The sequence below is a fragment of the Pseudomonas vanderleydeniana genome (genome assembly GCF_014268755.2).
In the GTDB taxonomy this organism is placed as follows: domain Bacteria; phylum Pseudomonadota; class Gammaproteobacteria; order Pseudomonadales; family Pseudomonadaceae; genus Aquipseudomonas; species Aquipseudomonas vanderleydeniana.
The window spans coordinates 2,922,806-3,038,148 of the sequence record NZ_CP077093.1 but is presented as its reverse complement, the minus strand read 5'-3'; the positions used below and the strand labels follow the sequence as shown (position 1 = coordinate 3,038,148).

The following is a 115,343-nucleotide window of genomic DNA, read 5'->3' as shown; positions in this document are numbered from 1 at the left end:
GGTGGCCTTCCAGGGTGCAGCCTATCTGAGCCGACGGACCGGCTACGTTTTTCTGCAGCCGGTGCTGGTCAGCTCAGCCGTCATTATCAGCGTGTTGAGCCTGCTACACATCTCCTATCAGCAATACCTTCAGGGCGTCTCGGTGCTGAACATGCTATTGGGGCCTGCCACTGTCGCGCTGGCTATCCCTCTCTACCAGAACCTGGGGCGAATCAGGCGTCTGATGGGACCGATCCTGATCACAGTGCTGTCTGGAGGAACAGTCGCCACCTTACTGACCGTGGTCATGGGCAGCCTGCTGGGCATCGACCACCCAATGGTCGTGACGCTGGCCCCGAAGTCGGTGACATCGCCGATCGCCATGCTGGTCGCCAATCAGTCCGGTGGTATCGCAGCACTGGCTGCAGTGTTCGTGCTGATTACCGGTGTCCTGGGTGCGGTATTCGGGCCCAGCCTGCTCAAACTTGCCAAAGTGGAACATCCAGCCGCCTACGGTATGGCCCTAGGCTTGACCGCCCACGCTGTTGGCACCTCAAGGGCTCTCGAGGAAGGTCATACCCACGGAGCCTACGCTGCCCTGGCCATGAGCCTGATGGGCATCCTGAGCGCAGTCATCCTTCCCCTCGCCCTGGCCTACCTCTGATCCCGATCCATAGGCCTGCTCGTCGGGGCAGACACAAAAACGCCCACCAGAGGTGGGCGTCCTGAGCCATCGGGCCATCAGAAAACGGTCGTGAGAACCTGCTTGCTGACTGCCTCTTCAATGCTCAATGCAGCCAGCCAAGAGGTCTTGACGTTATCGGGCAGCGGATTGTTCACCAGGCGGATTTCCAGCTCGCCAAATGCACCCTTCACGTTGACCTCATGCACGTTCTTCGCGACGGTCGGGTCGGCAATGAGCTCCACTTTGGTCTCGTCGAAACCGACGCCCGACAGGGCTACCGCAGCCGTCACGTTGGCGTTTTTTGGGAAACGCATCGACGCTTCAGCCGCTGTGCCACGGAAGATCGTGGTTGGGATTTCTATACGCTGAAGATCAAACTCGTCTTCTGCTGGAGTACCAGCCCAAGCCTGAGGCGGCTTGCGCCCGGTGTAGACGACAGCCTCAAGGCCTGCCGAGCGAGCGGAACGCATCGCATCCAGGCCACCGATAGCACCCGATACCAGAATCAAACGCGCCCCACCCTTCTCTGCGGCCGACTCCAGCTTGCCTGCCAGCTCACGGTCAGCCATGGCACCAATCGACGCAATCACCACATCCACGCCTGCTTCAAGCACCTGCGGAACCACATGCACGACAGCACCATGACCGGCGCACTCGATCACCAGATCAGGCTTCCAGGCTAACAGCTCGCCAGCCCCGTAAAACAACTCGATGGAATTCTCGGCCGCAAAACCGACAGCCGCAGCAGAAGGGTCGATCACCGCATATTCGGCGTTTGGGAGATGATCCTTTTTCAACGCGGCAAGAACCCGCTTGCCTATGGCGCCCAGACCAATGATGCCGACCCGTTTGATAGTTTTTTTGCTCATTTGGATGACTCCCAGAATTCCCGCAGCAAGGCGACATATTGTTCAGTGCGAGTAACGGGTGCGAAGTGACCGCCGGACAGCTCGACCAACCGTGCCCGAGGGATCAGCGACGCCAACTCTTCGGAGTGGTGGAACGGAATGATGAAATCATCCCAAGCCCCTATGACAGTGGCAGGACAGTTGATTCGCAGCAATTCGTCACGCCGGCTATACGCCTGGAGCATATCCATGCGGGCCTGCGTCATCGCCTCATCCACCGAACTGGGAGCACCATAGTCCAGACTCTCCTGCACAGCGAAGTTCTCGCCGTACCAGGTCGACGGGTAAGCAACCAGCCGCGTCATGGCGTTATAGGCAGTCCCCCCGAGGTGCTGGAGGACATATTTGCGGTACGCGAAGAAATCGCGAAAGCGTTTGTCCGGTTTGGTCCACCCACTACTCAACACAATGCTTCTGACTCGATCGGCATGGTCCAACGCCATGCACTGTGTCACCAACGACCCCGTCGAGTGCCCAACCACGTGAGCACTCTGGACGTCACGCTCGGCCATCACCTGCAGGAGCGCCTCAGCAATACCGGGGATCGTCGGTAATCCGTCTATTTCGCTAAGACCGACCCCCGGGTGATCGAAGGTAATCACTCGATAGTGATCGGCCAGAATGTCCACGACCGGCTGCCAGAAAGCGCCAAGGCCGCCCAAGCCAGACACGAGGATGACGGCATCCCCCCGGCCTTCCTCTCGCGAGTGAATCTTCAATGCCATGGTCGGTCAGTCCAATCAGTTTTTGGTATAGGCGAATACGCCGCTGGCTTCGATCTGCTCGATGTTCGAAGGCCGCTCGAAAGGCTCCGGTGCAGGTTCTCCATGCTTGCGCGGACGCCCCACATCACGGAAGAAGTCTTCGAGGCCGCTCGGGTTCATGAACCATACCCAGTGCAGGTCGACCTGGCCGTCGTTGCAGAACGTGTGGGAGTTGTGCTCGCCCAGAAACAGGGTCACGCCTGGCTCGAGCTTGTACTCCTTGCCATCGACGATGGCCGTGCCGGTACCCGAAACGAAGTGCAGAACTTCTTCATTGGCGGCATGCGCATGCTCACGGACCCGCCCGCCCGGTGGCAGCATCTGGGTCCCGACAGAGAAGTTGCGATTCATCTTGAAGTGATTCGGCGAGACGGCGACGGAGACATAACCATTCGCCGGTTTGGGTTGCCAGTAACTGACTTCAGTCTCACGGGTCACGTAAACCAGAGTGCCCTTCTCTTCAGCGGTGGGGGTTTTCAGGGTGGAATCGCTCATCTTGAATCCTCGATTTGGTTTGCATTCAGTTGTTTTTGTAATCGTTTACATTCATGGCAAAAAAACAGCTTTCCCAGCCACGGGCTGATAGATCGGGCGGCCATTAACGACTAATCGGCACCAAGTGCCCTTGATGTCCAGTCGCTTCACAGCCAATTTTGTAAACGATTACTTTCCACGGCGCAAGCGGTTTTTCAGTCACTGCCACATTGCCTTCCCTATCAATTTATCCCAGCTCCCACGCGTCCTGGACTGATATGGATCAAGCAATTGCGCAGTCCCATCAACCCAATAGGTGCCGGCACAGAAAACTCAAGGTGCTCGCCTTCGCCGCCAGGGCGGCCTCCATGCTGTAGTTGGGGCGGTGCGGACAGGCAAAACCGTGACCCACGCCCGGATACAGCTCAAAACTGACCTCCCCCGTCGCGGCTATCAACGGCATCAACTCACCCACCTGCGCCGCGGTAATCAGATGATCTTCTTCAGCGAAGTGAAAGAGATAGGGAAACGCCATGGCCGGATTGCGCGCAAGTGTCTCGGCGATATTGCTGCCGTAGTAACTCACTCCGGCACTGAGCCCCTGCGTGCTGGCCAGCTCATAAGCCAGCTTGCCCCCCATGCAATACCCTACCACCCCAATCCGGCCCGCAACCTGAGAGAGCGTCTGCAGGCGTTTGATCGCCAACTCCAGATCCTGCCGGGCAACCAGGGCATCCATTGCCTGATAATGGAGATAGGCCGCCTGGGTACCTTCGGGGTCATAGGCAAGCTCGGTCCGATATTCCCGACGCCAGAATACGTCGGGAGCCAGCACCACAAAGCCGTCGGCCGCATACTGCTCAGCCAGACTCCTGATGTGCTCGTTAACCCCCCAGATCTCCTGAATGAGCAGTAGACCTGGCCCGCTACCACGGGGCGGCAAGGCCAGGTAGCCGGAGTAGCCTCCCGGTCCCTGCCCTGCGATATCGATCCATTCACCCACAATACGCTCCAAAAAAAAGCCGCCCTTGTAGGGCGGAAGAGGTAACAGGCATTGCCAAGAAAAAATTGGCCCGACTGGTACCGGGCCACATAAAAAGCGCGAGTCACCAACGATGCTCTCCGAGCGTTCGACTGCATGCGGGTGACCAACCCCTCGAATGCCCGAGAGCAATGTCAGGCTGCTGCGTGATCTGATATCAGCCATGACAGCGATCCGACGAAGAAAAATGTAATCGTTTACAGCGCGATCGTCAATGCCAGAAAACGACATGCCTAAAAGCGCCACCGGGATTTCCAGATAAGAATGTAAACGTTTACAATTCTTTCAAAATACAACATCGCACAACACTGGAGGGTTGCACCATGCGGGGAGTTCCCATAGCCATCAAGGGTAGAATCCTGTTTATTTCCGGAATTTGCCTACTCGCAGTGGTGAGCTGCCTGGTGACGTTCTCGATCGTTCACATCCAGGCAACAACCAGCCTGGTGGTACAGAGCAGCACGCGCTCGATGCGTGATGCGGCAATGCTCTACCTCAATGCCGAGAGTGCTGGACTGGCCGAGACCGTCCGGGAGCGTTTCGCCGTTTCCAACCGTTTCGCCAGAGCTGTCGCTGCCCAAGTGAGCCTACTCAGAGACAAGGTTCGACAAGGTGAGAATCCGCAAGCCGCAAGGCGTGCAGTCGTGGAAACGATGCAGCGTCAACTGGCCGCCACACCGGAGGTACTCGGCGTAGCCGTGGCATTCGACCCTGATGCATTCGACGACCAGGACTCAAGGCAGATCAAGGCTACCGGCCTGATGGGCAATGACAGCGGCCGGCTTGCGGCCTATGTGTCTACCCAGGAGAACTTCATCATTCCCGACAGCGACCTTGTCGATGACGGTGATCCCACAAAACTCTGGTACTCCTGCCCACACAAGACACGCGCCACTTGCGTACTCGAACCGTACAGCTACACGCTCAACGGCAAGCCAACGTTAATGTCCAGTATTGCCATTCCCCTTTTGGATCCGGTCAAGGGGGTCATTGGCGTGGTCAGTGTCGACTTGACACTGGAGGGGCTGCAACAGCTGGCCACACAGGCCAAAGACAGGCTGTACGCCGGCGCCGCCGATGTCACCTACATCAGCGCACAGGGCATTGTCAGCGGTCGCAGCGCCTCTGCCGACGCGCTCGGCCAGGCCTTGAAAGCGGTCGCGCCCACCGAATGGAGCCCTCGTCTCGACGACGCGCGGCGAACCCGTGAGGCCCGTCACGTAGAGGATCATCCTGGCTTTATCACCGTGGCCAACGCCTTCGAACCGATCCCGGGAGCGGCGGCCTGGCAGGTTCTGATCAGCGTACCGGAACCCGTGCTCATGACCCCCGCCCTCGACCTGCAGTCAAAGCTGCAGGAGTCATCCAGGCAAAGCCTGCAAGCTCAAGCCCTGCTGGGGGGCGCCGTCGGCCTGGTCGGTCTGATTGTCATGTGGCTGCTGGGGCGTGGAATCAGCAACCCGATTCGACGGGTATGCGGAATGCTTCAGGACATCGCCAATGGCGAGGGTGATCTCACTCAACGCCTAAAATCCGAACGGGCCGACGAAATGGGCGAACTGGCGAATGGGTTCAATCGTTTCCTGGACAAGGTTCAACCGGTGATCGCTCAGTTGAGCACGACCTCCGACCAGGTCAGAACCACCGCCCAGACGGTGGCCATGGCTGCTGGCGACACCAGCAACGGCATGGACCAACAACTTCGCGAAGTCGACCAGGTCGCTACCGCAGCGAACGAGATGAGCGCCACCTCACAGGATGTCGCACGCAATGCCGCGCAAGCGGCCGAGGCCGCAAAGGCCGGTGATGCCGCAGCGGGCCGCTGCCGGACGATTATCGTACAGGCCTCCAGCTCGATCGAGCGCCTGGCGCAAGGCATGAACGACGCGATGGCCGACGTACGCCATCTGGAAGCCAGCAGCCAGACCATCGGCTCCGTACTGGAGGTGATTCGCTCCATTGCCGAGCAGACCAATCTGTTGGCCCTCAACGCGGCAATCGAAGCGGCCCGTGCGGGAGAAAGCGGTCGGGGGTTCGCTGTCGTGGCCGATGAGGTCCGCCACCTCGCCAAACGAACCCAGGACTCCATCAGCGAGATTCACGGCGTCATCGACCGGTTGCAGAGCGGCACACGAAATGTCGTGGCGGTCATCGAGGTCCAGCATGACCTGGCAGACGCCAGCATGGCCCAGGCACAGCAGGCGGTCGCGGCTCTGGAACAGGTCAACCTGAGTATTGAGACCATCACCGAGATGAACCTGCAGATCGCCAGCGCCGCCGAGGAGCAGAGCGCCGTGTCGGAGGAAGTCAATCGTAACGTTGCCGCGATCCGCGACGTGACCGGCCTGCTGGCCAGGCAAGCCACTGAATCGGCACAAACCAGTCAGGCCCTGACCTCTCTGGCCAACCAGCAACAGACGCTGGTCAGCCACTTCAAGGTCTAGGCCTCATTGCGAGGGCAGTCAGCACTGCCCTCCTACTTGCCGGTTAGCGCGCATCACAACCTGATGCAGAACGCATAGATCAGGGCCGACAGGAAGGCCAGGCTGGCACTGATAGCCAGTGCCAACGCAAATGAGGCCGTTTGCTCGACCAGCAGACCGGTGACCACAGGAGCCGCCGAGCCGCCGAGGTACCCACCAAACGTCAGCAGGCTGCCCATGGTTGCCACGTATCGGCTCTCGACCATGACCCCGGCAAGTGCCCAGGTGCCGACATTGGCAAAGTAGATGAAGAACATGGACATCGAGATCGCACACAGAGCCACCGTAAGGCTCGGCGTGTAGGCGGCAATGAGCGTGGCGACGCCAGCGCCGACGAGCCCACCACAGATCGGGATCTTGCGGCTCAACGACAGCGAAACATTTCGCCTGGCCAGAGCGTCCAGCAGCAGCCCGGCGGCGATCTGACCCAACATGCCCAGCAGGTACGGGACGGCCGCCATCCAGCCGGCTGAAACGATGCTCACTTTACGCTCCATCTGCAGATAGACCGGCAACCAGGACATGTAGAGCCAGATCGTGTAGATCACCCCCGCCGAACCGAAGATCATCGCCCAGGTGTTGAGGTGCCTGAAAAGACCCGCCCATTCGCGCAAGGAGATGCCTGTACGACGAGACGGCATCCCGGCCTGAACATCGACCGTGTCGCGGTTCCTGTAGAGTCTTAGCCAGGCAATACCGACGAGAACGCCCGTCGCCCCCAACAGAATGAACATCTCGCGCCAACCAATCGCGAGCATGAGGTTGGTCAGCAAGGGCGGTGCAATGGCGGGAGCGACGGTTCCAGCCAGGAGAAACACACCCGTTGCACCGCCCCGCCTATCCTTGTCAAACCATTCGCTGACCGCCTTTGCGCTCGCCGGGTAGTGTGGCGCCTCTCCCACCCCCAGAACCGCCCGCCCGATCAGCATTTGCGAGAAGGAGTTGGCCAGGCCGCAAAACGCCTGGGCCAGGGACCAGACGATCAAGCCGCAGCCGAGAACCAGGCGTGCTCCCAGCCGGTCCAGCGCCAGGCCAACGGGCAATTGCGACAAGGCGTAGACCAGGGAAAACGCCGAGAGCAACAAGCCCATCTGCGATGGCGTGATCTGCAGATCATGGGAGACCAGCGGGTTGGCGATCGACAGCGCACTGCGATCGAGGTTGTTCAGCAGTCCGGCGACAACGAGCAGGATCAACGTGACCGTTTGAAAATGCCGCAGGCCTGGAGTGGGTCGAACGTCAGTCGAGCGAAGGTTGCTCATGAGGAAATCCTTTCAAGGCGCCAGCACCTGCCGGCGTGCAAAAAACAGCCCAGCATTGAGCTGGGCTGTGGGTGCTAGTCGTTCTTGCGCCAGGTATCACTGAGCGTGTAACCGGTGGGGAACGGGTCGGCAGGATCAAGCACGTACTGATGGAAGCCCGTCAGATACGCCTGCCCCTTGATCGTTGGACGGATGCCCGGCTTGTCACCGATGGTCAGCGTCTCGGCAATCTCACCGACGAACTCGGTACTCAGGATCGACTCGTGAATGAGTTTCTCGCCCACCCCGATCTGGCCACGCGCGTGCATGACGGCCAGGCGTGCGCTGGTGCCGGTACCACACGGGGAACGGTCGAGACGCCCGGGAGACACGATCACCCCGTTGCGAGCGCGCTTGCCTTGAGGATCATCGCGAACCGGGCCGGCAAACAGGGTCTGGTTGATGGTGTGAATCTGCGGCTGCTCGGGGTGTACCGCAGGAATCTGCTCGGCTGCCGCGGCCTTGATCGCCTCGCCCACAGTCACCAACGTGGCGGCTTCATCCGGGACGATATCGAATCCCAGCGCCTGGGCGTCCGCCAGCACGTAGATCATGCCGCCGTAGGCCACGTCGACCTTCAGCGTACCGAGGTTCGGGACCTCGATGTACTTGTCCAGCGCGAAGACAAAACACGGCACATTCGAGAACTTGACGCTCAGCACCTTGCCATCCCGGCATTCGGCCTCGACCCGCACCAGCCCGCCCGGAGCCTCGAGAGCCAGGTGCGTGACCGGCTCGACCATGGGAATCATGCCGGTTTCCAAGAGGACGGTCACGGTGCAGATAGTGTTTGAACCGGACATCGGCGGATAGAACTCCGACTCCATGATCACGAAACCCGCGTCCGCCTCGGGGTGGGACGACGGCAGCACCAGGTTCACGCACTGGGTCACGGAACCACGAGGCTCCTGCAGAATCAGCTTGCGAATGTCGTCTGCCTGGGTCTCCAGGTACTTCATCTTGTCGAACATCGTCTGGCCCGGTACATCGAGGACGCCACCCGTGATGACGTCATTGCGCTCGCCTGCCACGTGGGCGCCGACAACATTGATCATGCGTTTGAATTTCATGGGATATTGTTCTTTTCAGATCGCAGGGACGATAGGCGGAAGGCTACCCCTTCCGCCAGGGGGATCAAGCCACGGTGTTGGGTAGCACAGGTGCGCGCTGACCGAGCTTGATGAAGGTCGACTTCACCTCCAGGTACTCGTTCAGGCTGTCCACGCCATTCTCACGCCCATATCCGCTCTGCTTGAAACCACCAAATGGCAGTTGCGGCAAGGTTTCCAGGAAGGTGTTCACGAACACTGTGCCACTCTGCAGCTTGCGCGACACCTGGATCGCCTTGTCGACATCCTTGGTCCAGAGCCCGTTACCCAACCCATACTCGGTATCGTTGGCGAGCGCGATGGCTTGCTCAGTGGTCTGGAAGGTGGTGACCGACAAGACTGGACCGAAGATTTCCTCCCGGAAAATACGGTGCTCAGGCTTCACCTCGGTAAAGATAGTCGGGCCGACGAAAAAGCCCTTGTCCAGGCCATTGGCAGTAATGCGTTCACCGCCATACACCAGCTTCGCGCCCTCCTGCTTGGCGATTTCGATGTAGTTGAGCACGCTCTCCAGGTGCTGGCCGTGGATCAGTGCACCGATCTGCACCTTCTCATCCAGCGGCAAGCCGATTACCACCTTTTTGGCACGTTCGACCAACTTGGCGACGAACTCGTCCGCCACCGACTCCTCGATCAGCAGACGAGTCCCGGCCACACACTCCTCCCCCTGATTGAGAATGACCCCGAACAGAACGCCGTCCAGGGCCGCGTCCAGATCGGCATCGGCGAATACCACATTGGCAGCCTTGCCGCCCAGTTCAAGGGCAACACGGGTGAGGTCGGTGGCCGCGGAAGCGGCGATCTGCTTGCCGACACGGGTCGAGCCGGTAAAGGAAACCGTGCTGACCTCGGGATGACGAGTCAGGCGCTCGCCGACTTGCGAGCCGGTACCGGTCACAACGTTGAGCACACCCGCCGGGAGGCCGGCTTCAGCCGCGAGTCTGGCGATTTCAAGGGCCGTGCCCGAGGTCAGCTCCGATGGCTTGATCACCACAGGGCAACCGGCCGCCAGTGCATACGGCAGCTTCTGAAACAGGCAGACCATGGGGAAGTTCCAGGGCACGATCATGCCGACGACACCACGGGCCTCGCGGGTCACCAGGCCAAGTTTGTCCTCACCGGCATGAGTGTACGCTTCACCCTGGATATTCCAGGCGAGCGACGCCGCATAACGGGTCAACTCGGCCGACCAGAGAACCTCACCTTTGGCGTAGGTGATTGGCTTGCCGACTTCTTCGGCCTCAATGAGGGCCAAGCGATCCGCATCACGAACGATCAGGTCGGCGAACGCGTTGAGGATCTTGCCCCGCTCGGACCCCGGAACCGAAGACCAAGCCCCCGACTTGTGGAGGTCGCTGGCGATCTTGACCGCAGCATCGACATCGGCCGCAGTACCGGCGGCAAACTTGGCCAGCAGTTCGCCGTGAGCTGGCGAGGTACGCTCCAGATACTGCGCCGATGCCGGGACGTATTCGGCTCCGTTGATCCAATGGTTGTACTGTCGAACACTCATAGTGATTCCTCGATATTCTCTGTATTCGTTTACATTTCTAGCCAAAGAAAAAGGCTTCACCTACGCCACGCTCGGATCCGATCGGCAATCCAGCGGTTTCAGCAAGCGGGTCTCGATCTCGACTTCAGTATTGAGCGCCAGCAAGGGAGCCTCCTCGGAGGAGGTCATCGCAACGATCTGGTTCGGATTGGGGAATTCGGTAGCCCACAAACCGCACAGATTTTTCCGGGCCGAACTGGCGACACCGTTAATCTGCTGAATGATTCCTGCCGCCTTGCCCGTGGAGCAACGATAGACGTGCAGGTAACGAGCCGCCGCGACCTCCAGACCCTCACCTTCAGCGCGCGGGATAAGAACCTGCAGATGCTGATCGGCCACGTGGCAGGCAGCCTGAGGCAGAAATTTTTCGCGCCAGTCATCCACCTTCAGCAGTTCGGCCCGTAACCGGGCCCTGGCGTCCAGGGATTCATAGCGCCAAACATGGCGGAACGTGACGGTCGATCCGACCTGCTCCAACCACAATCCCTGCAAGCTCCCAAAATCATTGCCCCGGATCGGCATGCACAGATTATTGAACAGTTTCCAATAACGCTCCCAGCTTTCAGCCGTGAAGGTGTACTGGCGCAGTTCGTCGATCATCGCTGTGTCCTCACCAGGCGGTGTAGCCGCCGTCCACCGTGAACATCGCACCGGTGGCAAAGCTGGAGTCCTTCGATGCCAGGAACAGGATCATGTTGGCGATATCCACCGGCTCTCCCATCTTGTTCAGGGGCGAGCGAGCCTCCAGGCCTTTCTTGAAAGCCACTGGATCGGCAACGGTTTCGAAGATCTTGTCGTAGTAGCTGGAAGCGATCACACCAGGGGCGACACTGTTGACACGTACACCATCCAGGGCGTGATCCAACGCCATGGCGCGGGTCAACGCGGCAACGCCACCTTTGGCCGCCACATAAGCGGCACGATCCTTGATACCGACGACAGAAATGGTCGAGGCCAGGTTCACCACGGCCCCACCACCACGGCGGATGATCTCCGGAATGGCGTATTTGGAGCAAAGGAAAACACCCTTGAGGTTGACGTCGATCACGCTGTCCCAGGTTTCCTCGTCCAGGGTAACCACGGTACCGAGCGTACCGAAACCGGCGTTGTTGACCAGGATGTCCAGGCCGCCAAAGTGGCTGACTGCCTGATCCACCATGGCCTTGACCTGTTCGGTGTTCGCCACGTCCGCCTCGACGGCGATGGCGTGCTCGCCCAGCTCTGCCGCGACCTTGCGGGCCAGGTCGATGTTGCGATCAGCCACGACGACCTTGGCACCTTCCTGAACGAACAGCTTTGCAGTGGCTTCGCCGATGCCGGCACCGGCACCCGTGATCAGGGCAACTTGATTCTTGAGTTTCATTGGATGTTTCCTTTTGGTAGACCAGGGGCTCCGCGCAGCCATCGTGGATGGCGGAGCCGGACAGTTGAATGGAATCAGGCCGGAACGTAGTACTTGGCCTTGGCTTGTGGCAGCGGCTTGCGAGCGCGGATGTCGTCAGCGATTTTCTCCGCCATCATGATGATCGGCGCGTTCAGGTTGCCGCTGACGATCTCAGGCATGATCGACGCATCCACGACCCGCAGGTTCGGAATGCCATGCACGCGGGCATGGGCATCCACGACGCTGGTCTTGGGGTCGGTGCCCATCCGGCAAGTGCATGCAGGGTGATAGTTGGTGCCCGCCGACTGGCGAAGCGCGGCCAGGATCTGTTCGTCCGTCTTCACGTGGGCGCCCGGCGTGACCTCTTCTCCGCGATACAGATCCCAGGCTGGCTGAGAAACCACATGGCGGATGGCCTTGACCGCAGCGATGGCGTCGTCCTGGTCTTCCTTGGTTGACAGGAAGTTGAACACGAACTTGGGCGGGGTCTTCGGGTCGGCCGAGGCCAACCAGACACGCCCAGTGCTGGTAGGACGCATGAGGCTGAAAAAGTACTGGAAGCCATCCTCCAGCTTCACGCTGCCGTGCTGGAATTCGCCCAGCATCGGGATGAATTCGAACTGTACATTGGGTACCTTGATTTCATCCCGTGTACGGATGAAGGCACCGACTTCGAAGAAGTTGGTCGCACCGAGACCTTTCTTGAAGAAGGTCCAGAGTGCCCCCAGCTTGAGCTTGCCGACCGGCGTCAGCTCCTTGGCGATCGAGACGTTCTGGGACGAACTGTATTGAACCGGGGCGGCCACATGATCCTTCAGTCCCTCGCCCACCGCAGGCAGGTCGACGAGGCTCGGGATGCCGAATTCAGCCAGGTGCTTTGCGTTGCCGATACCTGACAACATCAGCAGATGCGGCGAATGAATAGCGCCCGCACTCAGGATGACCTCGCGATGGACGTCGACGCTCTCGGCCTTGCCATTACGGGTGAAGTGCACGCGGGTCGCATAGTTGCCTTCGAAGTGGATTTTGGTGACCAGGGCGTTATCGCACACATGCAGGTTTTCACGGCTGCGATTGGTGTGGATGTAGGCCTGCGAGGTGCTCCAGCGAATGCCCTTGTGGACGTTACGCTGAGTGATATGCACCCCTTCCTGCCGATAGCCGTTGTGGTCGGCAATGTGGGCGTACCCCGCCTGCTTGCCCGCGTCCAGGAAGGCCGTGTAGAGGGGGTTGTTGGCGGCACAGGTCTGGATGTGCATCGGGCCCTGGTCACCGCGGTAGTCATCAGCGCCCTTGTCGAAGGTTTCCGCCTTGCGAAAGTACGGCAGGCAATCGTCGTAGCTCCAGCCCTTGAGCCCCATCTCTGCCCAGTTGTCGTAGTCCCACGGGTTGCCCCGCACCCAGTTCATGCCGTTGATCGAAGACGAACCGCCCAGTACCCGGCCACGCGCCTCATAGATCTTGCGGTTATCGAGATGTGCTTCCGGTTCGGAGTGCAGGTACCAGTTGAAGCGATCATCCATCAGTGGAAAACCCAACGCAGCCGGCATCCGAATGAAGATGCTCTTGTCGGTTGGGCCTGCTTCGAGCATCAGCACCGAAACGTCCTTATCCTCGGAAAGCCGCCCTGCCAGCACGCTGCCTGCCGATCCTGATCCGATCACGACGTAGTCGTAGGCTTTATGGGTGTTACGGCCATTGATATCACGCATGGGCTCACCTAAATCTCATTGGAATGGTGCAAATTTTGTAATCGTTTACAAGCGCGAGCACAGAAAAACTCCTGCCACCTAAGTGACAGCCTACGCGCCCTTCGCCTCCTGGACTTCAGCAGTGCAAGCCACATGCCAGTCCAGAATCTGCCTCCAGAAACCCGAAAACCCGGGTTTCTTATAGGTCAGGCGCCCTTTCAAGCGCCCGACCCAGGACCACGTGCTGCTACTGTGCGAACAATGGTAACGTTTTCTGGTAACGATTACATCCCCAATCCACTCGAGACGATTCGTAGCGAGAGGGCTTCGTAGGGATCGAGATCGATGGTCAGCACGCCCTCCGCTCCCAAATCGCCCTCGACTCTTTCGTTGATCATGTCCACCACCGTACCGGGCTGGACGTTCGGTAGCGGAATGGCTTCGCTGATGCTTTCCCGGCCGAAGTTCAGCGCGGTGACCTGGGTGCCCTTGCCGGCCGGCAGCTCGTGCACCATGACGAGCAGGCCGGGGCTGCCGACTTCCGGTACCAGTATCTGCCGACTGCTGGCCAAGCCATAGGCCTGGCGTACCGACACCAGCCTCTTGACCTGGCTCGCAAAGGAATCGGGGCTTTGCAACTGCTCGGACAGCGAGCCGTACAACGACCGCGCCAACGGCATGCCCCTCGCCGACGCCACCGCAGCCGGGTTCAATCCGCCCAGGTCATACGCGCCCCGATGGATCCAGCGCGTATCGCCGTCACCCATCCTCGCCTCGACCTGCTCGCGCTCCAGAGGCAGCGCTCCCACCAGGTCCCAGCCAGACAACGCGAGAACCCCAGGCTGCATGGCGTTGTACATCACCAGCAGCAAGTGCATCTTCTGCACCTGTTGGATATCGTCGGCGGTCAGCGTTGCAAGATCCCGAACGCCCATGGCTGCGGTAATGATGCTCACCGTGGTGCAAGAGACACCATTGGTCACGAAGCGCAGGTTGTAGGGCGCCTGCTCGCCGCTGAGGCGCTCGTACATCTCTTCACGGATGTGTTCGCGCAGGATGCCGCCCGGTAGGGTCTGGCCCTTGTACAAATACATGTCGTGAGCATGCAGGGTCCAGAAGTGCACCAGTTCAAGGGTGAGCTCATCGTGGTTCTGCAGGGCATGAATCAGGGAGGCCGGGTCGATGCCAAAGGCATGCATCTGGTTCAGCATCAGCCGCAGAAACTCGGTATCGCCGGTCAGCAATGCATGCTGGTAGGCCGGCCGGGTGATGAAGTCGTACGACAGATCGGCGCCCCCCTTCGACATCTGGGCAATGTCATCCAGGGTGAGATTGAGTTCCTGGAAGCTGAAACCACCGGCCTTGCGGATCATGCCGCCGAGCAACTGGTTGCCGTTGATCGACAGCGGGTGGCTTTCCGACCAGGCCGTATCGTTGTGACGAATCTCGACGCCGAGGAAGCCGTTGGCATCCAGTCGCAGGCCCCGGGCGCCCAGCCGGTCGAGGGCATGCAGGGCATCACCGATGATCAGTTGCTGCGCCGCGAACGTCGGATCAAGCCAGTTCAGCGACGGCTGCCCATCCTTGAAGTAATGCAGGTACACCCAGCGCCGCGGCTTGCCATCAGCCCCAACCACGACCGGTGTCGCGCTCCAGTCGGTTTCCTTCACGCCGGGCTCGAAAAAGATCACCCGCTGCAACTGGCCCACGGTGTAGCGCCGCTCCTTGAGCAGGTCGCACTGGACCGGGCTGAGGTTGGCGCAGTCGCGCCCCTCGGCAATCTCCGGCAACAGGCCCCAGTCCTCCTCGCGGATCTCCACCATGTGATAGATGCCCGGATAAGGCGCGACGCCCAGCTCCGCCAGGCGGAAATCGGCGCCCTTGCCGGTGTGCGAGGGAATCGAATCATCGATGGTGACCGCATTGTGCGCCGCGGCCACCCGATTCATCCGGATCAGTTCCTCCTCGGTGCCGTAGAGCGGGTCGATGCTCCAGCTGATCCGGTCGAAATTGCCATCGACACTCGGCGTGTACTCCCGCCCCCTGATCCCCCCGGACTGCTTGATGGGCCCGGTATGAACGCCCTGCACGCCGATCGACGACAAGCTGCGCCAGAGCTCTTCATCGCCCAGCGCCTGCAGGACCGAGCCGCCCTCGGCCGTCACGATGGAGTCGGGGTAGACCGTCAGCCAGACGGAAGCAATGGCGGTGGCATCGCGCGGGCGCACCTGGGCGTAGGGGTTCATCCACTGACGAGCCTGCCCCGAGTAGGCCTGCGCGTGGTCCTGCGCCGCCTTGAGCATGGATTGACCAATCAGCCAATCCACGTGGGTTGTATCCGGTTTTGACATAACCTGCGCCTCCCTGATCCACGAAGTTTTCCCGCACTTAAGTTTCAGAGAGGTGCGCGCTGTAATCGTTCGCAAGAAAAAGAAGGGATCGATTGATCAGCCAGGCTACGGCTTAAAGAAACTCGGCAAAATCAATGCGTAATCGTTATCATGAGAGTCACCCATAAGCGAAAAAAGACCTGAAAACCGTGGCGAACAAGGAGGCCAGTGTGAGCGGGACGGTGAAATCTGTCGGCAGAGTGACGGTAACGGACGTGGCCAAGGCTGCCGGCGTGTCAGTAGCGACGGTGTCGCGCAGCTTCAACCTACCGACCCATGTTCGCGATGACGTCAGGGAAAAGGTGCTGGCCGTGGCAGCGAAACTCGGCTACAGCCCGAACCCGGCAGCCAAGGCCTTGAGACTGCAGAAAACCAATCTGATCGGGGCCATCATCCCAACCCTCGATCATGCGATCTACGCCACCATGGTCAAGAGCTTCCAGGAACGGCTGGCAGAGTACGGTTACGTGGTGTACGTGCTCAGTTGCGGGTTCGACTCCGGCGCCATCTTCGACAAGGTCAAGCTGCTCGTCGAGCGCGGGGTGGAAGCCTTGCTGATCGTGGGTGACGTGACTGACGATAACCTCAAGCGCTACCTCCAGGACTACCGCATGCCGGTCGTCTGCACCTACTCGTACCTGTCCGACCGGGAATTCCCCTTCATCGGTTTCGACAACTATCAAGCCACGCGCCAGCTCGTGGAATACCTGTTGGGCCTAGGTCATCGCAACATGGCGATGCTCACGGGACCGATCAAGGGTAATGACCGCCAACAGGCACGCTACCAGGCGTTCAAGGACACCTTGGAGGGCTACCGCGAGCGTTGCAGTCATTCGATGTACGAGGCCGAAACGGGCTACACCATTGAGTTCGGAGAGCGCACCCTGCGCCGCATCCGCCTGGAGCGCCCCGAAGTGACGGCAGTCATCTGCAACAGCGATGTGATTGCATTCGGCGTTCTGTCGGCCTGCAAGAAGTTGCAACTCAACGTGCCTAAAGAGATCTCGGTGGTCGGGTATGACAACCTGGAGTTCGCCGAGTACCTCGACCCGCCGCTCACCACGCTGGCCATTCCTGCCAGTGAAATGGGCTTGCGAAGCGCTGAAGCCCTGATTGGCAAGCTCAAGCACGGGGCCGAGATTCGCCCGCTTCTGCTCGGCACACAACTGATGATCAGGCAATCCAGCGACGCCATCTGACTCCACCCTCCGGCGGCCCTGACCACGATTGTCGTGCCCAGGGCCTTGCCACTCTCCTCAACGGGCGACCTGAGCGTCAGGACAGACGTAGCCCGTACGCGCCCGCCTGCGCAAATGACTGATCGTCAGCAAGACGAACGCCAGCAGGGGAATGATCATTGACAGCTTAAGGCCGTAGGACTCGGCCAGATGACCGATAATAGGCGGAGCCAGTAGAAAACCGGTGTATCCCAGGGTGCCGTTCATTGCCAGGCCTAGACCGGGTGCACCGGGATAGGCCCGACTGGCCTGGCTGTAGAGCAATGGCGTCATGTTCGCCAGCCCCAGGCCCACCAGAATGAAACCGGCAATTGATGTCACCGGTTCCGGCACGAGAATGGCCAGGAAAACCCCTGCTCCACCGACGATGCCGGAAAGCGTCATGACACCATGGCTACCGAGTTTCCGGATGAGCAGGTCACCCGCCAAGCGACCGACGGCCATCGCCAGGCTGAATGCGCCGAAAGCGAATGCAGCAATACTCGTCGAAGTGTGGCTCACGTCAGTGAGATAGAGCGAGCTCCAATCGATGACCGTCCGCTCCACGAACAGCGAGAGGAAAGTCAGGCCGGCGATCACCAGGAGGGCGCGGTTCGGCCAGGCAAAACTTCTCACCCGCTGGCGAACCACGCACGCGGGATCGATTTCCGGTTGCAGATCGCCCATCCAGCGCACACTCGCCAGGGTCGTCAGCAACATCAGTCCACCCGATACCCACATGCATTGGGCCAAGCCGAGAGTGCCTGAGAGCATGGTTGCCACGGTCGAGGCTCCAGCCAGCCCGCCCAGGCTGAAAACGGCATGGAACGAAGACATCAGAGGTCGCTGCTGTTTTGCCTCGATCAACGAACCATGCGTGTTCATCGCCACGTCCAGGATGCTGTTCGCAATACCAAGGCAGAAAATGGCGGCGGCAAGCGCCATCAGCGAGTCGGCCATGGCACACAGGGGGAGCACCGCCGAGACCAGCAATCCTCCCAACAGTACCGTCGTACGACTGCCCAGCTTCGTGGCGATCGCACCGGCCAGGCACATCATGAGCATGGTGCCAGCGGCAAATGCACTGAGGGCAAAACCCAGTTCGGAGTCGGTCAGGCCGAGCCCCTGCTTCATGCCGGGAATGTTGGTTGCCCAGATGGCGAGTACCGCACCATTGGCAAAAAATACACCCGAGGTTGCAACACGGGCACGTCGTAAAAGCGGTGTGCAAGGCAAAGTCATTCCCCTCTTGCGATTATTATTGACTGGGGTAACGCTTGTTGAAAGCCGCTTTGCAATGCCAATCCCGGCGCACGGCCGGGACTGGTAATCGATTACAAAGCCAGGCAAACGTTAACAGATATCCGGGGTTGTCGTCGCCTCCAGAATCATCAGGCTGCCTGCCGGAGCGCGTTAAGCGAACGATCACCCTTGATTCGCGCCCAGCCCACATACAGCACCGCTGGCACGATCAAAGCCGGTATCCAGGCCACATCCGCGCCGATCAGCACCGAGAAATAGCTGTGGTAGAACGACACATCCATGAACGGAATCGTAGAGGCCACCCCCAGCAGGAAGATGATCATGGTCGACCAGCTGTACCTGCCATAGATCCCATCCACGTCATACATATCCGCGACCACGTATTTACCCTTCTTCACCAGGTAGTAGTCAGCCAGGTTGATCGCGCTCCACGGTACGAGGAAATACACCTGGGCCACCAGGATATCGGCGAAGTACGCGTTGAAGTTGTACTGGGTCGCCACAGCGATCAGGGTCGCGGCCAATGCAGTCAACCCCATGACCACGAACTTGGTGCGCCGGCTGATTCGCTTCATGCCCTTCATGCCCGAGAAGATGGTCATGCCGGCCATGTAGGCGCTGTAGAGGTTCAGTGCGTTGATCTCCAGCACGCCAAGCACCACGATCAACATCGCCACCTTGCTCCATGGACCGAAGAAACTGGCGATTGCATTACCCGGATTGGAAGTGACATCGGTGAACATCGTCGCCAGCAGCGCACCAAGCAGCATGACCAGGCAGGCCCCCAGCAGGTTGCCGAAATAGCTGTACCAGAAGGTCTCGCGAGAAGAGATGTCCGGCGGCAGATAACGGGAATAGTCCGCGACGTAGGGACCGAAGCCCAGCGTCCAGGAGGCCGCCTGGGTCACGGTCAAGGCAAAGGCCGCGAGAGTGAACCCCTGTGTCATGTCCATGGCGCCAACCGGCAACGGGTGCTGGAGCGCCAGAGCGGCCACGATCAGGAAGATCCCGCCGGACAAGGCGGTCATGATCGCCCCGAAACGGTGGATCAGCTCATACCCGATATAGCCGATGATGAATGACACCAGGCCAAACAACACGATGGCCGTATTGTCGCCCACGTCCATGAACGACTTGATCGCATCGCGCATCACCACCCCGTTGGCCGCAGTGAACAGCACGAACGACAGGTAGTTGATCAGCAAGGGAAAGCCGGCACCGAGGACACCGAACTGCGCCCGACTCTGAATCATCTGTGGAATGCCCAGGTGCGGCCCCTGGGTGGAGTGCGCGGCCATGAAGACCGTACCGATGACACAGCCCAGGATCAGCGCGAAGCATGTCCAAGCCAGACTCAAACCTGCCACGATCCCGAGGCTGCCGACCACCAGTGTGGTCACTTGCATGTTCGCACTGAACCAGATGGTGAAGAGCCGGCGCGGATGACCGTAACGCTCCTCCAGGGGTACAAACTCGATGCTTCTTTTCTCGATGTCCATCGTTAGCCTCTCTTGGGCACGCTGTTTCTTATAGGTTGGCAAGAGGCCTGTTGCCAGGCCGAACCATTCTCTGTAAAGGATTACATCCCTGTGCAAAAAAAGAGGCTTTCCCCGCCAGGTCAGCCCTGAACATAGCCTCTGTAAAGGATTACAAGGCAAGGCTTGTGCCAAACTTCCGTAATATTGCCGAATACCGCGCAGCCCCCAGGCCAGGCGGGCTCGCCAGTCACGATCCAGCCCTGGCCCCGAGCAAGCGGACGACCCCGTGTATTGATTCGTAACAGTGCAAGCGGAAGATGTGCCGCACGGAAACAGTGCCGCCAGCACATCAACGCGCAAAAACAAATCGCCCCGTATTGCACGGGGCGATGAAGAAAGGAAAACGTACCACCGGTCAGTGGGGCCTGATGGCCGAAGGCGCGGTCATTTTCAGCGTAGGTAGCGGCTGGCTCCTGCCACCAGGGCCAGGCCGCCGGCGACAATGATCAGCGAGAGGGTGAGCGAAGTGGCGTGCGCCACAAAACCGATGAATGCCGGACCGGCCAGCACGCCGGCGTATCCCACCGTCGTCATTGCCGGTACTGCCGAGGAAGGTGGCATCGAAGTCTGCCGTCCCACTGCCGAGAACAGCGCAGGCACGATGTTCGCGCACCCAAGACCGACCAAGGCACAACCTGTCAGCGAAAGACTCCAATGCGGGCTGAACAACATGACACCCAGCCCCATCGACGCCACCAAGGCCCCCATTCCCACCATGCGCCGATAGCCCAGGCGATGGGCCAAGGCATCACCGGCCAACCGCATGATCGTCATCGTGCAGGCGAACGCGCCATAGGCCAGCCCCGCGAGGTTGGCATCCAACCCGCGAGCGGTCACCAGAAAGACACCACTCCAATCGAGCATGGCCCCCTCGGCGAGGAACGTGATGGAGCAGAGCACGCCCAGAAAGAGCACCTCTCCCCGGGGTACTGCGAACATCGGCGCCCGGTCGCCCGCTGTTTTTCTCTCAGGCTCGCCCTGCAGCCCGGGGATCGACCGCCATGCAATCACCAGGCAACCGGCCACGGCTATCAACGTTGCCCAAAACGCCAGCAAGCCGAGCTTCAACATGAGCGTCATGGCCAGCGCTCCCAGCACACCGCCGAGACTGAACATTCCGTGAAACCCGGACATCACCGGCCTCTTGCAACGAGCACTGACGGCAACCGCCTGCACATTGATCGCACAGCCCTGCACGCCGACGCCCATACCGAACACGGTCACGGTCACCGCGAGCAGCGGCACACTGCCGAGGGTCGCCAACAATGGCAACATGGCCAGCATGACCCCAGTGGCGACCAGGATGACTTTCCGACAGCCCACGCGTGCGACCAGCCCGCCCCCCAGGGGCATGGCAATGATCGATCCGACACCCAGCCCCAGCAATAACAGGCCCAGCGCCCCTTCATCGAGCCCTGTCCGTTGCTTGAGAAGCGGCACCAATGGCGCCCACGCGGCGAGGCATAACCCCAGGACAAGAAAAACCAGCCGTGTCGCTGTGATGGATTCAGCCAGATCCCTCCCGGCCTCTTCACCCACGACACGCTCGAACGTCTTACTGAACACCTTCACCTCTCAGGCAGCAGCTATCAATGGCAAGGAACTTGCTTCTCCTTGTAATCCTTTTCATGATAGCCAGCCGGGAGACTGACATGCACGCACTTTGTTCGATGGCAGGTATTCGGAAAATACGCCTGGATGACCCCGGGAACGTTGCAGATACGCCTCTTGGCGATACAACGGTCCAGAGCGGCAAAACCGGGCAGGCGTTGCCCCTGGCGAGCGAAACCACAGAAGTACCACCGACGGAAGCCGTTGCCCCGAAAGGCTGGTGGGCTCGGGTGACCCGTGCCTTGCATCCTGCGCGGTGAAATGTAACAAACCTGCCCCGTGCACTGATCGCGGTGCAAACAGCCAGGCAGGACGCCCAGCCTTGAGACTGGGCGCCCTCACCTTTACAGCGCCCCCTTCGTCTTAAGTCTGAATTGATGAAGCAGCGGCTCGGTGTATCCATTGGGCTGCGCGGCCCCTTCAAAGACCAGTGCACAGGCGGCCTGGAAAGCCATCGAGCGATCAAAGTCATCGGCCATCGGGCGGTAGTGCTGATCTCCGCGGTTCTGCTCGTCGACCTTGCGCGCCATTCGCTTGAGGGTGCCCAGTACCTGCTCGGCGCTGACGACACCATGGCGCAACCAGTTGGCCATATGCTGGCTGGAGATACGCAGTGTGGCTCGGTCCTCCATGAGACCGACATCATGAATGTCCGGCACCTTGGAACAGCCGATGCCCTGCTCCACCCAGCGCACCACATAGCCGAGCAACCCCTGGGCGTTGTTGTCGAGCTCTTCGGCGATCGCCTCGGCAGTCCACGTTGGCTGCCCGGCGACCGGCACGGTCAGCAGTCCTTCGAGCAGTGAATCGCGCTCATGTTCCAGGTTCACGGCCTGCAGTTCAGCCTGTACAGCCTTGACGTCCACTTGGTGATAGTGAAGTGCGTGCAAGGTTGCGGCTGTCGGCGAAGGCACCCACGCGGTGTTGGCGCCCGCGCGTGGATGGGCGACCTTCTGTTCCAGCATCGCCGCCATCTGGTCGGGGATTGCCCACATGCCCTTGCCGATCTGGGCGCGTCCAGCCAAGCCGCACGCCAGGCCGACCAGCACGTTGTTGCGTTCGTAGGCATTGATCCATGGGGTACTCTTCATGTCGCCCTTGCGCAGGACCGCACCGGCCTCCATCGCCGTATGAATCTCGTCACCGGTACGATCGAGGAAGCCGGTGTTGATGAAGGCCACCCGCGCCGACGCAGCACCGATACAGGTGCGCAGGTTGATACTGGTACGGCGCTCCTCATCCATGATGCCCATTTTCAGCGTGTACGGCGGTAGCTCAAGCAGGGCCTCCACACGACCGAATAACTGATCGGCAAAGGCAACCTCCGCCGGGCCATGCATTTTCGGTTTCACGATGTAGATCGACCCCCGGCGGGAATTGCGTCGGGTCGCCAGATCACGTTTGGCAATCAACGTCGTGACCACCGTATCGAGAATACCTTCGGGGATTTCACGACCGCCTGCATAGAGAATCGCCGGATTGGTCATCAGGTGGCCGACGTTGCGCACGAACATCAACGAGCGTCCCGGCAGGCTGAAAGTCTCGCCATCGGCCCTGACATACTGCCGGTCGGGGTTCAGACTTCGCGTGAAGGTGCGACCGCCCTTGCTGATCCTTTCCTCAAGGGTGCCCGACATCAGGCCCAGCCAGTTGCGGTAAACCTGTACCTTGTCGGCCGCATCCACCGCCGCCACCGAGTCCTCGCAGTCGAGGATGGTGCTCAGTGCCGCCTCGATCAGCAGGTCCTTGATCCCTGCCCTGTCGGTCTGACCGATCGCACTTTCGCGATCGATCTGGATCTCGACATGCAGTCCGTGATGTTTCAACAGGATCGCCGACGGTCGATCCGCCACGCCCTGGTAGCCGACGAATCGCTCAGGATCACGCAGCGCCGTCTGCACACCGTCGACCCAGGCCACGAGATGTCCCTGGATGACCTGGTAAGCCGTCACCTGAGCATGTCCCCCCACTGCCAACGGTGCGATCTGGTCCAGCAAGGCCTTGGCGAACTCGATGACTTTTGCACCGCGCACCGGATTGTAGGATCCGCCGGCCTGCGCGCCACCGGCGTCACTGATCGCATCGGTGCCGTACAAAGCGTCGTACAACGACCCCCAGCGTGCATTGGCCGCATTCAGCGTATAACGTGCATTTGACATGGGCACGACCAATTGAGGTCCGGCCTGCAACGCCAACTCATCGTCAACGTTCTCGGTCGTCACCTGGACACCTGAATCATCGGCTACCAGGTACCCGATTCTTGTCAGAAATCCACGATACGCTTGCATGTCCTTGACCGGCCCCGGATACGCACGATGCCATTCATCCAACTGAAGCTGAATCTGGTCACGCACATCCAGCAGGGCCTGGTTCCTGGGTGACAGGTCATGAACCAGGGCATCAAATCCTTCCCAGAACCGGGCTGCGTCAACACCACTTCCTGGCAGGGCTTCGTGCTCAATGAATGATGCCAACTCAGCGGCCACCAACAGGCGATGTCTCTCGATTCGTTTGCTCATCATCACGTCCCCTTAAACGATACTCGCGGCACCGGCGCTAGCGACCTGTGCATCCTGTGCAGCCTTCACTCCTGAAACCCCTACTGCGCCGACGACAAGGCCCCCGACACGAATCGGCACGCCGCCCTCCAGCGACGTCAATGCAGGCGCCGACAGAAAAGCCGTGCGCCCGCCATTGACCATCTCTTCGTAGACCTTGGACTCGCGCCGACCCAAGGCGGCAGTACGAGCTTTCTCCAAGGCGATGTAGGCACCAATCGGCGCACAGCCGTCCAGACGCTCCAGAGCCAGGGGGTGACCGCCGTCGTCAACCACCGCAATAGCCACATCCCAATGGTTGGCCTGCGCGTCTGCTCGTGCAGCAGCCATGATCCTGGTGACGTCATCCAAGGTGAGTAGCGGCTTGGTCTGCATGTGTTGTCCTCGTCTGATGATGGTGAAAGGGTGTATGGGTCAGCGCTTCATCCACCAGTTCGATCCAGTGGCGTACAGGCGTGCGGCCTGCCCCGTTCAAATGGGTTTGGCAACCGATGTTGGCGGTGGCGATGACCTGCGGTCTGCCGCTTTCGAGCGCGTTGAGCTTGTGGTCCCGCAACTGCCGGGAGAGCTCGGGCTGGGTCAGGGAATAGGTACCTGCCGAGCCGCAGCAAAGATGGCCGTCGGGTACTGCGGTGAGGTTGAACCCCAGTCGTGTCAGCACCTCTTCAACCGCGCCCCCCAGGCGCTGGGCGTGTTGCAGCGTGCAGGGACAATGACAGGCAATCTTGAGATCGGGATGAAGCCCGAGGTCCTGCAACGGCTCAGCCCGCAGGACCTCGACCAGGTCCACCGCCAGGGCGCTGATGCGCTTGGCCTTGTCGGCGTAGTGCGGATCACGCTCGAGCAGTTGCCAGTATTCCTTGACGAAGGCACCACAGCCGCTGGCGGTCATGATGATCGCCTGCGCACCGGCCTCGACAGCAGGCCACCAGGCGTCGATATTGCGCCGGGCACGAGCCAGGCCTTTTTCCTGGGCATTGAGGTGATAGTCCACGGCGCCACAGCAACCGGCTTCGCGGGCAGCCACCGTGCTGATGCCCAGCCGATCCAGCACCCTCGCCGCCGCGGCATTGGTGTTGGGCGACAGGCTCGGTTGCACGCACCCTTCGAGCATCAGCACCTGGCGAGCATGTCGTACCGACGGCCGATTCCCTGCGGGCCGCACCTCTTCCGGGATCTTGTCCCTGAGCGTCGACGGTAGCACCGGGCGCAGTGCACGCCCGGTGCGCAGCAACAGGCTGAACACCACAGGCTCGGCCAACACCAGGCGCAGCCCGGCACGCAGGGACTGTTCGGCCAGCGAACGCGGAACCGCCTCTTCGACCACCGCCCGGCCGATGTCCAGGAGGTTGTGGTACTTCACCCCCGAGGGACAGGTGGACTCGCAGTTGCGGCAGCTCAGGCAGCGATCCAGGTGCTGCCGGGTACTGGCCGAAGGGGGCTGCCCCTCCAGCAGTTCCTTCATCAGGTAGATGCGTCCCCGGGGCCCGTCCAACTCGTCGCCGAGTAACTGATAGGTCGGGCAGGTCGCGTTGCAGAAGCCGCAGTGCACACAGCTTCTCAGGATGGCCTCGGCCTCCTGCGCGCGTGGCAGGGAGCGGGCCTGTTCACTCAGATGGGTCTGCATGCGCTCAAAGCTCCTTGTACAGGCGGCCGGGGTTGAAGATGCCCTGCGGGTCGAGCCGGGTCTTGAGCTGGCGGTGGTAGCGCAGCAGCCCTTCCGGCAGCGGGTGGAACGGTGAGTCGCCGCCTGAAAAGCAGGTGGCATGCCCACCGGCCTGGCCGACGACGTGCCGAATCCGCTGGGGCTCGGCATCGCTCTTGAGCCAGCGCTGGGCTCCGCCCCAATCGACCAGTTGTTCACCGGGCAAGTCCAGTGGCGCGGCAATGGCCGGCACGGACAGGCGCCATAACGGTCGCGGGTCAGCGAAGAACGCCAGGCGGTGCTCTTTCAGGCCTTCCCAGAAGCCCGGCTCGACGGTCTCGCACCCCAGGCGATCGCGGGCGGCATGTACAGACCCCTCCCCGCCTTCCAGGCGCAGGTGCAAGGCGCTGCCATCATGGCAGGCCGCGCTGATCGGCAACGGTTGTCGGCCCCATTCGGCCAGGCGTTGCATGGCGCCTGGCAAGTCCACCTCCAACCGCAGATTGGCCACTGCACGCGGTTTGGGCAGCACCTTCAAAGAAACTTCGGTGATCAGGCCAAGACAGCCGAAGCTGCCGGCCATCAATCGGGAAACGTCATAGCCGGCGACGTTCTTCATGACCTCGGCGCCAAACCGCAGGTGCTGCGCATGACCGTTGATCACCCGCGTGCCGAGCACGAAGTCACGCACCGAACCCGCCCAGGGACGACGTGGGCCGGACAAGCCAGCCGCAACCATGCCACCCACGGTAGCCCCGGGACCGTGATGCGGCGGCTCGCATGGCAGGCACTGTCCGTATTCGGCCAAGGTGGCCTCAAGCACCCGCAGGGGGGTCCCGGCACGTGCCGTGATGATCAGTTCGGTGGGGTCATAATTGACGATGCCCTGGTGGGCCCGGGTATCGAGGACCTGCCCCTCCACTGCCCGGCCCAGCCATGTCTTGGACTGCCCGCCGCGGATATCCAGGTGAATGCCCGAATCCAGGGCAGCCCTCACCTGATCGAGCAGTTGGGCACTGGTGTCGCAAGCCGTCTCATGCATCAGAAGCGCTCCAGTTCAGGAAAAGGTAGTTGGCCGTGATGCACATGCATCGCCCCGAACTCGGCACAACGATGCAGGGTGGGAATGTTCTTGCCTGGGTTCAAGAGCCCCGCCGGATCGAAAGCTGCCTTGATCGCATGAAACGCAGTGAGTTCTTCGGCGTTGAACTGGGCGCACATCTGGTTGATCTTCTCGCGGCCTACGCCATGCTCGCCGGTGATGCTGCCGCCAACCGACACGCACAGTTCCAGGATCCGTCCGCCGAGCTGCTCGGCCCGTTCCAACTCGCCCGGCCTGTTGGCATCGAAGAGAATCAGCGGGTGCATGTTGCCGTCCCCGGCATGAAAGACGTTGGCCACGCGCAGCTCGTATTCGCGGGACAACTCGGCGATGCTGTTCAATACCCCCGGCAGTGCCCGACGGGGGATGGTGCCATCCATGCAGTAGTAGTCCGGCGAGAGACGCCCGACGGCGGGAAAAGCATTCTTGCGCCCGGCCCAGAAACGCACGCGCTCGGCTTCGTCCTGGGCCAGGCGCACTTCGGTGGCCCCGGCCTCGATCAGGATCTGGCGAACGCGGGCGCAGTCATCATGGACATCCGACTCCACTCCATCCAGCTCGCAGAGCAGGATGGCTGCCGCGTCAACCGGGTAACCGGCGTGAATGAAGTCCTCGGCGGCGCGGATCGCCAGGTTGTCCATCATCTCCAGCCCGCCGGGAATGATGCCTGCGGCAATGATACTGCCAACCGCAGCCCCAGCCTTCTCCACCGAGTCGAACGCCGCCAGCAGTACCTTGGCGACCTGGGGCTTGGGCAGCAGCTTGACCGTGACCTCCGTCACCACCCCGAGCATGCCCTCAGAGCCAGTGAACAGCGCCAACAGGTCGAAACCCGGGCAGTCCAGGCTCTCGGCGCCCAGTGTCAGTTTTTCGCCCTCAACGGTGAGAATCTCGACCTGCAGCAGGTTATGTACGGTCAGCCCGTACTTGAGGCAGTGCACGCCGCCGGCGTTCTCGGCGACATTCCCGCCGATCGAGCAGGCGATCTGCGACGAGGGATCGGGCGCGTAGTAGAGGTTCAGGGGGGCTGCGGCCTGAGAAATGGCCAGGTTGCGCACGCCGGGCTGGACCCGTGCATAACGCCCTTGTGCGTTGATCTCAAGGATCCGATTGAACCGGGACATCACCAGCAGCACGCCCTGCTCCAGCGGCAACGCGCCGCCGGAAAGCCCGGTACCACTGCCTCGCGCGACAACGGGGACCTGCAGGCGGTGACAGATCCTGAGTATCGATTGAACCTGCTCGACGCGTTCGGGCAGCAGCACCAACAGCGGCATCGTGCGATACGCGGACAAGCCATCGCACTCATAAGGCCTGAGGTCCTCGCTGCGGCTCAGGACGGTCAGGTCGGGCAGTTCCACTTCCAGCGCGGATAACAGCTGTCGCTTGTCGACTCGCGGCAGAACGCCGTCGAGGTGTTCGTCATAGAGAATGTTCATGGTCACTACGCTCACGGCTATTGTTGTTGTGTCCTGGTAGCCCCAGGCATGAACACATTCATCATTTGCCGAGCACGGCTTGTCGTCCAGCGCCGAAAGAAGTGGTAAGACCAGTATTCGTCTGGGAGTCGATTTGAGCTACGCTCCAGAAGTCCCGTTCCAGAAGGCCTCGGATGGGATAAACCAACAACAAGACGATACGGTTCCAGACTGGTCATACCAGCCAAGGAGATGCCGATGCTTCAGGAAAAAGCGCCTGCCACACGCCAGCTGGCGGACGTCGTGGCAGAGCGGATAGAGCAACTGATTGTCGACGGCGTGCTGAAGCCGGGGCAGGTGCTGCCCTCCGAGCGTCGGTTGTGCGAAAAGCTCGGGATCTCCCGACCTGCCTTGCGCGAAGGTCTGCGAATCCTGCGTGGCAAGGGAATCATCGATACCCGGCACGGCCAGGGATCCCAGGTGGTGTCTCAGTTGAGCAACCCCACCGAAACCACGGCCTTGATGCACTTGTTCAGCTCGCAGCCCAAGACCATCTACGACCTGCTGGAAGTCCGAGCGTTGCTGGAAGGAGAAGCGGCCAGACTGGCCGCCTTGAGAGGCACGGATGCCGATTTTCATCTCATTTCAAAACGCTACGACGAGATGATTTCGGCGCACGGCAGCCCGGCAGGACTCGACCCTCAGCAGCATGCTCGCCTGGACCTGGCCTTCCACCTGGCGATCTGCGATGCCTCACACAATCCGGTCCTGGTGCACACGTTGCAGTCACTCACCGACCTGATGCTCAGTTCCGTATTCGCCTCGGTCAACAACCTTTACCACCGCCCCGCCAGCCTCCAGCAGTTGGACCGGCAACACGGCAAGCTCTACCGATCGATCATCGAGCGCCTTCCGGACGTGGCTCAACGCGCCGCACGGGACCACATCAACGGCATACGCGATGGACTGCGCGAAATAGAGCAAGAAGAGCAGCGCCTTGTCCGCTCGACGCTGCGGCTCAAAGGCTGGGAGTGATCAGCGCTGAAATCGCCTCCCGCGCCCGGCAGGAGGTGCCCGGGAACGGCCAGCGAGCAGCGCCGCACCCGCCCAACGCCGGCTGTCGCGCGCAGCCCCCGGCCTCAGGAGGCAAGCATTTCGCCAATACGTGACAGAAGCACATCGACTGCGAAAGGTTTGGTCAATACCCACATCCCGGGCGGCAGCTCGCCCATCCCGATGGCTGCATTCTCGGCATAGCCCGTGATGAAAAGGGTCTTCAGCCCTGGGCGCACCTCGCGTCCGGCGTCGGCCATCTGTCGACCATTCATCCCGCCGGGCAGGCCCACATCGGTAATCAACAGGTCGATATGCATGTCTGATCGAAGCAGCTTCAGCCCTGCCATGCTGTCGGAAGCCTCGATCAGTGTGTAGCCGAGCTCACTCAATGTATCGGTGAGCAGCATGCGGATCGTGGGCTCGTCATCCACGAGCAGGATCGTCTCGGCGCGCTTTGCAGTCACTGCAACGGGATGCTTTGTCGGCTCGATCCGACAGACGTCCCCATCGTGTCGTGGTAGATAGATGCATACCGTGGTGCCAAGGCCGACCTGCGAGTGGATCCGTATCTGCCCCCCTGATTGCTTGACGAAACCATAGATCATCGACAACCCCAAGCCTGTTCCCTGGCCCAGGGGCTTGGTCGTGAAGAACGGCTCAAACGCCTTGGACACGACTTCCGGTGACATGCCGACACCGGTGTCTGTGACACTCAGAGACAGGTACTGCCCCTGCGGTATTTCATAGAGTTCCGCCGCGCCCCCATCAATCAGGCGATTGGCGGCCTCCAATCGGATTCGCCCACCGCCAGGCATCGCATCACGTGCATTGAGGCACAGATTGAGGATCGCATTTTCCAGCTGGCTGGCGTCAACCAGGGCCGGCCACAAGTTGTGCGCGCCCACGGTTTCGATCTGGATCCCCGGACCGACCGAGCGCTGTATCAGTTCAGTCAGTCCTGTCATCAGGACATTGACATCGGTCGGTCGGGGATCGAGGGTCTGGCGACGCGAAAACGCCAATAGACGGTGGGTCAGCGAAGCGGCTCGTCGAGTAGCACCTTGCGCGGCCTGCAGATATCGCTCGGTATCCGCCATGCGGCCCTGGCCCAGCCGAATGCCAATCATCTCCAGCGATCCGGAAATCGCGGCGAGCAGATTGTTGAAGTCGTGAGCCAGTCCTCCCGTGAGTTGACCGACCGCTTCCATCTTCTGCGATTGACGCAATTTTTCCTCAGCCTGCATCAGCTCGACGGTTCTTTCCTCCACTCGCTGCTCGAGCGTGTCGTTCAGGGCCATCAACTCGGCCAGCGCCTGGTCGCGCTCCGCCTCAACCGCTCGGCGCGCCTCAATGTCGATCAATACCCCTGGAAGGCTCAGGGGTGTCCCGCCTGCTGATCGGTTGACCCGGCCTTTCGCCTCGATCCAGTGATACTCGCCATCCGCGCGCCTGACTCGATACTGGTGCACGTACGCACCGCCACCGGCTATCACCGCCTCGATCGCGGCGGCCCGGGCAGATCGGTCATCGGGATGAACGGCAGCGACTATCTCCTCATGTTTCAACCCAAGCTGACCGCGAGCAGGATCCAGGCCAAATGCCTGCGCGAAGGCCTCATCGATCTTGAAGAGATCTTCAACCAGATCCCAGTGCCATGTGCCGATGATCGCCCCTGCTTCGAGAGCCAGCTGCACACGTTCGATATTTTCCCGGGCCAGGGACTCGCTCGCCCTCAACTGTTCCTGAGCCCGTCGACGCTCTGTCGCATCGGTGAAGAACACTGCAATTTGCCGATCCGCCGGGTTGCCGACCCTGATAGCCCGTACGTCGAACCAGCGATCGAAGGTGGTGGCATAGCTTTCAAACGTCGCCGGTATGCCGGTCTTCGCTACCCCGCCATAGACTTCAAACCAGAAAGGTTCCAGGTCAGGGGCATACTCGGTGACCCATTTCCCTCGCAGATCGACGCCCGCCTCCCGCACGAACGCGGGGTTGGCCTCCAGAAACCGATAATTGACGGGATTATCATCCTCGTCGAACCTGACCTCGGCGATAGCAAAGGCCGCATCAATCGTGTTGAGGATGAATCTGAAGCGCTCCTCATTGATCTTGAGCGCCTCGAGGGAAGTGGGGATGGCCTGAAGGTCGACAACGCCACCTTGAGCCTGCGGCTGGGGCACAGGCTCTACCGCACTGCGCAGACGAAGAACTTCCGCTTCAAGTTCCTCGCGGGTCATATGTCGTAGAGCGTCGCGTCCGGGCATCTGCCTACCATCGATGGGATTCGGTTCAGGGAGAGAGTCGGTAACTATAGATTCAGAAAGCAATTATCGGTTCCGCTATGCACGGGTTCATGAAACCCGTATCGAAGCGCCTGGATTGATCGACTCAAGAGCCATGGGCCGAAATCGAAATGGCGGCTACCATCAGCAAGCCGTAGACGAGTCTGGACCTCGACTGACCGCAAAAACGAAAAAACCCGCCAGAAGGCAGGTTTTTCAAGGCTTCCAGAGAACTTGCAAGCTCTCTATGGAATGTCAGATGGTGCTGAAGCCGGGTGTCGACCGATATGGCTAAAAGCACCTTGCACGGCATCGATAAAACCGGGTGCTGCCTGTTCGGCCTGCTCATCAAGGTCATAACGGATAGCATCCTCGACATCCTGATTGGCCAGGGCTCGCGGGATGACCGGCTTGACCTTCATCCTCAAGCGATCCGCACTTGGGTGCGCAAGGACTCGAAGTAGTCGCCATCCACCGGAGCCGTGGGCGACGAGGCAGCCCCAGCCAACAGCAACCCGCGCAACTGCTGTCGGCCCTGATCCTTGCGAATCAGTTCCCGAACGTAATCGCTGCTGGTGCTGTAGCCGCGCAGGCTTGCCTGATCATCCACAAAGGGCTTCAAAGCGTCCGACAGGGAGATGTTCATAATGCACAATCAGCTTCGAAAACTTGCTTTTCCAGTGACTACAAGTGGGAGCCGGGACGCTGAAACCGCCCCGGCCTTCGGCACTAACGGCGAGGCTTGAACCCCATGCCCGTCAGAAGGTTTTACTCACGCCGAAAACCACCGTTGCAGAGCAGACATCCTCATACCCCGAAGCTGAGTAGCACTCTGTCTTGGAAAGGTCCGTGTCGATGTAACTGGCAAAAAAATTCACACCGAAGAGGTTTTTGGACAATTTGACCTCCCAGTCGTGATAGGTCGAACGCGGTTCCTCACTCTTCGACCAAAAAGCATCATATTTCAAGTCGGAGTAGCCATAACGCACCAGTAAATTCGACTCGTAGGGAAGCTCAAAGTTGTAACCCAAAGACCAGTTCAGGTTATTAGGAAGACGGCTACGCAAATCGAAGTCATAGGTGTATCCGAGTTGAAACCCATACCCGCTGAGCACAGCAGAGAACTCGTTGAAATCGGAATTGGCCTCCTTGGGATACTCATAACGCCCAACATAAGTATCCAGTGAAATCTCTTCTGTAAAGGGAATGGTAGCCCCCACATAGTACATGTCCTCTCGACGAGCTTTCGTTCCTGCATCCACATTACTGGAAAACACCCCGACATAGAGGCCCGATTGGTGTTGAAGCACTACCTCAGCCTGCAAGGCTGGGTCACCCTTTGTCTGTGAGATACCCGTATCACGATAGTCGCTGAGTGCTGTCACGGTCACGTCCAAGCCGAAACCGTTACCCAGCTCAATGGCCTGGGCGGCACCATTTCCGAGCGATCCGCAAACAACAGAAAACAATAAAATATTTTGTTTGGCTTTGGAAAACACGTTCGAGAAGTTCATGCAGTGTCCCTCATTGTTTTTGTTTAAACACGGCAGTTTTAAAGCAAGGCAAAGCACCTAAAACCAAAACCGGTTTTAGCGGAGCGATTTATCTTTAGATAAACTGACCCTGACTAAGTTGTCATGACAGGCCAGCCAGACAGTCTCAGAAAGCAAGCATTCGCGCTGGGGTCTTAATCAGAATCTGGTCGATGTCCTTTTGAGTCAGACCGTTTTCGAGCAAGATGGGAACGATATGGTTGAGCAGCTGTGCAATGCCCGGTCCGCCATATTTTCTGGCTGAGTTTCGCATCCAGAGATCAGTCCCCATGACGATGCGATCGCCATAGCCTGCCTTCACATATTGATAGATGGCCGCCAGCGACAGCGGATCATAGGTGGGAGCCAGGCCCTCGCGAGTATCACGCCAGGCATAACCTGAGCCGAACAGATCGAATGACAGGATAAAGCCACGATCCATCGCCCAATAGCCGATATCCAGATTGGGGGACAAGGTTTTGGGATTGTGCATCAACGTTCTGAAATCCATCGGGGCCAATGCCGTCGAAAAATGCGCCAGGATCATTCGATCCTTGGGCATGCCGAACGTCATGGCGGTTTCCAGAAACGCCTTCAGGACTTCTGTTCCCAACAAATAGGCGTGAACGGTAACCGGCACTCCCGTATTTCGCGAGACCCCTGCGGCGGCCTCCAGTCCGTGCAGAAGCGGGACATCCTCTGTCGCCTTCACACCAAACTGCTCACTTTCGGCGAGCAGTTTGATATGACCACAACAAACGTTGGTGTCATCAATCCCCACAAACATCTCTTTCTCGAAGAACCCAGCCAGCTCGCTCACGTTCATCTTCTTGTACTTCGCCGGGAGGAGCACATGTGAGTTGATCCCGGTACTCATGATGATGTTGACACCCGTTTCTTCCGACATCTGGCGCACCGTCACCGGACTACCACGCTCGTAAGTCGGACTGCAGTCCAAAATCGACTTCCCCCCCAAGGTCGCGAAATCACGCAGCTCGCCGAGCATCATGTCCTTGTCGAGCACAAACTGGTCCTGGCCATTGGCGTAGAAATGCGTCAGGTAGCTGCGATTCTGCAGGGTGATCGGGTTACCCTTCTCCGGGAAGAAGCTCGCTGGCACCTCTCCCGGGTCGGAAAGCATCATCATTTCCTTGAGCGTCTGCGCGTCGAACATCGACAACGACTCGAGCACTCCCGGCACATGATCACGCAGAACATGTTCATGCATGTCAGTCACACCGAGCAATTGCGCATCCATCAACCCTCGCACGGTACGTACGTTCTTGCCGCCGGGCTTAGCGGCGACCGGAAGCGGCGCAAGTGTCCCGGCGACGGCTGTCGGCTTGCTTTCGCAACTCGCCAGCAACCCACCGGCGGCCCCCGCAAGCGCTACAGTACCGGTCATTTTGAGAAAGTCGCGACGGCTTTTTAAGCTCTGATTATTCATGTTCCACTCCAGTTCAAGGCTGTCGTGCGATTACTTGTCGCGACCCAACTCATCTGCCGGGATCTTGTCGAGCTTATCCAGAAGATCCGCGGCCAGAACTGCAGTAGGTCGTAGTTCTTCCACCGCGACCTTATCCAGGGTGTCGGCGATATCGTAGAGGTAGACCGGTGCGGAAATGAGGCTGATCACCGGCATCCCCGTCAGCAGGTGAATAGGACCGACATCGGTCGGCAAACCTTCATCGTCCGTGAACACACCGGTTGACATGACGATAGAGCGGGCATAGTTGTTCGTCTTGACTTGGTCACCGACCAGCTCAAGCAATGAGGGCGATGTGATGAACACACGTGGATCGACTTGACCGGTCATCACAGCCTTTCCGTCCTTGACCACCATTTCACGTGCTATGTGCTCGAGGGTGATGTTTGCAACCACGTTCATCCCGGTGCCGATGATGTTTTTCTTGGCAAAATCTTCGTGTGCCTCATAGCCGGTGAAGTGGCTATCCATCGCAACGAACATCAACGTTCGATCCCGGCTCCTCACCGGTTGGGCCCCGTAATACTTTGCCAGCGCCAACACTTCAGAGACCCCACTGGCATCCTCCACGGCCCCCATGAATCCAGAGTCGTGATGCGATTGGACCATGAGCGTCTCTGCACTTTTTCCCGGTAGGTATCCAACAACGGTGCGGTACTGGACCTTCCTGACCTCTCCCTCCAGAACCATACGGCCGATGGCGTCAGGCTGTTTCTTCAAGAGGGCCTTCAGTGCTTCGCCCTCCTCACGACTCAACCACAAACCAGGTATGTTCAGTCGGAGGTTGTCATCGACGAAGTAGGCCATGTCCTCGTTGTAGAAACGATTGCTATTGAAGTAGTTGGAGAGGATGCCAACGAATCCGACAGCACCACCCTCTATCGCCGAGGCCATGTTGAAGGGATAGTTATCAGGCGTGAACGGGTCCAGTCGTTTCTCGTTCTTCAAGCTCTTGGCCGGGTCGTAAATCGAATCAGCCGCCATCTGGATAAGCGTCATGTTGATGTCCTTGAGTTGAACATCAGCCACCACGATTTTGCCTTTGATATCGAGGCCCTTCAGGTCCTTGCGATTACCCACATAGATGAATTCGGCCCTAAGCCCATCAGCTCCTGTACTAAACATCCCCTCCTTGCCAGGGTGAAAGCTGTGACGCATATAGAACGCCGGGATTGCCGTACCACCGACATCAAGCCCCCACTTCTTGGCCTCCCATTGGAAAGTGTCTCCTTTTTCAATCGTCACATTCTGCAGACCGAAATCCTTGAACTGTCCGGCGATGTAATCGGCAGTCTTGACGTTTGCCTCGCTGCCGGTGCGACGCGGACCGAAGTCGGTGATGTCTTGGATGAATCCGAAAATTTCCGCATTCGTTGCCAAACCAGGACGGACATCATGGCTATCCACCTGTGCACCTGCCTGAGAAACGAATAGAGAAAGAGTAAGGGCCCCCAGGGCCAGGAAACGGGTGTAAACACGACCTGCGGCACGGCGCTTCTTTGTGTGTTCCATGCGAGTTCCGTCGATTCTATTTATTATTTCGCGGGACTACCGAAGGGCCTCCGACAGCGCCCGCGTCTCCAATCCTCCAATCGAGTGGGCGGACAACGATGCGCGGAACCCGCCCGCTCCTCCTCCTCGGAGGTGGGTTTCACTATAATCGTTTCCCCACAAAAAGAAAGCGAGCACTCGCTTTCTTTTTTGAGATCTTCAAACGACCCAAGATTCATCCCTCAGTCACACAGGACCGATGGCAAAAATGGTCAACGTGGGTACACGGCAGCGTCTGTCTAGCGGACGGTCTCGGCGCGCAACCGATCGATCTCGCGGCAAACCAGGTCAATCAACACATCCAGCTTGGCTGGAGCCTGATCATCGGCCCCCATACCATGGTTGAACGCCAGGTACTCCAGACTCGAATAGATCATCTGGCTGATGAATTGGATGGCCGTGCCATTCTCGAGCTCAGGGAAGTAAAACCTGAGGTCACCTGCCACCACATCCTTCGCGATGATCGGACGCAGCGCCTCCAAAAGCTGAGGGTCGGTGCGGGATTCATCCCAGACCTCATCGATCGCCTTGAACTGCGGGGTCTGTACGAAGCACCAGTACCCCTCGATAAAGAATCGTACACGCTGGTGACTAGGTGAATTCAGCAACTCCTCGGTCACCTCCCCGGCTGCCTGACGCCTGAGCTGCGCCTCCAGATAGCCGACCATGGATGCCATGAGGCTGACCTTGGTCGGAAACCGTTTGAACAGGCCACCATGGGAAATCTCGGCTCGTCTGGCCACCTCCTGGGTGCTGGTCTTGCTGTAACCGTATTCCGCCACACACTCCTGGGCGGCGCGTAGAATACGGTGATAAGTGTCCAGGCTACGTCGCTGTTTGGGCAAAGGAATCCCGCACATTTCCAACGTACTGATCATTGCATCATCATTAGTTTTCATTCATGGCCCACGGACAATTCCAGACGCGCAGCACTAAAGGTCGACATGGTAATGGCCAAGCGGCCAATTGCCCAACAAGGCGAGGACGAACCATCAGGTTCCATTCTTCAGCGAGGTCCAGGCACGTGTGATGTAGCGAACGTACTCTGGGGCCGGCTGGGCCGAAATGTAGAGCCTTCGAACGGTCTCAGGTAGAGGGTAGATGACGTGATTGTTCACGATATCTGTCGAAAGGAACGACTTCGAGGCTGGCGTCGGATTGGCGTACCCGGTGTAGTTTGTTACCCCTGCAATCGTCTTGGGGTCCAACAGGAAGTTAATGAAGGCATGCGCTTGCCTCTTGTGCCGGGCATCGGCAGGAATGGCCAGGACGTCGAACCAGATGTTCCCTCCTTCCTTGGGCACCACATATTCGATTTGGACACCTGCCTGTGCCTCCTTGGCACGTTCGATTGCCTGCACTCCGTCCCCCGAGTTCGCCATCGCCAGGCAGATCTCGCCATTGGCCAAATCGCCCACAAACTTGGAGGAATGAAAGTAGGTGATGTAGGGCCGTATCTTACGAAGTAACGCGGTGGCGTCCTGATAGTCCCGAAGATTGGCACTGCCGACGTCGCGCCCCAGATAATGAAGGGCTGCGCCATACAACTCGTCAGGTGAGTCCATCACGGCCACCCCACACTGGTGCAATTTTTGGATCGAGCTCGGCTCGAACAGGACCGACCAGGAATCAACGGCGTCGACACCCAGTACCGCCCTGACCTTTTCCTTGTTGTAAGCCAGCCCGCCCGTCCCCCATAAATAGGGCACCACATAGCGGTTATCGGGATCATTGACCTGCAGTTGCTTCAGGATTGCCGGGTCGAGATTCTTGTAGTTTGTAAGCAACGACCGATCCAGCGGAGCAAACACACCTGCCTGGATCTGTCGACTGATGAAGTGACTGCTCGGAACCACAACGTCATAGCCCGAATGCCCGGCAAGCAGCTTGGCTTCCAGCGTCTCATTGGCATCGAAAATATCGTAGGCCGGATCGATACCCGTAGCGCTCCGGAAATCCGCCAGGGTGGTTTCGCCGATATAGTCGGTCCAGTTGTAGACGTTGACCTGCGCCTCCCCCGCATAAACGGCCGTGGTTGCCAAGGTTGCCGCAATGACCACGCCCAACATTCGCAAGACGCCCATTTGCCATCCCCACAATGAGTGCATTGCAAGCTTATGTTGGTTTCAGCGCAAAAAGCGAGCAAATACTTACTTATAGGAAGGAGGGCTGAAAGGACTGACTTTGTAAGGTCTTCAATCGAGGCGCATGAATGGAGGTCCCGAGCACCTGCTCAACAATCAGACCTGTGCCCTGAAAGCGATGGGCGCCGTGATTGAAAAAGACACGGCTCTGATTAACGCAACCTTGATAATCGCGAAGCATTCTAGGGCGCTGGTTCGCTCATTCTCACCTACCCGGAACCCTACACGAAAACCATGCGCCCATCGTTAATGCTACTGTGCGGGACCATACTGCTGTCTGCTCTCGCTGGCTGCGCCTCCGTCATGGCTGATCGGACATGGCATGGCAAGCGTTACCTGTATATCAGTTGCTCGGGGCTCACCTCTTCCTGGGCCAACTGCCTATCACAAGCCGAGCAAAGCTGCGGCTCCTCCCGCTTCAAGGTCATCGCTCAGTCAAACGAGGCCGAGGAGGACAGTACTGATTATCCTTTGGGTATCAATCCCGCCGGCTTCAGCAGCCGAAACGCCGTGATACTGTGCAACCCTCCGGCCCATGAACGTAAGCAGCTCAGCCGGAAGGTGCTTCGCCATCTCACAAGTCCATAGCCTTACCATGCAGGCAACACTCCATCACGACGAGTCTCTGATCAAGTACTCGACACGGCAACCTGCAGATTCCTTCAATGCTCCTTACACCACCTTGATCAAATCTTGAAAAACCCTTGAGCCTCCCTTGAGGAACCATCTTTAAGCTTGCCTCACCTGCTTGTCTTAATGGTTGATACCTGATGTCCCCCACCTGTTCTAAACGGTCGCCACTGATGACGACCGTTCTCGCCATTGCAATTGCGTCGTTAGGAGGATGCTCCCTGACCCCGCGTTATGAGCGACCAGGGATTGCGCTCCATTCACTGTCCACAACCCCAGAACAGGACCAGGAGGCTCTCACCCACCTGAGTTTGCTGACGAAAGAAGAAGCCGAGCTTCTGGACGGTCTGGATCGCTCTGGTCAACTCAAGCAGTTGGCCGTGCGGGCACTCTTGCACAATCGTGACTACCAAATCGCAATGTTGCGCGTTGAACAGGCACGCGCGGAATACGGCATCGCCAGAGCAGACCGACTCCCGACAGTTCAAGGCACTGGCCAGATGGAGCGCCAGGACTTCAGTGATCGCTCGCTGAATGAGGTATACGGACAGCGTTACAGCACAGCGACTGTGGGCTTCAACGACTTTGAGCTCGATTTTTTTGAACGAGTCAAAGCCCTGTCCGAGTCGGCACGGCATCAGTTCTTCGCCACACAATTGGGCCAACAAGCATCACGTAAAGCACTGATCGCCGAGGTTGCTCAAGCCTGTCTCATGCTACGAGCCGAGGCCGACCGCCAGCAGCGCGCAGAGATGCTTTTGCAGCGCCGTAAACAACAGGTTGAGCTCGCGCAAAGAGAGGCCGAAGCCGGTGGACTCTCTCAGGAAGAACTGCAAGCAAGCATGGCGACGCTCAGTCAAGCGCAGCAGCATGTGCTCGACACAGTCCAGCAGCTAGCCAAAGCCCGAAACGCATTGGGATTGCTCACTGGCTACACCTCCCCCCTCAACACAATTTCTCAGACTCCAGACACCGGGAGCACTGAACAAGCCGAGGCCGCGTGGCTGACCAATCTCGACTCTGAGCGATTACTCGGCAGGTTCGATGTGCAAGCAGCCGAAGAGCAACTCAAAGCCGCCAACGCCTCAATTGGTGCAGCAAGGGCCGCATTCTTCCCATCAATTCGCTTGAGTACTGGCGCTGGCGTGGCCAGCAAGCACCTGCACGGACTGTTTTCAGACAGCACAGGCACCTGGCTCTTCGTACCCCAGATCAACATTCCACTCTTTGATGGCGGACGTAACCAGGCAAATCTGGATCTCGCGAAAGTACGCAAGAAAATCAGCGTAGCCCACTACGAAAAAGTCATTCAGCACGCCTTCAGAGACATGGTGGACGGCTTGGCTGAGCGAGACGTGCTGTTACAGAGGATTCATAGCCAGTCCGCACTCAATACGCTGGCCCAACAACAGCTCGAACATCGCAAGGCTCAGGCCAGCCGCGGAGACGCCAGCAAGGCTGACGAGTTGAGGGCGCAAATTCAGGCCGCTCAAGCCGAACAGGCGCTGGCCGAGACCCGACTCGCCCTTGAAATGAATTTGCTGTCGCTTTATCGGGTGCTCCACGGTGCCGATGCATCAGCCCTCTCTTCTTAAACCGCAAAAAGGAAACCCCACGTGCGCGTTATTAACGGACTTCACAAAGGTCTGATTACATCCCTGGCCTTCAATGCAGCACTGGTCGCTGTTCAGGCCCAAGCCGATGAACAGGCGACCAGCGATGCTGGTATCTGGGGCAACAGCACCGATGTCACGATCGGCCTGGGAGCAAGCTACGGTCCCCGCTATCTCGGCTCAAAAAATTACACGTCAGCACTGCAGCCACTGCTTCGAGTTGAACGAGGGATTTTCTTTCTCGACTCTGAAGGTGGTCTCGGAGTGCAGTACGCATCAAACACCGGTTTCAGTGCCAGTGCGTCAGTCGGTTATGACTACGGGCGAGCCGACGGCGACAGTGACTTCCGTTACGGCTCGGACAAGCTCAAGGGGATGGATGAGGTCAGTGGCGCCACCGTCTTGAACCTGGCAGCCTCCCAGAAGCTCACTTCCTGGCTGGCCTTGAACGCGCAAGCCGACCTGCGCATGGCCGGCGCCAAGCGCGGCGACCGTTACAGACTGGGACTCGAAAGCACACTGCTCGACGCCAGTGCAGACAAGATCACGTGGGGGCTCAACGCCCACGCCGGTAGCGGCCGATTCAACCAGACCTACTTCGGGGTGACTGCCGAGCAGAGTGCTGCCTCGCGCTTTGGCAGATTCAAGGCTGATCAAGGTATCTATGCGTACTCTTCAGTGTTGTCCTGGATGCATACCTTTGATCGGCACTGGGCGACCGTCGCCAGTATCGAGTTGACCCACTACACCGACCAGGTTCGCAACAGCCCGCTTGTAACCCAAGACACAACGGCGACGAGCTACATCGGCGTGAACTACACCTTCTAAACATGGTAGCCAGCATGATTCGTCCGTTGTTCGAAATCGGCATCAGTCGTTACGTGCCAGTAATCCTGCTGGCTACATTAACGCTGGGTGCCTGTACTGCCGAAGATCCGGCAGACCCACAAGTGCCTCGCCCGGTGAAAGTCGAGACCGTTGTGGCGCAGCCGCAGCAAGGTCCCCAGTTGCTCGGTACCGTGCGCACTCAGCGCCGGGTCGATCTCTCATTTGAAATCAGCGGTGTGCTCGACCAGTTACTGGTGCGTCCAGGCCAAGAGGTGCGAAAAGGTGCCGTACTGGCTCAGTTGGATCGACAACCCGCCCAGCTTAAGCTGACTCAGGCCAAAGCCAAGCTGCAAGCCCAAAAGGCGCTTGTGGTGCAAAACCAACAATTGTTAGAGCGAAGCCAGCGCCTACTGGCTGATGGCTCGCTAGCCAAAAAGGATGTCGAACAAGCTCAGTCCCAATATCAATCCGCGGTGGCCGAGCGCGACATTGATGAGGCCTCAGTCAAGCTGGCCCAGCGCGAGTACACCCTGACTCAGTTAACGGCACCTTTTGATGGTCGCGTGGTGTCGTACACCGTTGAACCGCACACCCAGATCGGTGCGGCCCAAACCGCGGTTCAACTCGTCGCCTCAGGTCATCAGGACGTCGTGGTACAAGTGCCCGTCGATCAAGCCAGAGGATTGGTCATCGGCAGCGACGCGGTGGGTATGGAGGGGTCTCAACACACCACCCCGCTCATGCTCAAGCTGCGCAGTCTTTCACCTGAGGCTAAAGCAGGCCTTGTGCAAGAGGCCAAGTTTGAGCTCATCTCGCCCAACGTACAGTTGGTAGACGGCACAACGTTGATGCTGCAACTTGCCCCGAGCAGCACCACAGCCGCGATAACGCTACCCCTACAAGCATTCAAGGGCACCCCATCCCCCCAAGGCGCCGAAGTGTTTATCTATGAACCCCAATTCCGGCGAGTGGTGCGTCGTGAGGTTCAGTTGGCGGGCCTCCAAGGCTCACGCCTGATCGTTCGTGCCGGACTGCTCCCTGGCGAACAGGTCGTCACGGCCGGGGCCGCGTTCCTGACAGATCGCCAGGAAGTCACGTTATTCAAGTCGTCTAACAGCAGCGGTACCGAGTAATTCATGAACCTCACACGAAACGCGATCACGTCAAGCCGACTGACGTTCGCCATCGCATTGATGATGCTCTTGGGCGGGATTTTGAGCTTTCTCAACTTCCCCTCTCAAGAGGAACCGTCCATCACTGTCCGAGACGCCATGGTCATGGCTGCGATGGATGGGTTGAGCACTGAACAAACCGAACGCCTTCTGGCTCAACCGCTTGAAAACAAGCTGCGCGAACTCCCTGAAATCAAGACCATTCAGACAACCGTACGACCCGGCAAGGTCTACACCCAGATCACGGCCTACGACACAGTGAAGAATCTTCCTGCGGTCTGGCAGCGCGCACGGAACAAGATCAACGAGGCCTCGGCAAACTTTCCAGCGGGCGCAGAGCACGCCCAGATCGACGATGACTTCGGGAGCGTTGCCGTGGCCACGATAGCGGTCACGGCTCCAGGGTTCACAACGTGGGAAATGCGCCGACCGGTCGAAGAGCTGAGCAATCAGCTGCGAGATCTCAACGGTGTTGATCGCGTCTCGCTGATTGGTCTGCCATCGGAACAGCTCTACGTCGAACTCGACAGCGAGCGTCTTTCCCGGTCAGGGCTTTCGCCAAGTCAGATTGGCGAACAACTGCGCAAACGCAATGCCGTGCTCGGCGGCGGGACCCCCGTCGTAGGTGGACAGAACATCTCGATCCAGATCACCGGCAACCTGCGTAACGCCGAAGATGTCAGTCAATTCCAGATAGCCCTCCCAGAAGGGGGGAGCCTCCCATTGGGCTCGCTGGCCAAAGTGCACTCAGAGCCTAAGACTCCGCCGGACAACGCCGCGATCTACCAGGGACAGGATGCTGTCGTCATCGCAGTCTCGATGACCTCGGGTCAGAGCATCGAGGCATTTGGCGCCGCGCTACGTGAGCGCCTGGCGACACTGGAGAAAGAACTGCCGGCAGGATTCAACCTGCACGAGGTGACCTTTCAGGCGGACGTGGTGCATCACGCCATGGACCGTATGCATCACGTATTGCTGGAAACCATCCTTTCAGTGATGGCGGTGGTGGTCCTGTTCCTGGGCTGGCGTACCGGCATGGTGGTCGGTGCCATTGTTCCGCTGACGATCTTTGCAACACTGATCGCGATGCGCTTTCTCGGGATACAGCTGCAAACCGTATCCATCGCGGCCATCATCCTCGCTCTTGGCCTACTGGTGGATAACGGCATCGTCATTGCCGAGGACATTGAGCGCCGCCTACACGCGGGAGAGGATCGCCGTCGCGCCTGCGAAGAGGCTGGACGTACGCTGGCGCTCCCGTTGCTGACCTCGTCGCTGGTCATCGTATTGGCGTTCTCACCCTTCTTCCTGGGCAAGACGAGTACCAACGAGTATCTCCAGTCACTGGCTGTGGTGCTGGCCCTCAATCTACTGGGATCTTGGGTTCTCAGTCTGACCGTCACTCCCCTGCTCTGTTATTTCTTCGCCAAGGAGCCTGCACAGACAGAGGCCCAAGGTGCAGAAACCGAAACACGGTTCTACCGCACCTACCGATCACTGATCAGCTCATTGCTTGACCATAAGGTAACGTTCATTGCCAGCATGCTAGTGCTGCTGGGGGTAGCCGTTGTCACGATCATGAACGTCCCCTATGACTTCCTTCCCAAGTCCGATCGCAAGCAGTTTCAGATCCCAATGAGCCTTGAGCCGGGAACCGATTCACGTAAAACACTGCAGCGCGTGCGGGACATCAGCAACTGGCTTGAACAGCATCCGCATATCACGCAGAGCATTGGGTATGTGGCCGATGGTGGGCCTCGAATCGTGCTGGGTCTGAACCCTCCGCAACCGGGGCCGGAAGTGGCTTACTTCACGGTGAGCGTGGACGCCGAGGCAGACATAGACCAGATCATTGCAGAGGTGGGCTCACACCTGAGCACCCACTACCCTGACATGCAGGCTCAACCTCAGCGATTCTCCCTGGGTTCGACTGAGACGGGAGTGGCAACTTATCGGATCTCTGGTCCGGACACTGGCGAATTGCGCAAGATCGCCGACCAGATTGCCGATACGCTGAGGTCGCTGCCTGGTACAGTCAATGTGAAGGACAACTGGGGCCCCAGCATTTCTCGCCTGGTGGTCAAGGTCAACCAGCAAAAAGCCGAGTTGAACGGCATCAACAGGGAGGACATTGCTAGAGCCCTGCAACTGCGAAACGGTGGGATGCAGGCATCGATTGTCTATGACGGATCGACGCCTATCCCGGTGGTGATCAAAGATGCCACCAAGGGCGCTACAAGCATGAGTCTAGAGGGCACATGGGTCTACCCAGAGACAGGAGCAAAGCCGGTGCAGCTCTCCAGCATCGCTCAGATTGATGTCGCATTCGAGCCGGCACTGATGATGCGCAGAGACAAGGTCCGTAGCATTACCGTGACGGGCAGCAACCCTGCGCTGACGGCAACCTCCATCGTGGAGCAACTGGCCCCCCAGATCGAGGCGTTGCAGTTACCGACAGGCTATCGGATTGAACTCGGGGGTGAAATCGAGGATGCCGCCGACACGAATGATGCCCTCCTGATGTACATGCCACATGCCTTCGTTGCGATGCTGCTGTTGTTTATCTGGCAGTTCAACTCGATGCGCAAACTCGCCATCATTCTACTGAGCGTCCCCTTCGCCCTGATTGGCGTGAGCCTGGCCCTGGTCCTAACGGGTTATCCTTTCAGTTTCATGGCCACGTTTGGTGTTCTTTCCCTGGCCGGCATCATCGTGAATAACGCCGTGCTACTGCTCGAACGCATCGAAGTCGAGCGGCAGAACGGTCATTCAATCAAGGTGGCGACCGTCAACGCAGCAGTTAAACGGCTGCGACCGATCGTCATGACGAAACTAACGTGCATCACCGGTCTTGTTCCTCTGTTGCTGTTCGGAGGCTCCCTGTGGGAAGGTATGGCCATCTCCATGATTGGCGGCCTGGCCTTGGGAACTCTGATCACCCTGGGCTTGATCCCCCTACTCTACGACCTACTGTTCTCGACTCTGCCTGAATGGTTTGGCAGACGTCGCAGAACTGCCTGACCCTTCAAGCCTTGCCGCAGTTGGCAAAAACTGCGGCAAATCCATGTTAGAGGCCCGTGTGACCAACAAATTGATCCTGATTGTCGAAGATGATGCCGACAGCGCCAGTATCCTTGAGGCCTATCTGAAACGCGATTTCTTCGATGTGGTGATTGCCGAAAATGGTCTCAAGGGCATTGAGCTGCATCACCGTCTCAAGCCTGATCTGATCCTGCTCGACATGATGCTGCCGTTGATGAATGGATCAGAGGTGCTCAATACGATTCGCAAGCGCGGCAACACCCCGGTCATCATGGTGACCGCCCTGGGGGACGAACCGGAAAAGCTCGGCGCGTTGAGATACGGGGCAGATGACTATGTGGTCAAACCCTACAACCCCAAGGAAGTGGTGGCTCGAGTGCAGGCCGTGCTACGTCGGGTACAGCCCCAGACGGTCAGTGAGACACGACTGCGATTCGAAAGGCTATGGCTGGACCTGGACAGTAGAACGGTCGGCCTGTCCCAGGATAACGATGCAGACCTGATGATAGATCTGACCCCAACTGAGTTCAATTTGCTCGCCGTGCTTTTAGGTGCACCACAGAAAGCGTTCAGCCGTGAGGAACTGCTGACCCGTTGTCTTCCTGAAAGCGACGCCCTGGCGAGAGTCGTCGATACTCACATACACAATGTCCGGCGCAAACTTGAGGTGTATGGGATCACAGGCGTCCTGGTAACGGTTCGTTCGATCGGCTACCGCTTTCAGTGAGGACTCTAAGATGAAAAGACCGGTGAGCCTATGGCAATGGGTAGGCTGGCGGATGGGTTTTATCGCCAGCGGCACCGTCGCATTAATGTCCTTTATCATGTGGCTGCGCTTCTACTGGTGGGATCTAGGAATCAAATCCAAGATCCCTGCCGATGCGCGGGTCCAGCTGGAAAAGCTCATCGATCATCCGGCCGGCCATGAGGCCGAGCTCTGGACCTACATTACCAAGTACTACTACGTCGACGATATCCTGCCAGGCATCTCCGGTGCTGATTGGTGGGCCGTATTATTCCTACTGATTACAGCACTACCGATAATCGTCATCGCCGGCTTTCTGCTGCTGCGCCCACTGTCCAAACGGTTTATCGAAATCGCGCAGGCGGCTCAGAAAGTCGCACGCGGCAATCTCAAAGTAAAACTGTCCATTGCCGAGAAAATGCCCCTGGAAGTTCAGCAACTGACCTCCGACTTTAACAGCATGACCCAACGCCTTCGGCTTTATGAACAGGAAGTGCAAGAGTCCAGCGCCGTACTGGCTCACGAGCTGCGCACCCCCCTTAATGCTGCCATGGGGCGGGTGCGTGGCATGCTCGATGAGGTGTTTCCCGCCAATGAGGAGCAATTGGGCTTGGTGTTGCACCAACTGGAGCACCTGAATTATCTGGTGGACGACCTCTTGCTACTGTCCCTGGCTCAGGCAGGCCAGCTTCCTCTGACGAAAACCACGTTCACCGTCGAGGCCCTTTTGAATGAGCGCATCAACTGGTTCAACCCCCAGCTATCTGCGAGCGGAAGGACGATCAAGGTGACCAGTCTTGCACTTGATCCCATCGCGGCGGATCGAAACCGCATTGGTCAGGTATTCAATATCCTGCTGGATAATTACCTGCGCTACGCATCCTCCGGTGGCGACCTCCAGATTGAAGGCCAGTCGACCCCGGATGGCATCTGTCTCATTTTCAGCGATCGTGGCCCCGGTCTGTCCGAAGAAGAAATGCAGCGCGTGTTTCAACGATTCTGGCGACAAGAGCGCTCCAGAGACCGTCGAGCGGGAGGCAGCGGATTGGGTTTGTCTATTGCTCTTGCTATATGTGCTGCCCACAGCGGCACGATCACTGCCAGCCAACGCGACGGTGGTGGAATGGTTTTTGAAGTCAAATTGCCTTTTGTGTGAAGCCGCAAGCGCCACAATGAAGGCCAGGGGCTCGGTATCTTGAACGGCCCAGCGCTGAACACCGCGAGGAAGGCCAGAAGCACCTCTCCTGCTGTTGCGACCCTGGTTGAGGGCCGCAACAGCATCCGCACTTGCTTGCCAAGCCTGTAGGACCGAGAGAACCATCGCCGCGTACCGCTGGAACAAAAAGCCAAGCCAGGCACACTGTGGAGGTGTGTCTCACAGGTCCGGGCTGTCCCAACGGCATGCAGAGGCACACGCGATCCGGAAAGCGGCAAAACAGTTTTTGCCTGGCTGCATACGCTGATGAAACTCAGAACGCCGCCTGCACCTTCAGCCCCCCCACCCAGGCATCATCAACGTGTGATACACCTCCCGGATGACGCACGTACTGCAGGTTCGGTCGCACCGTTAGCCAGCGGGTGACATGCACGCCGTAGTACAGCTCGGCGTTGTACTCCGTATCCTGGATCGGCAGGTAGTTCGGATCCTCGTAGTCTTCCACGGCGTTGGCACGGTTGATCGCCTCACTGTTGCGTCGGTAATCCGGGTTCACGTGGATCTGCGAGATGGCCAGACCGAGGTCATCCTGCGGTCTCGCGTCGAAGAGCCCCTTGTACACCGCGCCGACGGAGACGTAGCGATCGACCTTGTTGGTCTTGCGATCATGCAGCGTGGCCATGCTGAACAGGCTCAAACCACGTGGGTTGGCCCCGCCACTACCGGTGATCTGCTGCTGCACGCCAAACCACAGGCCGTGCTTGCTCGAAGCACTGCGGTAGGCTTCGCCACTGAGGACCGCGGGCTCACCGTTGTGGTCCTTGTAGACCTCCTTGGCTTTGGCGGTGCTGTAGTAGTAACCGAGCCGGTACTCACCCGGAAGTCCTGCCAGGGTTGGCTGCCAGACCAGCTCCACTGGCAGCACCGCGCCCTGGGTGCCACTGCCGCTAAGCTTGAAGCCATTGCCTGGCTCGGTGTTCGACGGGTTCTGTTCGAAGGCACCGACCTGGGCATAGAGTTCCGGTGTCAGGTGGTACTTGACCCGTAGCCCCCACTGCTGGACCGGCCAGTTGTACCAGATGGCCCCCCAGTTGCCGACCTGCGAGCCGCAGAAGGTCAGGTTCTGGAAGTCACAGACAAAACTGTTGAAGTCCTCGCCCTCACCAAAACGCCCCAGTTTGATGTCCAGGCGTCGGTCGAGGAACTTCTGCTGGTACCAGGCCTGGGTCATGCGCCAATGGGAACCACGCCCCCAGACCTCCTGGGAGGAGCTGAGCGTGCCAACGCGAGGATCGCCGATACGATCATTGGAGATGTTGTCGCCATTGCGGTCGGCAATACTGAGCTGTAACTCGGCATCCGACCAGCCCAGCAGCTTCTGCAGGTCGAAATGGGCGCCCAATGAATACTGGTCGCTGTAGCGCGCGGTTCGATCAGGGTTGTAGCCGCCGCCCAGATTGGCGCCTATCTCACCGACATATTCGAGGTCGAGATCGACACCGCGTCGGGCGAGATCACTGCGGCTCCCACCCCAGTCGCCGAGCATCCAGGGCGAGTCGGGATCGAAGGCTTCGGCAGCATTGGCACAGCTGGCACCCAACGTCAGGGCCAGTGCCAGAGGAAGTGCGCAAGGGTGCGCGGTGAAGTATCCGTACTTGAGCATGGTCATCAGATTCAAGGGAGTGTGACGTGAAAGAGACACGGGCCACCAGACAATCCCGGTGGCCCGCGACGGGGGATCGTGGATCAATGCGTGCTGACGCGCAGCGGTTCGCGCAGACCCAATTGCTGGCGCATCGCGCCGACGGTACGCGCGTCTACCGCCGTGGCCGCGTTGCCCCAGCTGTTGCGCAGGTAGGTGAGGATGTCGGCGATCTCGCCGTCGCTGAGTTTCCAGTCGAAAGCAGGCATGCCGGCCCCGGTGACATAGGTGTGGGTATGCACCGCATGGGAGCCTCCCAATACCACGCTGGTCAGCGTGTCGACGTTATCCGCCAGAACCGCCTTGTTGCCGGCGAAACCGGTGATCATGTGCGGCACGCCCTCCCCGGCCGGCGCATGACAGGCCGAACAGTGCACCTCGTACAGAGCCGCGCCGTTTTTCATCCGCGTGTCGTTCGCCGCCAGCGCCGCAGCGGGTGCCACGGGTTGGCCAGGTAACGACTTGAGGTAGGTGGCGATGGCGGTGAGATCGGCCTCGGTCAGATGCTGGGTCGAGTTTTCAATGGCCTCGGCCATTGGCCCGCTCGCGACCGCAACGCCATCCGAACCGGTCTTGAGGTAGTCGACGATCTGCTCAACGCTGGCATCACCCAGGCCCTGGTGCGCATCGTTGGTGATGTTCGGGGCAAACCAGGTGCCCACCGCTCCGCCATGCAGATGCGCCGAGGCTATCGCACCGCCCAGGGCGTTACGCGGGCTGTGACAGGCGGCGCAGTGACCGGCACCTTCGACCAGGTAACGACCACGATTCCAGGTGGCATCGTGGGCCGGATCCGGTACCAGCGGACGGTTGTCGAAGAACAGCCAGTTCCAGCCGGCCATCAGCAGGCGCTGATTGAACGGGAAGCGCAATCCGGCCAATTCGTCGACGGTATTGCGCTGCGGGGAGACAGTGCTGAAGTAGGCCCAGAGCGCGTGCAGGTCCTGGTCGTCCATCCGCGTGTAATCGGTGTATGGCATGGCCGGGTACAGCAGCCCATGGCGACCCTGACCGTGACGCACGGCGTTGAAGAAATCACGCTCGGTGTACTGGCCAATGCCGGTCTCGCGATCAGGCGTGATGTTGGACGAGACGATCTGCCCGAACGGCGTACCGATGCTGTAGCCACCGGCAAAATCGCCGGCATGGGCCGTGTGGCAGGCCGCGCAGTCGGCGCTGCGCATCACGTATTCTCCGCGCTGAACCAACGCCCCATCGCTGGAGCGCCAGTCGGCCAGGCGCACCTTGTTGTCCGCCACGCTCGAGCGTTGGGTGGAGTTGGCGTGGATCACCAGCCCGAGCACCACCAGGGCACCGGCCAGTACCACGCCGCCAGCCAGGCCGGCGATGTTTTTCTTGTTCATGCTCACCTCACACCAACGGGCCGGGATTGTGTTGATACTTCTCGTGGATTGCCCGCGCCGTGCGAATCGCCAGCGCGCCCACCGTGCCTGTCGGGTTGTAGCCGGCGTTGGTCGGGAAGGCCGAGGCGCCGACGACGAAGACGTTGTGCGCGTCCCAGCTCTGCAGGTAGGTGTTCACCGCACTCGTGCGCCGGTCCTCGCCCATGACCATGCCGCCCTGGGTGTGGTTGGAGTACTCGTCGTAGGGGTTCCAGGTCTTGGCCGCGGAGTTGAAGGTCAGGTGATGCTTGGCTCCCAGTTGCTGGCCGATCTCCACCGCGCGCTGCTCGATGAAGCGCGCCATGTTGCGGTCGTTTTGGTTGAAGTCGAAGGTCATGCTCAGCAGCGGCACGCCGTAGCGGTCCTTGTAGTTCGGGTCCAGCGACAGGTACGAACCGCGGTCGGGCATGGAGGTACCCTGACCGAAGATGATCGCGTAGTTCTGGTAGTTCTTCTGGTAGGTGCGCTTGAAGTCCTTGCCCCAACGCGGACTACCCGGTGGCAGCAAGCCGGCGCGACCGATGGGCATGCCCTCGCGCGAGACGGTGAGCAGGCCCGCGCCGCCAATGAAGTCCAAGGCGCTGTGGTCGAAGTTGTCACCGTTGTAGTCGTCGACCTGGATGCCCAGGCCGCCGGCGCCGATGAACGGGTTGAGGGTTTCACCCTCGAACCAGATGTGCGCACCGGAACAGGTCTGGTAGTTGTAGTTGCGGCCCAGGGTGCCCTTGCCGGTCGCCGGATCGTACTGCTCACCGATGCCGCTGAGCATCATCAGGCGGGCGTTGTCATAGGTGAACGAGGCCAGGCACACGATATCGGCCGGCTGGTAGACCTGCTGACCCTTCTCGTCGTAATAGCTGACGCCGGTGGCAGTCTTGCCATCCTCGGCCTTGTGCACCTGGTAGACATAGCCCTGGGTGATCAGGGTGAAGTTCTTGCGACGCATCAGCGCTGGAATGATGCAGGCCTGCGGCGAAGACTTGGAGTAGTTGCCGCAACCGTGGAACATGCAATAGCCACAATAGGTGCACGGCGCCATGCTCACCCCCAGGGGGTTCACATAAGCGGCCCCCACATGGGCCACTGGAATGTAGAACGGATTGAGGCCCATGCCCGCGGTGGTTTCGCGGTACATCTGCATCAGTCGCGAGTCTTTCAGCGCCGGTGTCGGGTACTCTCGGCTGCGTGGCCCTTCGAACGGGTTGCCCCCTGGACGACGTTCACCGTTGAGGTTGCCGGCCACGCCGGAAATGCCGGCGATGCGCTCGAAACGGTCGTAGAACGGTTCCAGTTCCTGATAAGTGATACCCCAGTCCTGCACATGATCGAGGCCCTTGAGCTTGCTCGCGCCATAACGTTCCAGGGTGGCGCTGCGTACCTTGAAGTCCCACTCGCTAAACCGCCAGGCCATGCCGGCCCAGTGGAAACCGGCGCCGCCGACCGACTTGCCCATCTGGAAGGCTTTCAGTTCGCGGGTCGGAATGGCCGTCTGCCCGGCGTGGTTGCGAAACGTCAGGGTGTAGTCGCTGGGCTGCAGCAGTAGCTCGCGGCGCAGGGTCCAGCGCAGCTCGTCGGGGTCGACGGCCGGCGGCGTATCGGTGGAGGTATCGAGCCAGGGACCACGGTCGATGGCGACCACTTCCAGTCCGGCGCGGGTCAGTTCTTCGGCCATCAGCGAGCCGGCCCAGCCCAGGCCGACGATGACGACGTCAGCCTTCTTGCGTTGAATTGCCACGTTAGTCTCCTCGGGCTCAGCTCACAGGGATCAGGCTGATAGGCTCCAGGCCCAGGTCCTGTCCACGGCGTTCGATGTATTGGCGGTAGTCGTAGCGGGCACCGGGGAAACCGACCAGCTTCCAGCCCACCATGTCGCGGTTGCCGCCATACAGCGGGTCACTGAAGTAGCCCTCGCGCACGCTCTGCAGCAATGCCTCGAACAGGCGTACACCGCTGCCCTCGCCGTCCCAGTCCAGACGTCCGGTTTCCATTTCGGTAAGCACGGCGTCGATGGTCACGCCGTCCAGATCGGCAAACGAGCGCTGGTGCTTCTGCTGGGCGTAGTGTTCGAGAAAGGCCAGGCCCGCCAGGTAGTACTCACGGCGAGTGCGCAAGTCGATGGCCAGTCCCATCAACTGGCGTTCATCAGCCTGCAGCGGTTGGTCCAGGTAGACGTCCTTGGACTGCCCATAAGGGCCCGCCATCTGGGCGTCGATGAAGTCCACACAACCGGCTTCGCTGGCCGAGGGTCCGGTTTCGTCATGGGGGATCAAGCGGTCGAAGACAGCCGTCAGGGTTGCCCGCGCCTGCCCCTTGAACACCTCGGAACGGCCTCCGGCAAACACCGGCGTGGGCAACATCTCGGGGTTCAGGCCGGTTTGCGGCGGCACGCTCTTGAGCTCACCCGCAGTGACCTTGCTCAGACCGATGGTGGCTGCCAAGGCCCCCAACGAACGCAAGGCGTCCCTTCGTCTCATGTTTTTCTCCTTCACGGCGACCGTCATGCGGCCCCCTGCTAATCACGGTGGTGCCGTGGGCGTCACAGAACGCGAAGCAGCGTTTTTTTTCGGGCGCGCAGCCGCTCGCGACGAAGGGCCGAAGGCACGTCGGGCAAGGAGAAGTAAGAGGCGAATAGGCGAAAAAACGCGGCCAAGGCGACCTGTCGGTCACGGCAGGGCCAGTCTAGGGTGCGACAACCCGCCACGCCATTGAAGTTTTGACGTGTTTACGTCAAAACCGCCTTCAGGCCTTTCATTCCGGGAGGGTTTCGTCGATCACCAGGCGCAGTTGAGCTTGAACCTGGGGCGGTGTATCAAGATCGCCATTGGCGTACAGCAGGTGCTGCACCGCCGCTTCAGCCTGGCCTGCCGGATCCTGGTCGATGACCAGGGACAACAGCCCATCGCGCAACAGGCGGTGATGCTGCTCAGTGGCCTCGTGACCAATCCAGACGGGACGTACCGACTGCTCCAGCAGTGCCTGGCACACACCCGTGGAACCACTGCCGGTGGTATAGAGGCCCAGCAATGAGCCCTCCTGCAGGGCAGCACGCAACACCGCGGCAGTGCGCACATTGTCGTCCTGGCACTCCACCGGCCCAATCACCTCCAGTTGCGGTGCCCGCTCACGCAGCACGTCGAGAAATCCACCAACTCGCTGCTGATGAGCGTGGTAGAGCAAGGAATTGGTGATCAGCAACACCCGCCCCGCCTCGCCACGCAGCCACTGGCTGAGCAGGCGCCCAGCACTGCGGCCGGCACGCTGGTTGTCGATACCGACGTAGGTGGCGCCCGGCAGGTCGGACAGGCTGCTGGTCAGCAGGATGACCGGCACGCCCAGCGCCAATTGCGCGGCCAACGCTTCACGGATGGTCGGGGTGTCCTGGCCGACCACGATCAGTCCCTGACGGGGTGTCCGGGGGTTACGGATCAGCTCCAGCAACTGCTCCGGGTGTGCCTCGGCCCAGAGCTGGCGTTGCAGCACCAGGCGCGAGCGCAACAGATCCGCTTGCCGGGAAAAGGCCTCGGTGAGCCGCTGGAAATGATCGGTGGGACTGTCGACCATCAACAGGTCGAAACGCAGCAGCCCATGCACCGGCGACGGCAGCACGCGCCGCAGGCCCAGCTCGCGCGCCGCCTCAAGCACCTTGCGCCGCTTGCGATCGGAGACGCTGCCGCGTTCGTTGAGTACGCGATCGACAGTACTCAGGCTGACACCCGCCAATTGGGCAACATCAGCCATACCTTGGCGACGGTCAATCTTGTCCACCTGCAAACACCCAGCTACCAAAAGGGCGGAGTCTGCCATGCCGGCGCAGGCTTCGCCTACTCCGCCCTGCGGGGCGGTCAATCGTGACGAGCCCCTCGTGCGTTCACCGCCAGCGGCATCAACCGACGCGGAAACAGCCCCCTGCCCAACAGCCAGCCGTCCAGGGAAAACTTCCCAGCCCCGGTAGCCAGCACTCCTGCGAACACGACCAGCAACAGCATCACGTATTCCCAACCGCCGCCACCAGGCGAGGCCCAGGCATAACCGCGGCTCCACTCCCCGCCGAAGCCGATCGTCGCCACCAGGAAATAGATCAGGCTCACGAACGCGCCCAACCTGGCAAACAGACCGAGCCCCACGCTGACGGCACTGGCGAACTCAATCAACCCGCCCAAGACAACGAACGCCGCGGCGGCTTCACCCAGACCGAAGCCCTGGAACCCAACCTCCAGCTTATGGAACCAGCCCAACCCGGCAAAAATCTTCTCCGAGCTGTGGCACAGCTCGTTCAGGCCAAAATACAGGCGCACCACCGTCGCCTGCCAGAGCAGTGTGCCGAGCCAGGCCGCCGACTTTCCACGATCACGACGCAGGTCGCCCATCACGCAGTCGATAAACTGAAGCAACAGTGGCACTGCGGCGAGGCTGGCGACCCAGACCATGACCTGGGCGTCGTTCATCGCAGCTACGCGCCAGGCAATCAGGAACGGCAGCAGCGAGATCAGGAAACCCGGGACGAACGCCCTGGGCGTGATCAGCACGGCACTGAGCAAGGCGACGCACGACCAGAGCGTGCTGGACCAGGCCGCGAAATCAGGGAGCGAGTGATTGCCCCAGCCACAGTAGACGGACGCCAGCAAGGTCGCCGCCAGCCCGGCCACGCTGAGTGCATGGGGCACAGTGGAGGGTTTGAGAATGCCGTAGTCGTTGGCATAGGCACCTTCGACAACAGCGGGAGAAAGCACAAGAGGACTGTTCATGGCGGACCTCGATCAAGGATGGGGAGCAGGCAGGGTTTTCTCGAAGGCGCGCACCAATTCAGTGGCAAATCGCTGCTCCTGGGCATCGCTGGCACCACCGGCGATACCGATAGCACCCACTGCCCGCGCCTTCTGACGAATCACCACCCCTGCGACCGCAGGCAGAATGCCGGGGATGCTGCCCAACTGCAGGTTTTCCTTGCGGGCCAGGTCATAGAACACGACCGTATCGACGTCGTTGATCGCCGCCGAATTGGCTTTCTTTATCGCCGCCTCGACACAGCCGGGAGCGGCGCCGTCCATACGTTTGAAGGCCAGCAGGTAGCCATTGGCATCAGTCACCGCGATACACGGATGGACACCTTCGCTGATGGCCTTGGCCACCGCGTTATCAAGCAGCATGCCCGCCCCGCCCAGCGACAGGTTGACGGTGGCACGTAACGCCGAACCGTTTTCAGCGGCCACCGCCCAAGGCATGACCAGCATCGCGAGTGTGACGGGAGCCAGCAGGCGCACAGAGGCCCGAAACCTGGAACATGAGTTCATGAAAGATTCCTTTCCAGAAAGTGTGTCGTAGGTCTCAGCCTTCTGCCTTGCGCAGGCATCAGCAAAGCAGAAGGCCAGCGTCATCAGCGGAACGAGGCGGCCACGTCCTCGGCCAGCTTCTGTTCGGTCAGGTCCGTTGCCCCGCTGATGCCAACGCTGCCGATCACATGGCCGTCATGCTTGACCACGACACCTCCCACCGCCGGAAGGATGCCGGGGATGGTGCCGATCGCCAGGTTCTCCTTGCGGGCCAGGTCATAGAAGGTGATGGTATTGATCGCGAACCGTGCAGCGGACTGGGCCTTGGCGATCGAAGCCTCGACACATCCGGCATAGGCGCCCTGCATCCGGGTAAACGCCAGCAAATGGCCGTCCGCATCGGTCACGGCGATGCAGATCTTCATGTCTCGACTGCTGGCGATTTCAGTCGCGCGCCCCGCCAGTTGCAGGGCAGCCGTGGTCGACAGGTTCTCCTGGCTGACGACTGAAGCGGTGGTGCCGGCAGCGGCCTGGGCAGACGAGGACGCGGCAGCGATCAAGGCAAAGGACAAGGCGGCCATGCTCATGGTTGTTTTCATCGGTACATCTCCTGGGTTGACGACCTGCGCGCTGTTGCACAGGCCGGGTTGAATCGTTCGCTGGCGGTTTGCGCGCAGCCGAGCGCGATCCGCGAATCGCCGTAGCGTTCGCAGGCGCAGGGGTTTGGTTCAGAAAGGGATCCGGTGCAGGTGAGCACCTGAAGCCGGCGGCTACCGGACGGCAGTCGTCAACGGTTTGCCCACGACTGCCGGGACTTTCTCGCGGGTGCCCAGGCCCTTGGGCAGTTGCACCTTGTAGATCTTGAACGGCATCTCGATAGCATCCTTGCCGCCGGGGCCACGGTTCGAGGCCATGCGGGCACTCTGTGGCACGGGGATGTAGAGCTCGCGCTGGTCGGAAATGATCATGGCATCCGGGTTCCACAGGCGGGGATCCTCGGTGACCACCCGCAACGTGCCGTCCGGCGAGTAGACCGTCACCCTGGGTTTATCGTACTCACCCAGGTAGACGTTGCCGTCACTGTCCATGGCGGTTCCCGTCAGCGGGCTGGTGTCGTACACGAACTCCACCTGCCGGGCCAATGCCTCCTCACTGACTCGAGGATCACGCAGCGCCTGGGTCGGCACCCGCCACAGCGGCCCGCTCAGGGGCTGGTAATAGAGCCACTGGCCATCCGGGCTGATTTCGATAGGATCGGAATGCACCTGATGGTCGCTGCCATCGGCCAGCAACAGCACCTGGCCGTTCTCACCAATCGGTCGCCGTTCGGGACTCATCTGGGTCGAAGGGTGTCCCGCAAGGCGCCGGACCGACTCCCCCGTGCGCAGGTTGACCACGATGATCGCGCCCAGGCCGGAGTCGGTCACATAGGCATGCTCACTGTCCAGGCGCAGGTCGTTGAGGTTGGCGCCTGCCGGCAGCACGCTGGCCGGCAGGCTGATACTGCGCAGCAGCTTGCCCGTACGGGTGTCGAACTGAAGGATTTTCTGTCCCGGGTTGATCCCCTTGGGGCCCGCGTCCTCGCCCTGGTCGATCGCCCAAAGCGTATCGTCATCGAAGATGTGGATGGTGTTGATCTTGACCAATGCCGCGGCACTGGGCTTGCCCGGGGCCCAGTCATTCCACTGCCCACCGGGAAAAGGTTTCAGACTACCGTCGGGTAATACCTCGGCAATGGACGGTGTTTTCTCGAAACCCGGCCAACGCGGCAAGCCCACGAACAGCCGACCGTCAGATGTGAGCGCCACGGCATTACACAGCCAGTCCAGACGAGCGACCTCGGTCAAGGGCTGCCCGCTGGCCGGAACGTTGCCGGCCTGCGCCAGGGAGGCACAAGCGAGTCCGGCCGCGCAGACGGCAATGCTGAGGGCGCGAATCAAATGTCCCGATGCGTTCATTACTGTTGTCCTTTTCAGTTTTATGGCCAAAGCCGATATCAACGTGCAGTTGCGGGGTTCAGCGGTGATTCAGGTGGGCGGCCCTCGTGTGGCCTCGCGGCATCGTCCGGGCGTTGCAGCGGGCCGACGATGAGCAGGTAGCTCACAAAAGCCCCGGCGGCATTCAGCGCGACGTAGATCAGGGCACCGTTGAAGGAGTGCATCGACTGCACCATGTAGCCGATCACCACCGGTGTGACGACGCCAGCGAGGCTGCCGAAGGTGTTGAAGATCGCGCCATTCATCCCGAAGCTGTCCTTGGGCGAGACATCGGCAATGATGGCCCAGCCCAGTGCGCCCACGCCCTTGCCGAAGAAGGCCAGGGCCATGAACAGCACCACCATCAATTCGGTCTCGACGTAGTTGCACAGGATCATGCTCATCGACAGGGTCATGCCAATAAAGATCGGCAGCTTGCGGGCCCGGGTCAGGGATACCCCCTTGCGCAGCATCCAGTCGGAAATCATGCCGCCACTGATGCCGCCAACGAAGCCGAAGATCGCGGGGACGACCGCCAGCAAGCCGGCGTCCAGCAACGAAAGCCCACGTTGCTGCACCAGGTAGACCGGGAACCACGTCAGGAAGAAGAACGTCAGGGTGCTGATGCAGAACTGCGCCAGGTAGATCCCCAGGAACATACGCTGCCTCAACAGGCCACGGGCACGCCTCCAGGTCTGTTGCCAGCCCTGCGCGGGCGGGCGATTGCTCGCATGCTCGCGCAAGCCGGCGCCCCCCTGGCGCAGTGTCTCGAGCTCGACCGCTCCCAGCCCGGCATGTTCGACCGGGGCCTTGATGCGCAGGATGAAGACCACGCCCATGGCGACGCCTGCCACTCCCATCACATAAAACACCCACGGCCATCCCCATCGGGTGGACACCCACGCCAACAGCGGGGTGAACACCACGGCAGCAAAGTACTGGGAGGAATTGAAGATGGCGGTCGCGGTGCCACGCTCGGCAGTCGGAAACCACATCGACACGATCTTGCTGTTGGCCGGAAAGCACGGCGCCTCGGCAGCCCCCACCAGAAAACGCAGGGCAAAGACCGCCACGAACGCGAAACCTACCGGCATCATCGCCACCGTGCCGATCAGGCCGGTGAACACCGACCAGGCCACGATCGCCAGCCCCAGAACCCGGATGCTGCCGAAACGGTCGATGGCCAGGCCGCCAGGCAGTTGCAGGAGCATGTAGGCCCAGGCAAACGCCGAGAACAACCAACCCATCTGGGCATGCCCCAGCCCCATTTCATCGGAGAGACTGGCACCGGCGATGGACAGCGTGGCCCGGTCACCCTGGTTGATGATCATCATCACGAACAGCAGGACAATCACTTCATAGCGCCGGTGTTCGGCCAGGAAGCGGCGTAGAGAAACTATTCTTTTCATTGTTTTCTCAAGGGCAGATTGCAGAGGTGGGCAACCGGCGGCTGCCCCACAGGCATCACTCAGCAGCGCGTTTCGCGAATGATCGCGTCCGCCCGCGTCCTGACCTCAGGTCGCAAGGCCGTGCCCAATCCGGGCAGGCTTGGTGCCAAGGCAAAGCCGCCGTCGATCTGCGGAAGATGGGTCACCAGTTCCCCGTACCAAGTCGACAGGGAGGCCCGGACAACTTCCTGCAACACGGCCGTGGGTGCATGCAGCCCCAACTGCAGCCCGGCGAACAGCGCCACCGGACCGGTACAGTCATGAGGTGCCAAGGGCTTGTTGTAGGCCTGCGCGAGCGCGGCAATCTTGCGCGCTTCGGTAAAGCCGCCACACCACACCAAATCCAGCATCAGGTAATCGAGGCTGCCCGCCGCCAAAAGATCCCGGTAGGCCGTACTGCCGCCCAGCGTTTCGCTCGCGCAGATCGGGACACGGGTACGATGACGCAGGTCCGCCAGCGCCTGGGCATCGTCCATCTTGCACAGCGGATCTTCCACCCAGTAGACGTCGTAGGCTTCCAGCGCCTGGCAGATGCGCAACGCCGCCGTGCTGTCCCACAGGCTGTGCAACTCGCACATGATCTCAATGCGATCGCCCACGGCCTGACGGATCTGGCGGAACGCCTCACAGCCCTTGCGCACATCATCCAGGCTGATGCTGTTGGCGCCGTGCTGGCGGGCAAACTGATCGAATGGCCAGATCTTCATGGCCGTGTACCCCTCCTCCACCAGGCTGACCGCCAAGGCGCCCGCGTCACGACTGAACGCCAGCTGGTCGTCATAGGGGCCCTGGGCACGATCCGCCGTCGTGATTTGCCGACGAGCCCCCTGCTGGGTATTGAATTCATAACCCGCGCAGGTGTTGTAGACCCGGATCCGCTCCCGGCAAGCACCGCCCAACGCCTCATGAATGGGAATACCATGGCGCTGCCCCTTGAGATCCCACAACGCAATGTCCACGGCACTGGCGGCCCGTATTTCGGCACTGGCGCTGTGATAACCGACATAGGGCGTGGTGAGTTCCAAGGAAATCGCCTCGATGCCGCGTGAGTCCCGGCCTAGCAGCCCAGGGGCGATCAATTCATGCACGGCCGCTTCAACGGTGGCGGCCCCTCGAAAGGTTTCCCCCAAGCCGATCAAGCCCTCATCGGTTTCAAGCTCCAACCAAATCAGCTTCGGTCGTTCGGGCAGGCGCAGGGTTCTAACACAGGTGATCTTTGACATTGTTCTTATCCTGAATCCGTTCGCGCAAATGGTATCGTTACCATTTCTAATAAAAACCTAGCGCATCGATCGAATCAGAACAAGATAAATCAAGAAAAATATTGACAGCCCGCAAAAATGATAACGCTACCTAGACGGGCGATCATCGCGGAAAAGACCGACCTAGACGGCCGGCCCGGTGCTGGCACGCTGTATGAGGCTGAAGCCGATATCCACGACCGTCGACGCTTGATGTTCACCTTGCAGGCGCTCCAGCAGCAGCCTGGCGGCCGTATCGCCCAGGGCGGCACCATCGATCCTGACCGTCGACAGCGCAGGGAAGGTATGGGCGGCGAAGGCCATGTCACCAAACCCCATGACCGCCAATTGCCCAGGCACGGCAATGCCGCGAGCGGCCGCTTCGGTCAGCACACCGTGGGCGATCGTATCGGAGGTACACACCACCACGCAGGGCTCCCGTGAATCGAGCCCCTGCTCCTGGAGGAGTTGGCTCAACCCTTGGCGTCCCTGCTCCAGGGTCGGCAACCCCTGCCAGGTTTTCCGATGCACGTTGTCGATGCCCTGCTCCGCCAGGGTCTGGATGAAACTGTTGGCACGTCGCATGCCCCGCGGGTCATCAACGGCGAACAGGGCAAACTGCCGATACCCCTGGCCGGCGAGTAAACGCGCGACATCGCGCCCCGCCTGCTCGTGGGAAAATCCAACCAGCATGTCGATCGGCTCAGCGGACAGGTCCCAGGTTTCCACCACCGGTACGCCCGCGGTACGAAGGCGATTACGGCTGGTGTTCGTATGCATCGTCCCGGTCAGGATGATGCCATCCGGACGACGGCTGAGGATGACCTCCAGCAACTCCTGCTCCTGCTCGCTCTGGTAGCCCGACACCCCCAGCAGGACCTGGTAGCCGGCCTTGGCCAGGCGGTCATTGATGGCCTGGAAGGTGTCGGAAAAAATCGGGTTGGTCACCATCGGCAATACCACCGCCACCAACCGAGTACGGTTGGATCGCAGGGCACCGGCCAGTCGGTTGTGCACATAGCCGGTCTGTTCGATCGCCCGGCGCACCTTGAGGCGAGTGGGCTCACGCACGGCCTCGGGCTGGTTGAGATAGCGTGAAACCGTCATGGGGGCAACGCCGGCCAGTCGCGCCACGTCACTCAAGGTGACTGTCGCTCGAACCTGTTCCTTTCCGTCTGAAGCCATACCCGCCCTACCCCGTGAATGCGCCAATGCTGAAGTCGGGCAAGAGTAGCCTGCAAAAATTTTGAAGGAAACCCGTCAAAATTCTCGTGGCGTGATGTTCGACCGCCCCCCTAGACTCGCCCCGCCAGGCCCCCTGCAACTTTCGGCCAGGTTTCGCACAGGCCGTCACACCCCGATGCCGCGTATTCGGCGGGGAGCTGGTCCTGAGCAAATAACAATAACGCAAGCGTCGCTCCGACGCGGTGTACAGCACCGTGTCCGAAAGACATACGTCCTAAGGATGATGGACATGAACAGACGTGAAGCCTTGATATCGCTTGTTCAACTCAGCGCCGCCGGTGTCATCGGCAGCGCCAGCGCCGGCGTGATTCGGACCGATACTCACTTTCCCATCGGCACCCAGGCCGAAGCCTTGCCCAGGCCACCTTCGCAGGGCGACCTGGAGTACCTTACCCCCGCCGAAGCCAGGGAGGTGGCCGCCCTCTTCGACAGATTGATTCCCGAGGATGAGCTGGGCATGGGCGCCAGCCAGGCAGGCTGCGTGGTGTTTCTCGACCGACAGTTGGCCGGCCCCTATGGCCAGGCATCCAGTACCTACCGCCTAGGCCCTTGCAGCAAGGGTACGCCCGAACAGGGGCCGCAGTTCAGGCAGACACCTGCGCAGCGCTACCGTGAAGGTCTTGCGCACCTAGGTGAACACTGCCAAAAACACTACGCCTGTGCCTTCAGCGACCTGATGCCCACCCAGCAGGATGACCTGCTGCGCGCCATGGAAGCCGGGAGTGGCGACCTTCCATCGACCCTCGACAGCGACTTCTTCGCATTGCTGCTGCAGAACGTGCGCGAAGGCTACCTGGCAGACCCGATGTATGGCGGCAACCGCGATATGGTGGGCTGGAAGCTGGTCGGTTTCCCCGGTGCCCGCTACGACTATCGCCCCTACATCCACAGGAAGGGCATGGCGTTGAACCTTGAGCCCGTGAGCCTGCTCGACAAGGTCGGCTGAACGCTCCCATACGCTGATTGAACAACCTAACTCACGCGAGGCGGCCATGGCATCTGCCGGCTCCCGGCTGCGCGCGCACCAAGGAAGACTCATGAAAACAGCAAGACCCAAAGCGGACGTGGTCATCATCGGCCTGGGCTGGTCAGGCTCGGTGATCGCCGAAGAGCTGGCCCGGGCCGGGCTCAGGGTGGTTGCCATCGAGCGTGGCGCCTGGCGCGACACCGCCACCGATTTTCCACCTGCGGTAGACACCGATGAATTGCGCTGGGCCACCCGCAAGGAAATCCTGCAACCGCCCCGGCTCGAAACCTACACCGTGCGCAACAACGCTAGCCAGCAAGCCCTGCCGGTGCGCGAGTGGAGCAACCTGACCCTCGGCAACAATGTCGGCGGAGCGGGCACCCACTGGGCCGCGGCCTCCTGGCGGTTCAATCCCTTCGACTTCCAGCCCTACAGCAAGACCCTCGAGCGCTACGGCAAGGGGCAACTGGCGCCGGGGCTACAGGTTCAGGACTGGGGCGTGACCTACGAGGAGCTGGAACCGTTCTACGACCGTTTCGAGCGGATCGCCGGCACCAGCGGCAAGGCCGGCGTCATCCAGGGCCAGGTGATGCCGGGAGGCAACCCGTTCGAAGGCTCGCGCAGCCGAGAATTCCCGACGCCGCCGTTGGTGCCCAGCCATTGGAATGACATCTTTACCCAGAAAACCACGGAAATGGGCTATCACCCCTTCCCAGTGCCCGCTGGCACGATCTCCCAGGCCTACGTCAACCCACTCGGCGTGCGCATGGGCCCTTGCACCTACTGCGGCTACTGCCAGCTGTTCGGTTGCGGCAACTGGTCCAAGAGCAGCCCTAATGCCTGCGTCGTGCCAGCCTTGATGCGTCACTCAACGTTCGAGCTGCTGACCGAAACCGAGGTCCTGCACATCAACAAGTCAGCGGACGGCCAGACCGCCACCGGGGTCAGCTTCATCGACAAGAATGGCGTGGTCGGCGAACAACCCGCCGATATTGTCATCGTCGCCGCCTACCAACTCGACAATGTGCGCCTGATGCTGCTCTCGAAGATTGGTGAACCCTATGACCCTCGCACCCGCCGGGGCGTCATCGGGCGCAACTACAGTTTCCAGACCCTCTCCTATGCCTACCTCTGGTTCGAGAACGAACATCTCAATCCGTTCATGAATACCGGCTGCCTGGCCATCCAGATCGATGATTTCAACGCCGACAACTTCGACCACAGCGGCCTGGGGTTCATCGGCGGCGCGGGTATTCAATCGTTGTCCAACAGCGGCCTGCCCATCGGCATGGCGGGAGTCTTGCCCAAAGGCGCCCCGACCTGGGGCAACGGCTGGAAAAAGGCCTTCCAGCACAGCTACCAGAACTGGGCGATGATCCAGGGCCAAGGCACCAGCTACGCCCATGAGGACATGTATTTCGACCTCGACCCCACCTACAAGGACAACTACGGTCGCCCGCTGATGCGCATGACCTTTGACTACAACCTCAACGACCAGCGTTCGGGGGAATTCATCCGGCACAAATGCGAGCAGATCGCCAAGGCCTTGGGCGGCCAGCATATCGAGTCCTACAACTTCGCCGCCGACCACTACACGCCCTTTCGTGCCAATGACTCCTCTCATACCAATGGCGGCGTGGTCATGGGCACGGACCCCAGGACCAGCGCGTTGAATCGCTACCAGCAGTGCTGGGCCGCGCACAACGTCTTCGTGCTGGGTGCCTCGTCATTCCCGAACAACGGTGGCTACAACCCGACTGTGACGATCGGCGCCCTGGCGCTGTGGACGGCCAAGGCCATCCTCGAGCAATACCTCAAGAACCCCGGCCCTCTGGTTCAAGCGTGAAAGGAACAGTCATGACAAAAGCAACGAAACGGGCAGCACTCGCCTGCGCCGTGGCAGCGGCCCTGGGCCTCGCCCTGTACTTCAACGGCAGCACCGCAGCCGACGAGGTTGCCGATAACCAGGTGACTGCCGCCGCCACGTTGGCAGCAGACCCTGCCGCCGTGGCGCGAGGGGCCTACGTGTCGATACAGGGCGACTGTGCAGCCTGCCATACCGTACCGGGCGGCCGGGCCTTTGCAGGCGGCTACGGGCTGCAGACGCCCTTTGGCGTGATCTACTCCACCAACATCACGCCGGATATCAAGACCGGGATTGGCAACTGGACCGAGCGGGACTTCTTTCGCGCCGTTCGCCACGGCCGGCACAAGAACGGGCAGTTGCTCTACCCGGCCATGCCCTACAACGCTTACGTCAAGATCAGTGACGCCGACATGCACGACTTGTGGGCCTACATGCGCACACTCCAGCCCGTCGAACAGTCGCCATCGCACAATACCCTGGGCTTTCCCTACAACATCCGCCATGCCCTGTGGGGCTGGAACCTGCTGTTCTTCGACAACGCGCCGTTCGTGACACAACCTGCACAGTCCGCAGCCTGGAACCGGGGGCGTTATCTGGTGGATGGCCCCGGTCATTGCGCAGCCTGCCATACCCCGAAAAACTTCCTCGGGGGCGATACCGGCCGCTACCTCCAGGGCGCTGAGCTGCTGGGTTCCTACGCACCGGAGATCACCGCCGACCCTTACCGTGGATTGGGCAGTTGGAGCCGCGAGCAGCTCCAGACCTATCTCCGAACCGGTGCCAACCACCAGGCCATCGCCTCTGGCGCCATGGGTGAAGCGATCGAGTTTTCGACGCAACACCTCAATGACCAGGACCTGGCTGCGATTGCCGAATACCTGAAATCTGTGCCCGGCTCGAACAGCATCAAACCGCAGGCAATGGCAACTACAGAACCGGTCATGCGCCGTGGAGCACAGGTCTACGAGCAAAACTGCATGGCCTGCCACAACGTGGCGGGCGAAGGCATTGCCGGCATGGTCACCGGTTTCGCCGATAACCCGGGGATACGCACGCCAAGCGGTTCGAACCTGGTCGCGGCCATCCTCAAAGGCAGCAAGGCCGTAACTACCTCAGGCAATGTGACAGGCGCCGGGATGCCTTCATTTGATTGGAAGCTCGGCGATGCCGACATCGCGGCAGTCCTGACCTACGTGCGAAACAGTTGGGGCAACGCGGCGTCGCAGATCACCCCCGAGCAGGTGGCCACCGCCAGACGAACATTGGACGCCAAGCCACAGATGCTCAGGCATTTCTGAGCGTCCTCTCCCCTTATCCGTGACAGCTCCTAAACAATGCGGTAACACTGCTGTACGCCGAAGCATCGATCAGGATAGGTGCATGTCAGCAGCAGTGATACTGATCCAGCTACACACTCGCCACCTTGAATGGAAGCTCAGCAGAACAGGTTTGCAAGTATCTGCACCCTCACCTCGGCCCTGCCTTGTCTCGGCAACAAAAACCTGTCTTTGAGGCTCGATCAGGCAACGACTCGCTGAGCGTTCAAGTTGGCTAGTCAACTTGAACATATGCCTTGCATATGCCATGGGAAAACACTAAATTATGTATAGGTTGAACCTAGGCAGGAGTCGTCAGACATGCGTACCGTCTCTATTTTCAAAAATGGAAAGAACCAGGCCGTTCGCCTACCCGCCGACATGGCTTACGATGGCGTGGGTGAGCTTGAAATTTCTCGCGAGGGTGACGTCATCACGCTGCGCCCTGCGCGACCATCCTGGTCGTCTTTCTCTGAAGTCGCAAAAGCTGATGCTGACTTTCTGCAAGAGCGCCCAGCGGTCATCGGGGATGAAGGCAGGTTCAATCTGTGACCACCTACATGCTCGATACCTGTATCTGCTCGTTCATCATGCGTGAACAGCCGGCGTCGGTGATACAGCGTCTAACGACCGAAGTTGAGCGAGGCAATCGGATTGTCATTTCCGCCATCACCTATGCAGAGATGCGTTATGGGCAGATCGGCAAAAAAGCATCGGCTAAGCATAAGCCGTTGGTCGACGAGTTTGTGAAACGCCTTGATGCGATCTTAGCGTGGGATCAGAACGCAGTGGATGCGACGATAGGGGTGAAATGCAAGCTCACCGAGTCAGGTTCGCCCATTGGGCCCAATGACACAGCCATCGCTGGGCATGCCATCGCTTCTGGCTGCACGCTGGTGACGAACAACGTGCGCGAATTCAGTCGCGTTGCTGGACTTGATTACGAAGATTGGGTAGCGACCTCCTAAGGCGCAAGTGGTGATCAACGGCCAGTAGGGCGGGAGTCCCCCCTTGTACGGGATGAAGAAACTCGGCCTTGACGGTGTCGAAATGACGGACCGCCTGCCAAAGGTAGGCGACCACCAAACCGGCCCAGACCAGCGACGCGATCGATATCAGCCCTTCACCGACGACAGCCGTCACCCCCCAGCCGTTCGCAGCAACGCGCCAGGCCTGGCCCAGTCCGGCCAGTCCCGGTACCAATGCGAAATACGCCGATGGAACGTTCATCCGGTTTCCCGAACCGTTCAAGTGTTCCTGCAATACGCTCATGCGAATGCCTGCCACGGTGCCAAAGGTCCCAAGTGAACTTCCGAAATCGGTTAGGTCGCCAGAGGCAGCCAACCACGTCCGGCATCCGATTTTGTTAGGGAGAAGAACCACAGCGCAAACGAGATAAGTTTTCCCGACAGGATAGAAAATCTTTTTCATGCATGTTCTCCCTTGGAACATGCCTACTTTTATTTCTATGGGCCTGGAAAAATCCAGCCGGGCCCTCCCACGCCAACCTATTTAGCAAGATTTTCTTTTTCTACAGACACATATCGACCGTGTGCCAGGAAGTGGTGTAACTGAACCAACCGGAGGCGCCCTGCGGGCGAAGGATGAGTCTGGAATCCGACGGACTGCAAAAACGAAAAAACCCGCCAGAAGGCAGGTTTTTCAAGGCTTCCAGAGATCTTGCAAGCTCTCTGTGGAATCTAAGATGGTGCCCGAAGCCGGGGTCGAACCGGCACGTCCTTACGAACGGGGGATTTTAAGTCCCATGCGTCTACCAATTTCGCCATTCGGGCGGCAACGCGGTGAAGCGGTCGGCATGGCTGCTCAGGATGAACCGGATGGCCTCATGGCCTTCCGATGCCAGTGCGACAAGGGCACGAATATATACATCCCCTCCCCTTGAAGCAAGTTCACCGGCGCCAATTTTCCGTATTCGACACATTTCGCAAGCTTATGATTTTCAAAGGATTGCCTTCTGCTCCGGGCACAGCGGTGAATCATGGAAACCCATGTCGAGCGCTCTCCACGCCTTTGCAGTGTAGCCACTCCCCCTTTTCAGGACGGCAGCACCGGTCCCTTCTCATCCAGCTCGCGAAATTTTCCCTGGAGAAACTGGTACAGCGCCTGCACCGAAGCGGAGATCTGTCGGCGATGAGGGCACACCAACTGCAACCGGGTTGGCTCGCCGTGGTACTCGGGCAACAGCAGTTCCAGCCGCCCGGCCGCGATGTCCGCCCGCACCTCCAGCCAGGCCTTGTAGATGATGCCCTCGCCGGCCAGCGCCCAGTGCCGCACCACGTCGGCATCGTCGCTGAACAGGGTGCCTGTCACCGAGACCTCACGGCGCTGGCCATCCTTGTAGAACGCCCACTTGTCGTAGTAACGGCCCTGCAGCACATAGCAAAGGCAGTTGTGCCGGGCCAGGTCCTCCAGGGTATGTGGGCGCCCGTGAGCCTCCAGATAGGACGGAGCCGCCACCAGTACCCGACGGTTCTCCGCCAGCGGCAGGGCCACGAAGCTGGCGTCAGCGGACTGCCCATAACGCACGGCGACATCGACCGGATCACGGAACACATCGGACAGTTGGTCGGACACCGACAGGCGCAGGGTCAGTCGCGGATGCAGGCGGCGAAACTCGATCAGCCAGGGGGACAGCAGGTTGCGCCCCAGGTCGGACGAGACCGCCATCTGCAGGGTGCCCTGCAGTTCCAGGCGCTCGACGTGAAGTTGTTCGTGTCCTTCACGCAACGTTTCCAGCACGCCTCGCGCATACGGCAGGTAGCGTTCACCTTCGGCGGTCAGGCGCAGGCTACGGGTCGAGCGGGCAAACAGGCGGATGTCCAGCTCACGCTCCAGGCGCTGGATCGCCGCGCTGACTTGACCGGGCAGCAGGTCCACCTCGCGGGCGGCATTGGAAAAGCTGCCCAGGGCGGCGGAACGGACGAACAGAGCCAGATCGTCGAATCGGATCATTTTCACACCAGAAGTGAAAGAGCTAACCGATCTTACCCCTTTATCTCTCCTTAAACGAAGATCAGAATCAGCGCCAACACCTCATCCTGCTTGCATGGAGTCACTGATGAACCTCGCGCACATTACCGCCCAGCGCTACACCACCAAGGCCTACGATGCCTCGAAACGCATCCCACAGGCGGCCATCGACGAGCTGCTGACGCTGCTGCGCAATGCGCCCTCCTCGGTCAACTCGCAGCCGTCGCACTTCATCGTGGCCTCGACAGCCGAGGGCAAGGCACGCCTGGCCAAGGGCGCCGAAGGACGCTTCGCCTACAACGAGCCGAAGATCCTGAACGCCTCCCACGTGATTGCCCTGTGCACCCGTACCGGGATGACCGACAGCCACCTGGAAAAGGTCCTGCACCAGGAGCAGGAAGATGGACGCTTCGCCAGCGATACTGCCCGCAGCGGCCAGCAACAGATCCGCGCGGGCTTCGTCGACCTGCACCGCTACGAGCAGAAGGACCTGCAGCACTGGATGGAGAAGCAGACCTACCTGGCCCTCGGCAGCCTGCTGCTGGGTGCCGCGTCGCTGGGCATCGACGCCACGCCGATGGAAGGCTTCGATGCCAAGGCGGTGGACGCCGAACTGAACCTGCACGCACAGGGCTTGACCAGCGTGGTACTGGTTTGCCTGGGCTACCGCAGCGACAGCGACTTCAATGCCACCCTGCCGAAGTCGCGCCTGCCGGAAGACTATCTGTTCACCCACCTGGCCTGATCGCCCCTGGGTGGCCTCAGCTCGCCAGCTCCTGGCCTGGCGAGCCCTTCCTGTCCGTGATCCGCTTGCCTTCCTGCAAGCCCACCTCCAACGCCTGCCCGTCGCGCTGCTTGCCCTGCCGCGCCTGCCCGACCAGTCGCGGGATCAACGGCCCTTCCGGCAGATGCCGCCAGAAACGCCCGGGCATGTGCTGGCGCATCGCATCGGGGTTGACCCGGGCCGGGTTGAAAATGTGCCGGTAGTAGGTCAGCCACAATTCGGCACCGGGATCCTCGGCATGACGGGCCCACTGCCGCCATTGCTCCGGGCAGTGGCGCCGATAGTCCATGGCTTCACCATCGAAACGGATGCCATCACGGGGCGTTGCGATCAGCCAGCGTTGCCGACCCAGACGCTCGGCGAAATGCCCACTGGCGCTGGCAAGGATGTCATGCGCCGGCTCATGGAACGCCACCAGGTCCAGCTGTAACCGCTCGGCCAATGCGTCGGGCAATGGTACGAAACGCACGAAGGCATGCAGGTGATGAGCTTCACGGCCCACCTGGCGAATCCGCCGTTGCAACTCACTGCCCAGGCGATCACCGGCCAGCATGGCGGTCCGGTCCCCATGGGCGACCCGCCACAGCACTTCATACAACAGGTTCCAGCGCTGCTCGCCACGATAGCGGGCAGCCTGCTCCAGTTGTGTGAGCAAGGCTGCCGGCACCCGTGCGCAGAACACGCCAGGACCTGTCGGCAAGGGGGTGGAACCGGCCAGCAGATCAGCCACCGGCCCCTGGCTCCAGGTCACGTCGACCGGGTCGATACCATGACCGAGCAGAGTCCGTGCCTGGCCACGCCAGGTCGCGAAGTCGTCGTCACAGTCCAGCGCGATCACCCCCACAACCCCATCTGCAGCGGGGCCTGGGGCTCACGTAGGCGGGTACGCAGCAAACCGCTGCACGCCTCCGCCTGGGATGGCCGATAGTCGCTGGTGACAATGAACGGCCGGGCCTTGTCCAGCACGCAGCGCAACTGGATCAGGTCGTCGTAGCGGATGCGCCGTTCGCGCCGCAGCGCGACCATGCGCTGCACGCTGCGCAGGCCGATCCCGGGGATACGTGCCAGCAAGGCCGGTTCGGCCCGATTCACGTCCAGCGGGAAGACCTCGCGATTGGCCAGCGCCCAGGCGAGCTTGGGGTCGATGTCCAGGTCCAGGTTGCTCGACTGCTCCAACAGTTCGCCGGCCTTGTAGCCATAGCCACGCATCAGGAAGTCGGCCTGGTACAGGCGGTGCTCACGCAACAGCGGTGGCGCGGCCAACGGCACGCTGCCGGGGCTGTCGGGGATCGGGCTGAACGCCGAGTAGTAGACGCGGCGCAGGCCATAGCCCTGATACAGCGACTCGGCATTGCGCAGGATGGTGCGGTCATCCGTGGCGTCGGCGCCAACGATCACCTGGGTACTCTGCCCCGCCGGCGTGAAGCGCGGGGCCCTGGCCTCCCCGGCCACCGCCTGCTGGCCAAGGTGAATGGTGCCCATGGCCTGGCGAATGCTGGTCACCCGCTTCTCCGGCGCCAGGCGCTTGAGGCTGGCCTCGGTGGGCAGCTCGATGTTCACGCTCAAGCGGTCCGCCAACCGCCCGGCCTCCTCGATCAGCAGCGGATCGGCATCGGGGATGGTCTTGAGGTGGATGTAGCCACGGAACTGGTGTTCCTCGCGCAACAACCGCGCCACCCGGATCAGCTGCTCCATGGTGTAGTCGGCCGAGCGGATGATGCCGGAGCTGAGGAACAACCCGCTGATGCAGTTGCGTCGATAGAAATCGAGGGTCAGGCGCACCACTTCTTCCGGCGTGAAGCGCGCCCGCGGCACGTTGCTGGAACGGCGATTGACGCAATACTGGCAGTCGTAGAGGCAGAAGTTGGTCAGCAGCACCTTGAGCAGCGAGACGCAGCGCCCATCCGGTGTGAAACTGTGGCAGATGCCCGTGCCATCGGTGGCACCGAGCCCGTCACGGCCACGGGAACTGCGCTTGGGCGCGCCGCTGCTGGCGCACGAGGCATCGTATTTGGCGGCGTCGGCAAGGATGCCGAGCTTGGCGATGAGCTGCATGGGATCGACTCGAATACTGATTATTCATACAGTATTCCGAGAATCCGACACATGCAAGCATCCTCAGGCGAAAGGTCCGTCAATCATGCTCCGCAAACGAATGCTCCGGAAACAGAAAGGCCCGCGGCGATCACTCGCCCCGGGCCTTTCAGACAGTCTGGCTCAGCCGATCAGACCTTGACGATCCAGCCTGCTGGCGCCTCGACGTCACCGGTCTGTACGCCGGTCAGCTCCTTGTACAGGCGCTGGGTCACCGGGCCGACTTCGGTCTCGCTGTGGAACACGTGCAGCTTGCCCTGGTACTCGATGCCACCGATCGGGGTGATCACCGCAGCGGTACCGCAGGCACCGGCTTCGGTGAAGTCGGAGATCTTGTCGATCAGCACATCGCCTTCCACCACTTTCAGGCCCAGGCGGGATTGGGCCAGTTCGATCAGCGACAGACGGGTGATACCCGGCAGTACCGAAGGCGACTTCGGCGTGACGAACTCGTTGTTGGCGGTGATACCGAAGAAGTTGGCCGAGCCCACTTCCTCGATCTTCGAGTGGGTCAGCGGGTCCAGGTAGATGCTGTCGGCAAAGCCATTCTTCTTGGCTTCGGAACCCGGCAGCAGGCTGGCCGCGTAGTTGCCACCGACCTTGGCCGCACCGGTACCCTGCGGAGCGGCACGGTCGTAGCTGGAGATCACGAAGTTGTGCGGTTTCATGCCGCCCTTGAAGTACGGGCCGACCGGGATGCAGAACACCGAGAAGATGAACTCCGGCGCGGTACGCACGCCAATGTTGTCACCGACGCCGATCACGAAAGGACGCAGGTACAGTGCACCACCGGTGCCGTACGGAGGAATGAAGCGCTCGTTGGCTTTCACCACCTGCTTGCACGCCTCGATGAAGGCTTCGGTCGACGGTGCCGGCATCAGCAGGCGCGCGCAGCTGCGCTGCATGCGTGCGGCGTTCTGGTCAGGCCGGAACAGGTTGATCGAGCCGTCCTTGCAACGGTAGGCCTTCAGGCCCTCGAAGCACTGCTGGCCGTAATGCAGCGCGGTCGAGCCTTCGCTGATATGCAGGACGTTGTCTTCGGTCAACACGCCATTGTCCCACTCACCCTGACGGAAGTAAGACAGGTAGCGCTTGTCGGTCTTGATGTAGTCGAAACCCAGCTTGTCCCAGTTGATGCTTTCCTGACCCATGACACCCTCAATCTGATAACGGCCCGGATACTCCGGGTTTATGACTTTTTCCTCAGACGCCCACAATACTCTATTCGGAGAGGAAATCGCAGCCTGGGCGACATGCATGTCCTACATGCGTTTATGCCTGTTCCCTGGCGACCAGCGGACAGTCAGTCGATATTGGCTGTCAGGGGCGCCGACCGGCCGAGACGGTACTGGTTGTTGCCGCTGCGCTTGGCATCGTACATCGCCAGGTCGGCGATATGGATCAGGGTGTCCATGCTGACGGCATGATCGGGGAAAACCGCGACGCCCAGGCTGGAACCGATGCGAACGTGCTGGGTATCGACACTGATCGGCACCGACAACTCGATCAGCACCTTGCCGCACAACCGATGGATTTCTTCCGACAGCCCGATCCCCTGCTGCGCCAGCCCCTCGAAGATCAGCACGAATTCGTCGCCACCGATACGCGCCACGGTGTCGGAGACCCGCATCAGGTTCTTCAGGCGGTTCGCGGTGGCAACCAGGATCTGGTCGCCGGCAGCGTGCCCATGGGCATCGTTGATGTCCTTGAAGCCGTTCAGGTCGAGAAACACCAGGACCACCCGCGTTCCGCTGTCGCGGGCCCGCTCCAGCGCCCTGGACAGCCGCTCCTCCAGAACCAGGCGATTGGGCAGCCCGGTCAGGGCATCGTTGTGGGCCAGGGTATGCATCTGGCTGGCCCAGGCCTTTTCCTCGGTGATATCGCGGACCACGCCCATCATCTTGATCACTGAGTCGTGGACGTTCTTCACCACGTTGCCGGTCTCGCGCAGCCAATGGATGCTGCCGTCCGGCCAGACCACCCGGTATTCCTCGTCGTGATTCTCGCCGGTCTCGATGCAGCGCAGTTCCCCGGCGCGCACCTTGGCCCGGTCATCGGGGTGCACGCTGGCGCAGAACAGTTCGTAGGACGGCACCACTTCGTCGACCTTGTAGCCGAACATGCCGTATATGGCTTCCGACCAGTAGAGTTTCTCGGTATCGACGTCCCAGTCCCAGGTGCCGATCCGGGCGAAATACTGGCTGCGCCGGAAGCGCTCGGCATCGTCGGTGGTCTCGCCGCGGCGCTTGCATTCACTCAACTGGTGCAACAACACCCGACACTCGGCCAGCTCCCGACGAGCCGAACGCTCGCGCCACCAAAGCACGACAATCAAGGTGACCATCGGCACCGCGACAAGCGCCCCGATCCATCCGCTCATCCGTGAAAACCAGTAAACTTGAACATGGGCACACAAAAGGTAAATAGCCAGTGGCTATATTAGTCCATACCAGAGGTGTGCCTATAGCTGTTTAGTGGCCATGCGCCGCAAGCATCAACGACTGGTGCACGCCAAAACCGGCCATGACCCCGGCTGCCGAGGCCAATGTCGCGTTATGCATGGGGCTGGCGGCATCGCCGGCGGCAAACACACCCGGCACCGTCGTCTCCTTGCGTGCATCCACCCGCAGGTAGAGGCCGTTCGGCCCTTCCTCGAATTCACAGCCGAGTTGTTCAGCCAGCGGGCTGGCCATGTAGGTGCGAGGAGCGGTGAACAGCGCCTGTACCGACACCAGCCGGCCATCACTCAAGCGGACGGCCTCAAGCGCCGGGGCCGTCCCCAGCAGCTCGACCACCGGGGTCCGCTCGATGCGCACGCCGCGTGCCTGCAGATGCGCCAACTGCTCGGCATCTGGCTCGAACTGGCCCTGGGTGAAATACACCGTCGGCCCCCAATCCGGGATCATGCCGGCCTGGTGTGCGGACAGTGGCATGGTCGCCAGTACCCCCAGGGCCCGGTCACGCACCTCATAGCCATGGCAATACGGACAATGCAGCACCGTAGTGCCCCAGCGCTCCTGCAGACCGGGAATCGCCGGCAGTTCGTCACGTAGGCCGGTAGCCAGGACCAGGCGGGCCGCCAGTTCTTCCCGGCCATCGGCGAGCAACACGGCAAACCCGGCCTCGACGCGATGCGCCGAAACCACTTCCCCCTGCACGAACTCGACGGTCGGATAACGCAGCAGCTGGCGCAAGGCCTCCTCGCGGATCGCCAGCGGTGGCTGGCCGTCCTGGCCGAGAAAACCATGGGAATGCGCGGCGAAGCGGTTGCGCGGCAAGCCTGAGTCGACCAGCAGCACCCGCTGCCGGGCACGGGCCAACTGCATGGCCGCCGACAATCCGGCAAAACTGGCACCCACCACCACTACGAAATGAGACATGAGCAGATTCCTCGTGAATTGAACTCACGAAACTTTATAAGTTACGTAAAGCCATCACGTCAACTCCCGTAACTTTTCTTGTTACGGACGGTTGATTTTGCTATACGTACCCACTGTTCTTTCACCCGCGAAACGCCCCATGCGCAACGACAGTCGCCTTTCCCGCATGCTGCACGTGCTGATCCACATGGACCGTCACGACCAGCGCGCCACCTCCGAGACCATCGCGCAGATGCTGCGCACCAACCCGGTGGTGGTCCGCCGGACCATGGCCGGACTGCGCGAGCACGGCTACGTGCGTTCGGAAAAAGGCCACGGTGGTGGCTGGAGCCTGGCCCGCCCGCTGAACGAAATCACCCTGCTCGACATCCACCGCGCCCTTGGCGCTCCGGAGGTATTTGCCATGGGGCTTTCCCGCGAGGAGCCGCAGTGCCTGGTGGAACAGGCGGTCAACGCCCGCCTGACCGATGTGCTGCAGGAAGCCGAAGCCCTGCTGATCAGCCGTCTGGGGCAAGTGACCCTGGCCGAACTGGCGAACGATTTCGATCGACGCATGGCGCAGAAACGGGCGGAAAACCCCGACCTGGAAATCATTCATGGGGTGCCAACCCTGGAGAAGTCATGACAGAGACAGAACTGCAGGTCACCGACCTGCTCGAGGGCGACGGCAAGGCCGTGGTCAAGGGCGCGCTGATCACCACCCAATACCGCGGCGCACTCGCCGATGGCAGCGAATTCGACTCATCCTACAGCCGTGGCAAGCCGTTCCAGTGCGTGATCGGCACCGGCCGGGTGATCAAGGGCTGGGATATCGGCCTGATGGGCATGAAGGTCGGTGGCAAGCGCCGTCTGTTCGTACCGGCGCATCTGGCCTACGGCGAACGCGGCATGGGTTCACGCGTGGCACCCGGTGCCGACCTGACCTTCGAGATCGAGTTGCTGGAAGTGCTGACCCGCGACGATTGAGTCGTCAGCTACCCAGCCGTAGCTGCATGACGATGGTGCGCTCCTCGCCGTGCCAGGCATCGCGCACGGCCTCGAAACCCAACCGGGCATAGAAGCCTTCGGCGGTCACCGTCGAAGGCACCTTCAACAGGCTGATGCCGGCCTCCCGGGCCAGCCGGACCACCTCGGCCAGCAACGCCCGACCGACCCCCGTCCCCTGGGTATCCGGCGCCACGAAGACGCTGCGCACCACCTCGCCATCAAGGCTGGCGGTGCCGACGACCCGCTCCCCTTCCTGCGCCACCAGCATGGTCCGGATCCCCAACAGACTACGCACGTCCTGCGGGCCGAAGCTCTGCTCGACCCGCTCGATCACCGCTGACGCATAGTCCTCGGCATTGCTTTCACGCAGGGCCTGGATGATCACCTGGCTGATGGCCTCGGCATCCGCGTCGCGGGCCAGGCGAATGCTGCAAGTCATGGGCTGACCTCGAGTGTCTCCTCACCAGGGGTGACTATCCTACGCCCCGCTCTTCTCCGGCAAGGGCAGGCTTGTTGCGCGGGAAACCCAGCGACTATCCTTGGGCAGCCCCCGCCGTTCGATCGCCTGGAGATGCCCCATGCCCGACTCGCAAGTCGATATCGCCCTGGAAACCCTCCTGCCCCTGATGACCGGGCGGCCCTTCCTGGTGCTGACCGGTGCCGGCATCAGCACCTCCTCCGGCATCCCGGACTACCGTGACAGCGCTGGCGTTCGCCGGGGCAAGCCACCGATGATGATCCAGGAGTTTCTCGGCTCGCCCCAGGCCCGTCGGCGCTACTGGGCCCGGGCCATGCTCGGCTGGCCGCGGGTCCGCCAGGCCAGGCCGAACGCGGCCCACCAGGCACTGGCCCAGCTGCAGGCACGCCAGCACCTGAGCGGCCTGATCACCCAGAACGTCGATACCCTGCATGAGCAGGCCGGCAGCCAGGACGTGATCGAACTGCATGGCAGCCTGCACAAGGTGCTGTGCCTCGATTGTGGCGCCCGCCTGGAACGCGATGCCGTGCAACTCGAACTGGAAACACGGAACGCCTATCTGCTGCAGGTCGAGGCGACGCAGGCACCCGATGGCGATACCCTGCTCGAGACCCACTTCGAATCGGACTTCCAGGTACCCCGCTGCCCACATTGCCAGGGCGAACGGCTGAAACCGGATGTGGTGTTCTTCGGCGAAAATGTCGCCCCACTGACCGCCAGTCGCGCCCTGGCCTGTGCCGAACAGGCCCAGGGACTGCTGGTGGTCGGCTCGTCGCTGATGGCCTATTCGGCCTTTCGCCTGTGCAAGCGCGTGGTCGAGCGCGGCAAGCCGCTGATAGCCATCAACCTGGGCAAGACCCGCGCCGACGAGCTGCTGGACTTCAAGTTCGAAGCGTCCTGCGAGCACTTGCTGCCCTTGCTTGCCGAACGCCTGGGCTGATCGGCAAGGCTTCGAGCGTTCGACTCAGCCCGGAATGGTCAGTCCCTTGGCCACTGCCGGCCGATCGAGGAAGTCTGCCAGCGCCCGGGTGACGTGCGGGAAGTCCTGGATACCGACCAGATCGCCGGCCTCGTAGAAACCGATCAGGTTGCGAATCCACGGGAAGGTGGCGATATCGGCGATGCTGTATTCGTCGCCCATGATCCAGCGACGGTTTTCCAGGCGCTGGTTGAGCACGCCCAGCAGGCGCTTGCTTTCGGCGACATAACGGTCACGTGGCCGCTTGTCCTCGTAGTCCTTGCCGGCGAACTTGTTGAAGAAACCGAGCTGGCCGAACATCGGCCCGATCCCGCCCATCTGGAACATCAGCCACTGGATGGTTTCATAACGGCTGGCCGGGTCCGCGCCGATCAGGCGGCCGGCCTTCTCGGCGAGGTAGATCAGGATCGCACCGGACTCGAACAGCGGCAGCGGCTGGCCGCCCGGGCCATTCGGGTCGATAATGGCAGGAATCTTGTTGTTCGGGTTCAGTGACATGAACTCCGGGGTCAACTGGTCATTGGTGGCAAAGCTGACCAGATGCGGCTCGTAGGGCAGGCCCAGTTCCTCGAGCAGGATCGACACCTTGACACCATTGGGGGTCGGCAACGAATACAGCTGAATGCGGTCTGGATGTTGAGCAGGCCATTTCTGCGTAATGGCGAACGACGAAAGATCGGTCATGAAAGGCTTCCGGCTGGCGACTGGGAACAACGATCGAGCCGATTATAGGCACAGCCGACGGACATGCTCACCCTGTCTAGCCCGGCAATTTACGATAGAGACCACCGAACCTGTGAACCTGGAGACCCCCATGCCCTTGAAAAGCCTGAGACCCCTGAGCCTGTCCCTGCTGACGGCCACCCTGCTGGCCCTGGGCGGATGCTCGACGCCCACGGTCGTGACCTTGCAGAACGGCACCCAGTACCTGACCAAAGACATGCCCAAGACCCATGGTGCCGATGGGTTCTACGAGTTCCGCGACATTTCCGGGAAGAAGGTGCGGGTCAAGGCTTCCGATGTGGCGACGGTCAAGGCCGAAGACTGAGTCCTTCCTTGTGGGAACCATAGGGGCTCAGCGGAAATCCCGGCTCCGCACGGTGATATCCGCCAGCATCGAACTCAGGTCGCTCAGGCGCCCGGCAATTACATTGCGTACGTCGCCCTCGGCCTCCAGGCGTCCATCGACCCTCAGCAATTGCGCTCCCACCAGCACCTGCCGCTGACGTTCGGCCAGGTCGCGCCAGACCACCACGTTGGTGTTGCCGAACTCATCCTCCAGGGTGACGAAGGTCACGCCGCTGGCCGTACCCGGGCGCTGGCGCCCGGTCACCAGGCCGACGATGCTCACCGAACGCCCCGGTTCGAGGGCCCGCAACTCCCGTGAACTGCGGCAACGCAAGGCACGCAACTGCCCGCGCAGCAGGGCCAGCGGATGCGGTCCCAGGGTCGTGCCCAGGCTGGCATAGTCGGCTTGCAGGTCCTCGCCGACACTCGGCTGCGGCAAGGCCACCGCCGTCTCAACCTCCCGCGACAAGCCGGCGAACAATCCCAGTTGCCGGTCGACCCCGGCCACTTCCCAGCGGGCACGGTAGCGGTTGCCCGCCAGACCGCGCAGGGCTCCGGCATCCGCCAACAATTCACGGGCCCGGGCATCGAGCCGCGACCGGTCGATCAGGTCGGCAATATCCGCAAAACCCTGCCGCTGCCTGGCCGCCTCGATCTGACGCGCATCCTCCTCGCGAAACCCGCGAATCATCCGCAGCCCCAGGCGCAGGGCCGGCTGGGCGCCTTCGTCCGGTTCCAGGCTGCAATCCCAGTGACTGGCGCGCACATCCACCGGGCGAATCTGCAAGCGATGACGGCGGGCGTCCTGGAGGATCTGGTCGGGGCTGTAGAAGCCCATCGGCCAGCTGTTGATCAGCGCGCAGGCAAACGCCGCCGGCTCATGACACTTGAGCCAGCAACTGGCGTAGGTCAGCAGGGCAAAGCTGGCGGCATGGGATTCGGGAAAGCCGTAGCTGCCAAAGCCCTTGATCTGTTCGAAGATCTGCGCGGCGAACTCCGGTTTGTAGCCGCGCGCCGCCATGCCATCGGCCAGTCGCTTGCGATGGGGTTCAAGCCCGCCATGACGTTTCCAGGCGGCCATGGAACGGCGCAACTGATCGGCCTCGCCAGGCGTGTAGCCCGCCGCGACCACGGCAATCTGCATCACCTGCTCCTGGAACAGCGGCACGCCCTTGGTCCGCGCCAGTACGTCCTTGAGATCGTCTGACGGATAGGTCTCGGGCTCATCACCGTGTCGCCGGCGCAGGTACGGATGCACCATGCCGCCCTGGATCGGCCCAGGCCGGACGATCGCCACCTCGATCACCAGGTCATAGAAGTTCTTCGGCTTGAGCCGTGGCAGCATCGACATCTGCGCCCGCGACTCGATCTGGAACACGCCGATGGTATCGGCCCGGCCGATCATCTCGTAGGTCGCCGCGTCATCCGCCGGAATGCTCGCCAGGGTCCAGCGCGGCCCGCCGCGATACTGCTGCACCAGCTCGAAACAGCGCCGCAGGGCGCTGAGCATGCCCAGGGCCAGGACATCGACCTTGAGCAGGCCGACCTTGTCCAGGTCGTCCTTGTCCCACTGGATGATCGTCCGCTCGGCCATGCTGGCGTTTTCCACCGGCACCAGGGTGTCCAGCGGCTGCTCGGAAATCACGAAGCCACCCGGGTGCTGGGACAGGTGCCGGGGAAAGCCGATCAGTTGCCGGGTCAGCCCCAGCACTCGGCGCAACACCGGGCTGTCGGGATCGAAACCGTTCTCGCGCAAGCGCTCGGCCGACGGCGGTTCATCGCTCCAGCGGCCACAGGCATCGGCCAGGGCATTGACCTGGTCCGGCGGCAAGCCCAGTGCCTTGGCCACATCCCGTACCGCACCGGCACCATGATAGGTGCTGACCACTGCGGTCAGTGCCGCCCGTCCGCGACCATAACGGCGGAAAACGTACTGCAGCACTTCCTCGCGGCGCTCGTGCTCGAAGTCGACATCGATATCCGGTGGCTCGTTGCGCTCGCGGGACAGAAAGCGCTCGAACAACAGGTTGGAGCGGTCCGGGTTCAGCTCGGTAATGCCCAGGGCGTAGCACACCACCGAGTTCGCCGCCGAACCACGCCCCTGGCAGAGAATGTCCTGGCTGCGGGCAAACTGGACGATGTCCTGTACCGTCAGGAAATAGCTGTCGTAGTCCAGTTCGGCGATCAGTGTCAGTTCCTTTTCAATCAGGTCCCGAACCTGCTGGCTGATCCCACCGGGCCAGCGACGGACAACCCCCTCCTCCGTCAGGTGCCGTAGCCAGGAGGCCGGCGTCTGTCCTTCGGGTACCAGCTCGCGGGGGTACTGGTAATTCAGCTGGTCGAGCGCGAAGCGACAGCGCCGGGCGATCACCAGGGTCTCGGCCAGCAAGGCAGGTGGATAGATGCTACGCAGGACATCCAGGCTGCGCAGGTGCCGCTCGCCGTTGGCATGCAGCTGCTGCCCGGCCTCGGCCACGCGAACGTGCAGGCGAATGGCAGTCATGGTGTCCTGCAAGGCACGGCGGCTGCGCACGTGCATGTGCACGTCCCCGCTGGCCACGGCGGGAATCGCCAGCGTGGCGGCCAGGGCCTGCAGACGCGCCAGGCGGCCCTGGTCGTCCTCGCCGCAATGCAGCTCCACGGCCAGCCACAGGCGTTCGGGAAAGCGCTCGCGCAACCAGCGGCCATCCGTTTCAGAGAGGTCCGGCCCGGGCAGCCACAGGGCCAGCAACCCCGGCAATGGCTGGTCGAAGTCCTCGCGCAGCACCTGGTAACGGCCTTTCTCCACCCGCCGCCGGGCCTGGGTGATCAATCGGCAGAGCACCTGGTAACCTGCCAGGTCCTCCACCAGCAGGACCACCCGAGGACCGTTCTCGATCTGCATTTCACTGCCGATGATCAGCGGCAGCTCGCAGTCCTGTGCCGCCTGCCAGGCCCGCACGATACCGGCCAGGGTGCATTCGTCGGTGATCGCCAGGGCCTGGTAGCCTTGCTCCCGGGCCCGCTCGAACAATTCCCGGGCACTGGAAGCACCACGCTGGAAACTGAAGTTCGACAGGCAATGCAGCTCCGCGTACTCGCCATTCATGCGAACCAGCCCTGCAGCAGCAGCGGCCCCTGCTCACCCACCGGGCGATAGGCCCAGGCCTGTCGACCACCGCGAAGCTCGACCCGGTAGTAATCGCGGCGCACATCCGCCCCATCCCACCAGCCCGACTCGATGCGTTCCGGCCCGAGCAGGACCCGCACCGCCTGCTCGGGCAATGGCAGCGGCTCCCTGAGCAACCAGCCCGGACGCAACGGCCCGAGCTGGGACAACGGGCCCGGCGTACTGGCCGAGAGCGGCTGCCAGGCACATTCGGGACGGTGATCGGCCTGGAAGCACAAGCCCTGCACAGCCTCGTCGCCGAGCCGGGCACGCAGGCGCTCGCGCAACTGCTCCCAGGGCAGGGACTGCTGCGGACGCTCGTCGAACAGCTCGCGGTGCTGCGGGACAAAGCTCGGCAGGTCCTCGGCCTCCAGGCGAAAACCGCGCGCCGCCGACTCGACCTGGACCTGCTCCAGGCGCCCGCGGGCCAGTTCGAAGAGCATCGCCGGATCGCGTTCGGCGCTGAGCAGGCCGACCTTGATCCGCGTCTCGACGCCTTCGGCATGCTCCAGGATCAGGTCGAAGCGCTGCACACCGCTGTCGCGCCCACAGAGAAACGCCGCCAGGTCGCCGGTCAACCGCCGCAGGGGAAACAACAGGGCCTGGTGGGACGTCACATCGAAGTTCAGCTCGATGCGCGCGGCGAAACGATCCGGCGGCAGGTAGAAGGCCAGAGCCAGCGGCCGCTCACCGAGCAAGGTATCGATATGCTTGAGCAGGGACGCCTCGAAGCGCCGTGCCAGGCTGTGCCGGGGCAATGCCAGCACCTGCTGCAAGGTGCGCAGGCCCATGCGTGACAAGGCCGTGGCCATCCCCGGCTCCAGGCCGATCCGGTCGATGGGCATCTGCCCCAGGGTGTGGCGCAGGACGGCCTCGTCGGCCAGGGCCAAGCCGTCATAGGCATTGGCCAGCACCCTGGCCGCCGCCGGATGCGGCGCCACGACGATTCGATGGCGAAAGCCCAGTTCGGTCAACTCCTGGCGCAAGCGGGCTTCCAACTGCGGCCAGGGGCCGAACAGACCCAGGCTGGACTCGATCTCGAACAGCAGGGCCCGCGGATAACGCAGGCTGACCTGGGAACTGAAACGATAGGCCCAGGCAGCGAGCAACTGCTGCCATTGTTCGATTTCGGCAGGGTCGTACTCGGCCGTGGCGAACGCCTTGGTCAAGGCATGGGCGGCCGTCAACGATTGCCCGGGACACAGGCCCAGGGCCCGGGCCGAAGCGTTCACCGCCTGCAGCACCCGCCGCTGCGGCGAACCGCTCAGCAGCGCCAGCGGTGCGTCGGGCTCGGGGACTCGCCGCAACACACCGTCCAGCGCCAATTGCGGGAACACGATGCAGACCCAGCGCATGCCAACCTCAATGCCCCGCGCCAAAGGCGATGGGTGCCGAATGAGCCAGGCCGCCGCGACACTTGAGAACGCGCAACCGCGCGGGCTGGCCGTCGATGGCCAGTCGCAGGGGCGCGGGCGACGGGTTGACCGCCTCTTCCAGCGGGCGATAGACGAAGGCCAGGGTCTGGCCGCTTTCCGCCGCCACCTGCAGGCGCCGCAGCGCCCGGTCATCGGCCTGTTGCGGCCAGCACAGCACGGCACCGCAACTACCGGAGCGCAGGCACTGCTCGGCGGCCCACAGGGCATCGCGGGGCGCGGCCTGGAGCACCGACAACTGCCGCAGGTCGACCCCGGCACTCAACCAGGCCTGGGGGTAAGGCACATGGGGTGGCGCCACCAGCACGATCCGCTCACCACTGGCCGACAACCGTGCCAGGGTCGGCCAGACCAGTTGCAGCTCGCCCACGCCCTCGCCGGCCACCAGGATCTCCGTCAGCGCCGATTCCGGCCAACCACCACCGGGCAACACCGCATCGAGCCGGGCATGCCCGGTCGAGGGCAAGCGGGCGGCCTGTACCGCCGGCCGGCCCTTCCAGACCCGCCGCTCATCCAGCAGCGAGTCGAGCGCGACCACGGCGCCCATCAGCCTTGCCTCACCAGGCCACAGAACACCCCTTCGATGGCCAGCTCCTGGTGTTCAGGGTCGACGACGATCGGGGCATAGGCCGGGTTGCGGGCCAACAGGCGGATGCCTGTGGCGCTGCGCTCGAAACGCTTGATGGTGACTTCGCCGTCGAGCCGGGCGACGACGATCTGACCATTGCGTACCTCGACATTGCGCCGCACCGCCACCAGGTCGCCGTCGAGGATACCGTCGCCAATCATCGAGTCGCCCTGGACCCGCAACAGGAAATCCGGCGTGCGGGAAAACAGCGCCGGGTCGAGCCACAGGCGCTCGTGGACCTGAGCGTCGACATCGATCGGCCGCCCGGCCGCCACCCGCCCCAGCAGCGGAATCTCCAGCAGGCTCGGACGTGCCGGCTGGTTGAGCAGGCGGATACCTCGCGCCTGGTGGGCGTTGACCTCGATGAAACCGGCTTCGGCCAGTGCCACGACGTGCTTGCGGGCCACGCTGCGCGAGGCAAAGCCAAAGGCCTCGGCGATCTCGGCGAGGCTCGGGGGCTGACCGTGGTCCGCGATGCGGTCGCGGATGAAGGTCAGGATGGCGGAACGGCGGGGAGTGAGATGGGTCATGGAGTACATTTGTACTCCTGTGGGATTTTCCTGACAAGAGCCGCCAGTCGATCCCTTGTCATGGTCGCCCACCAGGTCATCGCCCTGGTCGTAGAGCCATGCCCACAGAATCGCTGAAAACGACATGAGCCGAATGGATTGGCAAACTTAATTTGCAAATTCAATACATGTAGGAAAGTTCTTAAATAACACACTAGAAAAACAACAAATCACCTCACTCGAATAACGCTCAATGAATATTGAAAACAGCCATCAAATCGTTATATTCAGATTGAGCTCGACATAAAAATCCTCAAAAGCCCTTTAAATACGCCACCTCAGCTCCCATCAAAAAAATAAGGAAAGTCACAAAGCCAAGTCCAGCCAATGGACTATTACGATAAAAATGGAAACTTGCGCCAGGAGGCCATCCGCATGCATCCAAAACAACCGGCTGAACTCGATGACCTGTTCCAGAACAACACGTTCCTGCCCGATGCGACTCCCAACCGTTTCAATCACCTGCTGGACCAGCTCAGCCAGGATCGCTACACCACCCTCGCCACCCTCTATGCCGAAGCCTATCGCCTGTTCCCTGCCACACCCGAGCTCGACGGGTTCTTTGCCAGCACGGCCAACCTGATCCTGCTGCCGCCCCTGGAACGGCGGGCAATCATCAATGAGCCGGTCTTCCAGATCTGGGCGCGCCGCTCCGTCTACCTGACCCACCAAGTGCTCGATGGCCTGCAGTCCGGGCGTGGCGACCTGCTGGAAAACCTGCAGGCATTGCCGGATATCCTGCTGCGCCTTGCCCAGGCCGCCGCACAACACCCGTCGGCCAACCGCCCGCCCATCAGACGCTTCGACATCGACCCGCTGATCGCTGCCGAACTCGCCCCCACCTACGAATTTCCAAGCGACGAGGCGACCCGCCAAGCCCTGGAGAACACCGGCTACTCCATTCACTTCTTCGGCGACGTGGTGAATGTCGCACTGTCGCGCATCGCCATGACCTGGCCTGGCTGCCACGAACAGTTCCGCCACCTGGTCCGACTCATCGGCTACCTGCCGGACGGCCACTTTCGCACCGGCTCGGCCAGGCGTTTCAGCGGTGCGATCCTGCTGTCGGCCAGGGACCACTCGCTACTCGAAGTCGAAGAGTCGCTGGTTCGCGAAACCGCCCACCAGTTGCTCTATTGCATCGAGGAACTCTGCCCGGTCGTCGATCCGCAGGCCGATGAAGAACGCCTGTATCTCCTGCCCTGGTCGAACCGGCCCTGTGGCCTGGCCGAATACTTCCAGGCGTTCTTCGCCCAACTGATGCGACTCAAGTACCTGGAGCGCGTGCGCCAGCGTCCGGCCAGCGAAATGCAACGGGCCGAAGAGCACCTGGTCTTCATACTGCGCGGCCTGGGTCGTGCCCTGCCGACACTGACCAGCAGCCGCGAATTCACGCCTCGCGGTCGCCTGCTGCTGGCTCATCTGGTCGAGGAGGTCCTGACACGGGAGCAACAGCACGCCAACCTGCTGGCCCGTACCGGCCAGTTGCACGACATGCGCCTGGCGGTTTGAGCCGAGCGCTCAGTTCGGGTCCAGCAGGCCACCCGTCCAGTGGCGCGACAGGCGCCGGCCGGTGAACTTCGCCACCACCATGCCCTGGGGGACCAGCCGATCGCGATGGCGGGTCAGCATGCGTCCGGCCTGTTCGGCCTGCAGTACCACCTCCGAGGACGGGTCTCCCGGCCGGCGAACGATCCGCGCAAAACGCTGGCCCTCCTCGACCCACTCACCCAGTTCCCTTTCGAAGACCAACACGCCCGGGCAAGGCGCCAGGATGGTTTCCATATGGCCCATTTCCATCGCCTCGACCGGCCAGTCATCGACAACCGGTTTTTCATCGACCACGCCCTGGTCACACAGCCAGGCATACAGGCCCGCGGCATCCTGCCCGGCGAGGTGATCGGCGACATCACCCTGCCCGCGCAACTCCAGCGTGGCCGCCATGCGCCCGGCCGTGTCCCCGGCCCGCAGCCAGGGGGCGATGACGGTTTCCTCGAAGGAACCCTCGCCGCCCTCGTCCCAGATGATCGCCACATCCATTTTCATCGCCGTGGCCAGGGCCCGGCCACGGGGCCAGAAACTGCGGTGCAGGTAGAGATAGGGCAGCGCTTCGTCGTCGGTGTGCAGGTCGAGCATCACGTCCGCCGGGGCCGCCAACTCCACCAGCTTGCGCTGCCACGCCTGGACATTGGTCGCGCAGCGGCCCAGCGCCGCCGACTGGTCGAACGCGCGGTTGAAATTCTGCCCGGTGGCCTCGTGGAATCGCCCGAGGATACGCCCCTGGCGAAACTGCCCGATGCCCAGCGGGTTGGCCTGCGGCACCACGGTCACACTGCCGTTGAGCCGTCCGGCGGACTCGGCGCCGGCCAGCCGCTGCATCAACAGGTGCAGCACCAGCATCCCGGCGATTTCATCGGCGTGGACCCCGGCCTGCAGATGTACCTTCAGCCCGTTGTCCGGGTCACCAAAACGCCAGGCGTCGACCCGGACCGGATCACCATTGTTGTTGTGCACATTGAACGAAACGTCCTGCGCCATCCTCCGCCCTCCCGTCATGAACATGGAAAATCGTTGCCGTCGACAGTAGAAATTGAACATACGTTCAATTAAGCTTTTCCCAGCTGAATCGCCCAAGGACCCTCGTGTGACCGACACTCCAAAATTCCGCCGTGCCGAACCCGACGAGCGCCGTGACCTGCTGATCGCCGCCACCCTGCGCTGCCTGGCCCGGGACGGTCATGCCGGCATCTCGGTGCGACGCATCGCCAGCGAGGCCGGTGTCTCCGTCGGCCTGCTCAATCATCATTTCGGCAGCATCGACGCCCTGATCGCCGATACCTACCACAAGCTCGCCAGCGAGCTGACCACGGCCCTGCTCGATGAAGTCGACCAGGCCGGCAGCCCTGCGGAAAAACTCGAAGCATTCCTGGTCGGCTCCTTCTCGCCACGGGTCATGGACCCGCAACTACTCGGTGTCTGGGTGGTGTTCTGGAGCCTGATCCGCCACTCCGAACACGTCAGCCAGTCCCACGAGCGCAGCTATCGCGCCTACCTCGACCTGATCCACCAACTGCTCGACGGCCTGGCCGACAGCGAAGGCTTCGTGATCCGTGACACTCGCCTGGCCGCCATCGGCCTATCGGCGATGCTCGACGGACTCTGGCTCGAGTGGTGCCTCAACCCCGAGACCTTCAGCCCCGCCAACGGCCTGCACATCTGCCGCTGCTGGATAAAGGGGCTGCGAAACGGAGCATTCGACACCCACGACGTCCTGTGACGCGTGCCGGCCGAAGATCATTGCCAGGGTGCCACTGACCGCGATCAGCCCCGCACCGACCATCAGCGACACATCCATCAGCGTGCCCCAGACCAGGTTCGACAGCAGGAATGCCCAGACCAGCCCGGTGTACTCGAACGGTGCCAGCAGGATCGCCGTGGCCCGCTGGAAGCTGGCGAACAGCAGGAACTGGCCAATCCCCCCGACCAGCCCGGCGGCGAGCATGCCCAGCCAGGCCGGGGTCGGTGCCGGAGTATGGGTCCAGGGCAATGCCAGCAGCATGCACAGCACGAACACCACGTTGGTGATCAGCATCTGCTCCAGCACCGAGGTCTGCTCATCCACCTGGCGCAGCTGGATATAGGTGAAGGCCCAGCACAGCGCCGCCAACAGGGTCAGCACGACCGGCCATGGATCGCTCAGCTGGCTCGGGCGGCAGGCAATCAGCACACCGACGAAACCGACGATCAGGCTGAACCATTGCCAACCGCTGGCGCGCTCCTTGAGGATCGTCGCCGCCAGCACCGTGACCAGGATCGGCGCCGAGAAATACAGGGTGGTCATCTCCGCCAGGCTCAGGTCGCGGGCGGCGGTGTAGTACAACAGCCAGGCGACGATCGACAGCAGCCCGCGCACCACCAGCAGGCGCCGGCTCGGCGAGCGCCAGGCCCGTCGTACCAGGCGCGGGCGACCGATCAGCAGGCAGGCGAGCACCACTACCAGGCTGCGCCAGAACAGGATGCTGACCACCGAATAGTCGGCCACCAGCCACTTGATACCGGCATCCTGCAGGGCCAGGAACGCATAGCCCAGGGTGCACAGGCCAATGCCCTGCAGCGAACGGTCGGCCCGTGGTACGTTCATCACACCGACCTGCGCAGCGGCGTGCCGCGCCGCTCGGCGAAGGCGAACAATGCCTCAATCAGGAACGTCAGGCAGACATAGACGCCCGCCACCAGCAGCAGCGGCTCGTACACCTGCAGGGTCTGCGCACGCACCACGTTGGCCGCGCCCAGCAGGTCGATCACCGCGATGGTCGAGGCCAGTGCCGTGGACTTGAGCAGCATCACCGTCTCCCCCGCCAATGTCGGCAGCAACAACCGCAGGGCCCTGGGCAGGCGCACCCGCAGCAAGGCCTGGCGCGGCGTCATGCCGAAGGCCGAGGCCGCCTCCATCTCGCCCTTGGGCACCGCCAGCAGGCCACCCCGGATCACCTCGCCGACATAGGCGCCCACCGACAGCACCAGGGCGAAGACGATGTACCAGTAGCCGTCGCGCAGGTAGGGCCAGAGAAAGCTGCCGCGAATCAGCGGGAACTGCGCGAACAGGCTGCCCAGGCCGTAGTAGAAGATGTAGATCTGGATCAGCAGCGGCGTCCCGCGCAGCACGCTGGTGTAGAACAGGCTGGCCTTGGCGACCAGGCGGTTTTTCGACAACCGCGCCAGGGCCACCAGGACCGCCAGCACGAAGCCCAGCACACTGGAGATCAACAGAATGCCGACCGTGGTCTGCAATCCTCGCCCCAGCAGGGCCGTGTATTCGAACATCCAGGCTGGAATCATTTCGGTCACTCAGCCAAAGGCATCCAGCGACGGATCCGTCGCTCGAGCCGGCCCGACAGGTAGTTGGACACCAGGGTCACCGCGTAGTACAGCGCGGCAGCGGTGAGATAGAACAGCAGGTAGTGACGCGTCGAACCGGCGCCCTGCTTGGCGGTGTACAGCAGTTCATTGGTACCGACCACGCTGATCAGCGCACTGTCCTTGATCAGGTTGATCCACAGGTTGGCCATGCCGGCCATGGCATGGGGCGCCATGATCGGCAGCGTCACCCGCCGAAACAGGCCCAGGCCGGTGAGCCCATAGGCCTTGGCCGCCTCGATCTGGCCGTAGGGAATCGCCTGGATTGCCGCGCGGAAGATCTCCGAGGCGTAGGCGCCCTGCACCAGCCCCAGCACCAGGATTGCCGCCAGCGGACCGCTGACATTCATCGGCTGCCGGCCGAAGTGGGCCAGCAGCGAATTGAGCAGCATGGAGCCGACGTAGTACAGCAGCAGGATCAACAGCAACTCCGGTACCGCGCGAAACAGGGTGGTGTAGCCCCGCATCAGCGCGGCGACCGGCCGTGGCCCGCCAAGCTTCAGGCACGCCACCACCAGGCCGATGAACACCCCGACGACGAAGGCGCCGGCGGAAATCTGCAGGGTCATCCAGAGCCCCTTGAGCAGCGCACTCCCCCATCCCTGCTCGCTGAAATCGATCAATTCGAACATCGCTGGCATTTCACTCTCCCCTGAACCACCAGTAAGCTGAAAACCCTGCGGCCTACCCCCATCCGGTGGTGAGCGGGCTTGTCGGGACGCCGCACCGCCGCGCTCGACTGCGAAGCAGTCACAAACCTGCGCATGCGCTCTGCCTGATGCACTGGGCTGTCAGGTTTTGGCGCCGCTGCGCGGCCCAGCGCGGGCAAGCCCGCTCGCCACAACGAGCTTGATCACCGCCGAATCAGAACGCCGGCTTCACGCTGGTACCGAAGTAGCTCTGGGAAAGTTCGTCGTAGTCCTTGCTCGCCAGCAAGGTGGTGATGGCCTTGTCCAGCCGGGCCTTGAGCTCGGTGTCGTCCTTGCGCAAGCCGGCGCCCACGCCGCGGCCGAAGAGCGGGTCATAGGGCACCGGGCCGAGGTAGGCCAGGTCCTTGGCATCCGGAGTCTTGACGAAGGCCACCATGGCCGTGGCATCCGCCATCATCAGGTCGATGCGTCCGGCGATCAGGTCGGCGTTGGCCGAGTCCTGGGTGTCGTAGTACTTCACGTCGGCGATCTTCTCGTAGTAGGCCTTCAGGTAACTGGCACTGACGGTGGAGTTCTGCACGCCGATGATCTTGCCCTTGAGGTCATCCGGGTACTTCTTCACCGAAGTGCCCTTGGGACCGACGAGCGCGACGGCCGCGTCGTAGTAGGCCTTGCTGAAGGCGATCTGCTTCTCCCGCTCATCGGTCACCGACATCGAGGAGAAGATCACGTCGATCTTCTTCGCCAGCAGCGACGGAATGATCCCGTCCCAGGCCACTTCCTTGATCTCGCACTCGGCCTTCATTTCACTGCACAGCTTGTGGATCAGGTCGACCTCGAAGCCCTTCCACTCCCCATTGGCCTGTTTCTCGGTGTACGGCGGATAGGGCTCGGCCGCCACCGCGAAACGGATCGGTTGAGCCTGCACAGCACTCATGCCGGCCAGGAGGAGGCAGGCCGCGCCGGCCAACCAGTTTGCCAAACGTCGATTTCCCATGGTGTTGCCTCGTCTTTTCATGATGCGTTAGCGAGTTTGATGAGCGTTGACGAACTGCCGGCAGCGCTCACTGCGTGGGTGTACGAACACTTCATCGGGCGTGCCGGTTTCCTCGATCAGCCCCTGGTGCAGGAAGGCCACCTTGGAAGAGACATCGCGGGCAAAGGCCATCTCGTGGGTCACCAGGATCATGGTCCGGCCTTCTTCGGCGAGGGAGCGGATCACCCGCAGCACTTCGCCGACCAGCTCCGGGTCAAGTGCCGAGGTGGGCTCATCGAACAGCATGACCTTGGGCCGCATGGCCAGGGCCCGGGCGATTGCCACCCGCTGTTGCTGGCCTCCAGAGAGAAAGGCCGGATACTCGTTGCGCTTGGCCGCCAGCCCTACCCGTTCGAGCAGCGCCTCGGCCCGTTCGGTGGCCTCGGCCCGGCTCTCGCGCAGGACCTGGGTCGGCGCCTCGATCAGGTTCTCCAGCACCGTGCGGTGGGGCCAGAGGTTGAAGTTCTGGAACACCATGCCCAGGGTCGAGCGGATGCGCACCAGTTGCCGGGCATCGGCCACCAGCGGCGCACCGGGCCGGTCATAGTTGAGCTGGATGCTTTCGCCGTCGACCAGGATGCGGCCCTGGTCCGGCACCTCGAGCATATTGATGCAGCGCAGCAAGGTGCTCTTGCCCGACCCGCTGGCACCGATCAGCGAAATCACGTCACCTTCACGCGCGGTCAGCGAAACGCCCTTGAGCACCTCGATATTGCCGAAACGCTTGTGCAGACGGTCGACCTCGATCATCGGCCGGATCGCCTCCGGCTGTGCCGCCGGCGGCTGAACCATCGGCTCGACCCGGGTCCGTGCGGGCTCACCGGCAAGCCGCCCGACGAACTCGCGAATCCGTTGGCAGGCCTCGGACAGGCGCTCCTCGCCAAGCGTGAAGGACAGCCGCACGAAGCCCTGCGCCGGCTCGCCGAACGCGGCGGCATCGAGCACCGAAACCCCGGCTTCGCGCAACAGCCGCCAGGCGAACTCCAGGGAACCGAGACCGGTCTGGCGCACGTCGAGCAGCACGAACATGCCGGCGTCAGGCTTGAGCACGGCGATCCCCGGGCAGCCGGACAGCCCCTGCACGACCAGGTCACGGCGTCGACGATAGATGTCGCGCATGCCCTGGGTCACCTCGTCATGGGCCTGCACCGCCTTGAGCGCGGCCTCCATGACGAAACCGGGCAAGCCGTAGAGCATGCTCAGCACCAGGGTCTCGGCATGGATCACCAGGGTTTCGTTGGCGACGATCCAGCCGATGCGCCAGCCGGTCATGGCGTGGGACTTGGACAGGCTGCCGATGGTCACGCAGCGCTCGGCCATGCCCGGCAAGGCCGCCAGGCTCAGATGCTCACGCTCGAAAGCGAGGCTTTCGTAGACCTCATCCACCACCACCCACAGGTCATGGGCGATGGCCAGCTCGGCAATCGCCTGCAGCTCCTCGCGCCCCAGTACCACTCCAGTGGGGTTGTTCGGGTTGGAGAAGAAGATCGCCCGGGTACGCGCGGTGATGGCCTTGGCCAACAGCGCGGCATCGAGCCGAAAGCTCGCGTCCGCCGCACAGGGCACACGCACCAGGGTTGCGCCGCAGGCCTTGAGCGTGGCCTCGTAGGTCACGTACATCGGGTCCAGGGCGATCACCTCGTCGCCGGCATTGAGCAGGCACAGCGAGGTGATGAACAGCGCGTTCTGCGCCCCGGCCACGGTGATCACATTCGCCGCCTGCAACTGGCGGTCCAGCCGCTGGCCGTAGCGGGCCGCGATGGCCTCGCGCAGTGCCAGGCGACCGGCGATTTCGGTGTAGTGGGTGTCACCTTCGCGCAGGGCCTCGATGGCCGCCTCGGTGATGAAGTCAGGGGTAGGGAAATCCGGATCGCCCACGCTGAGGATGATCACATCCTCGCCGCGACGCTGGGCTTCGAACGCCGCGTGATGGATGTCCCAGGCAGCGACGCCCTGGCCACTGATCCGCTCAACAAAGGGTGAAAACCGCATGCCAGTGCCTCATTCGAAGATGAAGAAACGCAAGCCCGCAACCAACCGGGGGTGGTGGAGCCAACATAGCCAAGACTGAACACTCGTTCAACAGCGAAAGAACGCAGGCTTCGCGTTCAGTGCAAACAGGTCGTTTTCACGACAGTGCACTAGCGCACGCAGGCGTGCCTGAGCTCGATCAGCGTCACCCCGGCGTGGTCGAACCCGGCCCGCAGGTCACGCTCGAGCTCGTCCAGGTCCTGCGGCTGCGCCACCCGGCAGCCGAAGGCCCGGGCCAGCAGTGCAAAATCCGGATTACGCGGCAATACCCCGATCGGCTCGATGTCCAGGTTGAGCATGTCGTCACGGATCTGGCCGAGGGCATCGTTGTTCCACAGCAGCACCACCAGCGGGCTGTCCAACTCCTCGACCGCCGTGGCCAGTTCCTGGGCCGTGTAGAGAAAACCGCCATCGCCTACCAGGACCAACCCGGGACGTTGCGGCGCCCCGAACTTGGCACCGATTCCCGCTGGCAGGCCATAGCCGAGCGTGCCGTAGCCGGTGGGATGCAACCAACTGCGCGGCGCGCGGCTGGCGAAGGCGTAGTTGCCGGTATAGGCCAACTGGGTCATGTCGCTGCTGATGAACGCATTGGCCGGCAACGTCGCCTCGATGCAATCGAGAATTCGCTGGTGGATGTTCTGCAAAGCACCCTGACCTTCGCGCACGGCGGCCTTCAAGGCCGCCACTGCCCTGCTCGCCTGCGTGGCATCCCGGGGCGCCGTCGGCAGCCGTGCCAGCAAGGCTGCCAGGGTCTGCTGTGCATCCCCGTGCAGTGCGACACGGCAGGGATAGAAATCATTGAACTTGCGCGGGTCGATATCGACCCGGATCACCTCGCCGGTCAGCGGCAGGCGTTCACGCCAGTAGTCGGTATCGGCCATTTCGGTGCCGACCGCGAGTATCAGGTCAGCCTGGCCGATCAGCGTCCAACCGGGTTCGACGCACAGGCTGGAGCCGGCGTTGAGCGGCATGTCCGGGAGCAGCAGCCCCTTGCCGGCGACACTGGTGAACACCGGTGCCGCCAGGCGCTCGCTCAGCATCTTCAGCTCTGCGCCAGCAGCCAGTGCACCGCCACCGGCGATGATCATCGGTCGTCGGGCCTGTTGCAGGCGCCGGACCGCCTCTTCCAGTGCCGGTGCAGCAGGCAACCCCCGTCCTGGACGACGTACCACCTCGGCGCTCCAGTCGCGACTGACCGGCCCGGCCAGCACATCCAGCGGTACCGAAATATGCACCGGCCGCGGCCGCTCGCTGTCGAATACGGCATAGGCACGGGCAATAAGCTCAGGCAGGTCGTCGGTGTTCAAGGCCACTGCGGAAAACGCGGTGATCGGCGCGGTGATTGCCCGCTGGTCCTGGGTCTCGTGCAGGCAACCCCAGCCCTTGCCCAGGCTGGCGGTCTGGTTGACGCTGGAAATCACCAGCAGTGGAATCGAGTCGGCATAGGCCTGGCCAATGGCCGTGGCCGCGTTGGTCACCCCCGGGCCGGTGATGATGAAGCAGACGCCCGGCTGGCCACTGACCCGCGCATAGCCGTCGGCCATGAATCCGGCACCCTGCTCGTGGCGGGTCAGCACATGGCGGATACCGCTGCCGGGCAGCCCGCGATACAGCTCCAGGGTGTGCACGCCAGGAATGCCGAACACCGTGTCGACACCGTAGTGGGCCAATAGCCGGACCAGGGCCTGGCCACCGGTGAGGGGGGTCGGGGAAACGTCGGGAATCGATGGGGAGTTCATGCCAGCCCTCGCCTTTGTTGTTGTGGAATGATGGGGAGCGCAGGGAGATATTAAACACTTGTTCAATAGCATGGCAATCGCCCCCGGCGAGGTCTGCAAGGGGCCGCACAAGTCAGCTATTCCTATGTTCTTAAAGGCAATTTTCTCCAGGAGACGCACCCTGGAGACAAACCTGTTACATCTTTGAACATCCTTGTTGCCGCGAGCATTAACTACCGCTCATGACGCTGGGCTTGCGCGCTGAATGGCAGCCATCGCGCAACGACAAGGAGTCCGGCATGAGCCCCCGCATCACGCCACACACACACCAGGCCGACAGTTCGCTGGAACAGGCCGTCCAACACTTTCTCGCCGACCTGCCGGAGCAGACCGCCCGGCACATCCGCCTGGCCAGCGGCATCGACAACCCGGCAGTGCGCCGCGCCTACGCCGAATCCCCGCGAGTACCCGCCCTGCTGCTCGACACCCGTGCACGCTTTGAACTGGACGGGCAGTTGCAGGCATTCGTCGACAGGTTGGACGAGGCTCCAGCCGGGGCCCGGGAAGTCTCCCATCTGCACTGGCAATTGCAGCTGTCGTGCCTGGAACTGATCTGGCCGGCAACCTGTGTCTTGCAGGTCTACGACCCACCGGAAACGGTGGCGGCCGAATATGGCCCCGATCGCTCGCCCGGATTGCCACGGATACGGATTGCCCGTGCCCGCCTGCTCGGAGGCTCGCTGTGGCGGGACGTCCTGGAACAACTGGACCCCGCCCAGGCTGAACGCCTGCTGGATGGCCAGCACCTGGGCAGCGACGCACGGCTGGTCGCGCTCAGACACAGGATCAGGCCCCTGCTGCACTCGCACCGACAGGAACTGTTCGACAGCTTCCATGCCCTGGCGCAACGCTCCGATGAGCCTCTGGTGAACCTGCTGCGCCAACAGCTCCCGTTGCTGTCGAAATCGGCGGCAGTCGAGCTGCTGGCCAGTGCCGACGCGAGCGATCTCGAAGCGCTGAGACTCTCTGCCGGTGAACTGGGCGAAAGCCCGTTGCGGGACGCTCGCTGGTACCTGCAGGAGCAACGCCTGGGCCAGGCCTATGAAGGTCTGTTTCTCGCCAGCCGAGCGCACCATCGCGATAGCCTGCGCTTGATGATGCACAGCCTCGCCAGCTGGCCTGGCGGGTCTGCCGGGGGCGTCCGGCTGGAACTGCGCGAACGGACAGCGGACGGCCCGTTGCTGGCCGCTATCGGCGAGCCACAGGCCCGGCAGCGCGCGGTCATCCTGCGCCAAGCCGATCACTTTACCCTGGCAACGAGCGAGGATACGCAGCCCAAGCCCCAGCCCGACCTGCCCTCGGCGCTGGCGAACCTGCCTGCCCCCCTGCGCGAGGCGCTCGGACTGACGGACCGTGAAACGATCCGCGACCTGCTGCAACGTGCCGCCCTGCCACGTGACCACCTGCGTACCCTGCTTGAGATACCGGCTATCCCGCCACCACAGCGCCTCCCCGACAGCAACGGATTCCAGCAGCAACCACCGGCCGCCTTCGTCTCCCCCGACCAGCTCGCCCAACGCCAGCGGGCCTTGTTCGATACGCTGGTGGCCACCAACGCACGAACCCTCGTGCTGGCACGCCAACAACCGAATTTCCGCTGGTTCGCCGCCCTGATGCTGGGCCGGCAACTGGTACAGGATTACCCGCAGGCAGCGTCGACGAACCCCGACGCGATCTATCTGAATACCTATGAGCAGACTGGCTACAGGCCGGTGTCAACGCTCGACGAGCCTGGCGAGCCGGTGCTCTACCGTGCCGTCACGCAGTCACGCACACTGACCGAGCTTTTTACCCAACACCTGGCCGGCAACATCCAGACGCTCGATGCGACCCGCAGCGGTCTGTACGCCCGCGCGACCGACAGCGACGACAACCAGCAACTGCCGGGCCTGGACGTGACCCGCCTGGCCAGCACCCTGGAGCAGGCCGGCAAGGATTTCGACCAGCAGTTCGCCGCGCGCCTGGACAGTTTCTGGAGCAGCGCCGCGACACTGCTGAAGGAGAACCTGCGCACGCAGATTCGCCAGGAAGCGCTCCTGCGCGAACTGGACCTGACCCTGGACGAAAGCAATCGACAGGACCTGGAGCGGGTCCTCGACCACCCCACGTCCGCCCAGCGCCTCAAGGCCTCCCCCGTCGCGCCGCCGGTCCATGTCTACCGGATCATCCTGCAGCCAGGCAACACGGCCCTGGAAGGCTGCCTGGTCATCAGCAGCAGCCCCGACGAGGAGACCTACAAGCTGCCGGCACTGCTCTACCAGATCGGCCGGGGCCTGGAGCAGTTCACGACCTTGCAGGCGCTCACGCGCAGCCTGACCCAGCGTTTCGACGACGAAACCGAACGCCAGTCCCTGCTCGACCTGCTGCCGAAACGGCAGCAGGCCCTCAATATCCCCCAGACCTCCGGCGGGACGTCTCTCTTCAGCTACCGCCTGGAGACAGGCGATGCCCTGCAGGTGCTGGTCGACGGCCTGCTGGCACGGCAGAAGCTGGACTTCGCCGACACCTGGCGCTTTGCCCGGGGCGCCCCGGGGCTCAACAACGATGTCGACGAGTTCGCCCGTCAGTTCAATGAGTCCGTCAACCTGGCGAAAAGCCTGGATATCTTCCCGGTCCTGGCACGGCGCAATCGCGAGCTGCTGTTCGGCGAGCTGCTCGAACGTATCGGTCGGTTGTCCGCCCAGGAGCAGAACCGCCTGGCCACGCTCTGGCGCCCAACACTGAAGGCCAGCCCGGTACCCGCCAGCCTCGGCGACCTGCCCGCGCTCAGGCACTACGCGACCCGCCTGCTCAAGACCCACCTGCAACAGCACTATCCCCAGGCAGCGATCGATCCGGATGCCGTCGAGGTGCAGGTCACGCATACCCAGACCTACCCCAGTCCGGCCTGGCAAAGCCTGCCATCGACCGTGACCAGCCGCCGGCGCAGCCTGTCGCTGACCGCCCTGGCACTGGAGAACATTCCCGGATCACGCCTGGGCGAGAATGTCACGTTCAAGGCCAGGGTCCGCACGCTGGCAGGCACCACGCTGAACCTGTCGAACAGGGAAATTGCCGCCATCATTCGCACCGTGGATGCACCGGGCCAATACAAGGTGCTGCTCCAGGACCGACTGTTGGGCAAGGACCAGGCATCGCTGCGCGGCGAATGGATCGCGGGAGAACGTGCACGGCTACAATTGCATGCCTATGTCGCGCACCTGAGCGGCGATCTGTTCGATGCCACGAACACCCCGTTGCAACGTGGCCTCAGGCGTATCGAGCACCTGCTGCAGCATCCATCGGCCAGGAAGCGGCCACTGCTGGACGGCCATGAAGTGCATGCCAACTACCTGATGCTCGGGGGCACGGGCGAGGCACGCAACGGCATGAGCCTGGACGAGGTACTGGTCATCAGCACCAGCGCGGCCGACACCAGCCTGTTGCTCCTCGCGCCCCAGGCACCGGATGGCAAGGCCGTGCGCGAACTGAGCAACCTCGCCGCTCTCGAATCGCTGCTGCGCGAGAAGGGCTGGAAGGAATACTGCCTCGCGCGCGCGGCGCGCAACGAACAGTGGGAGCCCAGGCAGCTGTTTGCCCGCCAGTTCCCGCGGGTACGCTACTTTCCCATTGAAGGTGACCTGTTCAGCACACTGTTCGACGCCAGGGTCAGGCACGTGATTGCCAGCGTGGAATACTTCGGGGCGAGCAATCAACGGGTGGACCAGGACACGCTCTGGTACTGGATCAACGCGGGCCTGCATCTGGCCGCCGAAGTCATACTGGGCCTCGCGCCCCTGCAATTGAGCCTGCCGGCCTATCTGCTGCGTGGTCTCTACGGGTTGGGCAATGTCAGCCAGGCACTGGCCCTGCAGCAGTACCAGGAAGCCGCCGACGCCCTGATCCAGACCCTCAGCGATGCGGCGGCCCCGCTGCCCCTGCAGCCGCTCAAGCCGCTGCTGCGCCAGGTGCCATCGCTGCCAACGAGGCTGTCCCGGCTGATCAAGACCACACGGATCGGTCAGGACGGCCTGCTCCAGCCGCTGCTCAATGCCGAGCCATCGGCAGCGACCTCCCTGAGATCCCTGGCAGCCGACCTCAGGGCCCATGAAATACGCACGCCGCCCGAGCTCGACTACCTGCATGATGGCCTGTTCGTCAGCCGTACCCAGCGCCTGGACGAATACGTACAACTGGAGGGCAAGTGGTACCGTACCGGAACCTTGGCCGGCAGGCGCTACGTGCTCAAGCAGAAGCATTGGGCGCAGGATATCGAGCTGGTCAGGATGGATGGCCATTGGCGGCCGCTGCCCATCGGCCGTCTGCTCGGCGGCATGGACCGGTTGCCGGCACAGGTGGGGGCCGCACGCTACGAAATACCCGCGGCCCATCGCCAGACAATCTCCACCTACATCGACAGCGGCGCCCGCATCGATCCCGACGCGCTCGGCCTGCCCATGGCGCAACGTGAGGCCGCGCGCCAATACACCCATCGCCGGCAACAATTGGTGGAACAGGCCAATCGGTTCTTCGCCGAAGGCCCGGCCCTGCCGGCCAGGACAGCGATTGCCGACCTGGCGGACGCCACCTCGACCACCCAGCTGTTCGACCGCGCCTATCGGCACCAGGACGGTATCGTCCTCGGTGCTCCACACGGTGCCCGTGCAGGCCGCAAGCTGCTGGTCGACCAGATGCGCCCGCTGGCCAGGGACCACCGGCTCAAGACTTTGTACCTGGAGAACCTGATGACGGATCTCGACCAGGCGAGTCACCTCGACGACTTCAACCGCACGGGCTTCATGTCCCCGGTTTTCCGGGAGAAGCTGCGCCACCTGGACATCCTCGAGGGGATCGACCCGCAGGGGCAGCAGTCACTGTTCACCCTGCTGCGGCATGCCCACGAGAATGGCATCCGGGTCCAGGCCATCGACTGTGTCGCCAGCTATCGCCTGGGCATCAACCAGTCGAACCCGAATAGAACCCGTCCCCTGAAGTACTACGCCAGCCAGGTGATCAACGCCGACCAGTTGCAACACGGAGGGGGCCGCTGGTTGGCACTGGTCCAGGACATCCATGCCGCCACCCTGAAGGGCGAACCGGGCCTGGCGGACCTGCTGGGCGCGGTGAGCCTGCGCGCCACCGATACCGGCGGGCAACCCCTGCCCCTGCAGATCCTACGCGATACCGGCGACTCCACCCTGAACCGGTTCGGCCAACTCTGGTTCCTGCGCGCCCATGCCCTGCTGGAGGTGAACGTCTCGCCCCAACCCCTGCCCGTGGTGCCCAAACCGCACCGGGCCCTGATGAGAGCACGGGGCGACTTCCTGATCGAACAGCACGGCGGGCAGTACCACGCGGTCTGGCTGTCCAGGCGATTCAGCGATCCAGGCATGCCGCAGCCCCTCGTGGTGCACGAACAGCCCATCCGCCAGAGCCAGCGTATCAGCCGCAGCGGGCGCACCTACGTGGCATTCCACATGGAGGACCCGAGCGGCCTGTTGCGCACCGAGCTCGGCCGCCTCATCGGCACCGACTACGCAAGCCTCGCCGACCTGGTGTGGGGGCTCAAGCAAGCCGGCCTGCGGCAGGTGGTCGAACTCGACGACCTGGCGATCTTCCTGCGCCAACCCGTGCTCGACACCCACCCGCAGTTGACCAATGCCGGCATGTTCACCATCGAGGCGGCACCGCGAGGGTCGGTACTGATCAGCCGCGCCACTGACCGCTCGCTGAAGGCCACGCCGATCAAGACCCCTGCCGAAACCGGCAAGTTCTACATCCACCAGCCGCGATGGGGTTTCAGCGAAGCGCGTCTGTTCGACAGCATCGACGACCTCAGCCAGGCCCTGGTGCGCGAACGCGGGATGGTGCGCTGGGTCGAGTCGAGCGACCTGTGACTCACGCCGCCCGCAAGGTCCGGGCGGTGAACAGATAGCCCGCGCCATGGATGGTGATGATCAGTTCCGGCGCGGCCGGGTCGTCCTGCAGCTTGCGCCGCAGGCGCCCGACCAGTACGTCGATGGAGCGATCGCTGGGCAGCCATTCGCGGTTGCGCAACTGCTCCATCAGTTGATCGCGGTTCAGCGTATGGCCGGTGTTGCGCAGGAACACCTTGAGCAACTGGAACTCGCCATGGCTGAGCAGGGTTTCGCTGCCATCGAAGGACTTGAGTCGGCGCCGATCGGTGTCCAGGGTCCAATTGGCGAAGCGTTCGAGAGGGCCGGTGGACTGCGCGCTGTCCGGCTGGAGCCGGTCGACCCGGCGTATCAGGTTGCGCGCACGGCACAACAGCTCGCGCGGGTTCAAGGGACTGCCCAGGCAATCATCGGCACCGCAATCGAGCGCGGCGATCCGCTCGGCCTCGTCGTTGCGCCCACCGATCAGGATGATTCCGACCTCCGAACAGGCTCGCCACTGACGGACCAGCCGCAGGCTGGCCGGCAACTGCGCATTGAGCACCACCAGCGCAGGCGGCAGGCGGCCAAGCAAGACCTCGGCCTGCTCGGTGGAAACGGCGTCGTCGACCCCATAGCCTTCGGCGGCAAGACAGGCGCGCAACTGTTCACGGATCAGGCGGTCGGGCTCGACCACCAGCACACGAGGCATGCTCTTCATTACCAGGCTCCTGTTCGACCTGCGGGCGGTCGTTCTTGGAATTATGCGAAGCGGTGGGAACTGTCATGCACTGTAGCGCTTGCTGAACAGTTGATCAACAAGCAGTGGCGAGCAGGCTTGCCTGCGCTCGACTGCAAAGCAGTCGCAGACCCACTGCATGCGGGCTTCCTGACAGATCGGGTCGTCAGACTTTCAGGGCCGCTGCGCGCCCCAGCGCAGGCAAGCCTGCCGCCACCTGATACCTTGTCCCAACCTGGTGCGGTGTTTCAGAAATACCACACTAGCGCAGGAAACGCCGGTAGCCGCCCATCTGCAGGCCATCGACCCAGGCCTCGCAGATCTGCACGCCCTGGGCCGGGGTGAAGGTGTTGGGATTGAGCCCGCACTCGAGCCACAGGCCATCGAGCAAGGCACTCAGGGCGATGGCGGCCAGATCGCTGTCGAAGCCCTCCCAGCCCTCCTCCTCGGCCAGCAGGCTCAGGGCATTGCCCATGATGGTGCGGTACTCGCCATAGGAATGATCGTGGGCGCGATCGATGGCATCGGCAGTCTTCACCGCCCCCCAGAAGGCCAGCCAGGCCTCCAGCAACTCGGGGTCGAGCATGGCCGGGGAAAACGACGACTCGAAGAACGCCGACAGGTGCCGGCGGGCACCTTCGCCCGCCTGTGCCACCGATTCGCGCAACAGGTTCATCACCTGCCCGGTGATGTGCAGGTAGGCGTCGGCCACCAGTTCATCCTTGCCAGCGTAGTGATGGCCGATCAGCCCCACCGACACCCCGGCCTCGGCGCAGATCTTGCGGATCGAGGTGCCGACGAAGCCGTACTTCTTCAGGCAACGCAAGGTCGCGGCGACCAGGTTGGCCTTGCGCAATTGGGGGTCCATCCGTAGAAAACGTGCTTCCTCGGCCATAGTGCTCCTGCCCTCTTCAAGGTCGATGGCTGACTGTAGCTGCCCTGTTCAGCCGATGGGATACAACGCCTCGTCGAACTGCTCCAGGCGCGGAAAGACCAGGGGGCTGTCCTGGTCGAGCTGTTCCAGGCGCCGATGGTAACCGACCAGGAACTGCTCGCGCGCCTCGGCAGTGATATAGGGCACGTGCCAGGCCACGTAGGGTGGCAGCACGTCGAGCCCGACATAGGCCAGGGTTCCGCGCAGCAACGGCCGCAGCATGTCCTCCAGCGGCCCATGGATCGCGCCCTCGCCGAACATGTGCTCGCGCCCGCCGAGGGTGACGGTGACCAGCGCCTTCTTGCCCACCAGGCCGCCCTGGTCGTAGAAACGCTTGCCCCCGTAGCAGATGCCGGACACCAGCACCCGGTCGATCCACCCCTTGAGGATAGCCGGTACTGAGAACCAGTAGAGGGGGAAGTTCAGGATCAGCAGGTCGGCCCACAGCAGCTTGTCCAGTTCCTGGCGGATATCGTCGGCCAGGCTGCCGTTCTTCACGCCCAGCCGTTGCTCGAGGGCATAGACCAGGTAGTCGGGGTTGTCCCGGGTGGCAAAGTCCCCGGCGCTGGCCACCGGGTTCCAGTTCATCGCGTAGAGGTCGGAGACCTGCACGCTGTGGCCTTGGGCCTGCAAGGTCCGCAGCGCCTGCTCACGTAGGGCCGCGGTGAAGGACTGCGGTTCGGGGTGGGCGTGGATGATCAGTACGTTCATGTGAAGAAATCACTCATTGAGTAGTAGGAGAACCAGGAAAGCGGCAGTGCAGTGGGCCGTTGAGGCGTACCGGCTGCGGGTGCCTGCGACACGGTTACTGTGGTGAGCGGGCTTGCCCGCGCTGGGGCGCGCAGCGCCCCCAAAAGCGGGTACTCGATGCACCAGGCAGATCGCATGCGCAGGCTTTGCGACTGCCTTGCAGTCGAGCGCGGGCAAGCCCGCTCGCCACACAAGGCTAAGCGCGCTCATCAGCCTCACGACGCCACGGCCCGTTGCTGGAGGATCCGGTCCAGCCAGTCCGGGTCCATCTCCGGTTCCGAGGAAAACAGCAGGCCGGTGTAGTCCTGGTGCGGCGGCGTGAAGATCGTCTCGCGGGCGCCGTTGTCCACCACCCGGCCGCGCTGCATCACCACCACTTCATCGGCAATGGCCCGCACCGTCGCCACGTCGTGGGTGATGAACAGGTAGGACACACCCAACTGCCGCTGCACCCGATCGAGCAGCTTGAGAATGCCTTCGGCCACCAACTGGTCGAGGGCCGAGGTCACCTCGTCGCAGATGATCAGTTGCGGTTCGGCCGCCAGGGCCCGGGCAATGCAGATCCGCTGCTTCTGCCCACCGGAAAGCTCCGAAGGCAGGCGCTCCAGGTACTTGCCGGGGTCCAGCTCGATCATCTCCAGCAATTGGGCCACCCGCTCACGCAGCGCCCGCCCCCGCAAGCCCAGGTAGAACGCCAACGGCCGCCCGATGATGTCGACGATGCGCTGACGCGGATTGAGCGCCGTGTCGGGGATCTGGTAGATCATCTGGATGCTGCGCAACTGCGCCTTGCTGCGCCGCCGGTAGTCCGCCGGCAACGCCACGCCGTCGAGCAGCACCTGCCCGGCCGTGGGCTGCAACAGGCCGGTGATCAGCCGCGCCGTGGTGCTCTTGCCGCTGCCCGACTCGCCGATCACCGCCAGGGTCTGGCCCTTGTAGAGCTGCATCGAGACGTCGTGCAGCACCGGCTGGCTGCTATAGCTGGCCGAGGCCTGGCGCACCTCCAGCAATGGCACCTCGGCGCTCGGGCGGGCCTTGGCCTCGGTGCGAAAGCAGCGTACCGCCCACAGTGACTGGGTGTAGCTCTGCTGCGGGTCACTGAGCATCTGCCGGGTCGGCGCCTCCTCCACCCGCTTGCCGTGGCGCAGCACCATGATCCGGTCGGCCATCTGCGAAACCACCGCCAGGTCGTGGGTGATGTAGATGGCCGCCATGCCGAAGCCCTTCACCGCATCACGGATCGCCGCCAGCACCTCGATCTGGGTGGTGACGTCCAGCGCCGTGGTCGGCTCGTCGAAGATGATCAGATCCGGCTTGCAGGCCATTGCCATCGCGGTCATCGCCCGTTGCAACTGGCCGCCGGAGACCTGGTGCGGATAACGCCGGCCAATGTTCTCCGGGTCCGGCAGGCGCAACACCCGATACAGCTCGATGGCCTGGGCTTCGGCTTCGGCGCGACTCATGCCACCGTTGATCACCGCCGTCTCCACATGCTGGTCGATCAGCCGGTGCGCCGGATTGAACGAGGCCGCAGCGCTCTGCGCGACATAGGCGATGCGCTGGCCACGCAGCTTGCGCAGGGTCTCGGCGCAACACTGGCGCAGATCCTGCCCGTCGAAGTCGATGGTACCGGCCGTGATCCGGCAGCCATCACGGGTGTAACCCATGGCGGCCAGGCCCAGGGTCGACTTGCCCGCCCCGGACTCGCCGATCAGGCCCAGGACTTCGCCACGGGCCAGGGTCAGGTCGACACCCCGCACCAGCGGATGCCAGGCTTCGTCATGACGCCCTTCGATCTGCAGGTGACGAATCTGCAGCAGCGGTCGCTTGGCTTCGCTCATGCTCAGCACTCCTTCAGCCCGCTGGAGCGGTAGAGCATCCAGTCGACGACAAAGTTGACACCAATGGTCAGCAGCGCCACGGCCAGCGCCGGCAGCAGCGGCGTGAGGTCGCCGAAGGTGATCAGCACGGCGTTGTCACGCACCATGCTGCCCCAGTCGGCGGTCGGCGGCTGGATGCCCAGGCCGAGGAACGACAAGGCGCTGATGAACAGGAACACGAAGCAGAACCGTAGGCCGAACTCGGCGATCAGCGGCGCACTGGCATTGGGCAGGATTTCGTGTCGTACCAGCCACCACCAGCCCTCGCCGCGCAGGCGTGCAGCCTCGACGAAGTCCTGCACCACCACGTTCATCGCCACCGCCCTTGCCAGGCGGAAGACCCGGGTCGAATCGAGCAGCGCGATCACCAGCACCAGCGAAGTCGCCGTGGTGCCGACCACGCTGAGGATCAACAGGGCGAAGATCAGTTGCGGAATCGCCATGAGAATGTCCACGCAGCGCGACAGCCCCATGTCGACCCAACCACCCTTGAGCGCCGCCACCAGGCCCGCCAGGCCACCCACCAGGAACGCCAGCACGGTGGTCAGCAAGGCGATGCCCACGGTGTTGCGCGCGCCGTAGAGCAGGCGGCTGAGCATGTCGCGCCCGAGGTTGTCGGTGCCCAGCGGGAATTGCGCGCCCCAGGCGGCGAACCCCTCGCCGACCACCTCGGTTTCGCCATGAGGCGCCAGCTGCGGGGCCAGCAGCGCCACGCCGATATACAGGACGATCACACAGAAACCGAACTGGGCACTCAACGGGGCCCGGATCAACTCTTTGCACAGGGTTTTCATCGGTTATCCCCTCGGATGCATCAGGCGTGGGTTGCTGGCGATCGACAGCACATCGGCCAGGGTATTGAGCACGATGTAGGTCGCGGCGAAGATCAGGCTGCAGGCCTGCACCACCGGGATGTCGCGCTTGGCCACCGAGTCCACCAGCAACTGCCCCAGGCCCGGGTAGACGAACACCACTTCGACCACCACCACCCCCACCACCAGGTAGGCCAGGTTCAGCGCAATCACGTTGACGATCGGTGCCAGGGCATTGGGCAAGGCATGGTGGAAGATGATCCGGCCCTGGCTGATGCCCTTGAGCCGGGCCATCTCGATGTAGGGGCTGGCCAGCAGGTTGATCAGCGCCGCACGGGTCATGCGCATCATCTGCGCGACCACCACCAGGCTCAGGGTCGCCACCGGCAGTACCGAACGCTCCAGCAACAGGCCCAGGGAAGCGTCCGGCGGCAGGCTCGACAGGCTTGGCAGCCAGCCCAGCTTCACCGAGAACAACAGGATCAGCAGGTAGGCGACGAAGAACTCGGGAAACGATACCGAGCTCAGCGCCAGGGTATTGAGCAGCCGGTCGAACCAGGAGTTGCGGTGCAACGCCGCGAGCATCCCGAGGATCAGTGCCAACGGCACCGAGACCAGCGCCGCCAGGCCGGCCAGGCAGAGGGTGTTGCCCAATCGCCCGGCGACCAGTTCGGCGATCGGCCGCTGGTTGGCCAGGGATGCACCGAGGTCACCTTGCAGGATATGCCCGGCCCAGTGCAGGAAACGCCATAGCGCGGGCTGATCAAGCCCCAGCTGGGCACGGAAGGCCGCCAGGGTTTCCGGGGTCGCCGACTGGCCGAGCATGGCCTGGGCGATGTCTCCCGGCAGCAGGCCCACCGCCAGGAAAATGATCACCGACACCGCGAACAGCGAGAACAGCCCCAGCGCCAGGCGCTGGGTCAGCAGCTTGAGAATGCTCTTCATGCCCTGCTCTCCCGGCTCAGGCCTGCCACCAGCGCTCGATCACCCGCAGGCCGTCGAGTTCGCCATAGGGGGCGGTCAACCCGCCATGGGCGACGCGGTTGGAACGGGCCGCCACGGAGCTGGCGAACAGCGGGATGATCGCACCGCTGTCGTCGCGACAGATCTGCTGCATCTCGTTGTACATCTCCTGGCGCAGCGCCACGTTGAGCTCGCCCCGGGCCTGGTTGAGCAGTTCATTGAAACGACTGTTGTCCCAGTGCGATTCGTTCCATGCCGCCCCCTTGGCGTAACCGATGCTGAACATGCGGTCGGCGGTCAGGCTGCTGTACCAGAACGAAGTGGTGAACGGCTGCTTGTTCCAGACATTGGAGAAAAAGCCATCGGCCGGTTCGCGCACCACCTCGATGTCGATGCCGGCGGCCTTGGCCTGTTCCTTGAACAGCACCGAGGCATCCACCGCACCGGCGTAGGCGGCGTCACTGGCCTGCAGACGCACCTTGAGCGACTCCACACCGGCCTTGCGCAAGTAAAATTTCGCCTGTTCGGGGTCGTACTTGCGCTGCGGCAGTTGCGTGTTGAGAAAACGGCTGCCGGGCTGGATCGGATGGTCGTTGCCCACCGCGCCATAGCCCTTGAGTACCGAGGCCAGCAACGCCTCACGGTCGATGCCGTGCTTCATCGCCAGGCGGATGTCGTTGTTGCGAAACGGATCGCTGTCACAGAGCATCGGGAAGGTGTACTGCTGGGCCCCCTTGGTTTCCTCGATGACCATGTTCGGGTTGCGCTTGAGCAGGCTGACGGTCTTCAGGTCGACCTTGTTGATCACGTCGACCTGGCCGGTAATCAGCGCATTGACCCGCGCCGCGCCATCGGAGATGCCGATCAGTTCGGCGCTGTCGAAATGCGCGCGGCCAGCCTTCCAATAGCCGGGATTTCGCTCCAGGGCCATGCGCACGCCCGGTTCGAAGGACTTGAGCCGGTAGCCACCGGTGCCGACCCCGGCGCGCCAGTCAGCCAGGCCGTCCCTGGCCGGCATGATCACCAGGTGATAGTCGGCGACCACGTAGGGGAAATCGGCATTGCCCGAACGCAGTTCGAAAGCCACGCTGTCGTTACCGGCCGCCTTGACCGAGACCACTTCGCCGAGCACGGTCTTGGCCGCCGAAGTGGACTTCTCGCCCAGGTGGTGTTCGATGGAAGCGACCACATCCTCCACCGCCAGGGTCTTGCCGTTGTGGAAGGTTACCCCCGAGCGCAACTTGAAGGTCCAGATGCGTGCATCCGGCGAGGACTGCCAGCTCTCGGCCAGTTCGGGAATGGCCGAACCGTCCACGGCGATTTCCACCAGGGTGTTGTACACCGCCGAGAAGCCGACGAAGGTGAAGGTGTCGCTCCAGGAGCCCGGATCGTAGGAGTCCGAAGTGCTCGCCCCGGCCAGGCCCAGGCGCAGCACACCGCCCGGCTTGGGCGTGGCCTCGGCGGCCCAGGCGTGCAACGGCAGGCCCATGGACACGGCTGCCCCGGCCAGCCCGGCCATGGCACCGAGCTTGAGAAAGTCGCGGCGTTCCCGTTGGAAGCCCTGGGTGGGTTGAGGAATCTTGTTGTTATTATCGCTCATCGAGTTGCCCCTCAAGTTGCAGTCAGTAATGGCAATGGTGGTCTGGCGGGCCTCTTCGCGGCGGTCCGGCGCCCCGACAAGCCCGCTCCCACAAGGTGAACGCGATCAACTGTGGGAGCGGGCTTGCCCGCGAAGAGGCCCACAAAGCCCCCCAAAACCTCAAGCCAGCCGAATCAGCGCATCCACCGCCACCGCCCCCTCGGCATTGACCAGCAGCGGATTCACATCCAGTTCCAGCAACTGCCCGGCGTTCTCGCAGGCGTAGTCGGCCACCGCACGGATCGCAGCGACCAGCGCCGGCATCGGCACCGCCGGGCCACCGCGAAAACCGGTGAGCAGCGGTGCGCAACGCAAACCACGCAGCGCCTGTTCGATGGCCTGGTCGGTGGTGGGCAGCAACAGGCTGCGACTGTCCTTGAGCAGCTCCACCAGGATGCCCCCGGCGCCAATCACCAGCGCCAGGCCAAAACCGGGCTCACGCTTGATCCCGACGATCAGCTCGGCCAGGGGGGGTGCAGCCATGCGCTCAAGCAGTACCTGTTCGAAGCGCAACTGCGGCGCATGCCGGGCCAGACTGTCGCGCATGGTGTCGAGTGCGCCGGCCAGCGCGGCCTCGTCCTTGAGGTTGAGGGCGACGCCACCGACCTCGGTCTTGTGCGGCAGGTCGGCACTGACCACCTTGAGCACCAACGGGTAGCCCAGGCTGCGCGCCTCCAGCAGCGCCTGCCGCGGATGGCCGATACGCGCCTGTGGCAGCGGCAGGCCGAATGGGCGCAGGGCCTGCTTGGACTGCCATTCGTCGAGCAGGCTGCCAGCACTCGTCGCGGCCTCCGGGCAGATCGGCGCCAGGGCCGCCTGGCCATCGGCCAGCAAGGCCTCGCGGCGCGCGCGGTAGTGGGCGATCCGCCCCCAGGCCGCGAGGCCATCCTCGACCCCTTGCAGCGCCGCCACGCCGTGGGCGTGCAGCCGTTCGCGGGCCGCCGCCGGGAGCAGTTCGGGGAAGGCCGAAGCGACGAAGCCGGTCTTGCCGTGGCGCTCCAGCGCCTGGCAATACAGCTCCAGCAACAGGTCGCACTCCTTGCGCTCACCGGTGAACTCGGCCGGATAGTCGAGCACCAGCAGCGCCGAGTCGGCCGGAGTTCTCAGGGCGGTGTCGAGCATCCGCTCCAGTGCCTCGCGGTCGCCCCAGATCGCCGTGGTGAAGTCCAGCGGGTTGACCAGGTTGGCGTAGCCGGGCAGTACCTGGGCCAACTCTGCCCGCTGCCCCTCATTCAGTTTTGGCAGGCTCAGGCCGTTGCGTTCGGCGTAGTCGGCAATCAACCCCGCATCGCCTCCCGAACAGGCCAGCCCGGTCAGGCTCGGCCCGGCCGGCAGGTTGCCACAGGCGGCGGCCTTGAGCGTCTCCATGAAACTCACCGGCCCGCTGACGCGAATCACCCCGAGACGATCGAACAGGCTGTCGTACAGTGCATCGGAACCGGCCAGCGAGCTGGTGTGACTCAACGCCAGTTCGGCACCGATCTGCGATACGCCGGTCTTCAAGGCAATCACCGGAATGCCCCGTTCCAGGGCCTTGTGCGCCGCGCGGGCAAAGCCCGGCACGTTCTTCAAGCCTTCCAGGTGCAGGCCGATGGCGGTGACCCGTGGCTCATCGAGCAGCACGTCCATCAGCTCGGCCACGCCCAGCTGCGCCTGGTTGCCCACCGAGGCCATGTAGGCCAGCGGCAGCGAGCGATCGCTCATCGACAGGTTGTAGGCGAAGTTGCCGCTCTGGGTCAGCACCGCCACGCCCTTCTCCACCGTCTTGCCGCCATGGGCCACCGGCCACAGGGCGACGTTGTGCAGATAGTCGAGCAACCCGTAGCAGTTGGGGCCCAGCAGCGCCATCTCGCCCGCCGCCTGCAACAGCCGCACCTGCAGGGCCTGGCCTTCGGCGCCGGTTTCGGCGAAGCCGGAGGCATAGCAGATCGCCCCGCCAGCGCCCCGGGCCGCCAGTTCGGCGACGCAGGTCAGGGTCAATTCGCGGTTGGTGGCGATGAAGACCGCATCGGGACCACAGGGCAGATCGGCCACCGAGGCCACGCAGGGAATACCGTCGAGGCTGGCGTGTTGCGGGTTGACCAGCCACATCTGGCCCTGGAAACCGCCATCGGCGCAGCGCTTGAGCGCGCGTGCCATGCTGCGCCCACCGACGAATGCCAGGTGCCGTGGCGCCAGCAGGCGCTTGAGATTGTCTCGAATGGACATGCTGTGCTCTCCTGGTCCGATCAGCGCAGCAGCGGCCGCAGCAGCTCGCGGGAAATGATGTGGCGCTGGATTTCCGAAGTGCCTTCCCAGATCCGCTCGATCCGCGCGTTGCGCCAGATCCGCTCCACCGGTCCCTCGTCCATCAGGCCCATGCCACCGAAGATCTGCACCGCCTCGTCGGCGGCGCGGCCCAGTACTTCGCTGGCGAACAGCTTGGCCATGCCGGCCTCGCCGTCGGTCATGGTGCCCTGGTCCATCTTCCAGGCGGTGTGCAGGGTCATCAGTTCGGCCGCGCGGATTTGCGTGGCCATGTCCGCCAACTTGAAGGAGATGCCCTGGTAGGTGCCGATGGGCTGGCCGAACTGTTTGCGGTCGGCCGACCATTGCAAGGCCGCATCCAGCGCGCGCTGGGCCTGGCCGACACAGTTGGCGGCGACCATCACCCGCCCGGCGGTCAGCCAGGCATTGGCGACCTCCCAGCCCTTGTCCACCTCGCCCAGCACCTTGGATGCCGGGACGCGGCAGTCGTCGAAGAAGATCTCGCTGGTGTGGTAACCACGGTTGCTCACGCATTTGGGGCCACGGCGGATGGTCATGCCCGGGGTATCGCGGTCGACCAGGAAGGAGGTCACGGCATTGCGCTTGCGGCCGTTGTGCTCGTAGGTGTCGGTGACCGCGAAGACGATGGCGAAGTCGGCGTGTCCGGCATGACTGATGAAGTGCTTGCTGCCGTTGATGATGAAGTCGTCACCCTCGCGCACCGCACGGGTCTTGATCGCATTGGCATCGGAGCCGGCACCGGGTTCGGTCAGGGCGAAGCAGTCGACCTTCTCGCCACGCACGCAAGGCAGCAGGTAGTCCTCGATCTGCGCGCCCTGGCAGGCCATGAGAATCTTCGACGGCCGCGCGACGAACACGTGCAAGGCCCAGGAGACCTTGGACAGCTCACGCTCGATCAACGCCTGGGACAGATAGTCGAGGCCACCACCACCAACCTGCTCCGGCATGTTGAAGGCATAGAAACCGGCAGCAATGGCCTTAGCGCGGATCTGCGCGGCGAGCTCCGGTGGTACCGCATCGGCGCGGTCGACCGCCTCCTCGTGGGGCAGCAACTCCTTCTCGACGAAACTGCGCACCGCTTCGACCAGCATGTCCTGCTCTTGGGTCAGTTGGAAATTCATGGGTTACCTGCTGTCCGGTTACTGGCCAATGAAATGGGGAGCACGTTTTTCCACGGCGGCCTGCAGCGCCTCGGCGCCATCGCGGCTGCGGCCACACAGCAGGCCGGCCGCCTGCTCGGCCTGCAGTTGCTCGGCCAGGCTGCGAGCGAAGCCCTCGCGGATCAGTGCCTTGGTCTGGGCGAAGGCGAAGGTCGGGCCGGCTGCCAGGCGCACGGCCAGGTCATTGGCGGTGCCCAGCAGTTGCTCATCGGCACACACCTCGCTGACCAGGCCGGCAGCCAGCGCGCGGTCGGCCCCCCAGAGTTCGTCGAGAAACAGCAGGCGCTTGGCCTGCTCGGTGCCGATCAACCGAGGCAGGTGCCAGCTGGCACCGGCGTCCGGCGAATAGGCCATGCCGGTGTAGCCGGCCTTGAACCGCGCCGTCTGCGCGGCCAGGCGAAAATCGCAGCACAGGCTCAGGTCCATCCCCGCCCCCACGGCGGTACCGTTGATGGCGGCGATGGTGGGCTTGGCGAATGCGTGCAGGCGGCTCATCAGCACATGGGCGGTTTCGGTCCAGCCATAGGTTTCGAGGATCCCGCGACGTTCGGCGTCGGCCCATTCGGCCAGGTCCGCACCGGCGCAGAAGCTACGGCCGTTGCCGGTCAGCAGCAGCACCCGCACCGACGGGTCGGCCGCGTGCCGGTCGAGCAGGTCGATCAGTGACTTGAGCGTGGGAATGTCCAGCGCGTTGCGTTGCTCGGGACGATTGAGGGTGATCCGGGCAATGCCGGCCTCGACCGAGTTGAGCAGGGTCGGTTGGGAGCTCATGAAAGGCCCTCGTCTTATTGTTCTTGAGTGTGAGGTGGAGCGTTGACGGCGATACTAAACAACTGTTCAGCAGCGTAGCAATCGCTCGGAAAATCTCATGAAGACTCTTTTAATCGCTCCTAACAAATTGATTTATAAGTATTTCTATTGACAAGAAAGACCATTGGCCAAGAGAGTTGTTACATCTTCGAACAACTCGATTCAGGGGCAGGCCGAGAGGCCAGCTGCCCGCCGAACATCAACACTGCTGATATCAACTATTCCTGCCACCGCCTTACACCGCCCTCGCCCAATCACTAAACTGCCCTACCCGTCCCGTCCCAGAGCCTCCCGATCATGTCAGCCCACCCCCACACAGCCCCCGTGATGACTCGCGCCCTGGTGATGCTGTTCGCCTTCTGCTGCGGCGCCATCGTGGCGAACATCTACTATGCCCAGCCGATCATCGAACTGATCGCCCCGGACCTGGGCATCTCCGCCCACAGTGCCAGCCTGATCGTCTCCCTGACCCAGATCGGCTACGCCCTGGGGCTGTTCTTCCTGGTACCGCTGGGTGACCTGCTGGAAAACCGCAAGCTGATGCTCGCCACCGTGGTGGTCTCCACCCTCAGCCTGGTCGCCGCCGGCCTGTCCCGGCAACCCGGGGTTTTCCTGGTGGTATCGCTGCTGATCGGCTTCAGTTCGGTCTCGGTGCAGATCCTGATCCCCCTCGCCGCCCACCTGGCGCCCGAGCAATCGCGCGGGCGGGTGGTCGGCGGGATCATGGGTGGCCTGCTGCTGGGCATCCTGCTGGCCCGGCCGTTGTCCAGCGTGGTCGCCGACTACTTCGGCTGGCGCACGGTGTTCATCGCCGCAGCCGTGCTGATGCTGTTCATCATGCTGGTGATCCTGGGCACCATGCCCAAGCGCCAGCCCAGTCACAGCGCCACTTACGGCCAACTGCTCGGCTCGCTGGGCAAGCTGTTCCGTGACCAGCCGGTGCTGCGCCAGCGAGCCTGGTACCAGGGCCTGATGTTCGCCACCTTCAGCCTGTTCTGGACGGCCGTACCGCTGGAGTTGTCGCGCGTCCATGGCCTGTCGCAGTCGCAGATCGCGCTGTTTGCCCTGGTCGGCGCGATGGGCGCGATTGCCGCGCCGCTGGCCGGGCGCCTGGCGGATGCCGGGCATACCCAGCGCATGTCCCTGCTGGCGATGCTGCTGGCAACCCTGAGTTTCCTGCCGGCGCTGGTCCATCCGGCCTACAGCGTGATCGGCCTGGCCGTGACCGGCGTGCTGCTGGACTTTGCGGTGCAGATGAACATGGTGCTCGGCCAGCGTTCGGTCTATGCCCTCGATGCGACCAGTCGTGGCCGGCTCAACGCGCTGTACATGACCAGTATCTTCATCGGTGGCGCCATCGGTTCGGCGGTGGCCAGCAGCTTGTACGAACAGGCTGGCTGGGCGGCGATCATGGCCCTGGGCAGCGCCCTGCCACTGGTGGCGCTGGTGAGCTTCCTGGTGGTCGCCAGCCGCCGGAAACGTTCGGTTGCAGTGGCCTGAACAGACAGTATGATCTGCGCTTTGCACACCACAGGGCGTGGATCATGACCGCTACGAAAGACCGGGTTCGCATCATCGACAGCACCGTCCTCTCGGATGACTGGTATCTGCTGAAGAAAACCACCTTCGACTTCCTGCGCAGCGACGGCACCTGGCAGCGGCAGAGCCGCGAGACCTACGACCGCGGCAATGGCGCGACCATCCTGCTGTTCAACCGTGAAAAACGCAGCGTGGTACTGACCCGCCAGTTCCGCTTCCCGGTCTTCGTCAACGGCCACGACGGCATGCTGGTGGAGGCCGCCGCCGGCCTGCTGGAAAATGCGTCGCCCGAGGACCGGATCCGCGCCGAGGCCGAGGAAGAAACCGGTTACCGGGTGCAGAACGTCCAGAAGATCTTCGAGGCCTACATGAGCCCCGGCTCGGTGACCGAGAAGCTGCACTTCTTCCTTGGCGAATATGACGGTGACAGCAAGGTCAGCCATGGCGGTGGCCTGGAGGCCGAGGGCGAGGACCTGGAGGTCCTGGAACTGTCCCTGGAGGACGCCCTGGCCGCGGTACGGCGCGGGGAAATCGTCGATGCCAAGACCATCATGCTGTTGCAGTACGTGGCCTTGAACCACACCCTCGATACCCCGCGCTGATCCGCCTCAGGCCGGCGAATACGGCAGGGCCCGCTTGTGCGCAGTCCTGGCGTAGGCCGCCTCGATGATGGCGCTGACCTGTGTCGCAACCGGCTCGCCGAGCAGATAGGCGTCGATCTCGGCATAGCTGCAACCATAGGCGGCTTCGTCCGGCTTGCCCGGCACCAGTTCCTCAAGGTCCGCCGTTGGCGTCTTGAACACCAGTTGTTCCGGCGCGCCTATGGCCGAGGCCAGCCGACGCACCTGGCCCTTGGTCAGGCCCGACAGGGGCGCCAGGTCGCAGGCGCCGTCACCGAACTTGGTGAAAAAACCCATCAGTGCCTCGGCCGCGTGATCGGTGCCGACCACCAGCCCGTTGGCGAAATTGGCCAGCGCATACTGGGCCATCATCCGGGCCCGGGCCTTGACGTTGCCCTTGACGAAATCCACCTGGGCCGGGCTGGCCTGCGCTGCCTCGGCTTCGAGGCTACCCATCAACCCCTCCACGCAGGCCGAGATATTCGCAGTGCTGATCTCGTCCGGCCGGATGAACGCCAGGGCGGCCTGGGCGTCATGCTCGTCAGCCTGGGTCCGGTAAGGCAGACGCATGGCGATGAAGCGCGCCGCAACGCCCTCCTCGCGCAACTGCTCGACC

At 62.1% G+C, this 115,343-nt stretch carries 94 protein-coding genes, 1 tRNA gene and 2 pseudogenes (2 of these 97 running past the window's edge); 26 read left to right on the top strand and 71 right to left on the bottom strand.

The window, feature by feature from the left end:
• Window positions 1-643 carry the 3' portion of an LrgB family protein gene (locus tag HU752_RS13720; RefSeq protein ID WP_437182368.1) on the top strand. It extends 65 nt beyond the left edge of the window, so 643 of the gene's 708 nt are visible here — the last part of the coding sequence; its start codon lies beyond the left edge, outside the window; it ends in the stop codon at window positions 641-643.
• A gap of 77 nt (window positions 644-720) precedes the next feature.
• On the opposite strand, the gene HU752_RS13715 is transcribed toward HU752_RS13720, so the two are convergent.
• The 4 genes from HU752_RS13715 to HU752_RS13700 all read right to left on the bottom strand — a co-directional run bounded on the left by HU752_RS13715 (window position 721) and on the right by HU752_RS13700 (window position 4,017).
• Window positions 721-1,533 carry an aspartate dehydrogenase gene (locus tag HU752_RS13715; protein ID WP_186680248.1) on the bottom strand — a complete coding sequence of 271 codons (813 nt, stop codon included), beginning with the start codon at window positions 1,531-1,533 and terminating at the stop codon, window positions 721-723.
• Window positions 1,530-2,297: an alpha/beta fold hydrolase gene (locus HU752_RS13710; protein ID WP_186680246.1), complete on the bottom strand. Its 768-nt coding sequence runs from the start codon at window positions 2,295-2,297 to the stop codon at window positions 1,530-1,532. The genes HU752_RS13715 and HU752_RS13710 overlap by 4 nt, the downstream gene beginning before the upstream one ends.
• 15 nt (window positions 2,298-2,312) lie before the next feature.
• Window positions 2,313-2,831 (bottom strand): cupin domain-containing protein, encoded by a 519-nt coding sequence (locus HU752_RS13705; RefSeq protein ID WP_186680244.1) that lies wholly within the window; start codon window positions 2,829-2,831, stop codon window positions 2,313-2,315.
• Between the two features lie 283 nt (window positions 2,832-3,114).
• Window positions 3,115-4,017 (bottom strand): dienelactone hydrolase family protein, encoded by a 903-nt coding sequence (locus HU752_RS13700; protein WP_186680242.1) that lies wholly within the window; start codon window positions 4,015-4,017, stop codon window positions 3,115-3,117.
• Between the two features lie 158 nt (window positions 4,018-4,175).
• Between HU752_RS13700 and HU752_RS32160 the strand changes: the two are divergent.
• Window positions 4,176-5,435: pseudogene (locus HU752_RS32160) on the top strand (methyl-accepting chemotaxis protein); the annotation flags it as partial.
• 78 nt (window positions 5,436-5,513) lie between these two features.
• Window positions 5,514-6,296: a methyl-accepting chemotaxis protein gene (locus HU752_RS32155; RefSeq protein WP_437182367.1), complete on the top strand. Its 783-nt coding sequence runs from the start codon at window positions 5,514-5,516 to the stop codon at window positions 6,294-6,296.
• A 53-nt stretch (window positions 6,297-6,349) separates the two neighbouring features.
• Here the strand turns inward: HU752_RS32155 and HU752_RS13690 are convergent, their stop codons facing one another.
• The 7 genes from HU752_RS13690 to treS form a co-directional block, all read right to left on the bottom strand.
• The gene (locus HU752_RS13690; protein WP_186680236.1) at window positions 6,350-7,597 is read right to left on the bottom strand and encodes an MFS transporter; all 1,248 of its coding nucleotides are present in this window, start codon (window positions 7,595-7,597) and stop codon (window positions 6,350-6,352) included.
• Window positions 7,598-7,671: 74 nt separating this feature from the next.
• On the bottom strand, window positions 7,672-8,706 hold the full coding sequence (locus HU752_RS13685; RefSeq protein ID WP_186680234.1) for a proline racemase family protein: 1,035 nt from the start codon (window positions 8,704-8,706) through the stop codon (window positions 7,672-7,674).
• A gap of 64 nt (window positions 8,707-8,770) precedes the next feature.
• Window positions 8,771-10,258 carry an aldehyde dehydrogenase family protein gene (locus HU752_RS13680; protein WP_186680231.1) on the bottom strand — a complete coding sequence of 496 codons (1,488 nt, stop codon included), beginning with the start codon at window positions 10,256-10,258 and terminating at the stop codon, window positions 8,771-8,773.
• A gap of 60 nt (window positions 10,259-10,318) precedes the next feature.
• The gene (locus tag HU752_RS13675; protein ID WP_186680228.1) at window positions 10,319-10,897 is read right to left on the bottom strand and encodes an NIPSNAP family protein; all 579 of its coding nucleotides are present in this window, start codon (window positions 10,895-10,897) and stop codon (window positions 10,319-10,321) included.
• Window positions 10,898-10,907: 10 nt separating this feature from the next.
• Complete coding sequence (locus tag HU752_RS13670; protein ID WP_186680225.1) at window positions 10,908-11,660, bottom strand: SDR family oxidoreductase; 753 nt, start codon at window positions 11,658-11,660, stop codon at window positions 10,908-10,910.
• 74 nt (window positions 11,661-11,734) lie between these two features.
• The gene (locus HU752_RS13665) at window positions 11,735-13,393 is read right to left on the bottom strand and encodes a choline dehydrogenase (protein ID WP_186680223.1); all 1,659 of its coding nucleotides are present in this window, start codon (window positions 13,391-13,393) and stop codon (window positions 11,735-11,737) included.
• A 263-nt stretch (window positions 13,394-13,656) separates the two neighbouring features.
• Complete coding sequence (gene treS / locus HU752_RS13660) at window positions 13,657-15,723, bottom strand: maltose alpha-D-glucosyltransferase (RefSeq protein WP_186680221.1); 2,067 nt, start codon at window positions 15,721-15,723, stop codon at window positions 13,657-13,659.
• Between the two features lie 209 nt (window positions 15,724-15,932).
• Here treS and HU752_RS13655 point away from each other — a divergent pair, with 209 nt between their 5' ends.
• On the top strand, window positions 15,933-16,961 hold the full coding sequence (locus tag HU752_RS13655; RefSeq protein WP_186680219.1) for a LacI family DNA-binding transcriptional regulator: 1,029 nt from the start codon (window positions 15,933-15,935) through the stop codon (window positions 16,959-16,961).
• Window positions 16,962-17,018: 57 nt separating this feature from the next.
• On the opposite strand, the gene HU752_RS13650 is transcribed toward HU752_RS13655, so the two are convergent.
• From HU752_RS13650 to glcD, 8 genes are all read right to left on the bottom strand, one after another.
• Entirely contained in the window at window positions 17,019-18,221 is a 1,203-nt protein-coding gene (locus HU752_RS13650; protein ID WP_186680218.1) for an MFS transporter, read from the bottom strand.
• 149 nt (window positions 18,222-18,370) lie between these two features.
• A complete protein-coding gene (locus HU752_RS13645; RefSeq protein WP_186680216.1) occupies window positions 18,371-19,741 on the bottom strand; it encodes a purine-cytosine permease family protein in 1,371 nt (456 codons plus the stop codon).
• Window positions 19,742-20,170: 429 nt separating this feature from the next.
• Window positions 20,171-21,319, bottom strand: coding sequence for an MFS transporter (locus HU752_RS13640; RefSeq protein ID WP_186680304.1), 1,149 nt, complete (start codon window positions 21,317-21,319; stop codon window positions 20,171-20,173).
• 416 nt (window positions 21,320-21,735) lie between these two features.
• The gene (locus tag HU752_RS13635; RefSeq protein WP_186680301.1) at window positions 21,736-23,910 is read right to left on the bottom strand and encodes a malate synthase G; all 2,175 of its coding nucleotides are present in this window, start codon (window positions 23,908-23,910) and stop codon (window positions 21,736-21,738) included.
• 12 nt (window positions 23,911-23,922) lie between these two features.
• The gene (locus HU752_RS13630; RefSeq protein WP_186680214.1) at window positions 23,923-24,324 is read right to left on the bottom strand and encodes a heme-binding protein; all 402 of its coding nucleotides are present in this window, start codon (window positions 24,322-24,324) and stop codon (window positions 23,923-23,925) included.
• Complete coding sequence (gene glcF, locus HU752_RS13625) at window positions 24,293-25,576, bottom strand: glycolate oxidase subunit GlcF (protein WP_186680212.1); 1,284 nt, start codon at window positions 25,574-25,576, stop codon at window positions 24,293-24,295. Before glcF ends, HU752_RS13630 begins: the two co-directional genes overlap by 32 nt.
• Before the next feature lie 4 nt (window positions 25,577-25,580).
• Window positions 25,581-26,636, bottom strand: coding sequence for a glycolate oxidase subunit GlcE (gene glcE, locus HU752_RS13620; protein ID WP_186680183.1), 1,056 nt, complete (start codon window positions 26,634-26,636; stop codon window positions 25,581-25,583).
• Window positions 26,636-28,135, bottom strand: a complete 1,500-nt coding sequence (glcD, locus tag HU752_RS13615) for a glycolate oxidase subunit GlcD (RefSeq protein ID WP_186680180.1) — start codon at window positions 28,133-28,135, stop codon at window positions 26,636-26,638. The genes glcE and glcD overlap by 1 nt, the downstream gene beginning before the upstream one ends.
• A 237-nt stretch (window positions 28,136-28,372) precedes the next feature.
• Between glcD and glcC the strand changes: the two genes are divergently transcribed.
• Window positions 28,373-29,149 (top strand): transcriptional regulator GlcC, encoded by a 777-nt coding sequence (gene glcC, locus HU752_RS13610; RefSeq protein WP_186680177.1) that lies wholly within the window; start codon window positions 28,373-28,375, stop codon window positions 29,147-29,149.
• Between the two features lie 104 nt (window positions 29,150-29,253).
• Here the strand turns inward: glcC and HU752_RS13605 are convergent, their stop codons facing one another.
• The 8 genes from HU752_RS13605 to HU752_RS13570 form a co-directional block, all read right to left on the bottom strand.
• Window positions 29,254-31,407, bottom strand: a complete 2,154-nt coding sequence (locus HU752_RS13605) for an ATP-binding protein (protein WP_437182346.1) — start codon at window positions 31,405-31,407, stop codon at window positions 29,254-29,256.
• Between the two features lie 290 nt (window positions 31,408-31,697).
• Entirely contained in the window at window positions 31,698-31,874 is a 177-nt protein-coding gene (locus tag HU752_RS13600) for a hypothetical protein (protein WP_367616507.1), read from the bottom strand.
• A gap of 2 nt (window positions 31,875-31,876) precedes the next feature.
• A complete protein-coding gene (locus HU752_RS13595; protein WP_437182345.1) occupies window positions 31,877-32,098 on the bottom strand; it encodes a ribbon-helix-helix domain-containing protein in 222 nt (73 codons plus the stop codon).
• Window positions 32,099-32,210: 112 nt separating this feature from the next.
• Window positions 32,211-32,966 carry a TorF family putative porin gene (locus HU752_RS13590; protein WP_186680167.1) on the bottom strand — a complete coding sequence of 252 codons (756 nt, stop codon included), beginning with the start codon at window positions 32,964-32,966 and terminating at the stop codon, window positions 32,211-32,213.
• Window positions 32,967-33,111: 145 nt separating this feature from the next.
• On the bottom strand, window positions 33,112-34,431 hold the full coding sequence (locus HU752_RS13585; RefSeq protein WP_186680165.1) for a phosphotriesterase family protein: 1,320 nt from the start codon (window positions 34,429-34,431) through the stop codon (window positions 33,112-33,114).
• 30 nt (window positions 34,432-34,461) lie between these two features.
• Entirely contained in the window at window positions 34,462-35,982 is a 1,521-nt protein-coding gene (locus HU752_RS13580; protein ID WP_186680164.1) for a M28 family peptidase, read from the bottom strand.
• Between the two features lie 278 nt (window positions 35,983-36,260).
• Complete coding sequence (locus HU752_RS13575) at window positions 36,261-36,899, bottom strand: TetR/AcrR family transcriptional regulator (RefSeq protein ID WP_186680160.1); 639 nt, start codon at window positions 36,897-36,899, stop codon at window positions 36,261-36,263.
• Between the two features lie 114 nt (window positions 36,900-37,013).
• Window positions 37,014-38,105, bottom strand: coding sequence for a polyamine ABC transporter substrate-binding protein (locus tag HU752_RS13570; protein ID WP_186680158.1), 1,092 nt, complete (start codon window positions 38,103-38,105; stop codon window positions 37,014-37,016).
• A gap of 863 nt (window positions 38,106-38,968) precedes the next feature.
• Here HU752_RS13570 and HU752_RS13565 point away from each other — a divergent pair.
• From HU752_RS13565 to HU752_RS13540, 6 genes are read left to right on the top strand one after another with little or no spacing between them, the layout of a single operon-like run.
• Window positions 38,969-40,390 carry an efflux transporter outer membrane subunit gene (locus HU752_RS13565; RefSeq protein WP_186680157.1) on the top strand — a complete coding sequence of 474 codons (1,422 nt, stop codon included), beginning with the start codon at window positions 38,969-38,971 and terminating at the stop codon, window positions 40,388-40,390.
• Between the two features lie 21 nt (window positions 40,391-40,411).
• A complete protein-coding gene (locus HU752_RS13560; protein ID WP_186680156.1) occupies window positions 40,412-41,236 on the top strand; it encodes a MipA/OmpV family protein in 825 nt (274 codons plus the stop codon).
• Between the two features lie 14 nt (window positions 41,237-41,250).
• Window positions 41,251-42,369, top strand: coding sequence for an efflux RND transporter periplasmic adaptor subunit (locus HU752_RS13555; RefSeq protein WP_186680155.1), 1,119 nt, complete (start codon window positions 41,251-41,253; stop codon window positions 42,367-42,369).
• A gap of 3 nt (window positions 42,370-42,372) precedes the next feature.
• Entirely contained in the window at window positions 42,373-45,429 is a 3,057-nt protein-coding gene (locus tag HU752_RS13550) for an efflux RND transporter permease subunit (protein ID WP_186680154.1), read from the top strand.
• Between the two features lie 58 nt (window positions 45,430-45,487).
• Window positions 45,488-46,177 carry a response regulator gene (locus tag HU752_RS13545; protein ID WP_186680153.1) on the top strand — a complete coding sequence of 230 codons (690 nt, stop codon included), beginning with the start codon at window positions 45,488-45,490 and terminating at the stop codon, window positions 46,175-46,177.
• A gap of 10 nt (window positions 46,178-46,187) precedes the next feature.
• The gene (locus tag HU752_RS13540; RefSeq protein ID WP_186680152.1) at window positions 46,188-47,351 is read left to right on the top strand and encodes an ATP-binding protein; all 1,164 of its coding nucleotides are present in this window, start codon (window positions 46,188-46,190) and stop codon (window positions 47,349-47,351) included.
• Between the two features lie 313 nt (window positions 47,352-47,664).
• Here HU752_RS13540 and HU752_RS13535 read toward each other — a convergent pair whose 3' ends face one another.
• From HU752_RS13535 to HU752_RS13480, 12 genes are all read right to left on the bottom strand, one after another.
• Window positions 47,665-49,014, bottom strand: coding sequence for a carbohydrate porin (locus tag HU752_RS13535; RefSeq protein WP_225920138.1), 1,350 nt, complete (start codon window positions 49,012-49,014; stop codon window positions 47,665-47,667).
• 83 nt (window positions 49,015-49,097) lie between these two features.
• Window positions 49,098-50,417 carry a cytochrome c gene (locus HU752_RS13530; RefSeq protein ID WP_186680150.1) on the bottom strand — a complete coding sequence of 440 codons (1,320 nt, stop codon included), beginning with the start codon at window positions 50,415-50,417 and terminating at the stop codon, window positions 49,098-49,100.
• A gap of 7 nt (window positions 50,418-50,424) precedes the next feature.
• Window positions 50,425-52,191, bottom strand: coding sequence for a GMC family oxidoreductase (locus HU752_RS13525; protein WP_217838504.1), 1,767 nt, complete (start codon window positions 52,189-52,191; stop codon window positions 50,425-50,427).
• Window positions 52,192-52,207: 16 nt separating this feature from the next.
• Entirely contained in the window at window positions 52,208-52,930 is a 723-nt protein-coding gene (locus HU752_RS13520; protein WP_186680147.1) for a gluconate 2-dehydrogenase subunit 3 family protein, read from the bottom strand.
• A 274-nt stretch (window positions 52,931-53,204) separates the two neighbouring features.
• Window positions 53,205-54,194, bottom strand: coding sequence for a LacI family DNA-binding transcriptional regulator (locus HU752_RS13515; protein ID WP_186680144.1), 990 nt, complete (start codon window positions 54,192-54,194; stop codon window positions 53,205-53,207).
• 104 nt (window positions 54,195-54,298) lie between these two features.
• Window positions 54,299-55,201 (bottom strand): DoxX family protein, encoded by a 903-nt coding sequence (locus HU752_RS13510; RefSeq protein ID WP_186680141.1) that lies wholly within the window; start codon window positions 55,199-55,201, stop codon window positions 54,299-54,301.
• Between the two features lie 12 nt (window positions 55,202-55,213).
• Entirely contained in the window at window positions 55,214-55,831 is a 618-nt protein-coding gene (locus tag HU752_RS13505; RefSeq protein ID WP_225920137.1) for a GlcG/HbpS family heme-binding protein, read from the bottom strand.
• Window positions 55,831-56,325, bottom strand: coding sequence for a GlcG/HbpS family heme-binding protein (locus HU752_RS13500; protein ID WP_225920136.1), 495 nt, complete (start codon window positions 56,323-56,325; stop codon window positions 55,831-55,833). Before HU752_RS13500 ends, HU752_RS13505 begins: the two co-directional genes overlap by 1 nt.
• Before the next feature lie 171 nt (window positions 56,326-56,496).
• Complete coding sequence (locus tag HU752_RS13495; protein ID WP_186680138.1) at window positions 56,497-57,684, bottom strand: L-dopachrome tautomerase-related protein; 1,188 nt, start codon at window positions 57,682-57,684, stop codon at window positions 56,497-56,499.
• Window positions 57,685-57,722: 38 nt separating this feature from the next.
• Entirely contained in the window at window positions 57,723-59,111 is a 1,389-nt protein-coding gene (locus tag HU752_RS13490) for an MFS transporter (RefSeq protein ID WP_186680135.1), read from the bottom strand.
• Window positions 59,112-59,170: 59 nt separating this feature from the next.
• Window positions 59,171-60,373, bottom strand: a complete 1,203-nt coding sequence (locus HU752_RS13485) for a mandelate racemase/muconate lactonizing enzyme family protein (protein ID WP_186680132.1) — start codon at window positions 60,371-60,373, stop codon at window positions 59,171-59,173.
• A gap of 162 nt (window positions 60,374-60,535) precedes the next feature.
• Window positions 60,536-61,576 carry a LacI family DNA-binding transcriptional regulator gene (locus HU752_RS13480; protein WP_186680128.1) on the bottom strand — a complete coding sequence of 347 codons (1,041 nt, stop codon included), beginning with the start codon at window positions 61,574-61,576 and terminating at the stop codon, window positions 60,536-60,538.
• A 289-nt stretch (window positions 61,577-61,865) separates the two neighbouring features.
• On the opposite strand from HU752_RS13480, the gene HU752_RS13475 reads away from it, so the two are divergent.
• The 5 genes from HU752_RS13475 (at window position 61,866) to HU752_RS13455 (ending at window position 66,754) form a co-directional block, all read left to right on the top strand.
• A complete protein-coding gene (locus HU752_RS13475) occupies window positions 61,866-62,582 on the top strand; it encodes a gluconate 2-dehydrogenase subunit 3 family protein (RefSeq protein ID WP_186680125.1) in 717 nt (238 codons plus the stop codon).
• Window positions 62,583-62,673: 91 nt separating this feature from the next.
• The gene (locus tag HU752_RS13470; RefSeq protein ID WP_186680122.1) at window positions 62,674-64,449 is read left to right on the top strand and encodes a GMC family oxidoreductase; all 1,776 of its coding nucleotides are present in this window, start codon (window positions 62,674-62,676) and stop codon (window positions 64,447-64,449) included.
• An 11-nt stretch (window positions 64,450-64,460) separates the two neighbouring features.
• Window positions 64,461-65,768, top strand: a complete 1,308-nt coding sequence (locus HU752_RS13465; protein ID WP_186680118.1) for a c-type cytochrome — start codon at window positions 64,461-64,463, stop codon at window positions 65,766-65,768.
• Window positions 65,769-66,107: 339 nt separating this feature from the next.
• The gene (gene vapB, locus HU752_RS13460) at window positions 66,108-66,338 is read left to right on the top strand and encodes a type II toxin-antitoxin system VapB family antitoxin (protein ID WP_186680114.1); all 231 of its coding nucleotides are present in this window, start codon (window positions 66,108-66,110) and stop codon (window positions 66,336-66,338) included.
• The gene (locus HU752_RS13455) at window positions 66,335-66,754 is read left to right on the top strand and encodes a type II toxin-antitoxin system VapC family toxin (protein ID WP_186680103.1); all 420 of its coding nucleotides are present in this window, start codon (window positions 66,335-66,337) and stop codon (window positions 66,752-66,754) included. Before vapB ends, HU752_RS13455 begins: the two co-directional genes overlap by 4 nt.
• On the opposite strand, the gene HU752_RS13450 is transcribed toward HU752_RS13455, so the two are convergent.
• The 3 genes from HU752_RS13450 to HU752_RS13440 form a co-directional block, all read right to left on the bottom strand.
• Window positions 66,705-67,217, bottom strand: a complete 513-nt coding sequence (locus HU752_RS13450) for an SLAC1 family transporter (protein ID WP_202894681.1) — start codon at window positions 67,215-67,217, stop codon at window positions 66,705-66,707. The two genes, HU752_RS13455 and HU752_RS13450, sit on opposite strands and share 50 nt — an antisense overlap.
• A gap of 275 nt (window positions 67,218-67,492) precedes the next feature.
• A tRNA-Leu gene (locus HU752_RS13445) sits at window positions 67,493-67,579 on the bottom strand.
• 262 nt (window positions 67,580-67,841) lie between these two features.
• Window positions 67,842-68,759 (bottom strand): LysR family transcriptional regulator, encoded by a 918-nt coding sequence (locus HU752_RS13440; RefSeq protein ID WP_186680100.1) that lies wholly within the window; start codon window positions 68,757-68,759, stop codon window positions 67,842-67,844.
• A 106-nt stretch (window positions 68,760-68,865) separates the two neighbouring features.
• Here HU752_RS13440 and nfsB point away from each other — a divergent pair, with 106 nt between their 5' ends.
• Window positions 68,866-69,522 (top strand): oxygen-insensitive NAD(P)H nitroreductase, encoded by a 657-nt coding sequence (gene nfsB / locus HU752_RS13435; RefSeq protein ID WP_186680096.1) that lies wholly within the window; start codon window positions 68,866-68,868, stop codon window positions 69,520-69,522.
• A gap of 16 nt (window positions 69,523-69,538) precedes the next feature.
• On the opposite strand, the gene HU752_RS13430 is transcribed toward nfsB, so the two are convergent.
• The 5 genes from HU752_RS13430 to HU752_RS13410 form a co-directional block, all read right to left on the bottom strand.
• Window positions 69,539-70,399, bottom strand: coding sequence for a TIGR03915 family putative DNA repair protein (locus tag HU752_RS13430; protein ID WP_186680093.1), 861 nt, complete (start codon window positions 70,397-70,399; stop codon window positions 69,539-69,541).
• Window positions 70,396-71,616 carry a putative DNA modification/repair radical SAM protein gene (locus tag HU752_RS13425; RefSeq protein WP_186680090.1) on the bottom strand — a complete coding sequence of 407 codons (1,221 nt, stop codon included), beginning with the start codon at window positions 71,614-71,616 and terminating at the stop codon, window positions 70,396-70,398. The genes HU752_RS13430 and HU752_RS13425 overlap by 4 nt, the downstream gene beginning before the upstream one ends.
• A 170-nt stretch (window positions 71,617-71,786) precedes the next feature.
• Window positions 71,787-72,806 (bottom strand): branched-chain amino acid aminotransferase, encoded by a 1,020-nt coding sequence (locus tag HU752_RS13420; protein ID WP_186680087.1) that lies wholly within the window; start codon window positions 72,804-72,806, stop codon window positions 71,787-71,789.
• Window positions 72,807-72,958: 152 nt separating this feature from the next.
• Window positions 72,959-74,035, bottom strand: coding sequence for a sensor domain-containing diguanylate cyclase (locus HU752_RS13415; protein ID WP_186680084.1), 1,077 nt, complete (start codon window positions 74,033-74,035; stop codon window positions 72,959-72,961).
• Window positions 74,036-74,126: 91 nt separating this feature from the next.
• The gene (locus HU752_RS13410) at window positions 74,127-75,035 is read right to left on the bottom strand and encodes an NAD(P)/FAD-dependent oxidoreductase (protein WP_186680081.1); all 909 of its coding nucleotides are present in this window, start codon (window positions 75,033-75,035) and stop codon (window positions 74,127-74,129) included.
• Window positions 75,036-75,174: 139 nt separating this feature from the next.
• Between HU752_RS13410 and HU752_RS13405 the strand changes: the two genes are divergently transcribed.
• Window positions 75,175-75,660: an Rrf2 family transcriptional regulator gene (locus tag HU752_RS13405; RefSeq protein ID WP_186680078.1), complete on the top strand. Its 486-nt coding sequence runs from the start codon at window positions 75,175-75,177 to the stop codon at window positions 75,658-75,660.
• A complete protein-coding gene (locus HU752_RS13400; protein WP_186680075.1) occupies window positions 75,657-76,001 on the top strand; it encodes an FKBP-type peptidyl-prolyl cis-trans isomerase in 345 nt (114 codons plus the stop codon). Before HU752_RS13405 ends, HU752_RS13400 begins: the two co-directional genes overlap by 4 nt.
• Before the next feature lie 4 nt (window positions 76,002-76,005).
• Here the strand turns inward: HU752_RS13400 and HU752_RS13395 are convergent, their stop codons facing one another.
• Entirely contained in the window at window positions 76,006-76,461 is a 456-nt protein-coding gene (locus HU752_RS13395; protein ID WP_186680072.1) for a GNAT family N-acetyltransferase, read from the bottom strand.
• A gap of 139 nt (window positions 76,462-76,600) precedes the next feature.
• Here HU752_RS13395 and HU752_RS13390 point away from each other — a divergent pair, with 139 nt between their 5' ends.
• Window positions 76,601-77,440, top strand: a complete 840-nt coding sequence (locus HU752_RS13390; protein WP_186680070.1) for an NAD-dependent protein deacetylase — start codon at window positions 76,601-76,603, stop codon at window positions 77,438-77,440.
• A 24-nt stretch (window positions 77,441-77,464) separates the two neighbouring features.
• Here HU752_RS13390 and HU752_RS13385 read toward each other — a convergent pair whose 3' ends face one another.
• Window positions 77,465-78,163 (bottom strand): glutathione S-transferase N-terminal domain-containing protein, encoded by a 699-nt coding sequence (locus tag HU752_RS13385; protein ID WP_186680068.1) that lies wholly within the window; start codon window positions 78,161-78,163, stop codon window positions 77,465-77,467.
• A gap of 130 nt (window positions 78,164-78,293) precedes the next feature.
• On the opposite strand from HU752_RS13385, the gene HU752_RS13380 reads away from it, so the two are divergent.
• On the top strand, window positions 78,294-78,527 hold the full coding sequence (locus tag HU752_RS13380; RefSeq protein WP_186680066.1) for a YgdI/YgdR family lipoprotein: 234 nt from the start codon (window positions 78,294-78,296) through the stop codon (window positions 78,525-78,527).
• Window positions 78,528-78,554: 27 nt separating this feature from the next.
• Here the strand turns inward: HU752_RS13380 and HU752_RS13375 are convergent, their stop codons facing one another.
• From HU752_RS13375 to lexA, 4 genes are read right to left on the bottom strand one after another with little or no spacing between them, the layout of a single operon-like run.
• Window positions 78,555-81,635 (bottom strand): error-prone DNA polymerase, encoded by a 3,081-nt coding sequence (locus HU752_RS13375; protein WP_186680064.1) that lies wholly within the window; start codon window positions 81,633-81,635, stop codon window positions 78,555-78,557.
• On the bottom strand, window positions 81,632-83,050 hold the full coding sequence (locus tag HU752_RS13370) for a Y-family DNA polymerase (protein ID WP_186680062.1): 1,419 nt from the start codon (window positions 83,048-83,050) through the stop codon (window positions 81,632-81,634). Before HU752_RS13370 ends, HU752_RS13375 begins: the two co-directional genes overlap by 4 nt.
• Window positions 83,051-83,057: 7 nt before the next feature.
• Window positions 83,058-83,675, bottom strand: a complete 618-nt coding sequence (gene imuA, locus HU752_RS13365) for a translesion DNA synthesis-associated protein ImuA (RefSeq protein ID WP_186680060.1) — start codon at window positions 83,673-83,675, stop codon at window positions 83,058-83,060.
• Window positions 83,675-84,295, bottom strand: a complete 621-nt coding sequence (gene lexA, locus HU752_RS13360; RefSeq protein WP_186680053.1) for a transcriptional repressor LexA — start codon at window positions 84,293-84,295, stop codon at window positions 83,675-83,677. Before lexA ends, imuA begins: the two co-directional genes overlap by 1 nt.
• A gap of 405 nt (window positions 84,296-84,700) precedes the next feature.
• On the opposite strand from lexA, the gene HU752_RS13355 reads away from it, so the two are divergent.
• The gene (locus HU752_RS13355) at window positions 84,701-85,837 is read left to right on the top strand and encodes an aKG-HExxH-type peptide beta-hydroxylase (RefSeq protein ID WP_186680052.1); all 1,137 of its coding nucleotides are present in this window, start codon (window positions 84,701-84,703) and stop codon (window positions 85,835-85,837) included.
• Between the two features lie 9 nt (window positions 85,838-85,846).
• Here HU752_RS13355 and HU752_RS13350 read toward each other — a convergent pair whose 3' ends face one another.
• On the bottom strand, window positions 85,847-86,863 hold the full coding sequence (locus HU752_RS13350) for a M14 family metallopeptidase (RefSeq protein WP_186680051.1): 1,017 nt from the start codon (window positions 86,861-86,863) through the stop codon (window positions 85,847-85,849).
• A 106-nt stretch (window positions 86,864-86,969) separates the two neighbouring features.
• Between HU752_RS13350 and HU752_RS31740 the strand changes: the two are divergent.
• A pseudogene (locus tag HU752_RS31740) lies at window positions 86,970-87,506 on the top strand (TetR/AcrR family transcriptional regulator); the annotation flags it as partial.
• Here HU752_RS31740 and HU752_RS13345 read toward each other — a convergent pair.
• The 6 genes from HU752_RS13345 to HU752_RS13320 all read right to left on the bottom strand — a co-directional run bounded on the left by HU752_RS13345 (window position 87,462) and on the right by HU752_RS13320 (window position 94,701).
• On the bottom strand, window positions 87,462-88,466 hold the full coding sequence (locus tag HU752_RS13345) for a DMT family transporter (RefSeq protein WP_186680050.1): 1,005 nt from the start codon (window positions 88,464-88,466) through the stop codon (window positions 87,462-87,464). The pseudogene HU752_RS31740 and the gene HU752_RS13345 overlap by 45 nt on opposite strands.
• On the bottom strand, window positions 88,466-89,164 hold the full coding sequence (locus HU752_RS13340; RefSeq protein WP_186680049.1) for an ABC transporter permease: 699 nt from the start codon (window positions 89,162-89,164) through the stop codon (window positions 88,466-88,468). Before HU752_RS13340 ends, HU752_RS13345 begins: the two co-directional genes overlap by 1 nt.
• Window positions 89,165-89,169: 5 nt before the next feature.
• Window positions 89,170-89,883 (bottom strand): ABC transporter permease, encoded by a 714-nt coding sequence (locus HU752_RS13335; protein ID WP_186680046.1) that lies wholly within the window; start codon window positions 89,881-89,883, stop codon window positions 89,170-89,172.
• A 223-nt stretch (window positions 89,884-90,106) separates the two neighbouring features.
• Window positions 90,107-90,889 (bottom strand): transporter substrate-binding domain-containing protein, encoded by a 783-nt coding sequence (locus HU752_RS13330; protein ID WP_186680045.1) that lies wholly within the window; start codon window positions 90,887-90,889, stop codon window positions 90,107-90,109.
• Window positions 90,890-90,916: 27 nt separating this feature from the next.
• Window positions 90,917-92,920 (bottom strand): aminotransferase class I/II-fold pyridoxal phosphate-dependent enzyme, encoded by a 2,004-nt coding sequence (locus HU752_RS31955; RefSeq protein ID WP_186680044.1) that lies wholly within the window; start codon window positions 92,918-92,920, stop codon window positions 90,917-90,919.
• A 149-nt stretch (window positions 92,921-93,069) separates the two neighbouring features.
• Complete coding sequence (locus HU752_RS13320) at window positions 93,070-94,701, bottom strand: 5-guanidino-2-oxopentanoate decarboxylase (protein ID WP_186680036.1); 1,632 nt, start codon at window positions 94,699-94,701, stop codon at window positions 93,070-93,072.
• 278 nt (window positions 94,702-94,979) lie between these two features.
• Here HU752_RS13320 and HU752_RS13315 point away from each other — a divergent pair, with 278 nt between their 5' ends.
• Window positions 94,980-100,616 (top strand): membrane-targeted effector domain-containing toxin, encoded by a 5,637-nt coding sequence (locus tag HU752_RS13315; protein ID WP_186680034.1) that lies wholly within the window; start codon window positions 94,980-94,982, stop codon window positions 100,614-100,616.
• Between the two features lies 1 nt (window position 100,617).
• On the opposite strand, the gene HU752_RS13310 is transcribed toward HU752_RS13315, so the two are convergent.
• The 10 genes from HU752_RS13310 to HU752_RS13265 form a co-directional block, all read right to left on the bottom strand.
• Window positions 100,618-101,334, bottom strand: coding sequence for a response regulator transcription factor (locus HU752_RS13310; RefSeq protein WP_186680032.1), 717 nt, complete (start codon window positions 101,332-101,334; stop codon window positions 100,618-100,620).
• Between the two features lie 280 nt (window positions 101,335-101,614).
• Complete coding sequence (locus tag HU752_RS13305; protein ID WP_186680030.1) at window positions 101,615-102,247, bottom strand: TetR family transcriptional regulator C-terminal domain-containing protein; 633 nt, start codon at window positions 102,245-102,247, stop codon at window positions 101,615-101,617.
• A gap of 48 nt (window positions 102,248-102,295) precedes the next feature.
• Window positions 102,296-102,997 (bottom strand): NAD(P)H-dependent oxidoreductase, encoded by a 702-nt coding sequence (locus HU752_RS13300; RefSeq protein ID WP_186680024.1) that lies wholly within the window; start codon window positions 102,995-102,997, stop codon window positions 102,296-102,298.
• A 254-nt stretch (window positions 102,998-103,251) separates the two neighbouring features.
• The gene (locus HU752_RS13295) at window positions 103,252-104,877 is read right to left on the bottom strand and encodes an ABC transporter ATP-binding protein (RefSeq protein ID WP_186680023.1); all 1,626 of its coding nucleotides are present in this window, start codon (window positions 104,875-104,877) and stop codon (window positions 103,252-103,254) included.
• A 2-nt stretch (window positions 104,878-104,879) separates the two neighbouring features.
• On the bottom strand, window positions 104,880-105,710 hold the full coding sequence (locus HU752_RS13290; RefSeq protein WP_186680021.1) for an ABC transporter permease: 831 nt from the start codon (window positions 105,708-105,710) through the stop codon (window positions 104,880-104,882).
• A 3-nt stretch (window positions 105,711-105,713) separates the two neighbouring features.
• Entirely contained in the window at window positions 105,714-106,673 is a 960-nt protein-coding gene (locus HU752_RS13285; protein ID WP_186680019.1) for an ABC transporter permease, read from the bottom strand.
• Between the two features lie 16 nt (window positions 106,674-106,689).
• Window positions 106,690-108,291, bottom strand: coding sequence for an ABC transporter substrate-binding protein (locus HU752_RS13280; RefSeq protein ID WP_186680017.1), 1,602 nt, complete (start codon window positions 108,289-108,291; stop codon window positions 106,690-106,692).
• Between the two features lie 159 nt (window positions 108,292-108,450).
• Complete coding sequence (locus tag HU752_RS13275) at window positions 108,451-110,538, bottom strand: acetate--CoA ligase family protein (protein ID WP_186680015.1); 2,088 nt, start codon at window positions 110,536-110,538, stop codon at window positions 108,451-108,453.
• Between the two features lie 20 nt (window positions 110,539-110,558).
• On the bottom strand, window positions 110,559-111,719 hold the full coding sequence (locus HU752_RS13270) for an acyl-CoA dehydrogenase family protein (protein WP_186680013.1): 1,161 nt from the start codon (window positions 111,717-111,719) through the stop codon (window positions 110,559-110,561).
• 18 nt (window positions 111,720-111,737) lie between these two features.
• Window positions 111,738-112,529, bottom strand: coding sequence for an enoyl-CoA hydratase/isomerase family protein (locus tag HU752_RS13265; RefSeq protein WP_186680008.1), 792 nt, complete (start codon window positions 112,527-112,529; stop codon window positions 111,738-111,740).
• 336 nt (window positions 112,530-112,865) lie between these two features.
• On the opposite strand from HU752_RS13265, the gene HU752_RS13260 reads away from it, so the two are divergent.
• Together HU752_RS13260 and HU752_RS13255 are read left to right on the top strand one after the other, a co-directional pair.
• A complete protein-coding gene (locus HU752_RS13260) occupies window positions 112,866-114,068 on the top strand; it encodes an MFS transporter (protein ID WP_186680007.1) in 1,203 nt (400 codons plus the stop codon).
• Window positions 114,069-114,112: 44 nt separating this feature from the next.
• A complete protein-coding gene (locus HU752_RS13255) occupies window positions 114,113-114,709 on the top strand; it encodes an NUDIX domain-containing protein (RefSeq protein WP_186680004.1) in 597 nt (198 codons plus the stop codon).
• Between the two features lie 6 nt (window positions 114,710-114,715).
• Here the strand turns inward: HU752_RS13255 and nadE are convergent, their stop codons facing one another.
• Window positions 114,716-115,343, bottom strand: partial view of an NAD(+) synthase gene (nadE, locus tag HU752_RS13250; protein WP_186680002.1) — the 3' portion only. The gene runs 200 nt beyond the window's last position; only the last 628 of its 828 coding nucleotides appear in the window; its start codon lies beyond the right edge, outside the window; it ends in the stop codon at window positions 114,716-114,718.

Bases quoted from the DNA above. Each gene is read 5' to 3' on its own strand.
- HU752_RS13715 (WP_186680248.1), bottom strand. From the start codon at position 1,533: ATGAGCAAAAAAACTATCAAACGGGTCGGCATCATTGGTCTGGGCGCC.
- HU752_RS13710 (WP_186680246.1), bottom strand. From the start codon at position 2,297: ATGGCATTGAAGATTCACTCGCGAGAGGAAGGCCGGGGGGATGCCGTC.
- HU752_RS13705 (WP_186680244.1), bottom strand. From the start codon at position 2,831: ATGAGCGATTCCACCCTGAAAACCCCCACCGCTGAAGAGAAGGGCACT.
- HU752_RS13700 (WP_186680242.1), bottom strand. From the start codon at position 4,017: ATGGCTGATATCAGATCACGCAGCAGCCTGACATTGCTCTCGGGCATT.
- HU752_RS32155 (WP_437182367.1), top strand. From the start codon at position 5,514: ATGGCTGCTGGCGACACCAGCAACGGCATGGACCAACAACTTCGCGAA.
- HU752_RS13690 (WP_186680236.1), bottom strand. From the start codon at position 7,597: ATGAGCAACCTTCGCTCGACTGACGTTCGACCCACTCCAGGCCTGCGG.
- HU752_RS13685 (WP_186680234.1), bottom strand. From the start codon at position 8,706: ATGAAATTCAAACGCATGATCAATGTTGTCGGCGCCCACGTGGCAGGC.
- HU752_RS13680 (WP_186680231.1), bottom strand. From the start codon at position 10,258: ATGAGTGTTCGACAGTACAACCATTGGATCAACGGAGCCGAATACGTC.
- HU752_RS13675 (WP_186680228.1), bottom strand. From the start codon at position 10,897: ATGATCGACGAACTGCGCCAGTACACCTTCACGGCTGAAAGCTGGGAG.
- HU752_RS13670 (WP_186680225.1), bottom strand. From the start codon at position 11,660: ATGAAACTCAAGAATCAAGTTGCCCTGATCACGGGTGCCGGTGCCGGC.
- HU752_RS13665 (WP_186680223.1), bottom strand. From the start codon at position 13,393: ATGCGTGATATCAATGGCCGTAACACCCATAAAGCCTACGACTACGTC.
- treS (WP_186680221.1), bottom strand. From the start codon at position 15,723: ATGTCAAAACCGGATACAACCCACGTGGATTGGCTGATTGGTCAATCC.
- HU752_RS13650 (WP_186680218.1), bottom strand. From the start codon at position 18,221: ATGACTTTGCCTTGCACACCGCTTTTACGACGTGCCCGTGTTGCAACC.
- HU752_RS13645 (WP_186680216.1), bottom strand. From the start codon at position 19,741: ATGGACATCGAGAAAAGAAGCATCGAGTTTGTACCCCTGGAGGAGCGT.
- HU752_RS13635 (WP_186680301.1), bottom strand. From the start codon at position 23,910: ATGAGCAAACGAATCGAGAGACATCGCCTGTTGGTGGCCGCTGAGTTG.
- HU752_RS13630 (WP_186680214.1), bottom strand. From the start codon at position 24,324: ATGCAGACCAAGCCGCTACTCACCTTGGATGACGTCACCAGGATCATG.
- glcF (WP_186680212.1), bottom strand. From the start codon at position 25,576: ATGCAGACCCATCTGAGTGAACAGGCCCGCTCCCTGCCACGCGCGCAG.
- glcE (WP_186680183.1), bottom strand. From the start codon at position 26,636: ATGCATGAGACGGCTTGCGACACCAGTGCCCAACTGCTCGATCAGGTG.
- glcD (WP_186680180.1), bottom strand. From the start codon at position 28,135: ATGAACATTCTCTATGACGAACACCTCGACGGCGTTCTGCCGCGAGTC.
- glcC (WP_186680177.1), top strand. From the start codon at position 28,373: ATGCTTCAGGAAAAAGCGCCTGCCACACGCCAGCTGGCGGACGTCGTG.
- HU752_RS13605 (WP_437182346.1), bottom strand. From the start codon at position 31,407: ATGACCCGCGAGGAACTTGAAGCGGAAGTTCTTCGTCTGCGCAGTGCG.
- HU752_RS13600 (WP_367616507.1), bottom strand. From the start codon at position 31,874: ATGAAGGTCAAGCCGGTCATCCCGCGAGCCCTGGCCAATCAGGATGTC.
- HU752_RS13595 (WP_437182345.1), bottom strand. From the start codon at position 32,098: ATGAACATCTCCCTGTCGGACGCTTTGAAGCCCTTTGTGGATGATCAG.
- HU752_RS13590 (WP_186680167.1), bottom strand. From the start codon at position 32,966: ATGAACTTCTCGAACGTGTTTTCCAAAGCCAAACAAAATATTTTATTG.
- HU752_RS13585 (WP_186680165.1), bottom strand. From the start codon at position 34,431: ATGAATAATCAGAGCTTAAAAAGCCGTCGCGACTTTCTCAAAATGACC.
- HU752_RS13580 (WP_186680164.1), bottom strand. From the start codon at position 35,982: ATGGAACACACAAAGAAGCGCCGTGCCGCAGGTCGTGTTTACACCCGT.
- HU752_RS13575 (WP_186680160.1), bottom strand. From the start codon at position 36,899: ATGATCAGTACGTTGGAAATGTGCGGGATTCCTTTGCCCAAACAGCGA.
- HU752_RS13570 (WP_186680158.1), bottom strand. From the start codon at position 38,105: ATGGGCGTCTTGCGAATGTTGGGCGTGGTCATTGCGGCAACCTTGGCA.
- HU752_RS13565 (WP_186680157.1), top strand. From the start codon at position 38,969: ATGACGACCGTTCTCGCCATTGCAATTGCGTCGTTAGGAGGATGCTCC.
- HU752_RS13555 (WP_186680155.1), top strand. From the start codon at position 41,251: ATGATTCGTCCGTTGTTCGAAATCGGCATCAGTCGTTACGTGCCAGTA.
- HU752_RS13550 (WP_186680154.1), top strand. From the start codon at position 42,373: ATGAACCTCACACGAAACGCGATCACGTCAAGCCGACTGACGTTCGCC.
- HU752_RS13540 (WP_186680152.1), top strand. From the start codon at position 46,188: ATGAAAAGACCGGTGAGCCTATGGCAATGGGTAGGCTGGCGGATGGGT.
- HU752_RS13535 (WP_225920138.1), bottom strand. From the start codon at position 49,014: ATGCTCAAGTACGGATACTTCACCGCGCACCCTTGCGCACTTCCTCTG.
- HU752_RS13530 (WP_186680150.1), bottom strand. From the start codon at position 50,417: ATGAACAAGAAAAACATCGCCGGCCTGGCTGGCGGCGTGGTACTGGCC.
- HU752_RS13520 (WP_186680147.1), bottom strand. From the start codon at position 52,930: ATGAGACGAAGGGACGCCTTGCGTTCGTTGGGGGCCTTGGCAGCCACC.
- HU752_RS13515 (WP_186680144.1), bottom strand. From the start codon at position 54,194: ATGGCTGATGTTGCCCAATTGGCGGGTGTCAGCCTGAGTACTGTCGAT.
- HU752_RS13510 (WP_186680141.1), bottom strand. From the start codon at position 55,201: ATGAACAGTCCTCTTGTGCTTTCTCCCGCTGTTGTCGAAGGTGCCTAT.
- HU752_RS13505 (WP_225920137.1), bottom strand. From the start codon at position 55,831: ATGACGCTGGCCTTCTGCTTTGCTGATGCCTGCGCAAGGCAGAAGGCT.
- HU752_RS13500 (WP_225920136.1), bottom strand. From the start codon at position 56,325: ATGAAAACAACCATGAGCATGGCCGCCTTGTCCTTTGCCTTGATCGCT.
- HU752_RS13495 (WP_186680138.1), bottom strand. From the start codon at position 57,684: ATGAACGCATCGGGACATTTGATTCGCGCCCTCAGCATTGCCGTCTGC.
- HU752_RS13490 (WP_186680135.1), bottom strand. From the start codon at position 59,111: ATGAAAAGAATAGTTTCTCTACGCCGCTTCCTGGCCGAACACCGGCGC.
- HU752_RS13485 (WP_186680132.1), bottom strand. From the start codon at position 60,373: ATGTCAAAGATCACCTGTGTTAGAACCCTGCGCCTGCCCGAACGACCG.
- HU752_RS13480 (WP_186680128.1), bottom strand. From the start codon at position 61,576: ATGGCTTCAGACGGAAAGGAACAGGTTCGAGCGACAGTCACCTTGAGT.
- HU752_RS13475 (WP_186680125.1), top strand. From the start codon at position 61,866: ATGAACAGACGTGAAGCCTTGATATCGCTTGTTCAACTCAGCGCCGCC.
- HU752_RS13470 (WP_186680122.1), top strand. From the start codon at position 62,674: ATGAAAACAGCAAGACCCAAAGCGGACGTGGTCATCATCGGCCTGGGC.
- HU752_RS13465 (WP_186680118.1), top strand. From the start codon at position 64,461: ATGACAAAAGCAACGAAACGGGCAGCACTCGCCTGCGCCGTGGCAGCG.
- vapB (WP_186680114.1), top strand. From the start codon at position 66,108: ATGCGTACCGTCTCTATTTTCAAAAATGGAAAGAACCAGGCCGTTCGC.
- HU752_RS13450 (WP_202894681.1), bottom strand. From the start codon at position 67,217: ATGAAAAAGATTTTCTATCCTGTCGGGAAAACTTATCTCGTTTGCGCT.
- HU752_RS13440 (WP_186680100.1), bottom strand. From the start codon at position 68,759: ATGATCCGATTCGACGATCTGGCTCTGTTCGTCCGTTCCGCCGCCCTG.
- nfsB (WP_186680096.1), top strand. From the start codon at position 68,866: ATGAACCTCGCGCACATTACCGCCCAGCGCTACACCACCAAGGCCTAC.
- HU752_RS13425 (WP_186680090.1), bottom strand. From the start codon at position 71,616: ATGCAGCTCATCGCCAAGCTCGGCATCCTTGCCGACGCCGCCAAATAC.
- HU752_RS13420 (WP_186680087.1), bottom strand. From the start codon at position 72,806: ATGGGTCAGGAAAGCATCAACTGGGACAAGCTGGGTTTCGACTACATC.
- HU752_RS13415 (WP_186680084.1), bottom strand. From the start codon at position 74,035: ATGAGCGGATGGATCGGGGCGCTTGTCGCGGTGCCGATGGTCACCTTG.
- HU752_RS13410 (WP_186680081.1), bottom strand. From the start codon at position 75,035: ATGTCTCATTTCGTAGTGGTGGTGGGTGCCAGTTTTGCCGGATTGTCG.
- HU752_RS13405 (WP_186680078.1), top strand. From the start codon at position 75,175: ATGCGCAACGACAGTCGCCTTTCCCGCATGCTGCACGTGCTGATCCAC.
- HU752_RS13400 (WP_186680075.1), top strand. From the start codon at position 75,657: ATGACAGAGACAGAACTGCAGGTCACCGACCTGCTCGAGGGCGACGGC.
- HU752_RS13395 (WP_186680072.1), bottom strand. From the start codon at position 76,461: ATGACTTGCAGCATTCGCCTGGCCCGCGACGCGGATGCCGAGGCCATC.
- HU752_RS13390 (WP_186680070.1), top strand. From the start codon at position 76,601: ATGCCCGACTCGCAAGTCGATATCGCCCTGGAAACCCTCCTGCCCCTG.
- HU752_RS13385 (WP_186680068.1), bottom strand. From the start codon at position 78,163: ATGACCGATCTTTCGTCGTTCGCCATTACGCAGAAATGGCCTGCTCAA.
- HU752_RS13380 (WP_186680066.1), top strand. From the start codon at position 78,294: ATGCCCTTGAAAAGCCTGAGACCCCTGAGCCTGTCCCTGCTGACGGCC.
- HU752_RS13375 (WP_186680064.1), bottom strand. From the start codon at position 81,635: ATGAATGGCGAGTACGCGGAGCTGCATTGCCTGTCGAACTTCAGTTTC.
- HU752_RS13370 (WP_186680062.1), bottom strand. From the start codon at position 83,050: ATGCGCTGGGTCTGCATCGTGTTCCCGCAATTGGCGCTGGACGGTGTG.
- imuA (WP_186680060.1), bottom strand. From the start codon at position 83,675: ATGGGCGCCGTGGTCGCGCTCGACTCGCTGCTGGATGAGCGGCGGGTC.
- lexA (WP_186680053.1), bottom strand. From the start codon at position 84,295: ATGTACTCCATGACCCATCTCACTCCCCGCCGTTCCGCCATCCTGACC.
- HU752_RS13355 (WP_186680052.1), top strand. From the start codon at position 84,701: ATGCATCCAAAACAACCGGCTGAACTCGATGACCTGTTCCAGAACAAC.
- HU752_RS13350 (WP_186680051.1), bottom strand. From the start codon at position 86,863: ATGGCGCAGGACGTTTCGTTCAATGTGCACAACAACAATGGTGATCCG.
- HU752_RS13345 (WP_186680050.1), bottom strand. From the start codon at position 88,466: ATGAACGTACCACGGGCCGACCGTTCGCTGCAGGGCATTGGCCTGTGC.
- HU752_RS13340 (WP_186680049.1), bottom strand. From the start codon at position 89,164: ATGATTCCAGCCTGGATGTTCGAATACACGGCCCTGCTGGGGCGAGGA.
- HU752_RS13335 (WP_186680046.1), bottom strand. From the start codon at position 89,883: ATGCCAGCGATGTTCGAATTGATCGATTTCAGCGAGCAGGGATGGGGG.
- HU752_RS13330 (WP_186680045.1), bottom strand. From the start codon at position 90,889: ATGGGAAATCGACGTTTGGCAAACTGGTTGGCCGGCGCGGCCTGCCTC.
- HU752_RS31955 (WP_186680044.1), bottom strand. From the start codon at position 92,920: ATGCGGTTTTCACCCTTTGTTGAGCGGATCAGTGGCCAGGGCGTCGCT.
- HU752_RS13320 (WP_186680036.1), bottom strand. From the start codon at position 94,701: ATGAACTCCCCATCGATTCCCGACGTTTCCCCGACCCCCCTCACCGGT.
- HU752_RS13315 (WP_186680034.1), top strand. From the start codon at position 94,980: ATGAGCCCCCGCATCACGCCACACACACACCAGGCCGACAGTTCGCTG.
- HU752_RS13310 (WP_186680032.1), bottom strand. From the start codon at position 101,334: ATGAAGAGCATGCCTCGTGTGCTGGTGGTCGAGCCCGACCGCCTGATC.
- HU752_RS13305 (WP_186680030.1), bottom strand. From the start codon at position 102,247: ATGGCCGAGGAAGCACGTTTTCTACGGATGGACCCCCAATTGCGCAAG.
- HU752_RS13300 (WP_186680024.1), bottom strand. From the start codon at position 102,997: ATGAACGTACTGATCATCCACGCCCACCCCGAACCGCAGTCCTTCACC.
- HU752_RS13295 (WP_186680023.1), bottom strand. From the start codon at position 104,877: ATGAGCGAAGCCAAGCGACCGCTGCTGCAGATTCGTCACCTGCAGATC.
- HU752_RS13290 (WP_186680021.1), bottom strand. From the start codon at position 105,710: ATGAAAACCCTGTGCAAAGAGTTGATCCGGGCCCCGTTGAGTGCCCAG.
- HU752_RS13285 (WP_186680019.1), bottom strand. From the start codon at position 106,673: ATGAAGAGCATTCTCAAGCTGCTGACCCAGCGCCTGGCGCTGGGGCTG.
- HU752_RS13280 (WP_186680017.1), bottom strand. From the start codon at position 108,291: ATGAGCGATAATAACAACAAGATTCCTCAACCCACCCAGGGCTTCCAA.
- HU752_RS13275 (WP_186680015.1), bottom strand. From the start codon at position 110,538: ATGTCCATTCGAGACAATCTCAAGCGCCTGCTGGCGCCACGGCACCTG.
- HU752_RS13270 (WP_186680013.1), bottom strand. From the start codon at position 111,719: ATGAATTTCCAACTGACCCAAGAGCAGGACATGCTGGTCGAAGCGGTG.
- HU752_RS13265 (WP_186680008.1), bottom strand. From the start codon at position 112,529: ATGAGCTCCCAACCGACCCTGCTCAACTCGGTCGAGGCCGGCATTGCC.
- HU752_RS13260 (WP_186680007.1), top strand. From the start codon at position 112,866: ATGTCAGCCCACCCCCACACAGCCCCCGTGATGACTCGCGCCCTGGTG.
- HU752_RS13255 (WP_186680004.1), top strand. From the start codon at position 114,113: ATGACCGCTACGAAAGACCGGGTTCGCATCATCGACAGCACCGTCCTC.